Origin of the sequence: Paenibacillus sp. BGI2013 (assembly GCF_002843485.1) — a bacterium.
Classification (GTDB): domain Bacteria; phylum Bacillota; class Bacilli; order Paenibacillales; family Paenibacillaceae; genus Paenibacillus; species Paenibacillus amylolyticus.
In genome coordinates this window covers 346027-452147 of sequence record NZ_PJFA01000006.1, presented here as the reverse complement: position 1 = coordinate 452147, position 106121 = coordinate 346027, and the positions used below count along the sequence as shown (strand labels likewise).

Below are 106121 nucleotides of genomic sequence, written 5' to 3'. Positions count from 1 at the left end.
TACATTGAGTTCTATTACAACCGCAAGCGAATGCATGGCGCGCTAGGGTATCTTTCCCCTGCTCGTTTTGCGATGAAATTTACGGACAAATCCGCAGCGTAGTGTCTACTTTTTTGACATAGGTCCATCAGACACGTTATTTCCCAACATCCCATGAAAAAACGCTGAAAATGGCTGTTTATTTGGATATAACGTGTCTCAGGTTCTTTAGATTTCTGAGGGAGCTTCAAAAGCTTGAATAAGGCGCCTCAGATTCGTTAGTTTACGCTCTTGCTCTGTTCCAACCGCGAGCTGGACGATGTCCTCAAGCCCGCCCGGCACGGAGTGGAGCTTTTCATTTGGAATAGAGAAAATCCACTTTTGTGGCATATTGATCGCTTGTTCGCACGCGAAGGACATGTTCTCCCACATTCAGGATACAGCACATTCGCTTGCTCCGTACGCGCTAAGGTCCACTTCGGCATGGATTAACTTTGCAGAGTCGCTTTAGTTCGACTTATTGAGCTGTCCCTGATGTAACTGATAGTAGAATCCTTGTTGCTTCATCAACTCATCATGGTTGCCCCGTTCAGCGATCTGCCCATCATCAATGACGAGAATCTGATCGGCTTCACGAATCGTGCTCAGCCTGTGGGCGATGACAAAGCTGGTACGGTCTTTCATTAAAGTGCGCATCGCTTCCTGAATGTGCATCTCCGTACGCGTATCAATGCTGCTTGTTGCTTCATCCAGAATAAGAATGGCCGGATCAGCCAGAATTGCCCGGGCAATGGTCAGCAGTTGTCGTTGTCCCTGACTCAGGTTGCTTCCCCCGGAAATGATGGGGGTGTCGTAACCTTGTGACAGTTTTCGGATGAACGAATGTGCATTCGCCAGCTCAGCCGCTTGCCTGATCTGTTCATCGGTTGCGTCGGGCTTGCCGTAAGCGAGATTGTCGCGAATGGTACCCGAGAACAGGTAGGCATCCTGAAGTACAATGCCGAGTTGCCGACGGAGTTGATCCTTCTCCAGTTCCGAGATGTTACATCCATCGATGGTAATCCGTCCGCCTGTAATCTCGTAGAAACGGGGCAACAGGTTGATAATGGTCGTTTTGCCTGCGCCGGTGGGTCCAACAAGTGCAATCATCTCACCAGGTTTTGCAGTAAAACTGACCTTCTTCAAAATGTCTCGCTCCGCACTGTATCCGAAAGAGACGTCTTCAAATACCACTTTGCCTTGAATCTGATCCAGTTGTTTCTTCTGTTCCACTACGTATTCACCAGGCGTATCCATAATGTGGAACACACGTTCAGCACCTGCGATTGCAGCCTGAATGAGATTGTACTGATTGGCCAGATCGCTCAGCGGCCGCTCAATCTGGCGGGAGTAAGCGAGAAAGCTGACGATCAGTCCGATGGACGTCATTTCATGATAAGCCATCCATCCACCTACAGAAGCCAGTATGGCAAACCCGATATTGTTCATCACGTTCATCGTAGGTCCAACCAAACCCGAAACGGTCTGGGCCTGTGTGCTGGATGTGCGCAGTTTCTCGTTCAAATTCTCAAAATGTTGATGTGCCTGATCCTGACGGTTATAAGCCGCTACGACTTTTTGTCCAGCAATGGTTTCCTGAGCATACCCATTAAGCTCACCAAGCAATTTCTGCTGGGCGGTGAAGTGTTTACGTGTTCTTGACGCGATCAGGCGAGTGGCGATGGTAATGAAGGGTACAGTCACCAGACTGAGCAGGGTAAGCCGTACATCAAGTGCAAACATGATCGACAAGGAGCCAACGAGCAGGATGGCACTGGACATCAATTGAGTTACGCTTTGATTCAGCGTTGTAGATACGTTATCGATATCATTGGTCGCCCGGCTCATGAGATCCCCGCTTTGATTTTTATCAAAAAAATGGATAGGCAGCTCTTGCAGTCGGGAGAACAACGCATGTCGCAGATCTTTAACGGTCAGTTGGGACACACCAATCATGACATAGGATTGAGCCCACATCAGGAGTGAGCCAAGGACATAAACACTCAGCAAGAGGAGACATTCCTTCAGCAAACCCGCTGTTACTTTGGGAACGATATGTTCGTTAACGGCACGGCCGAGAAGGTAAGGTCCTGCCAGATTGAGCAGTGTTCCAAGAGCCGTCAGCACTAATGCAGCAATGACTCCTTTGCGATGACGTCCCATGTACGACCATACCCGGATCAGGGCATGGCGAGCATTTTTGGCTCTGACTTTGGGAACAGGTCCTCTGCCTGCTGGTCCGGGTCTTCCGATGGGAGGCACGGCCGTTTGTTGTATGGAGGAAGATGCAGGTTTAGCCAAATTGAACATCCTCCTTCCGTTGCTGCGAATAATAGATGGCATTATAGTGAGTCGAATGAGCCATAAGGTCATCATGTGTGCCCCTGGCAACGATCTGTCCTTCATCAATAACATATATACAGTCTGCATCCTTCACGGAGGAGATCCGCTGTGCAATCAAAAAGGTCGTGCTGTCTTTCATCAAAGATTGCAAAGCCTTCTGAATGCTCGCTTCCGTACGCAGATCCACAGCACTGGTGCTATCATCCAGAATCAGTACTTCCGGTCGCATGAGCAGGGCGCGTGCAATGGAAATCCGCTGTTTCTGCCCACCAGACAGATTGACCCCGCGCTGGCCCAGTTCCGTGTCATACCCGTCTTTCAGTTTCATAATAAAATCATCCGCTGCCGCAGCTTGTGCCGCAGCACGCAATTCAGCATCCGTTGCACCGGGCCGGCCGAAGCAAATGTTATCCCGGATGCTGCCGCTGAACAGAATGGATTCCTGTAGCACAATGGACACACGGCTGCGAAGATCTTGAAGATCCCAGTGACGAACGTTCACCCCATTCACGAGCACTTCACCCTGCGAAGCATCGTATAGACGGGGAATCAGCTGCACCAGCGAGGTTTTGCCTGAACCTGTTGAACCGATCAGGGCCACTTTCTCACCCGGGCGAGCCTTCAGGTTAATGTCAGTGAGTGCATGGTCTCCGTCATAACGGAAAGATACGTCTCTGAACTCCACTTGACCGCCTGTGTGGGAGGGAAGAGAAGACGTTTGGTTTCGGGACTGATCACGAGTAGACGGGGATGACTGTACATTCCCGGAGTTATCGGTTCCCGATTGAATATCCGGCTGTGTATGTAACACCTCGTTGATCCGTGCAGCAGATACCTTGGCGCGGGAGAAACTCATCATCATCATGCCGATGGACGTGAGGGAAGAGAGTACAACCGTGACATAGTTGATAAAAGCAATCAGATCCCCGGCAGCAATATCGCCTCCGACTACCTGGAAACCTCCGAACCACAGCACCGCTACAATGGTAGCATTCAGCATCAGGCTGAGCACGGGTGCATTCAGTGTGACAATACGCCAGGCTTTGACGGCGGTTGTAGTGTAATCTTCGTTGGATTGCTTGAACCGTTTTTTCTCCAGACGTGCACGTGCAAATGCTTTGACGACACGAATGCCGGCAAGATTCTCCTGAAGCACAGCGTTGACCTGATCAAGCTTGCTCTGCACACTGGCGAACAGCGGATAGGAAGCTTTTATCAGAATAAATAAAATAATAAACAGCACCGGTACAGTCGCAATAAGAATTAAAGCCAGCTTTACACTGATCGTAAACGCCATGATGATACTACCGATGATTAGCATTGGTGAACGGATAAACATCCGTAGCAGCATCTGTACAAAGGTCTGCATCTGGGTAATGTCACTGGTCAGACGAGTGATCAGAGATCCTTCCTGAAACGTATCCAGATTGCGGAAGGAGAAGGTTTGAATATGGTCAAACAGTTCTTGGCGCAGATCTGTGCCGTATCCAACGGCAGCTTTACTTGAATAGAGTGTACAGCCTGCGCCGCCAACCCAGCCGATTAACGCAACAAGTAGCATGATCAGACCTGTAGTCACGATATGGGGCAGATTCCCTGCAAGTACACCATCATCCACGATGCTGGACATCAGCTTGGGCTGGAGCAGGTCCATGGTAACCTCAAGTACCATGAGCAGCGGGGCGACGATTGCCGCCGACTTATACGGGGTCAAGAATCGTTTTAACGTCCACAATAGGGAATCACCTCAATCTTCATAGCATAAGTGAATCAATTTCATAATACCTTTAGCTGCTTCAATCGCGAATCTGCATCACCTCAAGCTTCACGCAAGTTTTGGAGCATACGCTGTGCAAGTGCAGCCATGATCTCGGATTCTTCCGGTGTAAAATCTTTCTGGGCTTGCTGTTCCAACTCCTGAATCACTTCTCTCAATTCTTGTAGCGCAGAGCGCCCTTGATCCGTCAGGTATACCCGCAAACTGCGCATATCTTTCGGGTCTGCTTCACGTCTCACATAACCGGATGATTCCATGCGCTTGAGCATCACGGTTACCGTTGCGGGACTGCGCTGAAGTTGTTCGGCCAGGTTTTTCTGGGATTGGCCATCTTCCCGTTCAAGCTGGAACAGCAAAGGGGGCTGCCCCGGGTATAACTCGGGGTGGTTCACAAGTTTCTCATGAACCTTGTAGCGTTTCAGTTTCACGAGTTCGGATAGCTGGCCCATTAACCGATCATTTTGGACTGGGTTCATATCATCTACTCCATTTCTACCTTCGTTCCATCTTCTCGGTACAGAAAACCAGACTTTTTGAACATGCACATTTAGTTAGTCGACTAACTAAATTTTAAGTTTGATTTGATATATCGTCAAGTGAATGCAAGTCGTTAATTTTGGATTTAAGGTATTTCCAGGTCGATTGGCTGGAAAGTAAACAAGTAAAATAGATAAGAAAAAAACAAAAACCTCTACTTTGAGCGAAAGAGAGCATGATAACTAACTCTGTTCCGGTCTCTAAGAGAGGTTTTTTGGTATTGTCACACGTTAAGTGTGGAGTGTAAGAAAATTATTTTTTGGAGAACATTTCTTTGGCTTCATCCATGGCCATTTTATTACCGATCGATGAGTAATCCAGCCAAGGTTGTGCACCAATCGGGTAGACATGGCCGGCTTTGACTGCTTTCAGGCCTTGCCAGATCGGATTGTTTTGTAGCTCCTTGAACATGGTCTGGGCTTCATCATCCGAATTCACAACTACAAAGATCGCATCTGCATCATAGTCCGGCAATATTTCACGGGAGACGACTTGATACGGTTTAGTCGAATCGATATCTGTGATCCCTTTGGCAGGAGTCAGACCGAGATCCTCATACAAAATGGGACCCATGGGACGGCGTGTACTGAATACACGTAATTCTTTGGCAGTAACACGGATCGCCATCACAGTACCATCACCAATCGTGTCATGAATCAGAGATTTCACTTCTTCCGTTTCGGTTGCGTAGTCCTGAATGTATTGCTCAGCTTCCTTCTCGCGATTTACGAGTTTGCCAATGTCTTTCAGATGGTCGCGCCATGTACCGTCATCCAGATTGAAGACATGCACCGGAGCAATTTTTTCGAATTTGGCAAGATCACCACCGGAGAATTCTTCGTCCAGATAGATCACATCGGGTTTCAGGGCAAGCAAAGCTTCCATATCCGGGTCTTTAACCGGACCAAGTGGCGTTGTATTTTGAAGTTGATCAGCAACATGGGACAGGAAACCTTTGGCTTCGCCACCGATAACGGAACCAACCGGAGTAATGCCAAGAGACAGCAGATCATTGGTCAGATGGATCGACATGGAGGCAATACGTTGCTCTCCCGAACTTGCACTGTTGTCTTGATTCTTGGTTGAAGTATCCGTGGACGAACCACCAGAAGCAGATGATGAATTATTGGTCGTTCCACAGGCTGCAAGCACAAGCACCAGACAGATACTCATGACAAGCATAAGATTTTTCTTTAACATGGGTAGTCACATTCTCCTTGAACATCTCTTGGATGTCTTTATTGTTTTTTGAAAAAAAGATCACTTGCTTCGTACTAACAGGTACAAAAAGTAAGGTGCACCAATCGCAGCAACCACTACGCCTGCCGGAATGGCATTAGGCTGAAAGATCGTTCGCCCGATCGTATCAGCGGTCACCAGAATAACCATACCGATGAGCCCGGCAGCAGGGATCAGATGCCGATGCATCGGACCGACAAGCCTACGCGCCAGATGTGGTGCCGCCAGACCGATAAAGCCGATTCCACCAGCCATCGATACACTGACGGCAGACAAGGCCACGGCACAGAGCAGCAAAATAACACGCTGGGATCGAACAGGCGTCCCAATACTGGTTGCGGCAGCATCACCAAGGTTGAAGGCATCAAGCGTTTTGGATCGACTCCAGATGTACGAGATACATAACACCACCCAAGGAAGCAAAGCTTGTACATGAATCCAATCCCGGCCCCAGACGCTTCCTGCCAACCAGCGAGCGGCAAAGGAATAGGTGTCTTCATCCAGACGCAGGGAAAGGTAGAGTGTCAACGCATGGAACCCGGCCGCTACCGCGATTCCCACCAGAATCAGCTTAATGGGTGATACGCCGTTGTGCCGATCATAAGATAACAGCATGATGATCAGGGCGGCAGCAACACTGCCTGCAAAAGCAAACAACGGGATCAGCAAGGCCACAGAACCATCCATCGTAAAGGAGAGACTAACAAACACCATTAGTCCAAATGCAGCCCCTGCATGTAATCCCAGAATGCCCGGGTCCGCCAATGGATTGCGGGTGATCCCTTGCAAGGCTGCTCCGGCAATACCAAGTCCCGCTCCGGCCAGTACAGTTACCAGGATGCGAGGCAGTCGGTAATCAAACAGTACAATCTGATCATCCGAACTGCCATTACCAAGCAGAGTCTGTAACACAGCCGCTGGGGAGAGACGAATGGTTCCCGTGTTCAGGCTGATCACAATAACGGCAATGGCGATACAGAGCAGCGTGATACTGACAACTATCGAACGTTTACCTCGTGAAGGTGTATTAAAATTCATCGCTACAAGGCCCTCCTTTCTTTACGGGCCAGATAGAGGAAGAACGGTACACCGACAAAAGCGACCATAATGCCTACCGCGAGCTCCTCGGGCGGGTTCACGATGCGTGAGCCCAGATCGGCGAGCACCAGTAATATCGCTCCAAGTAGAGAAGACATCGGAATGATGAGTCGATAATCTACACCCACCAGTTTGCGTGAGATATGAGGGATGACGAGTCCGACAAATCCAATCGAGCCTACTGCCGACACGGACACACCAGCCAGCACAACAACCGCCGCGAGGGCGAGAAACCTCGTCCAGCGCAAGTTGATCCCGAGATTAATCGCCACTTCTTCACCGAGTGACATAAGGGATACACGCCGGGCGAGTGGCATGATCAGCACCAGCGTCACGAGCAGCACGGGAAGAATTAACTTCAGATGCCGCCATTCAATTCCGCCAAAACCACCCGCATACCAGAAGGCCAGATCCTGACTCAGGTCAAAATAAATGGCAACACCTGTGCTGAGCGAGGTTAACATGGCTGCAATAACCGCTCCGGCAACGGTCAGTCTGATGGAATTCAGACCACCAGGTGCTGCCATTCCAAGCAGGAAGATAAGCAGTGTGCCCAGAACAGCTCCCACGAATGATAAAAACATAATCCAGCCGTATGGCAGTCCGGGCCAAAAGGCAAAGCTCAATGCTACGACAAAAGTGGCTCCAGCATTGATGCCCAGAATGCCCGTGTCTGCCAGCGGATTACGCGTAATGCCTTGCATTAAAGCTCCTGCAACGGCAAAAGCAGCGCCGATAATAACCGCGGCAAGGACACGAGGCAGCCGCAGCTCATGAATAATCTGATGTGGTGTCAAAGCTGGGTTGTACTGAAGTATGGCAGCCCATACGGTTTCCAGAGTTAGTCCTTTGGCACCTAAAGAGATTGCGACAAACATACTTAGCAGCAGTATGGCTATGGCAGACAAAAACGTCAGCCCAACGGTCACTGCAGATTTTCTTGAATTAGACGGACGATGTGGCAGTCCCGGATGTTGAATACGGGTCACTCCTTTGGTACCAACAACGTATTTCATTGTTATTGATTATCATTATCAATTAGTGATCATTATAGAATCTTAATTCAGGCCCGTACATGGCATAAATTAAGATTCTGGAGATGGACATTTTTTAGATTACAAAAGTGAAGGTTTGTTCGTCAACATAGAGAGCGCTTCATCGAGCTGGATGTTGATGGAATATGGAGCATATACGACCCACGAGTTCCAGTCGATGAGATGTACACGTCCGTTTTTTACCGCAGGATGGCTGTTCCACAGTGGATTCGAAGCCATCTCTTTCAACAGTGTTGCCTTTTCATGCATAGAATTAATCGCCAGTACCAGCACATCTGCCTCAAGTCCGTCCCATTCTCCTGGTGTGAAGGGCAGCCAGTTGAATCCAACGCCGGGAGATTTGCCAGCCAGTTCGGTCTGAATACGCTGAGGAGCGGCCAATTGCAAGGTTCGATAAAAGACATGTCCAAAGTTCCGATGACTGTACATCCGTGGACCTTTAGGGGTCAACGTGGCCACGGCAACGGTGATGTTCCCGAGGAGTTCCTTGATTTTTTTGCGTGCACGCTCTGCCTTGCGTTCATGTCGATCCAGCCAATCTGTCGCTGCCTGGGTACGATCCACAATGGATGCAATCTGATGCAGATGACCAAAGACATCTGTCTGATTCCAGGGAATCGTGATGATGGGAGCGACATCGCCAATATGCTCCATCGCTTTGGCAGCTGCATTGTCCTTGGTCAGAATCAATTCAGGATTCACATCCAGGAAAGCCTGACGTCCCTGTTCCCAAGGTTCGTAGGCGTGGAAGGGCAACGTCAGCGATTTGGGCATATGAGGAAGATGGCCTTGGATCTGAGCTGCGCATGGCGTGATACCAAGTGTCATCAGGTGGTCCGTGTATGGATAGGAGAGCGACACGATATTTCGGTGGACCTGCTTCGAATAGGAAGTTGGCGCATAACCGGCATGGTTTCGGAAACGTCGGCTGAAATAAAATTCGTCACGGTAACCCACTTCACGAGCCACATCACGGATACGCAGATCTGAAGTGAGCAGCAATTCCTTGGCCCGGTTCATACGCAGATGAGTGATGTATTCAATCGGATTTTTCTGCATGCGGCTCTTGAATAGCTGCGAGTAATAGGACGGGTGCATGTCAGCCAGTTCAGCCAGCTTTTCCAGCTTGATCTCGTGCATATAGTTTTCGCGCATGTATTGCAGGGTGGACCTGAGCCACTGTTCGGGTTCATCCTGCCCAGCCCCCACGTCAGTCTGGTCTTCTTGAGGCCAGAGCATATGTAACAGTTCCGTCAGGAAGAGCTGTGCTTTCAAGCCCCTTTCCAAACCTTCATTGCTTAATTGTGTAAGCTGTGCGGCAATGCGCTGTATACCGTAAAATGGGCCCTGAATCCAGCCTGTAACAGGTGAACTGAGCTCACGTTCGTAGATTCGTCTGGCTTTTGTTTTCTCCGTAGCCCGATACATATCAAAGTGAATGATATACAGTTCAATATCATGGTCTTCATCACTAATCAGTTCAATTGCAGTTCCTGGTAGGGACAGACAAGCTGATTTGCGAACCACGTGAGATTGGATTCCATTCAAGATCAGTTGGCCTGTGAATTTGTGCATGTATATGAAGGTATGATGAGCTAACTCAGTTGTGGACCAGCGCCATTTCCCACGGGTTATAATATGTTCTGCCTGACGAAGTTCGATCAGGGTATCATTCAAGAATGCATCCAGGTCTGCTCGGATTGAGGATTCCTTTTCTGCATTGGGACTCGTCTGGTGATGCAACGTGTGTGGATTCATGCCGCTGTGGGCGGTACCGGGGATGGTAGTCATGGTGCTATGCAACCTCCTCTCTTTGGAACAGTTTAGGTAATAATTGAATCTGGAACGTACCATATTTTCTCGGACCTGAACGTCTTTATTGAACGTCTATTGATACGTTTGGCATGATGTAGTGAATACTGGCTGCCTTGTCAAAAGCACGTTTGCAGTATAGCCAGATGTTTTATTAATAGCACAGGGTATATGATCCCGTTATCAGATGTGATCGATAGTTTAACCAGATTGTCGCTAGTTACAAGTATGTTTACGGACAAGACTTCTTGGCCCTAGTCTGCTGATAATCTTAGCAAATCTACTGGAGAATTGAAATGTACACAGATATGTTCGAGGCCCTGATGAGCTTGAAGTCTATTGAAAGCACATAATCGAAATCGTTTTCTGACGTAAGCGTTTCTTTTTGGTAAAATAAAGGGGATAACATGTTGGCCTGATCTGAATCATGAACCTTTTCAACTCAAATTGCAGTAGGGAGGCTTTAATATGACAGAAGTAGTGGGACGGGACAAAGTACGCTGGGGCATTATGGGCACGGGATGGATTGCATCCCAGTTTGCAAGGGATCTGGAGCATGCGGGAAACGCTGTGAAAGCAGCGGTAGGTTCACGGACAGCGGGAAGTGCGGAGAAGTTTGCAGATGAATATGGTTTTGCACGCGCTTACGGTTCTTATGATGAAATGCTGCAAGATCCTGAGGTAGATATTATCTATGTGGCAACACCTCACCCTGTGCATAAGGAAAATGTAATGGCTTGTCTGGAGGCAGGCAAGGCGGTGCTCTGTGAAAAGCCGTTTACGATGAACGCGCGTCAGTTGGAGCAACTGGTGGAGACGGCACGGGAGCGTAACCTTTTCCTGATGGAAGGGATGTGGACACGCTTTTTGCCACCGATCGCTCAAGCCAGAGCATGGATTGCAGAAGGACGAATTGGTGAAGTACGTTTGCTCCAGGCAGACTTTGGATTCCGTGTCGGCTGGGAGCCGGAAGGTAGGTTGCTTAATCCGGATCTGGGTGGAGGCGCATTGTTGGATGCAGGGGTGTACCCGATCTCCTTTGCATCGATGATCTTTGGTGAACAGCCCCAGCATGTATGGAGTACGGCCAATATCGGTGAGACGGGTGTGGACGAGCAATTTTCCGTGTTGTTGTCCTATTCCGAGGGACGTTCTGCATCACTGAGTGCTGCCATTCGTCTGAACCTTAGCAATGAAGCGGTCATATACGGTACGGAAGGCAAGATTCGTCTTCCTTTATTCTTGGCGGGTAAAGAAGCCTATCTGCATGTGAATGGTCAGGACGAGCCGGAGAAGTTCACGGATGATCGAACATGTATTGGTTATGCTTTTGAGGCAGAAGAAGCGGGACGTTGTATCCTCGAAGGTCGGACGGAGAGCAACACCATTAAACTGGACGAATCCTTGGAAATCATGAAGCTGATGGACACGATTCGGGGCCAGTGGGGATTACGTTACAAATCGGAGTAAACAGACAGGAGCTGACGTGTGATGGTGAAGATTCTGATATCCGGGTTTGAACCTTTTGGCGGGGATGCAGTGAATCCGACGGGGGCATTAATGGATGCTCTTGCAAACGAAGTGATCGAGGGTGCTGAGCTAAAAACAGTACTGTTGCCCGTGCACTTTGATGAATGTGCAGACCTGCTAATCGCAGAGATGGGAGCCTATCGGCCAGATGTCGTCATCGCCTGTGGGCTGGCCAAGGGCAGAACATCCATCACACCGGAGCGGATCGCCGTGAATGCCAAAGACATTCCGGCAGGCTCCTACGCGGATAACCAAGGACAGCGTCCTGTGGACGAGCCAATTGTAGACGGCAGCCCGGACGGTTTGTTCTCCACGTTGCCCATTCGTGCCATGGTGAATGACATGTCCGCAGCGGGTATTCCCGCTACCGTGTCCAATACAGCAGGTACATATATCTGCAACAACACGATGTACCGGGTGCTGGATCACATTCGAGTAGGGCAACTTCCGATACGTGCCGGATTTGTACATTTTCCAGCCTCCACAGAGATGGCGGTGTTGCAGCCTTCCGTCCCTTCGCTGCCTATTCCCATGATGCTGGATGCGCTGCGGATCATGATCCACACGGTTGTGGCTGATTCGTAGGGATGGTTCCGATTGTTCGGCTGCGGTTGCAGCAGAACGTAGGCGAGGGTTGGATTCGTAGACCGCCGTTGTGAGAGGGAGAGCAGTGGGTTGGGATGATGGGGTACAGTAGGGTTCAAGATGACGTGGAGAGCGTGTAGTTGCATGGTTTTGTCTGCTTCGATCTTGTGTTGAGCAGAGTGTTAGATATGAGTATAAATATGAAGTTGAATATAAAGTGAAAAAAAGAGCTGTCCCATCGTCATAAGTCTGACGTTAGGGGACAGCTCTTTCTATTTCGTGTGTCATGTGTCATGGGTAGTGTAGTCCAACATGGTTAGTGAGGTCACTAGTTTGCAGCAAAGAATCTTGATGAGTGTTTTTTGCCTAGTTAAAAATTAGACTCTAAAACCGCAAACCGCAAACCGCAAACCGCAAACCGCAAACCGCAAACCGCAAACCCGAAACCCGGTAAGGCTTATATAACTGTTGCTGGAAGGTAGGAATTCAGCAAAACAGGTACGGGGCAGTTAAAGGACAGACTCCGATTCGTGCCCTCCTGAATACGACCTTTACTAACCCTAAGTAACTAAGCTCTTAAGAAACAAGACGCAAGGACACCACCATCACCCTGGCTAGCTAAGTGGTTTGTATCCACGAAAACCCCGAATAGACTTCTACGAAGCTTGCTCCTCAGAGTGTCTTGGAACGGACTCTAACGAACCGAGCACACTCTATTCTAGGAAAATCTGCACATACCAATTTCTAACGAATCGTAGGATCGTTATTGGGTGGAATGAAGCGAATTTGTTGGTGATATGACCGATTTCTAACTGAATAGAGTGTCTGGGATTCGTTAGAATTTTCGTAGCATGGTATTTGGCTAAATAAGGTGCACTGGGTTCGTAAGAGAAAAAAACTGCGAATTTGTAGCACCCTAAGTCTACTTTTAAAAACCACTTAAATTTCGAATCCCCGAATAGGCGCTTCTACGAAGCTTGCTCCTCTGAGCGTCTTGGAACGGACTCTAACGAACCGAGCACACGCTATTCGCCGAAAATCCGCACATACCAATTTCTATCGAATCGTAGGATCGTTGTTGTGCGAAATTATGCGAGTTTGTCGGTGATATGAACGAGATTTAGCCGAATACGGTGTCTGAGATTCTTTAGAATTCTCATACCACGTTATTCGGCTAAATAAGATGTGCTGTGTTCTTTAGATATAGAGCGAAGTGAAACTAACTCAAATTAAATCAAAGTTAGATTCGCAACAGATCAAGATCGAACTCAGGAACGAGTCCTTCTTTCATGGCACGACCAAGCAGTGCAGTGATTGCACCGTAACCATCATCACCCAGGTTGGCGCTGAACTCATTAACGTACAGGCCGATATGTTGTGCAGCTACGTCAGGGTCCATTTCTTGGGCATGTTCCATAACGTATGCTCTCGACTCATCCGGGTGCGCCCATGCATATTCAACGGAGGCGCGTGCCCATCCGGCGAGGGCATGAGCATCTATGTTGCGACGTGCGATGATCGCTCCAAGCGGGATCGGAAGGCCTGTGTCGCTTTCCCACCAGTTCCCGAGATCTGTCATTAGTTTGAGATCATAATTCTGGTACGTGAAGCGTGCTTCATGGATGACAAGTCCGGCATCGATCTTGCCGTCACGAACAGCAGGCATGATCTGGTCGAATGGCATGACAACAATCTCGCCTACACCGCCCGGAACATTTTGCGCTGCCCACAGACGGAATAATAGATATGCTGTCGAGCGCTCGCTTGGTACAGCAACCCGTCGTCCAGACAGATATGCTGGATCGGTCGTGCCATTTGCGGTCAGAACCAAAGGACCACAGCCTCTGCCAAGTGCGCCTCCAGCAGGAAGCAGAGTATAGTCAGATAACACGTATGGCAGTGCTGCATAAGATATTTTCATCACTTCAGGTGTGTCGGGTCCATCGGGATTTGCCGCCAGACCATTGGTAATATCAATATCAGCATAACGGACATCCAGCTTAGGTGCGTCCGGGATTAACCCGTGCACCCACGCGTGAAAGATAAATGTATCGTTTGGACAAGGGGAAAATGCAATTTTCATGATGTAATAACCTCCCGTAAAATGGAACTTGCAGCCTGAAGCGCATCAAGGGCATCCTTGATGCGCCAAGCGTCGCGGTCGCGTGGACCGACCGCGTTGGATATGGCCCGCAGTTCGAGTGCTGGCACGCCGAACTGCTGGGCAGCTGTTGCCACGCCGAAGCCTTCCATGCCTTCGGTGGCGGCATCCGGCACGCGGCGCAATAGCTCCGCAGCCGTCTCCGCTGTTCCGGTCGCCGTGGACACGGTGACCGCAGTGCCTCCGCTGACAGCGAGCCCAGCCCGCTGCAGTTCATGGCGCAGGCGAGCGGCAAGCTCTGCGTCCGCCGCCACAATGGACGAGCCGAATCCGAGCTCGTCCACACTAAGGAAGCCGTCTGGCGTCTGCGAGCCCAGATCGGCAGCAACCATAGCGTCGGCTACCACGAGGGAGCCGACGCCTGCCCGGCCGGGGAACCCACCGCCGATGCCGGCACTGATCACCAGCATGTAGACTGGTGATCCGGCTCCGGCAAGGGGCCCCGGCCCATCCGATGTGGCAGATGCCTGTGCTACATCGGATGGGTTTGGCGCAGTGGAACCCTGCGCCAACGCCCTAGTGCTCGCAGCCGCTACGGCATATGCCAATGTAGCGGCTGTTCCTGCTGCGGCCGAGGCTGGGCCAACGCCCGCAGCGATGACGTCAAATCGTTCCGCGGCCGTATTTCCCAAACCACGGAGGACCGCATCTTTCTCCGCATCAACAGCGGTTACAATTAACACACGTTGTGATGAATTTGCTTGTACCGGACTTATATCTGAAGTGTTTATTTCCCCAGTTGAATCCCCGTGGTGTCCACTATTTTCGAATGATGCGTTTGGTTTATTATTCTGATCTTTATCCTGTCTATGTTCATTCATCTCGGATTCTCCTTATGAGGTATTAGAAGTGTAACATATGCCTCCATAGTATCTTTCTTACAGCAAGTTTCTAGTTACACTTCTTAGGGTTACTACTTACTTCTATATTTTCGTGTAAATGTATAGTTCAACTTATATAAATGGAATTCGGGCATATATTTGTCCACTACCAAGGGACATTTATCTTCATTTTGTCTTTCAAAGAGTGGACACTTTTTCTAAAAAGATACTATATCCATCCAGGAATATGAAACACTACATATAGATGTTTTCGGATATAAAATTAAAAATGATCTATATGTAGAATATCAATTCCGAAGTGCTTTCTCATGTCCGTGTCCACCCTTTGAAAGACATATCTACAATATGTATGCTCAGTGCGGACAGCACGAGTTGGCCCTCCAAACGAACAGATAAACGATTGAAAAGGCTGGAGTCTGCCCGACCCATCCAACGCGAATCATATATAGCCTTAGGATTTTAGACCAACAAGCCAAATGAATAACGGTCCAGTCTACACTCGACCACTGCATAGTAGCTTATTTGTGCAAACCCGAATTTAAAGCAAATACAAGGTCTCGCTAACTCTAATTTAGCTGCCTACTGTATGGCCTACCGTTTGTGCAGACAATAGATCTATAACGCGAGACAACACAACACAACACAACACAACACAACACAACACAACACAACTAACGCATAACAGACCTAACAATCAATCAGATTAAACGCGCACAAAAAAGTAACAAAGATACAGTGATTATTGAACAATATTTCATCCCCATCATAACGGAAGGGGAAAGACCTGAACAACCTTTGCATGTAATTCTCTCAAAAGCGGTCAAGCAAAGTTTTGGGTAGCCGTATCACTTCAAGTAGCCACATCTAGCCACATCGCTTCAGATAACCGTTTTGCTTCACTTCATGTGAACGCCACCCTGATCGTGCCGCGTCCTAAGCCGGAATGAACCTGCTTCCTAAAATTATATATGTCATTTAAACCATATAATATTTCTTTATTAACGTACTCCCAATAAAACAAGAAGTCAAAGTCAACAGTTGACAATCTGATTTAACTGTATTAATAATAGTAGTACAGTTAATACACCTAAGAGTTGAATATGTATGGCACTACAGCTGTACAGCTTAGGTAACGCCTTTTTCACCTAGATAACTACACATAGACCTCAGATACAGTCATTTAAAACCCATAGGTTAACTCACACATTTACAGAAAGGAGGTGCGGGATGTTCGAATTAGATGTACGCAGCCGTAAGGCGATCTACGAGCAACTAGTGGACAAAGTCAAAGAAATGATCGTATACGGTATTCTAAAGCCCGACGAGCAGCTTCCTTCCGTTCGTGCGTTATCCACGCAGCTGACCGTGAATCCAAATACGATTCAGAAAGCGTATCGTGAGCTTGAACGTGAAGGTTACATTTATTCTTTGCAGGGAAAAGGGAGCTTCGTATCATCGTCAGTGGAACATCCGAATGAAGCCATGAGAGATGAGATCAGAGAGTCTCTGGTGAAGTTGATTGCAGAAGCTTCGTATTCCGGTTTGACCAAAGCAGATATGACGCTTTTGTTTGAGGAAGCGATGGCCCGTATAGAGAAGGAGGAGCCTCATGATTGAGCTGAATCAAGTCGTCAAAGCATTTGAACAGGAAAAGGCAGTGGATGGCGTAACGATGCACATACATAAGGGGTCGATCTATGGTTTGCTCGGTTCCAACGGGGCAGGAAAGACATCTCTGCTCAAAATGATGGCTGGTATTTACCGTCAGGACAGCGGGACTGTTCGTATCGAAGATAATGAGATTTATGAAAATATGGATCTCAAAGGCCGCACAATTTTTATGGCAGATTCACCCTACTTTTTCCCGCAATCTTCAATAACTCAGATGGCTGCATTTTATCGTTCGGTATATCCGCGCTGGAATGAGGAACGGTTCAAGCAACTGGCTACCGTGTTCAAACTGGATGTAAAACGCAAGTTACATCGTATGTCCAAAGGCATGCGCCGTCAGGCAGCCGTATGGCTGGGACTTAGCTGTATGCCTGAAGTACTGCTGATGGATGAGCCGATTGACGGCCTCGACCCGGTCATGCGCCAGCAGATCAAAAACTTGCTGTTCCAGGAAGCAGCTGAGCGTCAAGTAACTATTGTTATCTCGTCGCACAACTTGCGTGAGATCGAAGATCTGTGTGACCATGTGGCGATTATGCACAAAGGCCGAATTATTGTAGAGAAGGATCTTGATGATCTGAAGGCCGATACGCATAAAATCCAAGTCGCATTCCGCCACCCGGACCATGCCAAAGCCATGGATGAGCAGATTGATATTTTGCATGAAGAGAAACGTGGAAGTGTATCCCTGTACATCGTCAAAGGTAACCGACAACAGGTAACGGATCAATTCCGTATACATGATCCGTATCTGCTGGATGTACTGCCTTTGACGCTCGAAGAAATCTTTATTTACGAAATGGAGGACGCAGGGTATGATATTCAACCGATTGTTCTGTAACCGGGGCATCCTGATCCAAAATTTCAGACAGCATGGATGGATAGGCATTTTATATCTCATCACATTGTTGTTCTCACTTCCGCTATATATCGCTACCGAGTACAGGGATGTGCCACAGCAGATTATAAGTTTGTTTCAGGCCAATGGTGAAGTGCAGATTCTGTTCGCTATCACACTGCCCGTAGCGGCTGGAATCTTTCTTTTTCGGTACATTCAATCTGGTGCACCTTCGGATCTGTTCCATAGTTTGCCGTTACGTCGTAAACATCTATTAACGGTGAATCTGTTGACCGGATTTGTCATGATCCTGATTCCAATCTGGATTACAACTGCGATTACCGGCTGGGTATGGGCGGTACTGGATCAACCTGCGTTTCTGTTTGATGGCAGTACAATCTGGATGTGGGGCTTGAGCATGAGTATCTACTCGCTGTTTATGTTCATGCTAACTGTGGCAGTGGGCATGTGTATTGGTCAATCTGTATTGCAGGGACTCACCGTGTACGCACTCGTCTTGTTACCTGTTGTCGTATGGTTCATTATGTCACTTCATCTCCAGCATTATTTGCTCGGATATGCTTTTGAAGAAGTGGGCTTTAATGCGGAGAAACTCTCACTTGTCCTGCGTGTGGGTTCGATCAGTAACCTCCCTGTAATCCGTCAGGAGTTAATTATCTATGCGATATTTGCAATCCTGTTTATTCCTCTAACCTATGTACTTTATGCGAAGAGACAGGTTGAATCTGCTACCCAAGCAGTTACGTTTAAGCTTATAAAACCTATATTTCGCTTTGGATTGATGTTTACATTGGTTCTGATTGGCGGAGGTTACTTTACAATGATTGCTCCAAGAGGATCAGCTGGATGGGGAATCTTCGGATATATCCTCGGCGGAATTGTAGGTTATATCGTTGCCGAGATGATTATTCGCAAAACATGGCTGATCTGGAGCAGCAGGCTGCTACCCAAGCTGATTCTATATGGTATCATCGCTGGTCTGATACTGTACGTACCTATTGCCGACTGGAATGGATACGCCGCTCGAGTGCCTGAAATGAGCAAGGTGAATAGCATCAAGCTTGGTGGGGAGAGTTATACCTACAGTAACGGTGTCAGTCAGAAAAAGGACGATGCTCACCTCTATTCTAATGATTCGGAATACATGGGGGCAGTTATCGCTCTTCATCAAAAAATTGTGAATTCCGATCTTCCTTTACTGGATGATCCGATTAATACAGGTATGCGTAATGATGAGTCTATATTAATTAACTACAAGCTGGATAACGGCAAAGTGATGAAACGTAAATACTACATTCCAGAAGCCGAATTCCATCAGGAATTAAAGGCTCTGAAACAGTCCCAGGATTACAAAAGAGTCGCCTTTGAAACGTATAAGCTGGATGAAGATGCGTTAAGTTTCGGTATTCGTTCTGCCATAAGTTCATACCGGAAGGTTTATATTAGCAATCCGGAGCAAGTCCGTGAGTTCAAAACATTGTTGAAACAGGACATTTTTGATCAGACCTATGAAGAACAGCGCTCCCCGTGGCAGTCGTTTGCTTACGCGGAGATGAATCAGGACTCTACTTCGAAAGATCCATTTCAACCGAGGGAGATGTGGAATTTTGAGATCAAACCTAGCTATGATCGGGTATTGGCTTGGCTGAAGGAGAACAAGTTATACGACCAGTTGCTTGTCCAGGCAGATGAGATTGTCTCCGCTCAGTTTGCGAAGCAGGAGATTAACAGTCCGGGTTCGCTTCAGTGGACTACTCCGCAGCCAGAATATATCGATGGAAATCTAAGTGGTAACAAACAGATAGCGACTAAAAACAAAGAAATCATTAGTGATTTGCTCAAACGTCAACGGTCTGGTTATCTAACAGAGAAAGATACCATTTATCAGATCAAGTTGAATGTAACTCGTGGCGAGAACATCTATATGATACTGAAAGAAGAGGATCTGACCGAGGAAATGAAAGCTATTTTGGTCAATCAATAAGCTGAGTTGTATCAGTTGTTAACTATAAGCGGGAAGGGTTCTCCCGTTGATCGAAAGTTTTATTCAACCAGTGAAACCAGATTTACTTGACCAGGCACAGTGAATGGAATATATTAGAAAAAGGAAAGGTTCGAGCGACTCGTTCAATCGAATCTCATATGGAACGGCTTATGAGGGAAGCACCCGTAAGAGCAGGCAAATGCCTGACTTGCGGGTGCTTTTTTGTCGTTCGCTGATTTCGTGGGCTATTCTGCTAAATATTTTAGAAGAAAGGGTGTAGAGACGCATGCAAACAGAAGCATGGAAGGAAACGATAAATGAACAGGAGGCCATGGTATGTTGTTCCCTATTGGAACGATCAAGCTCTCATAACTTCATAGAACATCACGGTTTAGTAGAAGAGAAGAAGGGGCGACAGCATATCGAAGATATATCTACAGAAGAAATAGCTTTAATGGAGACGAGTGACATACTATTCCCTTCTCCAGTAGCAGGTAGCCATAGTCACATGAAGGAACAAAGTAACGTCCGGCGTCGTCAATTGCCATTGTTGACTCATCTTATTTTCGGATCACGCCTGCTTATAGGGCTTGTGATTCTGTTCAGCGCAGGCACGATGTATTTTGCTTCTTCAGTAGAGGCTGCTGGCATAGATCTTGGCGTAACAGCGCAAAAAGCATGGGATTCCGTTTTGAACAAAGCCGACGCACAAACCAAGTTAACGTTGAAGCAAGCGTACGATAAAGTGGGAAACTGGAAGACACAAGAGCAGGCTTGGGAACAAAAAATAAAGACACTTCATGCCGCCAATACCGCGCAATTGGAGCGATTACGTGTAGAAATAAGACAAATCGATGATGCGAAGGTCGCAGCTCTAGCTGAAAAGGTAAAGCAAACCCAAGCCCGATATGAACCACTATTCGCTCTCTATAGTTCAGTCAATAGACAGTTGGATGCAGCCAAAGCCATCAAAAATAAGGAATGGAGTGCAGCGATCCGCACACAGGCAGATACGTTGAGACCCGTTGTGAAGCTTGCCAGAGAAGACATCCGGATCAAGAAAAAGGAACTTGCTGAAGCACGTAAACGGAAGAGCGCTGAAATAAAACGTTTACGAGCTATGCTAGCAGGGGCCGACTCCGCGAAGAAACAGATTCAAACGGCTAAAAAACAGGCAAGTCTGGCAAAAGAACGATATTCCAAAGCTCTACAACAGTTCAAACAGAGTACAAAACAAAGCCAAACGTCACGTGTACTCAGCTCATTGAACACCTTGGCGTCTGTAGCAGAGAAGTGGGCAGGAACAAAACAAAGTATTCATACACTGGAGCAAAACGTATCCACTACGTATGTGAAAGTCAGACAGGAAATCGCCAAGAGACCCAAATAAGAGGAAACCCGGTCCTCTCTGCAACGTACACAACTTTAGATGTAAAGACGCTTCGATGATGATGGAACGAGGTGGAGCTATTGCAGTCCAAGTTGGAAACGAAACGTACGGGGGCAAAAGGTTTTAAACGTAAACGTTACTGGATTCCCAGCGTTGTACTAATTTTGATCATAGGTTTTATTGGGATTGGTACACAATGGACACCCAAAATAACGGTATTTTTATTAAAATCATTAATTGAAACTGCTAATACAGACACAAATAGCAAGGACACTATGCTCTCGGGTGGGATAACTCGTGTTGTGGATGTACCCTATGCAGACGAAGGGCGTAATGACAGTACACTGGATATCTATTATCCTTCCGTAACATCGGAACCTTTGCCTGTTGTGTTGTGGGTTCATGGTGGTGGATGGGTCTTGGGTGACAAAAAGGATATCGCAGATTATGCCGTACAATTAGCCAAACAGGGTTACGTTGTGGTCAGTATGAATTATGCGCTCGCACCGGATACGAAATATCCCATTCCCGTGATCCAGACGAATCAGGCTTTGACTTACGTGAAGAACCATGTCAGTGAGTATCACGGTGACCCGGAAAACATATTTCTCGCAGGCAATTCGGCAGGTGCCCAGATTGCAAGTCAGACTGCGGCAGTGGTGACCAATCCATCTCTCGCCAAGCTGATGAACATAACACCAGCCGCCCAGCCGGAAGAGTTGCGTGGGGTTCTGCTATTCTGTGGTCCATACAATCTAAGCACGGTAGCCAATACAGGCTTTCCACTCATACGGACATTTCTCTGGTCATATACGGGAGTCAAAACATTCGAAGACTATCCACGTCTGCATGAAATGTCGACCGTGCTTCAGGCCACAGCAGAGTACCCGCCTGCATTCATTACCTCAGGCAATGATGACCCGTTGACCAGTCAATCGATTGAGCTGGCACAAGTATTGAAGCGCCTTGATGTTGAGGTGGAAACCTTGTTTTTCTCAAACTCATCAGAGAAGCTGGGACATGATTATCAATTTGATCTGGAGAGTGACGCTGGACAACAGGCGATACATTCGGCAGTACGATTCATGCAACAGTATAGTCGATGAGCAGACAAGTCTGTGGTACACTCGAAGCAAATGAGGGCGCAGGAGGAGAAGTATGGCAGATAAAGAAGATTTGACCCGGTTCGGGGTGGCGTTTCCTACACCTTTGATTGAACAGTTTGATCAGTATATTGAGGAACAGGGGTACAAAAACCGATCTGAGGCTTTCCGTGATCTTGTTCGAAAAACATTATTGCAACCCTCTGCACTGCAATCCGAGCAGGATGTGGCTGGCACCATTGTAATGGTCTACGATCACCATATTAGTGATCTTCCGATCCGCTTGATGGAGCTGCAGCATGAGGCGCATCATGACATCATTTCCAATATGCACGTGCATCTGAACCATGACCAATGCCTGGAGGTAATTGCCGTACGGGGGAACCTGGGACGATTGCGTCATCTGCATCAACAGATCCAGGTGCAAAAAGGTGTTTTGTATGCGGAGCTGTCTGTGACTTATGTAGATGAACTCAACAAACTGGCTCATGCTCAGAGTCGTCAGGATGGCAATCCGGATCAAAGTCTGGATCATCACAATCAAGGTGCGGGTCAGCATGGTCACAGTCATCATCATCGCTCTGCGGAGTAAGACAAATACGGGTGTAATTTCTATGAAAATATATCAAATCTAAAAAACAGACTATTGGTTAGATGCCAACCGTCTGTTTTTTTTGTTTGTTATAATACCTGACTTTATAGAGCGCTACAAATGCTCGGTTATACAACTTTTTATTTATTAATTCTGAAATATGAAAAAATATGGATTACGAAGTTAACTTTGTTGACATATGATTTGTATTTTGTGCTACAATTTCTCTAAAAAGTAACACGAAAAAGTGAGTGCAGCACATATTTAGAGGGGGAACGACCAGAATGGGCAGATTTTCATGGAGATGGGGAAAACGAAAAGGTAGAACAGGATTAGGCATTTTGCTTGTATGTTCCATTGGTTTATCTGGTTGTGCACAGAGCACAGCGCCAATAGCTTCATCAGCAGAGAATGGACAGTCAGTTCCAACGTCAACCAAAGACGAATTGGTGCTGGCGGTTGGCACCGAGCCGGAAGGTGGGTTTGATCCAACAACCGGATGGGGGCAATATGGGTCACCAGTTTTCCAAAGTACCCTGCTGAAGCGGGATGCCAAGCTACAGCTGGTTAACGATCTGGCTACCACATACTCAGTTAGTGAAGATGGGCTGACCTGGACGGTTACGCTTCGGAACGATGTGAAATTCTCTGATGGGGAAGCCCTGACGGCTGAGGATGTAAAATTTACGTTTGAAACAGCTGCCAAGAGTGGGTCTGTGATTGATTTGACGAATATGGCTGATGTGAAGGCACCTGATGATAGCACGGTCGTATTTACACTGAAGTCGCCGCAGTCTACATTTATCAGTCTGCTGACAACACTTGGCATTGTGCCTGAACACGCCTATGGGGCTGATTATGCAGAACATCCGGTCGGATCAGGACCGTACAAGCTGGTTCAGTGGGACAAAGGACAACAGGCCATCGTAGAAGCCAATGAAGAATATTACGGTAACAAGTCTGTATTCCACAAACTCACCTTCCTCTATCTGGATGAAGATGCAGCCTACGCCGCTGCGCAGGCAGGTACGGTGGATATCGCTGCTATCCCGGCAGCGTTTAGCAAACAACAGGTGAATGGCATGACATTAGAGGCCGTGAAAACCGTAGATAACCGTGGCATCATGTTCCCGATGCAGCCTGCTGGTGCCAAGTCGGGCGATGGTCTTCCCGCAGGGAATGATGTGACATCCGATTTGGCGATTCGCCAAGCGGTGAATGTCGTGATTGATCGTAAGGCTTTGGTTGAGGGTGTACTGGAAGGGTACGGTCGTCCAGCGTATTCCGTCAGCGATGACCTGCCTTGGAGCAATGCGGAAGCTGTATTTACGGATGCCAATCTCGAAGAAGCAAAGCAGATTCTGGCCGCTGGTGGCTGGGTAGATGCGGACGGTGACGGTATCGTCGAGAAAAACGGCGTCAAGGCCGAATTCAATCTGCTTTATTTTGCAGGTGATTTAACAAGACAATCTCTGGCACTGGCTGCTGCGGATATGGTAGCCCAGGCGGGAATCAAAATCAATGTTGAAGGCAAAAGCCGTGAAGAGACAAAAAAGATGGCTTACTCCAACGCTGTATTATTTGGTTGGGGCAGTCATGACCCTTTGGAAACCTATAACCTCTATAGCAGTACTCATAAAGGAGAAGGGTATTACAATGTGGGGCTGTACAGTAATCCTGTCGTGGATTCTTGGATGGACAAAGCCCTTCAGGCAACAAGTGAAGAAGAGGCATTGCCGTTCTGGCAGAAAGCGGAATGGGATGGAACAACAGGTTTCAGTTATCAGGGTGATGCGCCATGGGCATGGCTCGTAAATATAGATCATCTGTACCTGGTTACGAATGGACTGAACATTGGAGAGCAGCAGATCCATCCTCATGGTCACGGCTGGCCGGTGACAACCAATCTGGAGGAATGGTCCTGGGATAACAGTACAAAGTAGGAAACGTAACGGTAGCTTTAGCCTGAATTGGGGAGAGATTGGATGACAGGCAGGAATGGATGGGCCAGATTTGTTGGTTTTAAAATGTTGCGACTTGTATCTCTATTGGTTGGAGTCAGTGTGTTGTCTTTTATATTAATGCAATTCTCTCCTGTTGATCCGATCGAAGCCTATATTGGTGGAGACATGATCCGGGTAAGCGCCGAACAGCGCAGTTTAATCGAAGAACGTTGGGGATTGAATGAATCTCCCGTGGAACGATTACTGACCTGGGGACAAGCGCTGATTCAGGGAGATCTGGGAACTTCGATGATCTACAGACAACCTGTAGCGGATATTATCCAGGAACGATTCATGAATTCTGTCGCACTTATGGCTGTAGCTTGGATATTATCCGGCATCATTGGTTTCACTCTTGGTGTAGTTGCTGCCATGAGACGGAATTCGAAGCTGGATCGCCTGATCTGTTGGTATTGTTATACGCTGGCCTCCACGCCGGTATTCTGGATTGCGCTGTTGCTGCTGATGGTATTTGGTGTGTGGCTTGGATGGCTTCCGGTTGGGCTTGGAGTACCCGCCGGGATGTCAGCTGATCAGGTTACATGGGGAGATCGGGTTATTCATATGATTCTGCCAGCGTTGACTCTCAGCCTGACCGGGGTAGCCTCTATTGCTTTGCATACCCGGCAGAAGCTCACAGATGTGCTCGAGTCAGATTATATTCTGTTTGCAAGAGCGCGAGGTGAGCGTGGATTTCAGCTGTTCCGTCGACATGGGTTCAGACATGTTGTTTTGCCAGCCATCACGCTTCAGTTTGCTTCGTTCAGTGAACTGTTTGGTGGGGCTGTGCTTGCAGAACAGGTATTTTCATACCCCGGCCTTGGTCAGGCGACGGTTCAGGCGGGGTTGCGTGGAGATGTTCCACTGCTGCTTGGACTTGTGATGTGCAGTGCGATTTTTGTTTTCACAGGTAATATGGTTGCCGACATTCTGTATCGCTTGATTGATCCACGGATGAAGGAGGAGCTGATGTCATGAAGCAGACGGTAGAACGCTCCTCCGAGCAGACGACAGAAACAGCCAAAATACAGAAAGTGAAAACTGCGAATCAAGAGGTACGGTATAACATTAATACCGGGTCTCTACAAGCTGGGAATGGAACAGGAACCTCACGCCCATCGAGAAAAGATTATACGGCTGCCAGAGACCAAAATTTCCGCAACCCTCGCCAAAGAGCGGTGATCTGGGGAAGCCTCGCGGTGATCTGGATTGCCGTTGTGTGGTTGACGGGCAGGTTGCTTCCGGCTGGTTCTACGCTGACTTCACTAATGGATCGGAATTTGGCTCCAACCTGGGCGCATCCATTTGGCACAGATTGGCTCGGAAGAGATATGTTCATGCGTACGTTAAAAGGATTGGCAACCAGCATTCAAGTGGGATTGCTTGCTGCATGTGGTGGCGGATTGATCGCACTGCTGTTGGGTTTGACTGCCGCTTCAAGCAAGGCTGCTGACCAGGTAATCTCATGGATTATCGACCTGTTCCTGAGTGTACCTCATCTGGTATCGCTAGTTATGCTGGCCTTTGTATTCGGTGGAGGTTTGGCAGGAGTTGCGGCAGCGATTGCGCTGACACACTGGCCGAATCTCGCCCGGATTGTACGAGCGGAGATGATCCAACTGAAATCCGCAGAGTACATTCAGGTTTCACACAAGTTGGGCCAATCGAGGTTACAGATTGCGATGCAACATATACTGCCACATCTGGTTCCACAACTGTTCGTGGGCGTATTACTAATCTTTCCCCATGCCATTCTGCATGAGGCAGCCATTACGTTTCTGGGGCTGGGGTTGTCCCCGCAACAACCGGCAATCGGAATTATTTTGTCAGAGTCGATGAGATATTTATCTGCTGGCATGTGGTGGCTCGCCTTTTTCCCTGGACTGGCATTGTTGCTGGTTGTTCGTGCGTTTGATGTATTGGGAAACAGTCTGAAGACATTGACGGGTACAGGTAGTTCAAGGGAGGTGAGGTAAATATGGCTCTGCTTGATATTGAGGGAGTGTCGGTGTCATTTCGGCGCGCTCGTGGTTGGTTTGGACACGAACAGATTGATGTCATTCAGAATCTGGATCTTTCCATAAACGAGGGCGAGATCGTGGCTGTTGTAGGTGCAAGTGGATCGGGTAAAAGTGTGCTGGCGCAGGCCATTATGGGCATCCTGCCTGCCAATGCTAGGTTGGAGGGGAGAATAAGCTATAGTGGCGAGCCTTTGACTCCAGAGCGGCAGCTTCATCTGCGTGGTGAGGAGCTGATGTTGATTCCACAATCCGTCAGTTATTTGGACCCTTTGATGAAGGTGGGAAGGCAAGTTCAGCCGGTAACCCGAAATTCGGGACGGAAGCGCGGCTTCATAACTCGATCCCACTTGAAAAAGTCGGAGCAGGAGCTGACGGAGCGATATCACCTTCCTCAAGGAACAGCCGGAAAGTACCCGTTTGAGTTGTCCGGAGGTATGGCAAGGCGGGTGTTGATGGCGACAGCGACCTCCGGTCATCCCAAGCTGATCATTGCAGATGAGCCGACACCAGGCATCCATCCCGAAGTGCTGGCTGATACAATGAAGCAATTTCGCGAGCTTGCTAATGAAGGTTTAGGCATTCTGTGGATTACCCATGATGTCACGACAGCCCTGACGGCAGCGGATCGCATCGCTGTATTTTATGCGGGTACCAATGTAGAGGCGGCGCAGGTGGATGATTTTAAAGGGAATGGAGAACGTCTGCGTCATCCATATACAAAAGCGCTCTGGAATGCGTTGCCGCAGAACGGATTTCAGCCACTCCCAGGCTCCCAGCCGTTGGCAGGTCAAGAGATCACGATAGGATGTTTATTTGCTCCCCGATGTAGCGTAGCAACCGTTGCATGTACCCGCGAACGTCCAGAGCTTCGTAAGGTACGGGGCGGAGAAGTGAGGTGTTTCCATGTCACTTGAAGCACGGGACGTGAGTTACCGTTACGATCCGAAATCGTGGGTGTTCCAGCAGATGAATATGCAGGTGAAACAAGGCGAAGTCGTGGGCTTGTGGGGACCAAGTGGCTGTGGAAAAACAAGCCTTGGACGCATCCTTGCAGGATATGCCGAACCTGTAGCAGGACAAGTACTTCTGGATGGGAATCCACTCCCACGTACAGGAGTATGTCCGGTTCAGCTGGTATTCCAGCATCCGGAGAAAGCTGTGAATCCACGCTGGCGAATGCGTCGTGTACTTCAGGAGGCGTCTGTGCAGGATGAACAGTTGCTCGAAGCATTGGGTATTCAGCAGACCTGGTTGGACCGCAGACCGGGTGAATTATCCGGTGGAGAACTGCAACGTTTCTGTGTGGCGCGAGCGCTTGGTACAGCGACACGTTACGTGATCGCAGATGAGATGACAACGATGCTGGATGCGATCACTCAGGCACAGATCTGGCATACCGTGATGGAAGTGGCTCGCCAGCGTGATCTGGGATTACTGATCATAAGCCATGATCGGGATTTGCTGAACAGGTTGTGCGACAGAATTACACCGATGCCGATATCGATGTCACTGTCACTGTAATTTTAATTATATTCGAATAAATAAATGGATCGAATACAAAAGGGATGCCCCTTGTGCAGTCATTGACCATGAATATGAGTCATGGACTTGACTACGGGGCACCCTTTTTTCTATTTTGACAAATATTCACCATTTAACAAACAGTACACGTTTTGTTCGCAACGTACATAGATGTAACTGACAGCTTATTTGCCCGACACATTGCTTAACAACACAGATAACCTGCGCATCGCCTCTTCAACCGTGGAACGTGGACAGGCTACATTAATGCGCATGAACCCTGTACCCTCCGTTCCAAAGAAGCTCCCGTCATTGAAAGCAAGCCCTGCTTCATGAAGCAGCATATTGCATAGTTGTGCATGTGGGATATTCAGCTCCCGGAAATCCATCCATAACAGATAGGTCGCTTCGGGCAAATGCATTTTGATCTGTGGCATATGTTCCGCAACATATTGCTGTACATACTCCATATTTCCACGGATATAGGCAAGGCACTCATCCAGCCATTCCTCGGCATCATTGTAAGCAGCTTCGGTTGCAACAGCCCCCAATGTGCTGATATTGGCAAGTCCCATCGTTTTTACACCCTGCGCGAACGATTCCCGCAACTTGGCATTGGGGATGATGATATTGGATGTGCAGAGGCCAGGAATGTTGAACGTTTTGCTTGGAGCCGTACAGATGATGCTTAGATCAGAGACGGCGTCCGAGATCAGGGTCAGTGGTGTATGAGTTCCGCGCTGATGAACAAGATCGGCATGGATTTCATCTGAAACCATCAGTACGTTGTATTGCAGACACAATGACGTAAGCCCTTCAAGCTCTTCACGAGTCCATACCCGTCCAACCGGGTTATGAGGACTGCACAGAATCAGCATTTTGACCCGACCGGTCTGTAAGCTGGATTCCAGTTGTTCCAGATCCAGCGTGTAATGACCGTTATTCTCTACCAAAGGATTGGTGATCAGTTCACGGCCCTGACCACGTACTACTTCATAGAAGGGAGCATACACCGGGGTTTGGATGACTACAGCATCTCCCGGTTGAGTGAATCGTTGTACAGCAATGCTGAGTGCGGGCACAATACCTGGAGTGAATACAATCCAGTCATCGTTAATTGTCCAGTTGTGGCGCCGTTCCATCCAGCCTGCAACAGCTGTATGATACGCTTCAGTCCGTACTGTATAACCAAAAATCCCGTGCTCCATCCTAGTTTGCAGGGCCTGAATGACGGATGGTGGAGCAGCAAAATCCATATCGGCCACCCACATCGGAAGCGCATCAGCAGCACCGAATATATCCTCAAGCGCATCCCATTTTTCTGATCCGGTAGAGATCCGGTTAATAGACTGGTCAAATGTACTGTTATTGTTATTCATCGTATTTAATCCCCCTTGAGTTCCGTTCCTTCGACCACAAATCGACAAATAATTATCTAATACATTGGTTAATTTCGCAACTGTTGTGCGTGTATGATTAGCTTCATATGTATGGTCCGGGATTCAGGACTTTATTCATATAAGAACAACTTAACGAGCCAGAGAACAGCGGGCATACGACAAAGACTATTTTTGTACGTCCTTGGTCCTGTTTTGTCCATTTATCGTTTAAAACCTCTTGTCAGATGCTATTATATTGCTAACATTTGGTGGAATAACGGGCTGTTATCCGAATAAGCTCGTACCCATACATGATGAGCATAACTACATGAGTCTTTCGCGTACATCGAGCGATCGCTTGAATCGTATTATGCATAAGGCTGACATTTGAACTCAGGAGGCGTTTAGGGATGAAAAGCAAAAAGTGGTTGATTGCTGCAGGTGTGTTTGGCATGATATTAACCGGATCGGCAGGTGTATATGCAGGTACACAACTGGAGACAATCAAAGCTTATCTGAACCATGGGCTCGCCATCGAAGTGAACGGACAGAAATTTACACCGACAGGTGACCAGGGCAAAAAGCTTGCGCCAATTACATATCAAGGCAGTACATATCTCCCGGTTCGTTCGATTGCCGATGCGTTAAAGACCGAAGTGAAGTATGATTCCCAAAACAATAAAGTAAGCATCGGCTCTTCAAGCTCTTCTGGTGGGTCAACATCCACAGGCAACAGCGGAACGACATCACCATCTACAGGTACGAACTCACAGGCGGCAGGTGTGAAGTCCAAGTATCTGCCAGCAGATTTCCCATTACCGAAGGATGCGAAGGCAACAAGTCTCATTGAGAACATAATGGATGGTGATAAAAAAGTAGTGCTCACGTACACAACCAAAGAAACGTTGCTAACCGTTGGAACATCCTACAAAGACTACTACCAGACCAAAAATTTGAGTCAGAACACTCAGGATATACAGGCAGACGGCTTCAGCATCGTGGGTCGTGAAGATGGCAAATATGCCGTGACCATCACAGGTTCGGTGTCTGCAACCAACAAGGATCTGAATGAAATCACCGTAGTGTGGGGCGAAGAGTAATCCTTCCTTCTATAAAAGGTGAACAGCAAAAGCCGCCCGTTGAAATCATAACAGATTTCATTGGACGGCTTTTAGGGTTGAATCCATATCTGGTTCTATACTCTGAATTAATAGTCTAAATATTAGTCCGTTACAGGTACTCGTTGAACCATCCGGCAATATGCTCCAAACGGCGTACCCTCAAGTGAGGGTGACCTCCACGGGACAACTCGTGGTTTGCCCCTGGGAAACGAACAAGTCTTGTGGTCTGCTTGCGCCGTTTTAATGCAATGAACAACTGCTCGGCTTGTTCAATTGGACACCGCAGATCCTGTTCGCCATGCAAAATGAGCAGCGGAGTACTGACGTTTCCGACATAAGCGAGCGGGGAATGTTTCCATAGTTTTTCCGTGTCATCCCACGCGTTACCGCCAATCTGGTCTTCCGTGAAGAAATATCCAATGTCACTTACACCGTAGAAGGATAGCCAATTGGAGATGGAACGCTGGGTAACAGCCGCCTTAAAGCGGTCCGTGTGTCCAACAATCCAGTTGGTCATGAAGCCACCATAACTGCCCCCGGTTACGCCCAATCGTGATTCATCGATAAACTCATACTGGGACAGGGCATAATCCACACTCTCCATGAGATCGCGATAATCGCCACCGCCATAATCTCCGCGACAGGCGTCTACAAACTGCTGCCCGTATCCGAGGCCACCGCGTGGATTGATATACACAACAGCGTAGCCTTGTGCGGCGAGAATTTGGAACTCGTGCATAAACGTAAAACCATACATCATGTGCGGGCCGCCATGAATCTCCAGAATGGTCGGGATTTTGACCCCGTCGACCATGCCATGAGGTTTCATGATCCATCCTTGCAGTCGCAGGCCATCTGAGGAATTAAACCAGAAGGTCTCAGGTGTACTAAGGTGGATCTCATCCTCAAGCTGTGGATTGCTACGGGTGAGCTGAATCGGTTCTACCTCAGGATCTTCCGGTTGTTCATATATATATAGATCACCAGGATTTAGTGTATCGGCTACAGCGGCAACGATCTGCCCGTTTTCCAACTCGGCAAATTGATAAATCTCCCGTTCGTCAGGCCATATATAGTCGGCACTGCTGCCGTCTCGAGCGAATTTGGCGATGCGTACACTACCATGGATAGTCGCCAGACAGAAGATTGAAGAACCATCCCTGCTGAATACTGGCCCCGTGGTTGTCAGATGTGATCGCATGTCGCCAACAATGCTGTGATTCAACTGTACGTCCCAATCGGTGCTCAGACATACGAGTTCACCACCTGATATTGGAAGGGTGTACAACTTCACAAGCGTGGCATTTCCATAGGAACGGTCACTGGCGAGCAGTGCAAGAGATTGTCCATCCGGCGCAAAGGCCAGTCGGCTGAACGTATACCCTTCCGGGGTCAACTGCTGCACATCCGATCCGTCTGCCTTGGCAAGGTACACATGATTAGTCAGGGTGTAATCATTATGCTCCTCGCCTTCTTCAGGCATCTGCGCAATCCAAGCGATGGATGTTCCGTCCGGGGACCAAGCGTAGTCTCCAACGTCATAATGACCTGTAGTTACAGGGAGTGGTTCCACATCGATCGGTGCGAGAGCGAAGAGGTGGGAACGTCGACCGTTCCATAATCCGCTGGCATCTGATTTCATGCGAATCCGGTCTACGACATGTTCTTGCAGCAGTTTGGGTTTATCGTCTATAGGATCTGTATGTTCTGATTCTTCATTTCCGCTCATATCCACGGATGATTTCGCAAGTATGGTATGACCATCCGGTGACCAGAGCAGAGAACTGACGCCATGTTTCAGGTGACTGATTTGCTGTGCTTCTCCGCCATCTGATGCGATAATCCAAACTTGGGATTTCCCATCAACCTCTCTTAAAAAGGCAAGCTGAGACCCATCGGGCGACCAGGCAGGGGAATGATCCTTCTCACCAGAGGTAAAGGGCCTGTCCTTCTGACTCCCCAGATGCAGCAGTCTCAGGTGAGAACAATAACCGTCACGTGCTTCATTCGTTTTCCGGCTTACATATACCAGTTGTCCGCCTTGAGGGGACGGAGTTGGATCATTAACCCATGTAATCTGATAAAGATCTTCCGATGTTATGCCGCGCTGACTCATCATTGTTTGTCCTCCCACCATGAATTAGAATTGGTTAATTTCCTAACCTTTCCATTTATATTAACGGAAAGCTAGGGACAGGACAATATGACTAAGGATGGGAGGGGAGACTTTTATAACAGCGATCGGAAGGTTGTTCTGTCATCGGAGTGACCCATGCAAACATTCTTTGTTCAATTCATATAGGTGTGTTAAAAGGATTTGCTCGAAGGATGACGAATCCTAATGTTGAATAAGCGCAGAAATGACGAAAAACGGTCTAATTTTAATGTTTAACATTGGTGAATTTGGTTTAATGTACAATGCAATTCCTGTTCTACATTCAGGTAATTGGTTCATAGCCATTCGTTTATATAGAACTCGTATGATTCAGTCGCAATGGAGGAGGAACGTCACGTTGAGCACATCCTATGAGCAGCATGTGGAATATCCAAACCGGAAACGAATGGCGTGGCTCACGGCAGGGGCAGCACTTTTTGTGGCAGCCGGATTTTTTTTGATTTTTGATCGTTCTTCAGTTACGAATGATTCCATCCTTTCGGATGTGATTGGACTTCTATCCATTTTGTTTTTCGGGCTATGTTTCTGTTACAGTCTGGTAAAGATGATCAAGAAGGAACCTTCTTTTGTAATCGATGAGGATGGGTTTGTGGATGCATCTTCTTATACCGCAGGAGGAGCCGTGGCCTGGAGAGACGTTGAGAATATTTTTATGTATGAATTAATGGGACAGAAAATGATCGGGGTCAAGTTGCGGGACGAGAAAGCCTTTCTGGATCGCCAGAACGGGATGAAACGCAAATTGATGACGGTCAACAGCAATATGGTCGATGCAACCATCAGCGTTGCCCAAAGTAGCCTCACAGTGCCACTGGATCAATTGTATATCATGATGATGAGCCACTGGAGACATGTGAGTGATAACATGATTTATGATTCGTATAATCGTCGTTAGAGAGGTCACAATGTCCATAGAGTCTTCAGAATGGAGGAATATAGATGATGCATGGTAATCAAACACGCACGATTCTACTTCCGGATGGAACTGCCCTGCCTGCGATAGGACAAGGCACATGGAACATGGGAGAGAAGCAATCCAGCCAGCAAGAAGAAGTACGCGCACTGCGTTCCGGTATTGAACTGGGAATGACCGTGATTGATACGGCGGAGATGTATGCAGAAGGTGGGGCAGAGGTTGTTACGGGAAAGGCCATCTCGGGCCATCGTGATGAAGTTTTTCTCGTATCCAAAGTGTATCCCCATCATGCGGATCGCAATCAGATGATTACGGCCTGTGAACGTAGTCTTAAGCGCTTAGGAACAGATCGCCTGGATTTGTATCTGCTCCACTGGCGAGGGGGAGTACCACTCGAAGAGACGGTTGAGGCTTTGGAACAATTAAAGCAATCCGGTAAAATCCTTCGCTGGGGTGTATCGAATCTGGATACAAGGGATATGCAGGAGTTATGGAGTCTGCCGGAGGGGTCTCAGTGCATGGTGAATCAGGTGCTCTACCATGCAGCTTCGCGTGGTATCGAACATGATCTGCTTCCCTGGATGCGGGAACGGAGCGTTCCTGTAATGGCGTATTGTCCACTGGCACAGGGTGGCAGACTTCGAAGTGAATTGTTGGAGCATCCAGTCATTCAGAAGATTGCGCAGGATCGAGGAGTTACGACTTCGCAGATCGCATTAGCCTGGGTGATCAGGGATGGAGATGTACTGGCGATTCCGAAGGCGGTACAGCTGAATCATGTGGCAGACAATGCAACAGCAGTGAATATCGTTTTGACACAAGAGGAACTCGCCCGTTTGGATGAGGCATTCCCTGCACCTAAAGGCAGTGTACCTCTAGATATCGTGTAGCTGGCTCTTTTTTATTGGATAAGCATATGAATAAGATAACAATACGATTAATAAAGTTATGCAGAGCAGATCTTCACGATCTGCTCTTTTTTTTGTCTGGATATCGATAGCAGAAGCTTGCCCATCAATTGAGCGAATATATATTTTAACAAATGGGCTTTACAACACTATTTCACTAGTGTACTATGTAACTAACACACCAGTACAGAGAGGAGCGAGAGCTTTGTGACTATAGAATTTGATAACAATTTACCAATCTATCTGCAGATCATGCAGTACATCAAAAGACAGATTGTAACCGGGACACTTCAGGCAGGTGACAAAATTCCTTCGGTTCGTGAACTGGCGGCTGAACTACAGATCAATCCAAATACAGTACAACGGACATTTCAGGAGCTTGAGCGGGAAGAAGTGGTCGAAACCAAACGGGGCTTAGGCAGATATGTGACCAGTGAGGAGCGGAAGATTATGACGATCAAAAAAGAGATGGCCGGTGAATTGCTGGAACGCTTTCTGACCGGAATGCAGGAACTGGGGATCGAAGAGCAGGATATCTTATCCATCGTAGCCGATGCCGTTGCGGAAGGAAAGGGAGGAACAACGCATGAGTAACATCCTTGAACTGAACCAGATCAATAAGACATATGGCAATAAGAAAGCGCTCAGTAATATTACATTGGATATTGCTCCAGGACGAATCGTAGGTCTGCTGGGTAGCAACGGTAGTGGAAAAAGTACGCTCATGAAGCTGGTTGCAGGTTTGTTGCATCCGAGTAGCGGAACGATTCAAGTCACAGGTAAGCCTGTTGGGCTGGAGACGAAGGCGTTGGTTTCATTTATGCCGGATCGCCCATTAACCGAGAAGTGGATGAGAGTGCGGGATGCGATTGCGTACTATCGCGATTTCTATGCTGATTTTGATGAAGAGAAGGCGCGGGAGATGCTGGACTTCATGAACCTTGTCGAGAGTGACCGGGTACGGCATCTGTCGAAAGGGATGAATGAACGACTACAACTAACACTGGCACTTTCTCGTAAGGCTCGTCTGTATTTGCTGGATGAACCGATTGGCGGAGTAGATCCGGTTGCGCGTGGCAAGATTCTGGATGCGATCGTCAAATTCTATGATGAAGACAGCAGTCTGATCATCTCCACGCATCTTGTGAATGATATCGAACGGATTTTTGATGAAGTTGTCTTTATTCGCGAGGGTGAGCTGGTGATGCGGGAAGAAGTGGAAACGCTCCGTCTGAAATATGGGAAAAGTGTGGATGAGATGTTCAAGGAGGTCTATGCGGAATGATGACATTATTGAAGTATGACTTTAGAAGGAACTGGAATACACTGCTGGCTGGGCTAGTTATTTTGATTATCGCTCAAGTGGGGCTTTCCCTTTTCGTGTCTGAGGTCACAGGGATTGTGCTTGGCATTATGGGTTATGTTGGAGTAGGTGTGGCTATTTATGTGAAAATGATCAAAACATACACGTCCAATATCCGCTCTTATAATCGCCGTCTGTTACCCGTAACGGGCCTATCACATGTGTTGTCTCCTTTGATCTTTGGACTACTTTGCGGGTTGGGGTTAGTCATTATATTCGCGACTCATGCCTACATCTATATCTCAATGAAGCTACGAATGAACATGGCTACCAATATTGATCTTTCGGGTCTGCATGTTTCGGATTATATTAGTTTGTTGCTGTTTAGCGCATGGGTTATGGTATTCATGACCGTCATTATCTTCCTTTCGATCTCGATTGCAGGCAGCTTCCGTTGGAGAACGGGGCCATGGATTGGAATCGTTGCATTCTTTGTCCTCGTTAATCTGCTTGGCTGGTTGGAAAATATCATTACGACAGGACGTTTCAGTCCAAATGAGATGTTCCGGTATACGGAAGAAAGTACAGGTATTGCAATCACAGCCAATGGTGTACTATGGTCGGACGGCATGTGGGGAAGCATTGTATTTGAAGTCATTGTGGCGGTCATCTTGGTATGGGCTACCATTTACTTGAACAACAAAAAAGTCGAAGTTTGATGACAGGATAATTTGAACGTGATGCGAGCAACCAGAGTTGCTCGTTTTTTGCATCCAGTAATAATCCACTTTTTGAATCCATTACCATTAATTATACGTATATATAAATATATTGTGTGCTTGATGCGAGATTAGTTTAAAGAGAACAAAAGGATATGTAAGCGAAAGGAGGAAGCGTTATGGAACTATACTTCAGGGATAACTTTTTTAACGCGGGTTACACCGAGATTATGAATCCGAATCAGGAACAGGCCGGGCATCTGGATTTGAAAAGTGTCTTTGGTTCTTCGCTCGATGTATCGGATAACACGGGATTGGTCTGCAGCGGCAAATTTCGCATGTTAACGAATCGTTGGGATATCACTGCAGCAGATGGGAGACATCTGGGTGTGCTTCGGGCCAGGTTCAGTTTCTTTAACAAAAAGTATGAATATGATGCGGGATCACGCGGTACGTATGATGTGTCTGCCCCAGCATTTTCGCAGGAATATGATATAAGTGGCAGTGGTGGCCGCATCGTGGCCAGTTTCCGTCGCACCAGCGGCTGGTTTAGTTCAGGGGCATTTGTATTAGATAACCAGTCGGAACAACTGGACACGTATGAATTAATTGCAGTGGTCATGGGCGTGCACGCGATTAATAAAAGACGGAACTCGGCTGCCAGCAGTGGCGGAACGTAGTACAGGAGCGCATTAACCGTCATCTTAGCAAAGGCAGTCCCTTCAAGACTCGTTTAACCTTGTTCATAGCAATGTGTTGGACACTGGAAACGATTTTAAGTGAACGGAGTAAAGCTGGTTGCCACTTCACGATATTTTACGAGCAAGCATGTATACCAAAAAGGTTTGGATGAGATTATCCAGACCTTTTTTTATATGGGTTTGCTTTTGAGCAATAGTTATGGTTAACCCAATCTTACAAAATCATTGACCATCGGCTTTCGCAAGGGAGCCTTCCTCACGTTGACGGTGCTGAACTTCATTGGAGCATTCGGAATGCGTATCAGGATCTTTTTCCGCATAACGGGCTAATGCCTTCGCAGCTGTTTCGGACATCCGCTCCCGCAGCACTGTGTGGTCAGCGATTCGAACCCGTTTGCCGAGAAAACGCATTTTGGATAAGACGTAATCCATCTCATTGCGCGGAACGGTCAGCTCGATCCGATATGTCTGCTTGGCTTCCAGGTACTCGACCTGTTTTTCGAAGCAGGAGAATGCATAGAGGATTCGGGACAGTTCCTGATTGAACTCGGGCAGTACCTCGATGGTGATGGTCGTTTTGCGCTTCTCCGTTATCGCAGCAATCCGGGCAGTGTAACCCGAAGCGGTATCCAGTTCAACCGGTTGGGCTTCCACGGTAACGATGCTGTGCAGCTTGGTCGACATTAGTTTGTCGAAGCGAGGCGCATACCATAGCACGTACCATTCTTTTTTGACCATGGAATACTCCAGTTTGTACGGGAAGCCGAATTCATCATGGCTCGTGCGTCCATTGCGGACGCGACCCGTCATGCGAAATCCCTGATGATGCAGAATGATTAGCCGTAACTGTCGAAGTAGTGGGTGAGAGACACTGTTTTCTTCGCTTTTGGCTTTTTCAGTCAGGTAATCTTGAAGGTTCAGGTCCTGCTCACCATTCAGCATGTTGTACATTTTATCCAACGTTACAGCGCTCAGCGCTTCTCTCGCAGTAGGGTGGTTCAGCATCATGCGAAGCCAGGCCCGTTCCTGTGAGGTCCAGGTGAACAGTCCGGTTTCATTCAGTCGTGTCATCATCTGGTAATTGAACATCTTCTCGAACAGGTTCATAATATTCCGCAATCTCCTTCCATTCCTTAATCATCTCCTGGCGTAGTCTCTGAGGTGCGATTATTTCGCAGCTTGAGCCAAAACTCCGTAACCACGGTTTGATCTCGGTGGTACCGTTGACCTGGATTTCGTAGAGAAAGGTATGATCCGTTTCGGGTATAATTTTGCCCCATTGACCTTGCAGACGAACCCGATCCAGAATAAAGTTGCGCTGACCACGCTCCGGGTGGAAAAAGCGAGCTTGAACCGTCACGGTATTTCCCGTATCCACGAGCCAACTGTAGCGACTAATGTCGGTCCACTGCTGCTTCAGTTCGAGCATGTATTGCTCTTCTACTGAATCTTGTTCCTCCAACTGTGTTATGCCTTCCATGCGGAATTTCACAAAGCCGCGGCGGCCCTGATATCCAATTACATACCAACGACCATACTGATGGTCATAGATCACTTCAAGGGGCACGATCCGGTTGGATAGACCACCTGCTTCCCGTTCAAAGCGTGGATTCGTATTCTGTGAACTGTAGCTGGATGGTTTTTTCGGTGAATAGTATAGGAACTGCACACGTTTACACTGACGAATCGCACTAAGCAGCGTGTAGAGATGAGCCTCGTCCAGGATACGAGAATAATAGTGATACTTATAGATATAGGGCTCGGTAGCTTCTTCTTGCGGGAAACTTGCCGTAATGGCTTTTTTTAAACTGTCGCGCAATAAGTACCCCTGTACGGAAGGAACCTGGGTGTTCGCCATCATATCCACAAAATCATACAACTCCAGCTGTTCCTCGACTGTCAATTCGGTAAGGGCGTCCTGTTGTAAAGCATATCGATACGGTCTGCCACCCGGCTCTTTTCGGATAACCCCAACCTCTTCCAGATACTTCAGATCGGAACGAATGGTTTTCTCGTCAGGTAACGCCAGATCCTCCGGCAGATCAGCACAGCAGGCGTCCAGCAGTTCCATCGCGGTCAGGGTTTTATGTTGTAAGGTATGCAAAAGGACAGAAAGCCGCTGAACTTCAGTCTCTTTCATCGACTTGGCGCGGAAGAGGAAGAGCAACATAGGCTCTGCCGACTCCCCGTATTGGAAGCGGACGAGATCTGCCATTTCCCGGCCTGCTTCGGCACTTGAGCGTTGGTCGGCGACGGTCTGCATGATTTCTTTTAATCTGCGATTGGTTTTATCAAAGGTATGTACGGATATGCCAAGTCGCTCGGCATATTGTTTGCGGTTATATGCACCGCTTGTTAGGGATAACATGCGTAAGAACTGAATTTCTTTGTCAAAACTCTCTCTTGCCATGAACATTCACTCCTTGTTATCCCTTCATTGTAGCAGGATCAGTGGCAGGTTTCATTTTAAAGTTATGAAGGTCGTCATACTTTTACCATGTTCGCGTGTGGGTGCGTGAGGCATAATAAGGTTGTGAAGCGGGGCAGCAACAAGCGCTGTGAATCAAGGTTCCGAGGCGCCAGGGAGGGTTACTTCGACTGTTAATCGACCAGGTCGTTGGTTCGAATCCAATCGCCGCCGTTCATGGCGGTGTAGCTCAGCGGTAGAGCGGGTATTATACCTTCCCACCTTTTTCCTCGGAACATTTTATTATGAAAGAACAGCAAATAGACTCACACCGGGAGGTCATGAGTGATGAGCAGAGCGAAACAATTATTTAATCAACCTCAGCCAACGACACGTAATCATGGGGGCTACGGAGCCTATGAGCGATTGGTGGAGGAACAATATATACAGATGTTGATGACCAATACATTGAACAATACGTTTTATACAGATACACAGCAACTGATGGACGATGCGATGGTCAGTCATCAGGAGATGGCTGAGGTCGATGCAGGGTTTATGGCGCGGGCGCTGGCCTATGCTCGTAATGAAGGTTTGATGCGGTTACAGCCTCTATACGGGCTGGCACTCTTGTCCAAGGTGGACCCGGATCAGTTTGCAAAGGTATTCTCCAAGGTCGTACAGACACCGGCTGACTTGGCCGATTTTCTGACGATTCTGAGAGGATTGGGTCGGGGGCAGGGCGGCCGAGCGGTGAAACGTCAGGTAAGTCAATTTTTGAACGGCATTACTGAATATTGGGCGATCAAATACAACGGGCGTGGGCGTGGATACAGTCTGGGCGATATGATCGCTACAGCACATCCCAAGCCGATAGATCTGAAGCAGCAAGCCTTATTCCGTTATTTGCGCGGGCATGAGGTGGATCTTACGGAACTACCGCAGTTGCAGGCGCTTGAAAAGCTGAAAGCTACTCCAAACCCGGCAAGCCGGATGCATCTGATCGAGAAAGGTAAACTGCCGTATTCGGTGGTCACCTCGATCATGCAACCGACACGTACGGTGTGGGAGGCGTTAATGTCACAGATGCCGACTTTTGCGTTGCTGCGCCATCTGAATGCAATGGATCGTGCGGGAGTCTTTGAAAAATCGAAAAATATCGATTACGTAACAGGTCGTCTAACGGATGCAGAAGCCCTGCGTAAGTCGCGCATCTTACCATTCCGATTCGCCAGTGCATATGAAATGATTGCGAGAGAAGAGTTGCGGGATGCTTTGCGGCAAGCGGTGGAGCTATCCATTGGCAACCTGCCAACACTGCCGGGAAGAACCGCTATTTTCCTGGATCGCTCCGGTTCCATGAAAGGGGATTATTTGCGGATTGGTTCGGTGCTGGCACTGGCGCTTTATAAACAAACAAGAGGTAACGCACTGTTCTGGTTATTCGACCATATGGTTGAGGATGCTCGTCCCAAGATGGATGAGAGCATCCTTTCCCAAGCTCACCGTATTCGCGCACAAGGTGGAACAGACACCGGTCGACCGGTGCGGGAACTTCGGGATATCGGAGAAAAAGTGGATCAGATCATTATGATCACCGATGAACAGCAGAATGAAGGCAGCCCGTTATATGCTGAGCTTGAGCGATATCGCCGGATGATGAATCAGGAGCTGAAGGTATTTATTGTGGATATAGCACCTTATCAGCAGGCAATGGTACCGCCACGGGATGGCAAAACCTTTTACATCTACGGTTGGAGTGAAGCGGTATTGACGTATATTGCCGAGACTATGGCAGGATATGATACACTCGCGAACCGGGTGAGAGAGATAGAGATTTAATTGAGGGAATTTGGAGGCGGCTGACCATGACCTACGTTCATGAAGAAATGAGAGATACGATCAGACAACGGCTCAAACAGATTGAACAGGAGGAGCAGGTACAGATCATCTATGCCTGTGAATCGGGCAGTCGGGCGTGGGGGTTTCCTTCACAGGATAGTGATTATGATGTTCGTTTCTTGTATGTAAGACCGCTGGAGTGGTACTTGTCGATTGAGGATAAAAGGGATGTTATCGAACGCCCGATCAGTGATCAGCTCGACATCAATGGTTGGGATCTGCGCAAGGCATTGAAGCTGTTCCGCAAATCAAATCCACCACTGCTGGAATGGTTGCAATCCCCGATTCAGTATGATGAACAGTATAACGTGGCACAGCATATCCGTGCACTGTCGCCTTTGACCTTCTCGCCCAAGTCCTGCATGTATCATTATCTGAATATGGCGAAGGGCAATTTTCGAGATTATTTACAAGGTGAGCGAGTGAGGATTAAAAAGTACTTCTATGTTCTTCGTCCATTACTCGCTTGTGGCTGGATCGAACGTCATGCTGCGATGCCACCGATGGCATTTGAAGAGCTGGTTCAAGAACTTGTACCTGCGACTACACCGCTATATACGGAGATTCATGAGTTACTACGCCGGAAAAAGGCGGGCGAGGAACTGGATCTGGAGCCGCAGTTGCCAGCAATACAAGCTTTTTTGGCGGAGAAGATCGAGCATTTTGAACAACTGGCCGGCCAGATGGAGAATGAGCGGATTATTCAATTTGAAGAATTGGACCGGATTTTCCGTTTGGCATTACAAGAGGTGTGGGGCGAACGGGGGTAAGAGGAAGAAAGTTGTATGCTGGTAACGCTATCGATGGAGTTGAAGTGAGTATACCCGCGTTTGTGAACTGTTATGTGAAAATAAATTTTGTTATTCACCTATATTGTATGGGTGATTATGGTATGATACTCTGGCCAAACTAATTGCTGGAGGTTATCCGTATGCGTATCAAATTAATAAGCAGTTTGCTTGCCATTTTTATGATTTTTGCTACTGTTGCATCTGCCCATCCGGGAAGAACAGATGCAAATGGGGGACATACCTGTCGAACCACCTGTGCAAAATGGGGGCTGAAACAAGGGGAATATCATTATCACAACGGAGGTTCTTCTTCGAGTTCCAAATCTTCCTCTTCAAGTTCATCCAGTTCAGGAAGTACCAAGAAAAGTAATAAGTCTTCAACGGCAACCCAAAAGAAAGCCACTCCTAAACCAGAATATATCAAGTCTGCTGTTCAGGTGAAGGTGAATGGTTCCAAGGTTATTTTCACCGAGTCTCCAATTATAATGAATAACACAAATCTCGTACCTCTGCGTGAGATGGCCAAAGCAATGAAAGCCAAAACGTCTTGGGACAGTAAGACTCAGACCATTACCGTTACCAAAGACAAGTACAAGCTAATCTTTACCTTGGGCAGTAAAAAGGTGAAGTTTAACGGGAAAGAAGTCACCCTACAGGCAGCACCCAAAGAAATTAAGGGAACGACGTACATTCCCCTCAGAGTTTTGGTAGAAGGGCTTGGGGCATCCCTCACTTCATCTGGTAATACGCTGACGGTGAAAGTCAAATAATAAGAATAAGAATTCATAAAGAAGCAGGTTCGGAGTTTATCCGACCTGCTTTTTTTGTGTGTGTATGAACTTCGTTATAGTGAGTAATTTATCAGGCTGTTTTTCTTAGTGCGGAGCGTTAGGGATTTTCCGAATCAGTTGGTATGAGCAACGGCGCGAATCTCAATCAGTTGATGAGGGAAGGCCAGACCCGATGTCCCAACCATCGTAACAGCCGGACGATGAGTACCAATGTACTCTTTATACACGGCAACACATGGCTCAAGATGCTCCTGCGGGTGAACCAAAAAAATCTCCAGTTCAGCAATGTTCGACTTGGTCACATTAAATCCTGCGAGCACGCGATCCAAGTTATCCAATGTCTGGCGAACCTGTGCTTCAATATCTTCGACACCAATAAACGTTCCCTGCATATCATGTGAAAATTGTCCTGCAATGTAGATCGTACCGTTAACACTGTATCCCTGAGCAACGCTAAATGCTTCTTCCCACGGGACACCGTGGCTATATATTTGAGCTGTAGACATATATTTCTCTCCTTTGGGAATTCAAGATAAGGTTAGTATAAACGGAGAAAAACGACTTGGGCAGTACGCACTTTCATGACAGTGACTATCCATTAGGATAGTGTAACTACGGTGTTTGTGAGCCTAACGACTCATTTCAGAGAATCTTTATATCAGGATATTTAATTTAGGTATAACTAACTTAAGTCCTATATCCTTCCACTAGAATCTGGGTAATAATTATAGTAGGCAAGTGATTAATGGAATCTCATAACGTAACGATAGGGGGTAACCTGTATGGCATCCGTGATTCTGCTGGTGAAACAGACGGAGGACGATGAGAAGGTTATTTATCGATTCGGACCGAATGAGCGAAAGATGGGGCTCATTGAGATGAATAAGATCAAGGAAAGTGTGAGGGAACTGGAACCTGTCCAGGTGGATGGGGTAAGTCCGAGTTTTTTCTTTAACCGAGCCGCGCAGCGACTGGTACGATGTTTATTCAGGGAAGGCGGCAAGTTCCCGGAACGAACGACGTTTGAATCATAGTTTCAGCACCACAAAATAAGTCCACAACCCTGCTCATGGGTCATGGACTTATTTTTCATTTCAGAACGTTTTGGCATAAGAAATCAGTGCTGTTATCGTGATGATGTTAAGCAACGTTGAGATTAGCACCGTCTGGGCTGCAAAATCGGGTTCGTTATCGTATTCTTCCGCTAGAATGGATGCGTTGACACCTGTCGGCATACCCGAAGCGATAATGAGTGCCTGTGCAGCGATACCTTCCAACCCAAGCATAAGCACAATTGAAATCCCGATAGCCGGGCCAATCAGAAGACGCAAAAATGTGCTAATATACACATCAAGACGGTACAGTTGAATTGGATATTTTACAATCTGTGCTCCGAGCGTCAACAGTGCGACGGCAACCATACTTTGCTGCGCATAGGTCAGTGGCATGGACAGGAACGTAGGCAAGGGAACCTTCCACATGTGTAACAGAATCCCCAGCAAGAGCGCATACGGAACGGGCATTTTAAGAAATCCAATAATCACCGCACGGTAGTTACCTTTGAGCTTCGCGCCCTGAATGGACAACACGCCGTAGGTGAATGTCAGTAATGCCTGCAAAGACATGACCAGCGCCTGAATGGAAGAGGCGAGTGGATCGCCGCGGAATACCAGTGCATTGATGGGCAGTCCATAGTTGCCTGCGTTATCCAGCATAATACTGTTGTTGAAGGCAGCCTTCATGCCTTTATTCATCCGAAGCGAGCGCGCAAATACAGAACCTACAATATAGAGAATCAATACATATATCGCGTAAAAGAGTGTCACTGTCCCAAGCAGTTCGCCCGACATATCCGAGTGGTACATGCTCATAAAGACGGCTGCGGGGGTAATACAATAGAAATTGATTTTGGCGAGGGTGTACAAGTCCAGCTTGAACACCTTTTGCATCCAGGAACCGACGGCGATCAAGAGAAAGACGGGCAGGACGACTTCAAGCATGATGTCTGCAATCATTAGTTCAGCTTCCTTTTTCATGAAAATTTCAATCCGATTTCGAAAATACTTTGCTTATTATATCATTTTATACACACACGAAAGATTTAATTAGCTAAAAAAGATAAGGGGGCTTCCCATCATGATTCCAGATCATCTGGATGTTGGTTTATCGATATTGTTTATTGGTTTCAATCCGAGCATTACGTCTGGAGAGACGGGTCATCATTATGCTTACAAAGGAAACCGGTTCTGGCGCATTCTTGAACGTTCGGGATTAACCCCGCGTTTATATGATGCACAGGAGGATGGAGAGTTGCTGAAGCTGGGATATGGATTCACGAATATTGTGGCCCGTCCCACCAGAGGTATGGAGGATATTACGAAGGAAGAGTACGCAGAAGGACGACAGATTTTACGGCAAAAGCTGGAGGAATACCGACCGGACATCGCCTGTTTTGTCGGAAAAGGAGTGTACACCCAGTACAGCAAGCGTACCAAAGTGCAATGGGGATTTCAGGACGACCCGGTCGTCAAGGAAATTCAGGAGTTCGTCGCTCCGTCGTCCAGTGGACTCGTGCGCATGTCGATGGATGAGATTGTGGCGATCTATTCCCAGCTTGCTGATTTTGTTGCGGAGAAGAACAGGGAAGATTAAGAGGCAAGTAAGACAGGAGAGGTAAGATAGCAGGAAGAGGTTACCATGGAATGTGTGATTCGGGTTGCCATAAAATTCACCACGAAACCTATAGAGAATGTGCAGCGGCGATCTCAAAATGTTGGTACGCAGAGTTCACCCAATTCGGCTTTGCCGATAAGGGCGAATTCTTTTTTTGGATAAAGTGAGAGGTTTCGGGAACGGCTTCCGTCTATATAGTACAGAACCATGCATGGAAGCTGTAGAGAAGGGGGATTACATGACTCAACAGATACCGGAGGAGGAGCTTATTCAGCGCATTGTTGCAGGGGATAAGCAGTTGTTCTCCGTGCTAGTGGATCGATATAAAAATAAAGTCTACGGCATCATGCGCGGAATGGGCGCGAGTCATCCGGATGCACAGGATCTCGCTCAGGATACGTTCATTCGTATCTATCGTTATCTTCCGTCGCGGCGGGAGGGAAGCAGTTTCTCGTCGTGGGTGTACACCATTGGGGTGAATCGGATGCGGGATTTTATACGGGAAAAGAAACCCGTCATGTCTCCGGTCGATCAGGCGATCGAACCTGTCAGTAATGAAACACCGGAAAAACGTGTGCTGCATAAAGAGATGCAGCGTGAAATATATCGACACCTCGAACAGTTACCTGAATCGTATCGCCTGGTGTTATTACTGAAGTACACAAACGAGTTGAGCTATGAAGAGATTGCAGACATTACAGGTATGAGTTCAACCAAAGTGCGCAACGCCCTTTATCGCGGGAAAAAAACGCTGAGGAAGCAAATGGAACGCAAAGGAGGTTTAGCTACGTATGAAGCCTATTTCAAGGGATGAAGATCGGTTGTGGGAGGAGCACCTGTATCGTGAGGAGCCGGATGCGGATTTTACGCTTAAGCTCATGCAGAAGCTGGATGGCGTGTCCATGGAAAGTGGAGAAGACGAGCATCCATTCGTGAAAAAATCCATGAGAACGCATTGGATGCGCCGGACTGGAATGGCAGCAGCGGCTGTTGTGATCTTTGCCGGAGGGGCCTGGTTTGCTTTTGACCGAACAGCAGAGCCAGCACAACCCGCGGTAAATGCTGTGGATCGTCTGCCATTGCCTAACATACCTGTGCCTGAAGCATTGAAATATTCCTATTTTGCGGATGATTATAAACGTCTTAAACCTCTTGGACTTGTGGTTAATCCGGATATCAATATCAATGACCAGGGCTACACGCTTAAAATTGAAGACGTGCTTGTAGACCGATCTCATATGGTAATGACCATGCAACAAACAACACCTGATGGATTAGGGGTATCACGGTTTCTGCCTGAGTTGGGGAGAATTCATGTTACGGATGAAGAGGGGCGACAGGTCGCCACTCTTGCAAGAGATGCAAGAACAAAGGGCCCTCTAACTGAACGATTGTTATTCCAGTTTCATGATGAAATTCCGGATCAAGTGGTCGTGCGGGGTGAACTGCGTAATTTAAATGTGGGCAGATATTATGATTACGAGAAGAAATCCTATGAAGATAGAGATGTTACGGTGGATTGGAGCTTCAAATTCAAGATCGATATGACCAAAGCCAAATCATTGGCTGTTGAAAATTCTATGGATAACACATATACGACGCCAGAAGGACTAAAGCTTGATATGACACAGCTTGTACGCACGCCAAACGGAACCCGGCTTGACCTGAATGTGAGTCTGGATGATGAACTTCGTGCCAAAGTTGATGAGAATTGGGCGAGCTATATGAGTATCATCTACCATCTTGAGATTCCTGAAACAAATGAATATCGAATTTTCAATGGAATAAGACCAGATGCCCGTCAAGCCAAGTTCCAGCTCCAAGATCAGAGTGACTTGAGGAACGGTGGGCCGTTGAAGTTGTCAGAGACATGGGACCCTGCGTTGGTAACGGTAGATGCGAAGAACATTCGCTTTGTTCTGGATGGTTACACCCTGCCGGTGAAAGAAGAGAAATCAGTGGAAGTTGATCTGAATAAGAGGCGTAAGGACACGAATTTTTATACTTTTGCACAATTTGAACAGCTTGGAGATAAAATATTATTCTATGATTTTGAGTACGAGCCACTGATGGAATCGTATGATCCTCCGAAGATTGATGTAAAGGAAGGGTATTCACTAGTTCTGAAGGGGAGTGGGACGTTCCGAAATGCTTTCATGGGTGATCGCTGGGTTGCAGTAGATTCGGATGGAAAAGAGTATCCTGTTGAAGTGAACGGTTATCCGGATCAACCTAATAATAACGGTGAATACGTTGAAGATGATCTGCAATTAAAAATTCGGGGGTTTAACGAAGAAAAGGGTACAAAATTCACTTTGAAAAGAACCGTAGTCAATAGAGAGTATCGCGATGTGAATTGGGAAGTGGATCTTCCGTCGTACAGTAGCCTGCCTTGGCTGAAATAACCAGTAGTACAATTCTTAGACATGAAGTAAATGAAGCTTCGAATGGATGATATAAGGATGGGTGGATGAATCAGTAGATTTAAGTGTGAATGTACAGGAATATAAGGATATAAGCCTAATATACGAAAGAGGCCCTGCATAATGGTATGCGGGGCCTCTTTCATATGTACCAGACTCACGGGACAGCAAGTACCTAACGAATTCATCTTCAGAAAAGAGTGGTTACCTTTTCCAAATTATGCCGATTCCCTTGGAATCAACGTAGTCGATAACATAACCGTCTCTTTCGGCGTCCCCGGTCGTTCGATCCGGTGCTGTAAAGCTTCCACCGCACGTTGTCCAAGCTCCTCTTTGCATAGGTTAACCGTGGTCAGTGGTGGGGAGGACGTAACGGCAGAATGTACATTGTCGATACCGATGACAAGGCAATCTTTAGGCGTGGAGATGCCCATCTCCTGTAATTTATGCATCCATTGCAAAGCGATATCATCATTAACACCAATCCAGGCATCGGGACGTTTGTCATCTGGCATGTTTTGAATGGCGGTAGCCAATTGGTTAACCCATTCCCCGTTCTCATACGGAATATTCCATTCTCTAAAGCTGGTCGTATGACTGGTGTCCACATGGAAATGGTTCAGAGCCAACTCAATCCCGATTTTCCGCTGGGCGAAACTCGCAGCACGACCATCATCTGTGATGAGGCCGATCCGTCGGCAATTCATAGACATTAGATATCTAGCCACGGTGATGCCAGCTTCCAGATTATCATGGCTGATCGTATCACAATTCAGCAGGGGCTCCTGATGATCTACCAGAATAATAGGACGGCCTGTCTGAGAGAGTCTTTGCAGAACCGTATGAGGGAAAGCCCCCATGACAATAATCCCGGCACAACGTTCCCAGTCCAAGTGAGGAGCAATGGCTTTTTCGGGAGAGGTGTTCTCGTCCGTCACTCCGAGTGAGGGAGATACAATGGCATGATGCCAACCACGCTCATTACAGGCGGAGATCATGCCAGACAGAACACGTTGCCAGTAGTGGGGTTCACCGCGGTTGAGCTGATTCATGCATATGAGAGCAAAAGGTGGATCGGACGGATCTGCATGGTTTGCGGCAGGAATATTGTTAGCACCTGGAGTACTTTGGCGATATCCTAAAGCACGAGCAAGTTCCAGAACTCGTGCGCGTGTTGCTTCACTGACACCCGTCTTGCCACTGAGTGCGCGGGAGACGGCATATTTGGATAATCCGAGCTGGTCAGCCAGCGTCTGAATGGATACTTTGCGTGACATATCATTACTCCTTCATTTGACGATCATCTTCTGACACAGTACACTTACAAATAATAATGTTATTATAATTTATCATAACAAAAATAACAATAGAATTCAAAGGAGACGACATCCATGGAACAGTTCAGATTACCGAAAATCCCTATGCCACAACTGGAATTGCCACAAGCTGTGCAGGATATTCTGACTGAGGCGGACGAGCGTTTGCAACATCGACCGAGATTGCTGGCTCAGTTTCGCAATTGTTTTCCGAATACACTGGAAACGACCACGAAGCTACTAGATGATGGGACAACCTTTGTGATTACAGGGGATATTCCCGCCATGTGGTTAAGGGATTCCGTAGAGCAGGTCATGCATTATGTTCCGCTTGCGAAGGATGACGAGAAGTTGCAACGTATCATTGGGGGGCTGATCAAACGGCATACATTTTATGCTGATATGGATATCTATGCTAATGCGTTCAATGAAACAGCGAATGGATGGCATTGGGATGCCAATGATGAGACGGAGATGTCACCCTGGGTGTGGGAACGGAAGTTTGAATTGGATTCCCTCTGTTTCTCCATGAAGCTGGCTTATACATATTGGCGGGAGACGGAACTCACGGATATATTTGACGAGCGCTTCAAGAAAGTGATGGAGAATATCGTACAACTATGGGAGACGGAGCAGCATCACGCAGAGCAATCACCTTACCAGTTCATGCGGCGCAATTGTCCTGCCCATGATACGCTGCGTAATGAAGGATTGGGTATGCCGGTGAATTATACGGGGATGATCTGGTCCGGATTTCGTCCGAGTGATGATGCCTGTGATTTTCATTATAATATTCCGGCGAACATGTTCGCTGCGGTAACCTTGCGCCAGATGGGGGAGATCGCGAAGTGGGTGTTCCGGGATGAGCAGCTGGTGAGTCAAATGGCTCGTTTGGAAGAAGAAATACGACATGGCATTTCCCTGTACGGTACTTACCGTCATCCGGAGTATGGACAGATATATGCTTATGAGACGGACGGTTACGGCAACTTTTGTCTAATGGATGATGCGGGCACACCTGGACTGATGTCTATACCGTATATGGAGTATGCTTCGATTGAAGACAGGGTATATCAAAACACTCGTCGATTTATTTTGAGCAAAGAAAACCCGTTCTACTATGAAGGGAAGGTAGCCAAAGGTATAGGTAGCCCCCACACCCCTCCAGGATACATCTGGCACATGGCGCTATCCATGCAGGGTCTGACCGCAGACAATGACGAGGAAATGCTGGCGATGATTGAATTACTGGAGAACACGGATGCAGGTACTGGATATATGCATGAGGGTTTCCACGCCGATGATCCAAACACGTTCACCAGACCATGGTTTGCCTGGTCCAACAGCCTGTTCTCGCAGTTGGTGTATAAGGCAATGAAAAGAGGAATTCTATAAAATGATGAAAGTTCCAAAAAAATTGCTCACTGCTCGCGAAGCAGCCGTTCCGGTTACGAATCGTTCTTTCGATCGCTGTTATCCCCGGATTTCCTGATCGACTTTTGTAAAGTCGAAATCCGGGGATAAGCGTATGCTTCCGATGCAGCTTTCTTTCAGAAAGCTTTTAGGCGAACACTTTGCTTCTTCAGAATCGATTTCGTTCCCTGCACTACTTTTGCTATTTGGATTGACAATTTTTTTGTGACAACATTTTTGGAACTAGGAGAGTAAGTAAAAAAATAAGAAAGCCCAAACTGCTAAACTTTTGCAGTTTGGGCTTTCTTTAATATGAAATATACAGGCGCTTCGCTATGTGTTTTTTAGTAGATCGGCGATGAAGACTTTCTGGCCTGTGCGTGCGCTTTCCAGTGATGCGAGGACCATGGCCATGCTGAACTGGTTATCGCTGCAATCGGTCTCAGGCAGTCGGCCGGATTCCAGTGCGGCGAACATGTCTTCGAGACAGCCGTGATGACCTGTTTTGTCCATGACAGGCAGTTCCGCTTCAATCCGCTCACTTGGCTGGAAAAAGGATGGTTTGCCGTCAGCATCCAGGCTTTGCGCAGCAACTACTTCAGCATAGATGTCATCATGACCATCCCAGATGGCGGTTCCTTTTTCACCGATTACGCGCCAGCTTGCTTCCCATGATGTGGGTACACCTTCTGCGCACCAAGATCCGCGATAGTTGAATACGGACCCGTCAGACATCTCAAATATACATAACGCCATCGCATTGCCCCGATACCAGGAACCTGGAGGGTTGAACTCATGGCAGTACACCGATACTGGGTTGGCTCCGAGAATATACCGTGCCTGATCAAACGTATGTATCGCCATATCGAGCAGCAGCGGACTATCCATCAGATCACGGAATCCGCCGAAGTGTGGCCCGAGGAAAAAGTCGGCTCCTGCGTAACCTACCTGCCCTATAGCTCCGCCGGAAATGAGGTGCTGGTAGGCGCGGATACGCGGATCAAAACGGCGATTCTGCATGACGGCTTGAATGTGTCCTGTGCTGCGAGCGGTTTGCACAATATCTGTGCAGTCGGAGAAGGACTCTGCCAGTGGTTTCTCGCCAAATACGTGACATCCTTCCTTCAGCGCCGTCATGGCAATGCCGTAATGACTCGCCGGAATTGTGACATCAAATACGATATTTGCACCAGTCGTTTGAATGGCTTCACGGATATCGGTGAACGTAGGGCAGGTGAGGCCGTGTCTTGCAGCAAAAGCAGTGGCTGTCTGTTCATACAGATCGACCAACCCAACGATTTCCGTATCCGGCCTTTGCAAGGCATAGTCCGCCCACGTGTTTGCCATGGCACCGCAGCCAGCAATAATTACCCGATAAGGATGAGTCATGTTCTCATCTCCTTCGCATGGATTGTGTTATACAGCTCGCATGGTTTCCTATACCGGATTGGGCACAAAATCGCCGCCGCGGCATTGTTTCAAATATCGTAATGCATGCACCTGTCCGGTCATTTCGAGTTCATCTTTGTAGACGGGATCATGCCAGCCTTCAATGTCAATCGTACCCTGATAACCGTTCTGGCGCAGAATGGTGATAATGTCTGCCCAGTTGTTATCCCCGAAGCCGGGTGTGCGGTGCCAGACAAATTCACGTGGGCCATGCACGCCGTATTCCTTGACAATATCCCAGGCAATCGTGGCATCTTTGCCATGTACGTGGAAGACTTTATGTGCCCATTTGCGCAGCTGTGGAATAGGATCAATCAGGCTGGACATTTGATGGCAAGGCTCCCACTCCAGCCCAACATTTTCATCTGGAACAGCATCAAACATCATCTCCCAGGCCGTCGGGTTATGGGCAATGTTCCAGTCGCCTGTCTGCCAGGTGCCGCCCATATCACAGTTTTCAAAAGCAATGCGTACACCCCGGTCTGCTGCCCTACGTGCCAGTTCACCAAATACTTCCTTGAACCGGGGGATGGACTCGTTAATGGGTTGATCGGTTAGACGTCCGGTAAACCCGGAGACGATATCTGCACCGAAGAGCTGTGCGTGATCGATCACTCGCTCCCAGCTTGCCAGTGTATCGGCGTTGTCTCCGGCTCCAGTTAGCGGGTTACCAAATACACTCACCGCGGAGATGACAATACCTTGTTCGTCCACGATTTCACGGACACGTTTGGCTGTCTCTGCCAAGTCCAGGTCACCAGTTGTTTGCCAGAAGGTCAGGTTAAATGATTCGAAGCCATGTTGCATGATCTGCGGGATAACGCGGACGGCGTCCTGCCCGCCTACAAGGGTACCGATGCGTAATGATTTATTCATGGTTGTATTTCACTCCAATATTGGCTTATAGTACTTCGTGACACACTCATTATAGCCGTGGATTAACGGGATGGCTCTAAACAATCTTGTGTAATAATAGTCGGATCTTGTGAAGAGGGGGAAGAAGTCGTGCTGGATCTGAAAGCGCTTCACGAAAATACCCGAATTGACCATAAATCACATCCATTTCAGCTGTTCCAAAATCGGTGTTCAGATATGAAAGCTGAAGAATGCATTTTGTATTTGCATTGGCATGAACATTTTGAGCTGATTATCATGCGCAAGGGCAGTGCGCTGTTTCATATTGATAGCAAACCTTATGTGGTTCGAGCAGGTGAGGTCATCATCATTCCTGGAGGTACATTGCATGTCGGATATGCTCTGGATGAGGGGGATGTGCATTATGATTCCGTTGTGGTCAACCGTGCACTGTTCCATGATTTCACTCATGATCCTGTGCATGAGCAATATGTCGCGCCGTATTTGGAAGGAAGAGTGAGATTTCCGGTCAAACCGGCAGAGGAAAATACAGCCTGCACAGGCTATTATTCTTTGCTGAATGAAGCTGTGGAGGAAATGGCGTTACAGCCCCCGGCTTATCAGCTCGTGGTGAAATCCAAGCTGCATGCCTTGTTCACCCTGCTTGCGCGAACCTTTATGCCGCAGCAACTACCGGATAAAACGGTCGGATCGTATTTTCCAAACCGTGAACGTTTCAAACAGTTAATTGCACAGGTTGAAGCGGACCCCACAGGCAAGATGTCTGTTACGGAAGCGGCAAGTCATGTGGGATTAAATGCGTATCACTTCTGCAAAATGTTCAAAAAGCTGACCGGACGTACCTTTGTGGAATACGTGAACGGGTGTAGGATGAGTGAGGCAGAGCAGCTGCTGCAAGGCAGTAGTCTGACCATTACAGAGATCGCCGCCAGAGTCGGCTGCGACAATGCCAACTATTTTACGAAGTTATATAAACAGTACAAGGGAGTAACTCCTTCTGGGGGGCGAATGAAGAAGCAAGTCTGAGTCACAAAAGTCCGCTGCTCATCGTCATGTATGCATTAAGCGGAGGGGATTGATGTACATGACAGAGCATCATAATGAGCCAGTATGGGATATTATCATCATTGGAGCAGGCATTGCCGGTTTGACCGCCTCGATTTATCTGGCCCGTGCAGGAAAGACTGTGCTGTTGCTCGACAAAGGGGTACAGCTCGGAGGACGCGCTATCTCAAATGAGATTGCGGGAGCACGCGTAAACTTGGGGGCTCATGCTCTCAGTAAAGCAGCGTTACCCATTCTCCATGAGGTAGGCGTCACACCTATCGGATCAGTACCGAAACCGCCAGATACATTGGTGTTTGAAGGAACAAACGGCGGGAATAAGACAATTTCCCTAGCACAGCTCTTGCTCGGATCGTATTTGAAATGGAGAGAGAAGTGCCAGCTTCTTCGGTTCTACAGTTCTCTCCGAAAGGTAGATACATCCGTTTTGCATAACGTTAGTTTGCAGACTTACCTGGAAACCCTGGTATCCAGTCCACGTGTACGTAGTGTCGTATTTGCGCTTGTTCGTTTGAGCACCTATTGCGATGCTCCTGATCAGGTAAGTGCTGGCGCCGTCATTGAACAACTCAAACAGAACCAAGTATTGTATATAGATGGAGGTTGGCAATTCCTCGTTATTTGGCTCACAGAACAAGCTCAGCAGGCGGGTGTATCCATCCGCACAAGCTCGGTCGTACGAGAAATTGCCGGAAGTTATCCTCAGATGATGGTTTCCTTAAAAGATGGTTCACAGTTGACGACTCGCAACGTCTTATCAACGGCTGGCCCATTGGATACTTTAGCTCTGCTTAATCCTGCTCTTTCACCCATTGAAGCCAAACTGTATCACAAGTTAACTCCTGTTCGAGCCGCATGTCTGGATCTCGTCGTGTCCGGGATGCCTCAACCGAAAACAAAATTTGTTTTAGGCGTAAATCATCCTTGGTACTACTCCAACCATTCCGCCGCGGCCTCCTTATCAGAGAACCCTGTATATGAAGTTGTGCATGTGATGAAGTATTTGTCGGAATCATCAAAATCGGATCCAAGGCAGGATGAAGACGAACTAAAGGGCTTTCTCGATTTGATTCAGCCGGGGTGGCGCGAGCATATCATTAAGCAGCGGTTTCTTCCACGAATGCTTGTCTCACATGGCAGTGTCACAGCTGAGAACGGAGGTCTCTCGGGTAGACCTGGATCTGAGATCACAGGAAGACCGGGGCTCTATGTTGCTGGCGATTGGGTAGGGGATGAAGGGATGCTGATTAATGCCTCTCTGGCGAGCGCAAAGCGGGCTGCTCAAATGATAATAGAAGGTAGAGGAATAGATAAGGAAGGAATACATTATGGAGATTGAATTGGTATACAGGACATATAGACCCCTTCTTCTTTCTATCGCATATCGTATGCTGGGATCTGTCATTCATGCTGAGGATGTGGTTCAGGACGCATTTGTAACAGTACAGCAGCAAGGTATTCATAAAGAGGGTAGCTCTGTTCGGAACCTGAAAGCATACTTATGCAAAATGGTAACTAACCGTTGTCTCGATTACTTGAAATCAACACGTAAAAAAAGGGAACTATACGTCGGGACATGGCTACCGGAACCTCTGGTGCAAAATTATAAGGCTGCTCGAGAATCAGTATCAGCCGTGGAACATGATCCACTTCAAACGATTGAACTGGAAGATACGATTTCGTACGCCTTCCTGGTCATGCTTGATCGGCTAACCCCAATTGAGCGCGCGGTATTTATTCTGCGAGAAGCTTTTGAATTTGATTATGGCGATATAGCAGACTTCTTGAACAAGACGGAGGTCGGCTGCCGGAAAATATACAGTCGTCTTAAACGTAAAATCCAGGACGAGCCGGAAGTCGAGTTGACTCCCAGCGTTCAGTCCGAGCAGCTTGCGTTTCGTTTCCTCCAAGCCACGTCGAGTGGAGACATGGGAGGACTCTTAAAAATGCTTTCCCACGATGTCGCCTTGTACAGTGATGGTGGTGGTAAAGTTGTGGCAGCAATTAAACCCGTTACATCAAGCCAGCGGGTGCTGGCGTTCATTCAAGGGCTCTTATCCAAAGGGGACAGCGCTGGTATTGTACGTCTGGTCAAGGTCAATGGACAACTAGGATTTGTATTAAGCAGCCCCTCTGAGGCATTCCCGACTGTGGTCAGCCTAGCTTTTAGAAACGATTGTGTTGAGCGGATCTATATCTTGCGTAACCCGGATAAGCTGCAACATCTGAATTTAGGTTAAAGTGAAGTCAATTTGGATACTCATTTCATAAATCTGGAGAATAGACGATTGGCTTTCTTGGCGAGGTCGTCCATTTTGACGTTGGCATGATCGAACTGATTGTATCCCCATTTGATCGTTTGCAGCATGCGTGGAGATATGGGCGTTCCTTTGATCCGTGGATAGATGTTGTGATAGGCCCAGACCAGATGCTCCCAGCGATTGTCATTGCCGTCCTGGATATACTCGGATACGTCAATCACTTTCCCGCGTCCATCCTGAAGTATTACATTTTTCAGATGAATGTCGCGAGGGTTCAACCCGCGGCTGCGAACGGCTTCTCGCGCTGCGTCCACATCGAGCATCACCTGCTCGGGGACGGGGATTCCTTTTTCCAAACATTCCAGCAGCGTATCCCCGGGTTCAAAACTGATCACAAGTACATTCCGGCCACTGCCGAAATAGGTAGGGAAGTATGGCAGACCTTTGAGCTGCTCGTATACCTGTTTTTCATTTTCGAGTTTGTCCAAGGCATGATCCGAGTACATCTTGAGGGCATACTGCGGCAAGCCGTCATACGTAAATACAGCCGCATCCGTACCTGTGCCAATGCAATTCAATCCTTCTACATCGCCGATGATGTTCACGAGCTCATTCCGGTCGCTTCCGATGACTTGGATCTGTTGTAATGCTTCTTCCGCCTGGAACCAATCCGGTCGATTCATGGGTGGTGCCTCCTTTTAGGATATGCCTGTACAATTTTTTTTCATATAATCATTTTCTAACGAACCGAGTAAGTCTTATTTCGCGTAAATCGGCAGATCTGAAAATGTAACGAATCAGAGACACGCTATTGGCTCATTTGCTTGCAGTAAACATGTTCTACAACCGAATAAGACTAATTAGCTTGTCTGGGGTTCGTTTAAGTTCCGTAAAACCTCATGATCCGCGTGATAAGGTGTGTGAGATTCGTTAGCGCCGGGCCAGCACTGGCTTCGGGCTAGACCGTACTAACATCCCGGTCCTGAATTCGTGCCCTCTATAGAGTATATTATGCGTTCTGCTCCGCAATTTCATCTTTTGGTGATGTTACTATATAAACGATACGGATCGAATCGGAAACGGTTGCGTCAGAAGAAAATAACGGAAGCGCGCTTGCGACAAGGTTGCCCGGGCTTTATACTGTGAGCATTAAGGGATCTCATGCAGATCCGGCATACAGAAAGGCAGATTACTTATGGCACAATACCCGCAGTGGTCTTATTCGCAGTCGCGGGCGAGTATGTTCGATGAGTGCCTGCGCAAATATTATTATCATTATTACGGTGCCCATAACGGCTGGAAGACAGACTCTGCTGATGAGATGCAGGTTCGTCTGTACCGTCTGAAGCAGCTCAGCAATCTGTATCTTGTCTTCGGGGATCTCGCACATCGGATGTGTGAGTCGGCGGTACGCAGCAGGGAAGAGGGCAAAGATAAACCGCGTGAACACTTCCTGGAACAGACGATACGCAAGCTGCTGAATCAGGCGTATGTGGAATCCATGGACACGGATCAGTGGCGACTGAACCCCAAGAATCGCACGATGCTGTCCGAGATCTATTACGGGGATGACACGTTGAATGATCGGATCGCCACGATTAAGGAACGGGCTTCGGCCTGTGTCGGTAACCTGTACCAGACGCTTACGTGGGAGGACTTGTCCCGAGCAAGTACGGACATTCTGGAGATCGAGAAATGGGATACCATGATGCTGCACGATACACGTGTGTATGTGAAGATGGATTTATTGTATCGACGCAGTAACGGCAATATTGTCATTGTGGACTGGAAGACGGGCAAGGAAGATGACTTCTCCGATCAGCTAATGCTGTACGCATCCTATGTGAGAGAACACTACCGGGTTCCCTTGGAGCAGATTGAGCTGCGAGTGGAGTACCTGTTAACCGGAAAACACCGGGAGTTTACAGCGACAGAAGAGGATATCCGGAAGGTAGAGGAGAACGTGGGTCGTTACATTGAGGAGATGCGATCCTGCGTGGAGGATGAGTATTACAACCGTCCCAAGGACGTCACCTACTTCACAGCGATGCCATCACACCGGTCCTGCCGGGATTGCAACTTCCGCGAAGTGTGCAGTGAGCGAGCAGTCTGAAGTGCCAAAAACCGGAAAAACCTAAGGCCTTATACCCACCAACAAGCTATCCTATATGTGAAAAAAAACAAGAAGCGCAAGCCGGGAACATCATCTGCCCGACTTGCGCTTCTATTGCATTCCACAGGCCTGGCGACAAGGCGCCGGGTGGAACGATCATATCAAGATTACTGGACAGCGGCGGTATTCTCCAGCGCCTGACCCGCAGGAACATAGGCATGCCCGAGATCCCGGGCAACCGCCTCATACGTGATGTGTCCATTCAGCACGTTAACCGCGCTGCGAATGGACGAACTGCCGCGAATCGCGGCGGCTGCACCGTGGTTGGCCAGCTGCAGCGCATAAGGCATGGTGGCGTTGGTCAGCGCCACCGTGGAAGTACGCGGCACGGCGCCCGGCATGTTCGCCACCGCGTAGTGCACGACGCCATGTTTCACATAGGTCGGTTCATCGTGGGTTGTGATATGATCAATGGTCTCAACGATCCCGCCCTGATCAATCGCCACATCCACAATGACCGAGCCCGGTGCCATCGTCTTAACCACTTGCTCGCTGACAAGTGTTGGCGCCTTGGCGCCCGGAATCAGCACCGCACAGATCAACAGATCTGCCGACGCAACAGCTGTTGCAATGTTGGACGGGCTAGATACTAGTGTGTGGATCTGATTGCCAAAGATATCATCCAACTGCCGCAGACGATTCAGATTCAGGTCAAGGATGGTCACATCGGCGCCAAGACCAATAGCAATTTTGGCTGCATTTGTTCCCACCGTTCCGCCACCAATAATGACCACTTTCCCCCGACTGACGCCGGGTACACCTGACAACAGAATGCCCTTGCCACCTTCTGTTTTCTCCAGTAGCTGTGCTCCGATCTGGGAGGCCATGCGGCCTGCAACTTCACTCATAGGGGTGAGCAGGGGGAGAGCGCTGTTGACCTCCAACGTCTCATACGCAATAGCCGTTACCCGACTCTTTATAAGGGCTTTGGCAAGCTCCGGTTCCGCTGCGAGGTGCAGGTAGGTGAACAGAATCAGTCCCGGACGAAAATATCCATATTCACTGGCAAGTGGTTCTTTCACCTTGATGATCATATCGGCTTCGGTCCACACGGACTTGGCATCAATCCGAATCTCGGCGCCCGCAGTTTGATATTCATGATCCGTGAATCCACTGCCGATCCCCGCGCCTTGTTCAATCAGTACTTGGTGACCGGCTCTGATGAAATCAGCAGCCCCGGCCGGAGTCATTGCTACACGATTCTCATTATTCTTGATTTCTTTGGGAATTCCGATTCTCATCACCATGCACCTCGTCCATTTATTGGTTGTTAGCTTATACTACAAGTTTATGACTTGAATAATCGTTTTGCACCTTACTTGATGTCTAATTTTTAGGGATCGAACTCAACATATTGTCGAAAAAGACTGTTCAGGACATTTGTCCATGGATTATAATGTAAGAAAAAATAACACGAAGAGGGATCGCCATTGCGAAATGACCGTGTGTTTACGATCAAAGATATCCTTGCACGTCCGGTATTTGGCCGAGCACGACTAGCGGCAGGGAAGGATGGAGTGAACCGTCAGGTTGGCTGGGTTCATGTATTGGAGATTACCAATGTATCTCCATTCGTAAGCCCCCATGATCTTATTTTATCCACTGGACTGTGGCTTCAATCGGAAGAAGGGCGCGAAGAGTATCTGCTTCAGCTCATTGGCAGTGAGGCAGCCGGGCTGTGTGTGGAGTTTGGTACCAGCATATACGGGATCCCGGAAGAACTGATTGAACTGGCGGACAGACACCAGTTTCCGCTGATCGTATTTGAGCAACCGGTCCGTTTTGTCGAGATTACACAGGATATTCACTCACTGCTCATTAATCATCAGCACCAACTGTTGAAAAGTCTGGAAGCCTACTCCCGCCAGCTTCAGCAGCGTACATTACAGAGTACGGACATGTCTGCTGTGCTGAACCTGTTGCATGAATACGCTGCAAAACCGGTGGTGTACATCTCGTCTATGGAGCCGGGTAGCTTTGTGCCCGAACTTGCTCCAGAGATGGAGCAAGCAATCTATACCTGGTATGAACAGGAGGTAGAACATCTGGATCTGAATGATTCGGATACTGAATTATGGTTCCACATAGACGAAGAGAAGGCTCTGTTGTGTCATCCGGTCGTCTGTTTTGGCCAGGTATTTTCGGCTGTAGGCATGATTGTGCATCCCGCAGCTCCAGTCGAATATCTCAAGCTGTTGCTCGACTATTCAGCGAAGGCAGCGGCAGCGCTCACGCTTCGCTCCCAGTTTCTTGAAGAGAAGATGGTCCGCAATCAGAACGAGCTGATCCAGGATCTGATGAATGGCAACATCCATCAGGAGGAGCAGGCCCAGACCCGAATGGGACTTCGTTTGCTGGTGAAGGGACAGTACTGGTTTGCGGGAGGGGTCATCGAGATTGAGCATCGATTGAAGGGTACGGGCCGGGAGAGGATGGAAGCGAATCATCAGGATGTGCTTGTCCTGCTTCGTTCCCTGCTCAAGAAGAACAATCTGCCTAGCCTGATTATGCTGAAGAACAACCAGGTATATCTGTGCTGTGCGAAGGAAGCGGTAACGGCCGCTGCACGTCATCAACTGCTGCGATTGCTGGAAGGAATCGCCCTGGATGTGAAGCGGTTTGCCAGCCGCAACTTGAACCAGGTTATGATTCATGTAGGATTTGGCAAGTTTCGCAGCCGTTTGACCAGTCTGCCGGAGAGCCTTCAGGAGGCCTATCAGGTGATCGAAGTTTCGAGATCGGTAGATTCGATGGAACATGTTCACTTTTACGAACGTATGGGTATATATCAAATGTTAAAGGCATTACCCCAATCCTTCCTGCAACCCTTTGTCCAGGATCACCTGGGTATGTTGATTGAACATGACCAAACGCATCACCTGCGATTGGTAGAGACGTTGGATGCCTACTTGCAGAACTTTGGTTCCAAACGGGATGCGGCCGCCCAGTTATTTATTCATCGGCAAACGTTGTACAACAGACTGGAGAAGCTGGAAGAACTGATGGGTCCAGGTTACATGGATCAAGGGAGAAGAATCTGTCTGGAGATGGCGCTGCTCGCGCACGTGATGATTGAGAATGGACAGTGGCAATCCTCTTGATGAGGTGAAAGGGATGCAACACAGACTGTGCACCCATCTTACACTACCTTGAGCACAGTCTAGCAGTTTTTACTAATCCGCCGGGTGTGTCGTAATGAAGTAGGCAGGCGTTGCAGAGTGGAAGTGGAGCGTCGGCCACGATAAAGCTTCGTTTGACCGGAGGAAGGTGCCAGTGATAATGAAGAAGGAGCAGCCAGCCGATACGGGGGTGACGACCGGTCGGGACGTCCTTCCTGTCCTGCTTCATTGTCCTCCATTGAAATGCCACTTTGGTGCAGCCATTCATTAAGTCGTTTAGGATTGATTCCAAGTTGTCCGCTCAGATTACAGATATCGAGGTTTATTCTCACACAAATCCGCCTTTCCTGGAATATCGGGCTGGTAGTAGGGTATGAAAGGGAAGCATGAATTCGAGATCGGTAAATGCTCATGTACATGTTGGCTGTGCTTGATTGGCGGAATGATCCATTATGTTAAGAAGTAGCGCGAAGGGGTCTATGTATACCTTGTAAGAACGTTTCCATGTCCGCTGTTTTGAATATTTACTATAAATTGGCTTTTAACAAGATTCTATCACTTCACATGCAATTGCGCGTCTCAATATAGTCTCAATTTTGTGAGAGAAAAAAGTATATTAAAAGTACCAGTATCTAGTACGGAGGACATATATGGGAAACAGTAGTGAGGCTCAATACGACAAATATGTTGAGGATGGCAAACGTTTCATTGGTCGAACCAAGGAACTGACGACACTGGAGCGGTGGTTCAATCATCCGGAAGCGCCACTGACCATATTTTCAATTACGGGTATGGGAGGCATCGGTAAATCTTCTTTGCTTTCAGAGATGTTATCCGTATCTCGTGATCAAGGTGCGACGGCAATATGGATGGATGGCCGATCATGCGGCGCAACGCCTTCCGTTTTTATGGAATATTTGTCCTCTACTTTGGAGTTGGAAACACTGGATAATGACGGATATCCGCGACCACTGAGCTTGCTGAAAGACACTTCGGTCGAGAAGCGATTGGTCCTGGCAGTGGATAATTATGAAGAACTCGCACTGCTGGAAAGTTGGTTCATGGAAGTCTTCATATCCAAACTTCCGTTAAGAGGGATACTTGTCATTCTGGCATCACGCCCAGAACTTGCATCCGCCTGGCGGACACATCCCCGATTGCATCAGCGGTTTGTACAGATGCAGCTTCAACATTTTACCGTCGAAGAGATTTCGGAGTATATCTCGGTTGCGGGCTCTCTGAATCAGGGGATGGCAGGTACTATTACGAGAATGACCGATGGACATCCGCTGGGTTTGGCGCTTGCTGTGGAAGCTGCGGATCAGAGACGGAATCTTCCCCATGCCGAATGGGCTGAACTGTCGCATATGATTAGTGCCCGATTGCTGTTGGAACTGACGATTCCTCGTCTGCATCCCATGGTGGAGGTGTTAACCCTGCTTGGAACAGCAAATCAGGAATTGTTATCATCTGTACTGGATATGACTGTGACCCAAGAAGAGTACCACATGCTGAGACAGATGTCGTTTATTCGTTCCGGCCCGGATGGTCTTGCCCTGCATGACATGGGCAGGGTGCATCTGCTACGGGATTTGCGCCAACGTGAGCCGCATCGGTTGCAGACGATGCGTATCCAAATCGCGAAGTTGCTTAAACCGCTACATGAACAGGCAGGTTCGCATGAGCGCCGCCAGATTGCCCGGAAGATGTTGTTGCTCTGTCAGGAGTCCATGCTTCAATTCCGCAAGTACGCGGATGTGTCCCGTGATTCCTTGTTCTCCCCTCTTGAAACGATGAAACAAGAGGATCTGCCTTCGCTGCACAGGCTGTTACAACAATGGTGTGAGTACAGCGTGGCACCAGATCAGGCCGTGTTCTATGGCCCGTTCCTGGATGAGCTGGCGCACCGTTATCCCGAAGGGATCGTATTGATGCGTGACCAGCTTGGAGAGCCGATCGCCATGTTCATTACAGTGCTAGTACATAGGGAAAGTAGCGGTCTGCTACTGAAGCATTTTCCAAATGAGATGAATGAATGCTTCACACCACAGGAGCTTGGCAATGATCCGGATCAAAGTGATACTCACTTTGCTTTGCTGGCTGCGGCAAGAGATGACGTGCCTGGTTACACACGAGAAGAACTGGTGGGGTATATGGCACTGGACCGACTGTCTCTGTTGGGTGATGGTGCGAGAGTGATATTGATTGCAACGAATCCTCATCTGAAGTTGTTCCTGCTGAGTATTGGCTTTCAGATGCGGAGAACCCGAACCCGTGCTTGTGACAGATATGAGGACCCGGCAGATGTGCTTGATTTGGATTTGCGTAGTGGGCAATTCGGAGCGTGGGTTATGTCCCTGCTTGATCCTGAATGGCAAGATGATCGGATACAGCCAGGAACAACGGTGCGGGAGCGGACATCCTGGTCGGAACAGGAGGTTCGCAAGATGCTGGGGCACCTTCGTTCTCCAGGAGAATTGCATGAATATGCTGGCAGGGTTGCAGGAGCAAGGGATGGGATCCAGTTACAGCTGTATGTCATGGATCTGTTGGAGGGCAGAGTGCATGGCCTATCTCCACAGGATCAGATGCTGTTATACGCAGCCTACTGGACGCATGCTGGCAATCCAACTGCCGCAGCCCAGACGTGTTCCATGAGTCGGGCGACATTTTATCGCCATCTCAGAACAGCGCTGACTCGCTTGGCGCGGATTTTGTAGGGTTCTATTCATTCATATACCGATAATAACGACAAGAAGAGGCTGGTCATAGACCAAGCCTCTTCATGCGATTATAGAGCGTTGCCCTGGAGATGCCAAGTTGCTTGGCCAGTGTTCGTTTGTTACCACTTGCTGCTTTCAGATATTGAATTAGAAGTTGCGCTTCATAGGTGTCCAATTTTTGCTGGTAGGTAACACCGGAGACAAGTTCGGAATCATCCGAAGGTTCTGTTTCGTCCACATTTGCAACCGTTCGAGGTTCTTGTTCTGCTCCCGCCGAATCCTGACGTTGCTGATATTCGTTGTTGGCATGTGAATGGATTCCGGATGCCAGTTGAATTTCGGACTGTTCTTGCATGGTGAGGGAAGTGAGGGTATCGGGCAGATATTCCTGCTTCACCTCACCATCTGTCGTCAGAATGGTCAGGCGTTCGATCACATTTCGTAATTCACGCACATTGCCTGGCCAATCATATTGGAACAGCAACTTGAACACTTCAGGTGGAACCAACTCAATATGACGGTTATAGAGCAATGAGAATTCTTGAAGGAACGTCTGGGTTAATTCATATATATCTTCCTTGCGCATACGCAGAGGGGGGATGACAAGGTTAATGACATTCAGCCGATAGTAGAGATCTTCTCGGAATTGATTACGGGCAATCATACTCATTAGATTCTGGTTGGTTGCTGCGATAATCCGGCAGTCGGCCTGCTTCATACGCGTTCCCCCCACAGGAAAGTAACTCTTCTCCTGCAACACCCGAAGCAGTTTCACTTGCAATTCCAATGGCATCTCACCGATCTCATCCAGAAAAAGAGTACCCCCTTCGGCAAGCTCAATCTTGCCCTTTTTGCCTTTGGGATTTGCTCCGGAGAAGGCGCCTTTTTCGTAGCCGAATAACTCACTTTCGAACAAGGAAGCAGGGATTGCCCCACAGTTAATAGCGGTGAACGGTGCACTCTGCAATTCACGGAGATCATGAATGGCTTTGGCGAATAACTCCTTGCCTGTGCCGCTCTCCCCGAGAATAAGTACGGTTGCTGAGGTGGTACTGATCTTGCGAATGGTCTCCATGCACTGCTTGATGACCGGGCTGCTGCCCTTGATTCTGGCAAATGGATCTAATTCGGGACGTAGCCGAGCAACGGCTTTTTCCAGATGTTGAACTTTGGATGTCATATGTAATAGTTCCTGATGTAATCGGATTTCGGTTGTTATATCCACTTCGGCAGCAACTGCACCCACAATATGTCCATCCAGTTGGACAGGACGAGCATTAATCAGCGCGAAGAGGTCGGGCCGTGGCTGATGCTGTTTGCGGTAGACCGTTTCGCCGGTATACAACGTTTTGAGAGACTGTAGCCGATCTGGAGGGAAAAAGTCCGCTGCGGGTTGTCCGATGATGTCTTTTTTGCTGATCGAAAAAACATGCTCCGCGCCAGTTGTCCAGTAGGCCACTTTGGCATCTTCATTAATTAATGTCAGAGCTGAACCCGCTGTCTCCAGTGTGGTCTCAAAATAAGCTTCTATTAGGCGATGCGCATGCATCATGGCATGCAAAACATCGGATACGGCGATATATCCCAATAGGGGTCCATCATCCTGAATGAATAAATAAGAAGATGTGTTGAATAAGCAGAAGGCATCTACCAACGATGTTGAGGACGGAATGGTAAGTGTGGAGAGGTCTTTATCCAGAATATCCATATCCGTACGCAATAAAGACATTAATTCTGGAAGTAAATGTTTCATCGATATCACCTCAGTTAGAACATAACTTTTGGAAACGACTTCTTTACACGAGTTACATACAAGTAATCTACATATGAAATGACTGGAGAATGATGGTTACCCATATTATAACTTTCCAAATGAGGTGTGTATATATTTTTTGACATGAAGCATACATGTTGTCGGCACAGAGGAGATCGATGTTGAATTTTCATTTCTGATATTTCCTTTTACTATTATTTTAAGGAATTAATGCTAATTTGTATGAGCCCTTCAGTAATTTAAAGTGAGGGTTGAGTTATTAAAAATGACATTTGAGTTACCTTATTAAGCTGTGATTTCTCAATCTGTTACACGGCAGTTGAGGTGATTATTCATATAGAACATGAATTGTCCACACCATTAAGAAACTTCTGAATAATGCTATATGAAGGCCATCCGCATGAAGAAGAACCAAAGGAGGGTGATGAAATGGCCATTCTATCAACTGGGCCCATTGAGAATAATATTTCAGGAATAACGGGGATCCGACCAACTCAATCCGTTACGGTCAAAATCGATAACCGGAATGCGACAGAAATGTTCACGGTGCTTCTTCGGGGCTATTACCTTAATGGAGTCAGAACATTATATGTAGAAGAACTGCTCAATGTATCACCTAATCAGGTCATCACCAAAGTTTATAATGGGAATTTTGATGCTTTTGAGTTTGTATTTTCAACCTCAGACACGGCTGCTGAAGAAGCACAAATATCCGTATGGGGTAAAAATGCCGCAGGCGAATTAGTTGCGGCTCACCGATTGGTATCCCAAGAGTTATTGGGAGAAACGCTTAGCACAACGGGTGTAACTGGAGCCACGGGAGTAACGGGAAGCACCGGGTCTACCGGAGTGACAGGAGCCACGGGCGTAACTGGAGCAACGGGAAGCACTGGAGCTACTGGAGTGACAGGAGCGACGGGCGTTACGGGAGCAACGGGAAGTACCGGGGCTACCGGAGTGACAGGAGCCACGGGCGTTACGGGAGCAACGGGAAGTACCGGGGCTACCGGAGTAACAGGAGCCACGGGCATTACGGGGGTAACGGGAAGTACCGGAGCTACTGGAGTAACAGGAGCCACGGGCATTTCTGGAGTAACGGGAAGTACCGGAGCTACTGGAGTAACAGGAGCCACGGGCATTTCTGGAGTAACGGGAAGCACCGGGGTTACCGGAGTGACAGGAGCCACGGGCATTACGGGAGCAACGGGAAGTACCGGGGCCACAGGAGTGACAGGAGTAACGGGAAGCACCGGGACTACCGGAGTAACAGGAGCCACGGGCATTTCTGGAGTAACGGGAAGCACCGGGGCTACCGGAGTAACAGGAGCCACGGGCGTTACGGGAGCAACTGGAGGCACCGGAGCTACTGGAGTAACAGGAGCCACGGGTATTACGGGAGTAACAGGAGGCACCGGAGCTACTGGAGTGACAGGAGCCACGGGCATTTCTGGAGCAACGGGAAGCACCGGGGCCACCGGAGTGACAGGAGCCACGGGCGTTACGGGAGCAACCGGAAGCAGCGGGGCCACCGGAACAACAGGTGTCACTGGAGCAACTGGTACAGCAGGGCAAGGGTTGTCCTCGTACGCCTACATTTTTAATACATCAGCTCAAACTGTAGCTATTGAAGCGGATGTAATCTTCGACAGCAACGCAAATCTTACCGGTATTACTCACACGGCCAATACCGCTGCGATTATTATTGGTAATGCCGGGGACTATGCGGTGTTTTTCAACGTTGCAGGTGTGCAGGCAAACCAATTCACCCTTTATCAAAACGGAGCCCCTGTAGGTGGCAGTGTCTATGGTTCAGGAGCTGGCACTCAACCGAATCCAGGCATGGTCATTATTACGGCTGCTCCCGGTGATGTGCTGACATTACGGAACCATTCCAGCGCATCAGCTGTTGGTCTGCAAACACTAGCAGGTGGAACACAGACCAATGCCAATGCCTCTATCCTTATTCAACAATTAAGTAGTTAAACTTTTCGAGTTTATAATTTTGATTAATAAATGGGTGTGTCCAGAAAAATAGACATTTAAAATTGGGGATGCTAATTTTTTAGACATTAAGAGAAGAACCGGAGAAAAGGAAAGTTGAATGCTCTGGTAAAGTGTTCGTACAGAAAAAACCATGTGCCAAGAAAGAAAGAGGCAACATGGTTTTCTTTTGTCTTTTTCATATATATTGATCCAGCTGGAAAATAACTATCGGAACATATTCTTAACGACCATCCAGAGATTAGCCGGTTTTTCGGCTAAACGACGGGTATAGTACGGATACCACATAGTGCCATAAGGTACGTAACAGCGAATGCGATAGCCTTCTTTGGCGAGACGTTCCTGTTCGCTCATGCGCAGACCATATAACATCTGAAATTCAAAGGCATCCGGCGAGATTCCCCGATCCTTGGCGTATTGTTTCGTCCAGTTAATGATGTGATCATCATGCGAGGCAACCGCAGTGTACACACCCTGATCGAGGTGATTACGAATCATCGTTTTGAATTGATGAATGACTTCAGAAGTATTCTGATAGGCGACTGATCCGGGTTCTTTGTAAGCACCTTTAACCAGTCGAAGCCGGATGCCTTCCCGAATCATATCACGCGTATCTTCTTCGGTGCGATGCAGGTAGGCTTGCAATACTGTGCCTGTATTATGCAGTCCTTCCGAGTGCAGTCTTCGGACAATATCCAGCGTTGCTTGAGTAAATGGACTATCCTCCATATCAATTCGGACAAATAGATCATGCAATTTGGCTTGTGTGGCAACGGTACGGATATTTCGATAACCCTCTTCCGGGTCAAGTGCGAGGCCCATCTGGGTTGGTTTTAGCGAGACGTTGGAGTCTACGCCTTCACGTGCAATGCCTTCTACCAGGCGTACATACTCATCCCTGTACAATGCCGCTTCGCTCAGGCGGGTGATGCCTTCGCCCAGATGATCGAGTGTAGCCATAATGCCTTTATTATTGAGTATGTGGATCTCTTCGAGAGCTTCTTCCAAGGTGTTTCCTGCAATAAATTTGCCTGCCAGCTTCTTACCATATCTAATGGACAGGTTCTCTACAGCTTTGTTGCCTGCCACGGTTAATAAGGTTTTGCGATATATTTCCGTTCCCACACTCATTTTCGTTTCCTCCTTCAGCATTGTGCTAACTTAATTCAAGCAAGAAACGTGCCAGATTTGGCGATGGTCTACTATTTTTCATGAAAATTATCTATTTAAATTGGACTAAACATTTACACAAAACGGAGAGGACAGAAAGAACCTGAAGAAGCGGAGCGCTCGCCTTTATCCCCGGATTTTCCCTCTATAAAAAGGAATCAAAAAATCTGGGGATAACAGCGATCGGAAGGTTATTCTGTCATCGGAGTGGCCCGTGTGAATTTTCTTTAGTTAAATTTAACGAGAAAAATATTTCAATCCCAACCGGAGTTGGCACGGATTTTGCTACATATATTTGGTGATGAGTAACATGCAAAATAATTCAGGCGAGCAGCCAGCGAATCCCACATCCTGAAGGAGGAATCATTGATGAATATCCCTTTTGTTAACGAACCATTCACACCCTTTGCAGTCCAGGCGAACCAGGAAGCATTTGAAGACGCACTTCGTCAGGTAGAAGCTGAACTTGGGCAGGAATACCCGATTATTATTGGTGGGCAAAAAATAACAAGCAGCCGCACGTTAACTTCCGTGAACCCCGCAGCCAAGAATCAAGTCGTCGGAACGATCCATCAGGCAGATCAGGAATTGGCCGAAAAGGCCATTCAGACAGCAGCGGAGACATTCCACACATGGAAACATACTGACCCGAATGAACGGGCTCGTTATCTATACAAAGCAGCTGCCATTATGCGCCGTCGCAAGCATGAATTCTCCGCATGGATGGTTTATGAAGCCGGCAAGACTTGGCCTGAAGCCGATGCGGATACAGCGGAAGCCATTGATTTTATGGAATTCTATGCACGGGATATGCAGCGACTGAGTGAACCGCAGCCTCTCGTGCGGATTGCAGGGGAAGATAATGAGCTGAGTTATATACCGCTGGGTGTTGGTGTTGTTATTCCACCTTGGAACTTCCCGCTGGCGATTATGGCAGGCATGACTTCGGCTGCACTGGTATCTGGCAACACAGTGGTCTTGAAGCCTGCCAGCACAACTCCGGTGATTGCCGCCAAGTTTATGGAGCTGCTCGCAGAAGTTGGTCTGCCGGATGGCGTTGTGAACTTTTTACCAGGACCAGGCAGTGAAGTGGGCGATTATCTCGTGGATCATGCGCTTACCCGTTTTATCAGCTTCACCGGTTCCCGAGATGTGGGACTGCGAATTAATGAACGTGCAGCACGAACAGCTCCAGGTCAGAAGTGGATCAAACGGGTTATTGCAGAGATGGGCGGCAAGGATTCCATCGTAGTAGACAGTGACAGTGATCTGGAACTCGCGGCAGAGTCCATTACCGCTTCGGCATTTGGTTTCTCAGGACAGAAATGTTCGGCGTGTTCCCGTGCCATTATTCATAAGGATGTATATGATGAAGTATTGCAAAAAGTGATTGAACGGACACAGAAACTGACGATGGGTAGTCCACTTGAAGTTGGCAGTCAAGTTGGGCCGGTTATCGATGACAAGGCATATGCAAAGATCACGGAATATATTGAAATCGGCAAGGGTGAGGGGCGTCTTGTGCACGGTGGCGGTACAGGGAACGTTGAAGGTTATTTCATTGAACCAACCATAATTGCCGATGTGGACCCAAAAGCCCGGATTGCTCAGGATGAAATTTTTGGACCTGTGCTTGCGTTCATCAAAGCAGAATCTTTCCAGGATGCATTGGATATCGCCAATAATACAGACTATGGCCTGACTGGCGCGGTGATCTCACGTAATCGTGAACATCTGGAACAGGCAAGACGCGAATACTTTGCGGGTAATCTGTATTTCAACCGGAAATGTACCGGAGCACTGGTAGGCACACATCCATTTGGCGGATTTAACATGTCAGGCACGGATTCCAAGGCAGGTGGAAGAGACTATCTGCTGCTGTTTACCCAGGCGAAGCTGGTATCGGAGAAATATTAGACAGAAACCCATGATCCGATTAAAAACTTCTTACATTCACTTGAATAATATGCTATTATCCCTGCAAATCCTTTTGTTCGTATAAGAAACACAGATGCTTATTGCCGAAGGCATAAGGAGGGTAACGGATGTTAGGTGTTCAGTTGGTACAGGAACAACGTATTCGGCTGTCCATCACGCCGGAGATGAAACAATCCTTTCATTTGCTAACCATGTCTGGCCAGGATCTGACCCGTTACTTGCTGGACGCAGCGGAGGAAAATCCAGTACTTGAACTGGAAGAACAAGCTGCGCCCCTCGCCCGGATTCCGCGGCGAATGGATCAGCGCAGGTATGATTCCTATGACCCGTTGCTTCAGGCCAAAGGTGCCGAACCTACTCTGGAACAATTGCTGATTGCGCAAATTCGAGTAATGACAATTCCAGACGAATTGGAAAATATGGCCGTATATTTGGCAGGGTGCGTTAATGATGATGGTTATCTGACGGTTGAACTGGCAGAGGTGCAAGCAACACTTGAGCTTCCGATGAGCAAGATTGCAGCGGGACTGGAGCTTCTCCAATCGCTGGACCCTGCTGGTGTAGGGGCGCGGAATCTGCAAGAATGTCTGTTGCTCCAGATTAGACGTGATCCATCAGCAGCGCTGAATGCGGAGTGGATGGTGGAAGCGGGAATGGAAGCACTGGTTCCTTTTCACCCAGGTAGAACAGGGAGACGATTAGGCATGACTTCGCAGGAAGCTCAGATTGCCTATGACTATATTACACGTCTCGATCCCAAGCCCTGTCGATCGATCGGATGTACGGAACGGCCACATTACATTATTCCGGATGCCATTGTCGGGTTGCGTAACGGTGAGGTCCATTATAGTCTGCATGCAGCAGGTAACCCTCGTGTATCGATGAATGAAGCATGCTTCCGCTGGATCAGGGAAGAGGCTCCGGACACAATCTGGTCTACCCGCGTGGCAGAGGCGAGGGCTATTATTCGGAGTGTACACTTGCGGCGCAGGACTTTAGTGCGTGTGCTGGCGGCAGTGATGGAAGAGCAGAAGCACTTTTTGGTCAAAGGCCCATCCGCGCTAAAACCACTCAATCTGGCTGTTATTGCAGAGAAGATTGGCATGCATGAATCAACGGTAAGTCGTGCGGTGAACGGTAAATACATTGAGACACCACATGGTGTATATGAACTCAGGGCTTTTTTTGCCTCGGGAATCAGTACAACGTCAGGGGATAAAACATCAGCATCAGCGGTGAAACGCAGATTAAAAGAAATCATTCGCACGGAGCAGGCTCAGCGTCCATACTCGGATAGTCATTTGGCCACACTGCTCGCCGAGGAGGGGATTGTCATCTCCCGCAGAACGGTTGCCAAGTACAGGGAGGAACTTCAGATTCTGCCTTCCCTTGAGCGTAAACGGTGGGCTTAATCGAATAGCTGGCGTCTTATCATCTCTGAATACAAGAACCCCCGCAAACCGGATGAACGGTCTGCGAGGGTTCTTGTTAATTATTTGTGTTTGGGTTGCTGCATCAGTTTTCCTGATTACCTACAAACGTTCCATATTACGCAGGAAGTGTTCTCCGGCAATCCCTGGTGTAGTCATCTGTTCCGGATGAAGAATCTCTTCCAGTTCTTCCGGTGTCAGCAATCCGCGTTCCAAAATAATCTCTTGCAAGGAAAGTCCAGTCTTGAGCGCTTCCTTCACGATGGAAGCTGCCACATTATAACCCAAGTGCGGGTTCAACGCCGTAACCATACTGAAACTTTGGTTCATGATTAATTCGCAGCGCTCACGGTTAGCTTCCATCTCTTCAACGGCATAACGCGTGAAAACATCGATGCCGTTATTCATGATTTTCAGCGATTGCAGCAAGTTGAACGCAATAACTGGGCCCATGACATTCAGCTCGAATTGACCGGCTTCACATGCCATACAGATCGTATGATCGTTCCCCATCACCTGGAAGGATACCTGGTTAATGACTTCCGCCATAACGGGGTTGACTTTACCCGGCATAATGGACGAACCTGGCTGACGCGGTGGCAGGCGCAATTCATTGAATCCTGCACGCGGGCCTGAAGCCATCAAGCGAATGTCATTACAGATTTTGGAAAGGCTAACCGCACATACCTTCAGCGCCGCTGAAAGTTCCAGATAGGCATCTGTGTTCTGGGTTGCATCCACGAGATCCTCAGCTGTTTGTAGTGGTAGTCCGGTAACAGCTGACAGGTGCTCTGTAACCTTGACGATATATTCGGGTTTGGCATTGAGTCCTGTACCTACCGCAGTTGCACCCATGTTAATGGTAAGCAAGCGGCGATTGGCGAATTCAAGACGCTCAATATCCCGTCCGATGACACGGGCATAAGCTCCGAATTCTTGTCCAAGGCGAATAGGTACGGCATCCTGAAGATGGGTACGGCCAACCTTGACCACATCGTTGAATTCCACTTCTTTTTTACGGAACGCATCCTGTAGTCTTCTCATGGTAGCGAGTAACGTCTCCGACAGTTGGTACGCCGCAATGCGCAGTGCTGTAGGAACCACGTCATTAGTAGATTGGGACATGTTCACATGATTATTGGGATTGCAATGGAAGTAGTCTCCCTTGCTTTTGGTTAACAGTTCCAGCCCGCGGTTGGCCAAAATTTCGTTCATATTCATATTCATGGAGGTGCCTGCACCGCCCTGAATGGAGTCTACAATAAAATGATCCAGATGATGGCCTTTCATCATTTCTTCAGCTGCCATGACGATCACATCGCCAATCTTGCTCGGCAGCATCTTCAACTCCATGTTGGTAATCGCTGCTGCCTTCTTCACCGCAGCCAGAGCCGTGATCAGCTCCCGGTGTACCGGAACGCCGGTAATCGGGAAGTTTTCCACGGCCCGTACCGTCTGAATTCCGTAATAAGCATAAGCCGGGATTTCTTTTTCACCGATAAAATCTTTCTCCGTCCGTGTGGACATAGTAGACATCTCGTTCGCCTCCAGTGGCATCAATAAAAATAGTTCGGCTTCAGCGTTGCTGAAGCGCACTCAGTATATCATTTAAGCAAAATGGATGCCAATCTAAATCATTTGGCCTCTTGTGCCGATAATAAATAAAATTAGGGATATTAAATGGAATATTATTCAATTTTTAAGAAAGGGAGGAGTGGCCAAGCTTGTCTTATACATTATGCGCTATATGGTAGAGAAGTCATGCATGAACGGCAAGTATGAGGGGAAATAGAACGTTTTCAGTGATGTATATCACATGAAATTTGGTACTTGATTGGTAAAATAGGAAAAAAGGACTACGGGGTGTGCACATGAAATGGACTTTAGGAGCAAAGACTGTCGCAGGTCTGGTACTGATTTCGATTATTACCTACGGAACTAGCGGCTTTTTTATATTTTTTGTCAAAGACTGGGTTACGTTAGATATTCCGAATTGGGTATACATATCGATTATCCTGATCATGGGAGTATGCTGGAACGGGATTCTGGGATGGTTTGCCTCACGCTGGCTGACTCGTCCAATCGTTCACCTGTCCCGGGCTGCACAGCAGGTTTCAGCGGGAGATCTGACAACCGAGATTCCGCAGCGACGCACGCAGGATGAACTTACTGTATTATATGATGCTTTTCGCGCAATGGTTTCTAACCTTCGAAGCATTGTAAATGATATTGCAGACAGTACAAGAACGACTTCACAGAACGCACAGTCTCTGAGTGAAGCAATTACCCAGGCCGCCGAACAGATCGAGATGATGTCGGATGCGGTGGATCATATTGCGGTAGGCGTAGAAGAGCAGAAGGTCACTTCCCATCAATCTCTGATCACTGCGGATGAGATGCTGAACGATTTCCAGCGTATGCATAGCCAGTCCATGGATATGACAGAGATGTCCGGTCAGATGGAACGATCGGTGGATCATACCAAACAGACTTTCTCATCGTTGATGAAAGGGATGGACGAGCTGGCCGAGTCGCACAATCGTTCCCGCGACATTATGCTGTTGCTGGAGAAGGAAGCCTCCGATATCGAGGTAATTACCCAGTCTGTCAAAAACATCGCAGAGGAAACAGGGTTACTTGCCCTGAATGCTTCCATTGAGGCTGCACGAGCTGGCGAAGAGGGTTCTGGTTTTGCAGTCGTGGCGCAGCAGATCCGCAAGCTGGCAGACGAAAGTAAGGAATCGGTACACCGTATTAATGAGCTGATTAGTCGTGTGCAAGAGCGGATCAGGGAGACAGCCCAACTGTCTCATGAGCAGCATGGTCTCGTGGTTAATGAATCGGAGCGGACCGTCTCTGTGGATCAGACGTTGCATGAACTGACAGGAACAGTGGAAGTATTTATGAAGGGTGCGCATGATATCGGTTCCAAGATTGCAGAACAGACCGGTCGCGTGGAGCAAACGCACGGTCATGTGAAGAAAATCCAGGGGAAAGCCGGATCGTTCTCGGATGAGGCGAGACGAATTATGGATGCCGCACACGAAGAGACAGCCATCATGGAGGAGATTTCATCTTCGGCTGAAGAACTGAGACAATTAACCGATCGGTTATTGGACAAAACCAAAGCATTCCGGATGCAGCCTTAAGCTGTGTTCGGGATTTTTTTTGTTTTTGGAGAACAGTTTTGGCATGATAATTTGCTTATTCTGGTTAAAGCCGAACGTTCTTTCGTGAAAACGAAAATTTGTAAAGATTATTTTATGAAAGATTAACAAATTCGCAACTTGCAGGCGATAAATGAAGATATAATAGGATTATCACAACAGATAAAGGAGCCCAGTATATTGAAAACTTGGACAGGTATCCTGCTGATGATTATTCTGGCGGTAGCTACGATTAGTACAACTTCGGCTGCCAGAACCATGAATGAATCGCAAAAACAGCTTAACATAGATGATCAATCCAGCCAGACCGAAGTGGTCGAGGCTTCCAATATAGATAAACTGCATGACACAGCGAAGACAACACAGGAATCCATTCCCGTGAAAGAGGAATACGTTTCGGTAGCTCCAGAGAATGAGAAGGTCAGATTATACCCTATGAAAGTTGAGGGTTCAGGATATATATATAACGGAATGATTTTGGAAGTGGACGGCAAAGTGCAAGAATTTAGTGATTGGCAGGGAGAAGGCGGGTCTTACAAACCCGAAGTGCACGAGCTGGATCTGAATGGAGACGGCCAGAAAGAAATTATCGTTTTGTACACGGAAGGTCATGGAACAGGTATTTATTTGGGACAAGCACGTATCATTAATCCGGTAACGCTGGAAGAGATGAAGATGCAATCTCTGGATGAGATTGCGAAACAGCATGTGAAGTCAAAAGTTACAGTTAGATCAGACCGTGTGGATGTTGATGTCTCCGTTGATGGCGTTCAAACAGAACCTTTACGGATCGAGGAAGATACGAGTGGCGGCGTATATAACGAAGAGTTGGGATTCGGTGGAGTTACCTATTACAGTGTAGAGGATGGCCAGCTTGTCGTATCAGCAGCAGGATCTTACGGTGCGGCTTTATATGCGGGTGATCTGACATTCACTTATGAGTATCAAGATGGCGAGTGGAAGGCCGTAGATTTGAAGTACAGCATGGAAGTGTATGAAGAAGAATATTATGAATCTTTTGATTGATATCAACCTGTTGATATCATAGTGCATCGGGAATTGAATGTTCTCAAGTGTCAAGTTAAGTGAACATCTGACAAGAATATCTTCCTTACTCCGTATACGGACAGTGGGAAACAGGGCGAGGCTGAAAAAAAAATGGGGACATACAGCCTCGTTTTGTGCTGCCCTGAAATAGGCAATGTGTACTAAAAATGCAGTAAACAATTGACATTATCACTTTAGTCGTTTAAATGTATAAAGGACAAATCATTTTAACATTCAGGAGGGATTTTGATGAAGAAAAAAGTTGTACTGGGTTTGATGGTAGGCACATTAACAATTGGGATCGGAACAGGTGCACTCGCAGCAACAGGACTGGAACAGATTAAAGCCTATCTGAACAGCAAGATTACGCTAAAAATGAATGGTGCCACGGTGACAGCCAAAGATGCCAATGGTAAAACAGTGTTGCCTATCACTTACAACGGAACGACTTATTTGCCTGTGCGTGCTGTGGGATCTTTGCTTGGGACAGAGATCACTTATGACAGTGCAACTTCATCCGTCCTGATTGGCGGAACGAATGGATCTGCGCCCGTAACCAACGGAAAAGTAACGCTGAGTGCACTTGGAACATCCGTACTGGGATCTACCGCTTGGCACACCAAAGATCCTAAGGATACCACATATAAAGGCAAGGATTACAAGGATGTTTATCTGCATAATGATCCTACGAAACAGGGGGATGATATCCAGATTAATACGGGTAAAAAGTATTCTTCTCTGCACTTGGAACTTGCCGCGCTGAAAGGAAATCAGGAGATTCATATCTATGATCAGGATCTCGCGACACTCAAAAAGTTCAATATCACTCCAGAAAGCGGTATGATGAGTCTAGATGTGGATGTTAAAGGTACAGACGCTGTCTATGTAGAGATTGTATCTGAAGATCCGGGTTCAGCTCTGTTTGTACCGCTCACAACATCGTATCTGACGAAGTAAAACACAATCTGCAAGTTTGCGACCTTACAGAAGGGGCAAGGCAAGCATAAACATAAAAAAACGATGATTCAGTAGGCGATTCCTGAACCGTATCCGGTATTCAGAGCTGCCTGGTGAACATCGTTTTTTATTTTCTTTTTGTTACGAATATTAACGAATGACGGTATCCAGCGGTTTGAGATTGGCTTCAATCTCGGCGCGGCGACCTTCAAGGAATGGAGGCAAAGCAAGCGATTCACCCAGATGCTCCAATTCTTCGTCTGTATCAAATCCCGGACCATCGGTTGCAAGTTCGAACAGAATCCCGTTTGCTTCACGGAAATATAGGGAGCGGAAGTAGAAGCGATCTACAAAACCGGAGTTAGGGAATTGGAAGTTACGAACCCGTTCCACCCACTGTTTCAGTTCTTCTTCGTTATCCACACGGAACGCAACGTGGTGTACGCTACCACGTCCAGGACGCTCTTGGGCAAGGTCATTCCGTTCCTCAACATGCACCTCGGAGCCGCTGCCACCTTCACCGGATTCAAAAACGAGTACATCAGGTTGACCTGGAGTAAAGGCAGGATAACTTCCTTTAGCTCTGAAACCGAGCAGTTCGGTAAGAACCGGAGCGGTAAGGGAAGCATCTTTTACCGTAAGATGGATAGGGCCAAGACCTACAATGCCATACTCGGCAGGCACAGGGCTCTGATCCCATGGTTTACCACCAGCGACACCTGTATTGTTTTCATCCGAGACCAGAATCAGACGTTGACCTTCAAAGTCTGTGAACGAGAGCGTGGCACGACCACCCCGTTCAACAATCTCTCCATGTGGGACTTCGAATTCGTCAAAACGCTGCTGCCAGTAAGTCAGTGCTGCATCACTTGGAACGCGCAGTGACGTGCCAGATATACTGTTCACGCCTTCACGAGTCTGTCCGGCCATCGGAATCTCGAAGAAGGTAAGTTCGGTACCCGGATTGCCTTTCTCATCGCCATAGAAGAGATGGTAGACGGACACGTCATCCTGGTTGACTGTTTTTTTAATGAGGCGCAGACCCATGATGTTGGTGTAGAAACGATAGTTCTGATCGGCATGTGCTGTTAGAGCGGATACGTGGTGAAGTCCTTTGATTTGCATAATAATTCCTCCTAGATGAAATGGGATAGTGTAAATGTTCAGTTGAACGTTTGTTAAGTGCGGTATATTGTATTTCGATTAAGAAAGTTACTAACTTTTCGTTTGTTTTGGTTCTGAATTTATCTTAACATAAAGATATTTAAATTACAATGCTTATTTAGAATTCCAACTGGACAGCACTTTCATTCAATGGCAAAATGAAAAAGTTAACATTAAAGAGAGATACTGTTGGTGAAATCCTTGTAAAGGAGAGAAGAGATGCATGGCGTATCCACCATGGCTGGACCCTTATGATGCAGAGCCGTTTATCCTGTTCTCCACTTCACATATCGTTTCAATTAGCGTAATTACAGCATTGATTGTACTGATGTTTTTGCTTCGACACCATCTTCGATCATGGTCAGAGAGGGCACGCCGCATACTGCGGATTGTTCTGGCTTGTATCATGTTTGCCTCCGAAATCGTGCTGCAGCTCTGGTATGTGTATGGAGGGATATGGAGCCTGCAGACGTCACTGCCACTCGAACTATGCAGTCTGTCTCTGCTATTATCGGCGTTGTTACTACTGACACGCAGTCGACTGTTGCATACTGCACTGCTGTTTGCAGGCATTGCCGGAGCCCTTATGGCGATCCTGACTCCTAATCTGGGTTATGGTTATGCACATTTTCGATTTATTCAATTTTTCGTTGCTCATGCCTGCATTATTCTGGCTTTACTCTACATGACCTGGGTAGAACAGCTGCGACCTAGCTGGAGATCTGTAGCAGGTTCGATGATATTTGTGAATGTGGCAGCACTAATTGTATACATTGTAGATGTCATGCTTGACGCGAATTATATGTTTTTGAGACACAAGCCGAGTACACCCTCGGTGCTGGATATGCTAGGTCCGTATCCCATGTACATCCTTGGGGAAGAGATACTTGCGCTAGTTTTGTTCTCGCTAATGTACATTTTGCTCTTTGCCATTCCAGATCGGTTGAAGCATCGTGTGAAAAAAGGTAAAAGCTCCGCGGTATAGGGATAATCCTTGTAGTTGCGTCTGCGCCGTATTATAAACTCTTTATAAATAAAATATCCCGCAGTAACCTGACTGGATCAGGTCGCTTGCGGGATGTTTGGGCGTTGTCCCTGAATGGGGCCAGCTTTTATATGTTTATCCACGGAGCAGAGATTCCGCACCATCCACGTAGATTCGTGTACCTGTAACATGAGAGGCTTCATCGGAAGCGAGGAACAGAACGAGGTTCGCCACTTGCTTCGACGTTCCAGGTTCGCCCTTGAGCGGATGTTCGTGACCCTCAGGGAATTCAACAGGAATCTGTACTTCTTTCAGATCATCCGACGGGTAGGTGTTATCATCAATGTTGGTATCGATGGCTCCCGGGCAAACGGCATTTACACGGATCTTATAACGAGCCAGCTCCAGTGCAGCCATCTTGGTAAATGCAGTTTGTCCCGCTTTGCTGGAAGCGTATGCAGAGAAACCAATCCCTGAGAAGACCCGGTTACCGTTGATGGAACTAGTGATAATGATGCTGCCGCCATGTTCTTTCAGATGAGGAATAGCATATTTGACGGTTGCGAAGGTTCCGCGCATATTGATCTCCATCGTCTGGTCCCAGTCCTCAATTTCCATCGTTTCAATCGGGGCCATCGTTCCGTTAATGCCGGCATTCGCAAATATGATATCCAGTTTACCCGCTTCAGCCGCAGCCTGATTGATTGCCTTCTGCACATTATCCGGTTTGGAGATATCACATTCGATCACATACGCTTCTCCGCCAGCCTTTTCAATCGTCTGCTTGGTTTCCTCCGCATTTTCGGGTGTGCGATCCAGCATGTACACTTTGGCCCCATGTTCGGCGAATCGAATAGCAGTAGCCTGACCAATACCCGATCCACCTCCGGTTACAATCGCCACTTTGCCTTCCAAACGTTGTTCTGTCATCTCTGATCCCTCCATGAGTTAGATTATCGTTGTACGCTCTACTTCTAACATACCCGGCTCAAGACGCGTGAATCATATGTGTATATATCAAAAAGAACAGGACCGCAACGCGGCCCTGTTCTGTGAGCAGATCATCTTCATGATCTGTCTGCTGTAATATTATTTTGGCATGTGAATGGTAGGAAACACCCTCAGGTCATGCCCTGGTTTACTTATGTTTCTTCCAGTCCATTGCACTGTTATTGAGCAAATATTCGAAATCGTTATCTCGGCGCTTCTGCTCCGCTTGGCGAGCTTCTTCTGCCTGCTGACGTTCCTGCTCTTTAAGAGCCGCTTCGGTAGCCTTTGCCTCATCCGCCTGAGCTTTCAGCTTCTCCAGCACATCACTGCTAAGCAGATCCTTCAGTGTTGTGGGTTTATCCTGTGCTACTGCTGCTTTGGGAGCAGGAGTGCGTTTTTTGGATTTTGCCATAGGAAAATCTCCTTTCCAAACATGAATCAGGTTCCATTTATCGTACAGTAGTCATAGTATATCAGGTTCCCGTAAAGCATTCCATGAATCTGCGGAACAAAAGCAGGAAAACGAGGGTTGCGTGACGAATGAAAACGGGTATAAAATCATATACTATTACCGATACTGCGACTATTCCCTGGAGAAAGGAGTCGTTGTTCGTGGAAGTAAACCGTGGTTTACTGAAAGGGCTTGCATGGGGCGTTGCCTTTAGCTGCCCGTTATGGATTGCGATTATCGGCTGGTTACGTTTGATGGGATGGATGTATTGAGGATGATACCGGAAGAGGTCATTTTTTATAAAGTCATATATGTAACCGTTATCATTAAAATCAATAAATAAAGCTCTGCCTTGCGAGATACGCACAGGACAGAGCTTTTGTTTGTTTTGCAGTTCATTAACTCATTAACGAGATATAAAAATGAGGTTTCATCTGTTTGGCTAAGCTGCTGATTAAGGCACTTTTACCGGCTCTGGATACTCCAGACCATGGGTGTCTACCGTAACTTTTTTCATGACCTGATCGGTATCGGGTTTGTCCTTGATTTTGCTTATTTTCTGAGCTGCAATACCATCAACGACTTCTAAACCTTCGGTTACTTTACCAAAGGAAGCATAGGCATTATCAAGATGATCCGCGTCAGCTAACATGATGAAGAACTGAGAACCAGCGGAATCCAAATTATCTCCGCGTGCCATGGAAATGACTCCGCGGGTATGATTCAGGTGATTTTTGTGACCGTTGGATGTAAATTCACCCTTAATGGCATACCCTGGGCCACCTCGACCATTACCGTCTGGATCTCCGCCCTGAATCATGAAACCTGGAATAACACGGTGAAAGATTGTGCCATCATAGAAACCCTGATTCGCTAGTGAAATAAAGTTGTTCACCGTATTGGGCGCAATTTCCGGATATAGCTCAATGACGATCTTCTGTCCATCTGCCATTTCAATAGTAGCTACCGGATTGGGACCCGTTGGTTCAACTGGAGCTGGTGTTTCTGTAGCGCCACTCGAAGGGCGTCCACAACCACTAATGACGATAAGCAGCATCGCGAGAACCAGCGAAACCACTGTGTTTTTTTTCCACCGTAAAGACATGAAAACGTTCCTCCTTGCATCTCTGCATTATATATTTTCTCCAAATCCTATTTGGATATTTACCCAACTATCATACCGTTTTTGTGGACAGGATGGCAATGTAATACATGTGTTTGTGGTGAACAAGGGATGGCCTTCATGGAATGATGGGTGTAAAATAAGGAAAATGCTTCCGCATCGGTGACGTACGGGTCTGTGCCGTCCGCTCCAATACACGGCAGTCCCGGCGTCAGTAACGGAAAGGGCGTGCGGGTATATGAACTTCTCGTGGAAGCGCAATCTGGTCATATTGTGGATTGGTGTATTTTTTTGCAGCACCGCGTATTCGATCTCGATTCCATTTCTGCCCCTGTTTCTAAGTGCTGACTTGGGGGTTCGTGATCACCTGGAGTTATGGTCAGGACTGGCATTTGGCATTACGTTTCTTGCGAGTGCACTCGTGTCTCCGTTCTGGGGATCACTGGCTGACAAATACGGACGCAAGCCCATGCTGATCCGGTCGGGATACAGCCTTGCCGTCTTGTATTTAATCAATTATTTCGTGCAGGACCCGTATTCACTGATTGTTGTTCGATTGTTTCAGGGTCTGCTTGCAGGGTTTGTTCCAGCAGCGATTGCTCTGGTAGGTACGAATACACCTGAAGAGAAGACTGGTTATGCACTTGGTATTATGTCCACTGCAGGAGCCACGGGTGGTATTATCGGACCGTTAATTGGTGGCGTGGTGAGTCATTATTATGGGAACCGGAATGCATTTTTGTTTTCGGCTATTGTTGTGTTAGTCTCCGCGATCATCGCAACCTTCTGGGTAAAAGAAGAGAACTTCAACCGGAACAAAGCGCGTTCCCACGTCATGGATGACATTCGTGAAGCAAGAGCGAATCGTTTGTTTATGACGGTGCTTGGCATGATGGGCATATGTACGTTCTCCGTCATGATTCTGGAGCCATTATTGACGGTCTATGTGATGGAGATGGGCGTTCAGCCGGATCGTGCCTCACTCAGCTCGGGTATTATTTTCTCAGCGGTGGGGGTAGCAACAGTTATTATGGCACCGCGTTGGGGCAAGATTGGTTCAAGGATTGGATACGGTAAAGTGTTGATCATTGGACTTGTTGGTGGGGCTGTAGGGAATCTTCTGCAGTTCTTTACAACAGGATATATCGCATTCGGCATTTTACGATTTGTGTATGGTTTATTCTTTGCCGCTGTATTTCCGGCAATTAACGCCATGATTGTGCAGGCTACCGCATCAAGTTTCCGGGGCAGGGCTTTTAGTCTGAATCAATCCGCTGCCCAGATCGGGACGATGGCGGGACCGATTATTGGTGGTGTACTTGGGGGCTGGCTGCCGATACGCTGGATATTTATTATTAATGGAGTGGCATTGATCATCACTGCGATGGTAGCGAAGTGGTCAGGATTGGATCACAAACTGCCAGTGGCAAGTAAGGTTTCCGCTAAGCGATGATGCTAAATCACCAAGAGTACGTGAACTTACAGGTAACAAAAAAGATGACGCTGTGAAATTACAGACGTCATCTTTTTTAAGTCTACTACGGATCTATATAAGTTAGTCATCCGAAGAGGGCTTACGAGAAGCCTTCTCTTTGGGAATGGCATGTTCGACCGCATCACGTTGATCCTCATCCTCAAGTGCTTCGGGGAAGGAGTCCTCAGTGAACAGTCCGAAGTCCGGGTCAATATCCCGTTCGGTCACGAGATTATCCGGTTCATGCACATGCTTTTGGCGATCTTCCTTCATCGTGTATGCACCTCCTCATTCAGGATGTCATAACAGCTGTTAATGTCGCGGTGGAATGTCGTTCTCTGGTTTAGCATCCGCACCAGCACCATTAAGCAAGTCGGTACCATGCAACGCATCCGGATCGGGTGCAGCAGGATCAACCGGACTGTTCGGTTGCAGAAGATCTGCATCCGGTACAGATTCCAGCGGTGTCTCAGCCAAACGTGAATCCAATTCCGGCTCATCCACAGCGGTTGCGGCTACGGGTGCCAGATCCGAATCTTCCGTAACAATCCGTCTGCCGGAAACTTCATCAAAGGTATCCATATCGCCTTCCGGGACTTCCGTCTCTGGTGGAATATCGCGGGACCTCTGATAACGGTCATAATAGCGGTCGCTCTCTTCGTTACTAATTGGTTTGTCAGACATGAGTAACACTTCCTTTCATTGTCGGTTGTCCAAATGCTTCTTACCCCGTAGTTACCCAAAGCGCTAGTATTGTAATCTTGCACAGGTTATTATCTCCGGGTGTTCGCTACGATATGAATGCCTTAGAATTTGGGGAATACATATTTAACCAAGAAGTATAAGAATCCGAAAAAGATAATGATATATGCGGCATATTTAATAAATGTGGAAGCGACCATACTTGAATCCGATTTATGCTGAACATCCTTATGTTCTACCTCAACCGTACGATGGGGCTCATTCATTGTAATCATCTCCTTAGCGTGTTTGTTTGCTTTGAGAAACCATTACACCCGGAGCAAAGGATTGAATCGCAGCCACCGTTTTTACAGCTTTTCCTGTTTTGCCTATGTTATGATGAAGCTTGAATATGTAAGGGAGGGATTCATGTGGACTGGTATACACTGGGTAATATGATCACACGCATCCGTATCGGGCAAAAGGCGTCCACACCCGGGTTCTCCCGTACCGTCATCCGTCGTCCGGATGGTTTGTTTTGGGTAGGCGGTATATGGTCCGGGCAAGTTGTCCAGTTGCGGGATTTCCTTTTTTCCGACATATGGACCATCTATGATGATGAGGAGACAGAGCAGTGGCTTGAATTTCGCAGTCAAGTTGAACAGAAAGAACGGGAAATGATAGTGAACCAGTTCGAAGACTTGCGTGATTAATCGGATAACTTTAACAATAAAATGGAAATAAGACTATAAATCGACTTAAATGTGAAATTTCATTTTATCTCAAGAAGGTGACGTGACAAACGGTGGCGAATGATAAATGAGAGAATCTAAGATAGGGAAAATTAGAACTTTGAGGTGCTGTGAATGAAAAATGTGCCCAAAGCTATCGTCATCTTATGGATGAGTGTATTGATTATTCTAGGCATGCCACATGGGATAGTCTTTGCAACTACAGGAGCGGTTCAGCAACCTGTATCCATTACAGGATGGGAAGTAAAATGGGGGAACGTTGACGACCAAGGATTCATCAGTGAGGTTAAGGGAGCAGACGAGATATGGGAAAAGCAGGGCAGCGATAAGTTAGAGTATAGCAATACGGATCGATCGAATTCTTTATGGACTCGCCTGACCATCCCTGAGTTGAGTGAGGAAAGTTCAGCCATTCGATTTGAGAACATTAAAGGCAATCATATTGTTGTTTATCTGGAAGACCGCAAGGTCTACGAGAACTATCATTACAATTATGATAATAATGCGGTGTTGCTGCCCTTATCCAGCCAAAATTCAGGTGACACGCTCTATGTATGGTCGCAAAATGAAAAAGGCCGTCTGGGGATACAAGGTACTGTTCAGGTTGGACCTTATGCCGCGTTACAGGAGAAATATATTCATAACGGACTTATTGATGTAATTTTGGGCGCGACCTTTGTGTTCACAGCGATTACGATGCTGAGTTGTACGTTCTTCCTTGGCAAATTCCATAAGGGATTATGGATCTCGCTATGCATTGTGATGGGTTCCATCGGCACGATGATCATCACGTACTCGCAATTTTTGTATACGTTCTATCAGGTATATGGTGACCTGTATTCCGTAGTCTTTGATCTGGCGATGCTGCTGGGTATGCCAGCGCTATGTTATTTTTTTGAACAGATAATCGGGCCAGGACTGCATGGAATCTTCACCAAACTGCGAAAAATACTATTCATATATTCAGTTATCGCTGTGTTCTCTCTATTTATCTATGTGACTTCAGGTGGGCAATGGGAGATCCTCTACAATCTGCTCGTACAGCGTGTGGTTGGCATTGTGCTGGTCATTCTGCTGACAATCCTGTTGGTTGGTACCATCGCCAAAGCGCTGCAACGAAATCGGGAAGCTATGCTGCTTGCAACGGGATTCGGTACATTTGCCTTGATCAGTGTGGCTGAACTGTTGTGGTATTATCAGCGGAGTGGGACGTATCATCTGTTATGGTGGAAATGGTCCATGGTTGCATTTGTGATCTCGTTGATTGCCATTCTCGGAAGTCGCTTTGCCGAAAAACATACTAAAGTTCTAGAGTATTCCAAGGAACTGGAGCTGTTCAACAATGAGTTGCAGCGATCCGAAAAAATGGAGATTATTAGTGAATTGGCCGCTTCCGTTGCCCATGAAGTACGTAATCCACTTCAGGTGACAAGAGGGTTCTTGCAACTTATGACGGAACAGGAAGACAACAAAAATAAGGGGTATGTGCGAATTGCACTGGAAGAACTTGATCGGGCTTCGGGCATCATAACGGATTTTCTTACCTTTGCCAAACCTGAGTTTGATCATATTATCTCGCTCAATATCTCGGATGAATTCAATCATATTGAAGGCATTCTTGTGCCGATGGCTAATCTGGAAGGTGGTAAAATCACCACTGACATTCCGCCAGATCTATATATTCGAGGCAATTCCTCGAAGTTTAAGCAGGCTTTTATCAATATTATTAAGAACAGTATTGAAGCTCTGCAGGGACAAGGTCAGATTGATATCTGGGCGTACAAGCAGGATGGAATGATTAAGGTGCATGTCAGGGATAACGGAGAAGGAATGGACGAGGAAGCACTCTCCCGGTTGGGCGAGCCTTATTTCTCCAATAAAATCAAAGGCACAGGCCTCGGCATGATGGTGACATTCCGAATTGTTGAAGCGATGCAAGGACAGATCAGCTTTACAAGCACCAAAGGGGTAGGAACAGAAGCGGTTGTATCTTTTGTCGAGTTCGTCGATTGACGAACTCACAGAAGGATACAGCGGCTTTTTTTTGTTCCTACCCCTAATTTCTTACACTACAAGATTAGCTCACCCGAATTAACTTCTCCAAGGTCCGCAATTCACATCATAATTTACTTTGGAAGGATTGGGAGGTATGACAAGCACATAGTCATTCTGCTGCTCCTCAACAGTACGTACCTGAATGTGCTCCGGAATTACGATGCCGAACGCTTCACGAAGCGCCTGCTTCGGATTGGAGTGCAATTGTTGTCTGAAGTGCTCGTCAGTCCAAGCCTTTTCAATAATATCCTCATGCAACGTTTTCTCTGATACCATCATCGTCAACATTCCCTTCATATTTAAAATTAAACTAAATCAGCTTAGTCCTTATGCTCAGAATCCCAACTGTTGCTCGCTAATCCAGTGATGAAACCCACCTTGGAGGAGCTGTTTCTTCCGTTGTGTAATGTCCTGAACAGCTTGTACTAAAGTGTTGCATAAATAAGAATTAAACGCCTCAAGATGCGATATTCCTAAGTTAGACGATATTAGTGTACGATTATAGTGATAAGCAATGTCTACGTAAGAGTTCATGAGTTGTGTATTGTATACATTGTCATGTATACGTTCGCTTAAAGGATGAACTGGATAGTTGTGATTCAGTGCTGCGGATATGTGGGAGAGGTAGCTGTTGTAGTTTCCATGCACAGCATCTTGTTGAGTGTCTGTGAAGTCATCGGTCATCTGGAGTGTCATGAGTGTGATGTTGATGGCAGAACACACCGGGATGATCCGGTCGGACTGATTCAGCAGAAGCAGTGCACCAGTAGCTCCAATGAGGAGAGGGGCAGCCTTTTGCGCAATCAACAAGGGATTCTGTTGGAAATAATCAATGGAATGCTCACCCGTAACACTCACGGCCCAATCCACTACATATTGTCTGAAATAGACCCAGAACGTGGAGGAAGGATTGAATAATACCGAGTAAGATTGAAGTGCATCCATGTAATATAGATTACCAAGAGATAACTTCAATGTGGCATTCTCCGGTTGTTCATCCATCACGTCGTCCTGATTCAGAAAATATAACATATGGATGAGACAGGCTGTACTTAATTGGTGTGCTTTCTCTGGGGGTAGTTTATCTGAGTGTTGCATCCAAAGTGGAGTGATGTACCCGATGTAGCTGTGTCCCGAATCTCGTAACAGCGGATTAACCGAACGAAGCTGCTCTAATGCATGTCCTGACAAGGGTTCGGGATATTCCCGTACGAGTTGTTCCGCTGAAGCAAACACGACCTCCAGATCGGATCTAAACGGATCTAACCAATCTTTCCGCATTATTACATATCGTCCTTCCTGCGATAAGGTGACTAAGGACTGTTCGACTAGATCATGAAGTTACATTTAGTATAGCGGAAATAAACTGAAAAAAATAGGATTTTTTGTGATCAATTGTGAGAAAAATGATGACTTTTTGTATTTTATGGCATAAAAAAGTGGATTTTAGGCTCAAACTAGGAAGGCACAGGATTTCGACATCGGAAAGGCGGCAGAAAAATGAATTTGAAATGGAAAACATGGATGGCAGCCGGATTGGCAGCCGTAGTTATAACAGCAGCAACAGGACATGTGGCATTTGCTGATCCAGCCGTTCGTGCAGAGCAACATGATGATGCGTCAAAAGCTTCTTCCTCCGGCAAACCAGCGAAGCCATGCATGCAGGCAGGACACGGTCTGTTCATGATTGGTGAGACGGCAGACTTGCTTGGGATTGGACTTCGGGATCTGAAAGAACAGATGGAACTTGGCAAGACGTTGTCCCAGATTGCGAAAGAGCGTAAGGGACTTAGTGAGGAGCAGTTATTGCAGAAGTTGAAGCCTACACTGGCACAGCGTTTGGATCAAGCTGTGGAAGAAGGTTGTCTCACCAAGGAACAAGCTGCAGCCACGAAGGCAGACATGGATACCAAGTTGAAAAAGGTCATTAATACACCGCTGCGTGATTTGCGGCGTGAATTTGCCCACCATGGCAAACGTTCCATGGTAGATAAGGGCGAAATTGCCCGGTTTATTGGAGTGACCCCTGCTCAACTGCACGAGCAGCTTCAGGGAGGGAAATCCCTGGCTGAGATTGCTCAGGCAAAAGGCATTAGCGAAACGCAGCTGGTGGACAAGCTGAAGGAACAATTAACGGGTGATTTGAAGATATTTGTGAATCAGAAGGGCAACGTGCATCCAGCCCCGGGTCCCCAGGAACCTGTTCCTGGAAGATCAACTTCGAGCGAAGTAAAATAAAGAAGAGCGTCTCCATAAGGGGACGCTCTTCTTGCTTCATAATGTCTCACGCGTTCCCCGACTGTGAGCGGGAATAGGTGAGGGGCTTGGCTGGGGTGAGTTTCTCTTATCCGCATTAACAGATGAATTAGGTACAGAACGTGGTTTGCGCATTAACCCTACGGTGAAACGTGAGCCAGGAAGCTTGGACAGCGCCCAACTGATTGCAAGAGCAATACCAACGGTTACAAGGAACGATAGCAACGTTACAGGCAGATGCCATCCACTGAGTTGAAGCGGTCTGGTGACATAAGCGATCGCGTAGATCACCAGTGCATGAACCAGATATCCACCAAATGAATAACGGCCAATCCAGGCTAAGAGGCGCTGAAACCATGTATCTTTGCCCCGCATCAGTACAAGGAAACCATACATCATAAACATCTGAGCCATAATGATCAGGAATGTGGTTGGTTTCAGATAGGTGGAGATATTCAGATTAACAACATCCCCGGACCCACGCAGCACATCGTAACCAAGCCATATATACATCCCTATAAACAGACAGATCGTCCATGGCAGGATCTTTGTGGTCCAACTCCTCCAGCTATCCACTGACCAGGCACACACGGCACCCAGTAAAAAGTAAAACCAGTACATCACCCATGAATAGGAGCGATATTGCAGCAACGTTGACCAAGGCTCAGACATGGATTCTGTCCAGCCCCCCATATTATAGTAGGACCATTGCATAAGCAGGGCATATAGTACTGCTGCAAAGAGAATTAGTCCGATAATGACTTGCATGGGCGTGAAACGTGAGGTGTTCTGGATACGTCTCTGAATGGCTTTTGCTCCTGTCCAGAACAGGGGGAACAGAATATAGAACTGAAACACCATAATAACAAACCAGAGATGATACCCCGTCTGTGGTATAAACAGTTCACGAATCAGACTGCGAAAATCCGGTATGCCTGCAAGCCAGAACGCGGGGGTGAAGATACGGACAGAAAGCCAGTAGATCAGTGTCCATACGACAAACGGCATATAGATATCGCCAAATCGCTTTCGAATGAAGCGAGGATAGTCCGGTTTGGTGTTACGATGATGGTAAAACAACATTGCACCCGATAGAAATACAAACGTTGGCGTACCAAATCGGGTCAGATGATAAATCATGGTCAGCATAATGGAATCCGGTTGTTCAATATCAGCGCGATAGATATACTCAGCGATACTATGCTGCATGACGATTGCCAGAAAGGCAATGCCCCGCAGTTCGGTCCATTCCGTTATTCGCGGTTTTTTCACATTGTAATCCTCCCTCCAGGAACCGGAGTTCATCATATAAGGGTACCCGTTAAACATTAAGACTGCATTAAATGGAGAAAATAGGTACAAAAAAGACGGCTTTGGCCGTCTTTTCTATTGATATATCTCATGCTTGTTTTAGTTCTGTTCCTCTGATGATGGAATCTCTGAGGACGCGGCATCTTCTTCAAACAGTTTCTGAATGTAGGACTGGAGTTTGGTCACATCAACACCCAGTACCTGAGCTGAGCCGACCAGTTCATTGGTGAGTAGTTTGTTCGGTGGAATCTGCTGCTGATCGATATCGTTCACATGAATATCGAAGCCGAGTGATGCGAGTTTTAACATCTGGGTTGGACTGAGGTCTGTCTCAATGTAGGGAGCGATGGCTTCCAGGATATCCGGGATTTTGAAGAGTGACGTAGTGCTCTGCATTTTCTTGGCCAGCTCGGTCATGAAGATCCGCTGCCGTTCGGTGCGCGTAAAATCCGAGGTGGCATCATGCCGGAACCGAACATATTGCAGAGCGGTTTTGCCGTCCATATGCTGCAATCCTTTTTTTAAGTCAATGTCGTACATATGTTTATCTGCTTTACTGGTGTAATACATGTCTTTCTCCACATCGATCTCAATACCGCCTACCGCATCAACGAGTGCCATGAAACCTGTAAAGTCTGTGTAGACATAATGCTGAATGGGAATACCGAGCAGATCACTGACGGTTTGTTTGGTCAGCTCCGCACCCCCGTAGGAAAAGGCTGCATTAAGTCTGCTTTTGCCATGCCCGGGAATGGCGACATAGGTATCACGCAGTACGGAGAATAGATGGGCTTTCTTGGTGACCGGATCAATGGAAGCGACCATGACCGAGTCCGAGCGTCCTGCATCGTCGCCTCTTGAGTCTCCACCAAGGAGCAGAATGTTCACCCGTTCTTGGCCCTCCCATCTGGGAATCGTTGTCGTTGGTGTGTCTGAATCGCTGTCTGTGCCGGAAGAGGACGAGTTGGATGAAGTCCCGGAAGCCGTGGAGATGCTATTGGCAAAATGAACAATCGAATATCCGTAATATACAACGACACCTGTAATCGCAAGTGCCAGGGTCAGGGCTGTACCCCATAACCATTTTTTAAGCATAATCTTCACCTTTCTATGATTGAACTGATATGTAACCCAAACTAGTTTAACAAAAAGAAAGCAAAATGTCCTCTTTGATTTCGTAACTTCGGTCAATGTGAGGAATGTTTGACAAATAGTTAGTGTATATTTATTATGTAAAAAATAATCTTGTTTTGTGTAATGGGGGTATTAAAAGCCAGTTATGAATCAATCACTATTTAATTGGATTAATCAGTTTGCAGACCAAATACCGTTTCTGGACTGGTTTATGATCACATCATCCGAGTATGCGGTTTGGGTCATGATTGCACTGCTCGTTATCGTATGGTTTCTCGGCGATCCATCGAAACAACGAATTGTTTTTTATGCCTGTGTGGCTTCCATTGTAGCGCTAGTTCTGGCCAAATGGGGGATATCACCAGCGGTCGGTCACCCAAGACCTTTTGTAGAAGGGACTGTGCATCAGCTGGTTGCCCATGTACCTGATCCTTCTTTTCCAAGTAAACATGCTTCCTTTGTATTTGCTCTAGCGGCTGCTTCATTCTTTATTGGACGTCGCTTCGGGTCATGGATGTTGTTACTCGCTGTGTTGACAGGGGTGTCGCGTGTATATGTTGGTGTGCATTATCCAGGAGATATTCTGGGAGGATTCATTCTCGGAAGTCTGCTTAGTGTGGTTCTGATTACAACCCGCAATTATACCAAGTCGATTCCCGACTTCTTCATTAACATACACCGACGTGTTTTTCGTTAGCTTTTGAAAGCAATGTCTAGTGAAGTTTTGGTAGTTTAGTTTATTGAAAGAAGTCTCTTATCTCTGGTTCTGCCAAAGATGGGAGACTTTTTTTGTGTTATGTTCGAAGTTACATGAAATTTACAGAAATTGAATTCTAACATATACAATTCACGACGATAGGTGACGATATATTATAAATATGTATTATTTTGAGGAGTGGGACACATGGAAGACACGCGGGGGAATAAGTTGGGGATATTGAAGTTAACGATTCGAGGCAAGTTACTGACTGGTTTTCTCATAGTCGTGGCTCTGTTGATTGTTGTAAGCGTTTATGCGTTAATACAGATCCATAATATGTCTGGTAAAGCCAATGATGTGGATCAGACCTGGATGCCGAGTGTAAGCCTGCTAGGTATGATGAATGGTGATGTTTCGGATGTAGAGCGGTTGGCGCTGGCCATTATCGTTGAACAGGACGAAGACGAAAACGTCAAGTTAAATGAAGCGTTACAGCTGCTTCTTACCAAGATTGAAGATGAGCGCAAACAGTTGCAAACGTACTTTGTAGGCAACGAAGCAGCGCTTAAGCTGTATAATGAAGATTTCAGTACGAACTATGATGCATATCTGGCTAAAATGCCCGCATTCATCGAAATGGGTCTGAAAAACGATTATGCGGGAGCAAGCAGACTTCATACTGAGGCCTACCCAATGTGGTATACAGCAAACGACACCCTTGCCAAGTTAATTACCTTGGGCAATGAAGGATCGGATGCAGCAACGAATGATTCTGTCGAGTTGGCGGAGAATACATTTAATGTGATTTTGGCAGTGACGATTTTTGCATTCCTGATCGCCGTGTTCATTGCATTCTTCATTGCAAGCATCATCTCACGTCCAATCAAAAAGATGAATGAAGCGGCCATGGCTATTGCCAATGGTGATCTGACGGGTGAGACGATTGTGCTCAAGAACAAAGACGAATTGGGAACGCTCGCGGCTTCCTTCAATACCATGAGTGGTAATTTGCGCTCCATGATTGAATCGGTATCGATGACTTCCGAACAGGTAGCAGCTTCATCGGAAGAGCTTCTTGCAAGTGCAGAGCAGAATACTCAAGCCTCGGAACAGATTTCCGAAACGGTTGAGGAACTGGCCGTGGGCACGTCAGATCAAGTTGATATTGTGAAGCGCTCTTCACAGGCGATGAATGAGATGGCTCTCGGATCAGAGCAGATTGCCGAGCTTGCTCAGAGTGTATCCGTATCTGCTGTAGATGCGGCGAATCAATCTTCCGAAGGAAATATGATTATTCAGCAAGCGGTTGAACAGATGGGTTCTGTTCGAAATTCCATTGCTTCGCTTACTGAATTGGTTACAGGGCTGGGGGAACGTTCAGCAGAGATTGGAACCATTACCGAGGTAATCAACAACATTGCCCGGCAGACCAATCTGCTTGCACTGAATGCAGCCATTGAAGCCGCACGAGCAGGAGAGCACGGACGTGGTTTCGCCGTAGTTGCGGGAGAAGTGCGTAAGTTGGCTGAGGAATCTTCTACATCTGCGCAAAGAATTACGGATCTCGTTCAATTGATTCAGAAAGATACGGATCATGCTGTTCAGGCAGTGAAAGTGAACAGCAGTGAGACAGAAGCAGGAATCGAGATGGTTACTGCGGCAGGACAAGCCTTCGAGCAGATCTCGGATGCGGTCAACAAAGTAGCGGGTGAAATCCAGGAAGTATCTGCAGGTTCAGAGGAAATGTCGGCCAGTACAACTGAGGTTGTAGGATATGTAAGTCAAATCTCCAACATTGCCGGAGAGGCAGCGGGCGGGGTTCATAATGTATCTGCCGCAACTCAGCAGCAGTTGGCTTCGATGGAAGAGATTGCATCATCCGCAGGTTCATTATCCAAAATGGCCGAAGAACTGCAGGAGCAGATTAACAAGTTCAAAGTGTAACTAAGAGATGTTCTGTGATATCTAGGGTGTACAGAAACATACTGACAGGATGGTCAGAATGCCATTCGATTTGTACTGCTGATGATAACAAGGGCGAGAAGCTGTTTCTCTAACGCGCATATGCGTTAGAGAAACAGCTTTTTTTGTCACATGACGCAGAGCAGGTCACAACAATGTTATTTCAGAAGTCACCAACGCTTATATAGCTGGTGAAACAAACGGCTATAATGGTAATTAATGGTGGAACTTACACTGAAATACACCATGGGAAGGAGCGATATAAACTTGCAGTCCAGAGTAATGCATACGGAATATTGATGAAGAGGAGATGAATAGTTGAACATGAAGGGGAGCTGGTGGAGACGAGTCGCTATGATCGCGTTATCGGCAGGATTACTGGCAGGGAGTTTATCGATGGGCACAGGAATTCGTAAGGCGGATGCGGCCGCTGGAAATCAGAACTATGCTGAAGCACTGCAAAAGGCCATTTACTTCTATGAGGCACAGCGCTCGGGTCCGTTGCCAGCGAGTAATCGGGTCGAATGGCGTGGTAATTCGGGCATGCAGGATGGAGCTGATGTAGGTGTTGATCTGACCGGAGGATGGTATGATGCCGGAGATCACGTGAAGTTTGGTTTTCCGATGGCTGCTTCCGCAACGATGCTCGCCTGGTCTGTCGTGGAATACAGTGACGGATATGAACAGGCCGGACAACTGGAGGAGATCAAGGATAATATCCGATGGGCGACCGACTATTTTATGAAAGCGCATACGAAACCAAATGAATTATGGGGACAAGTGGGGGCAGGTAATACCGACCATGCCTGGTGGGGACCCGCAGAAGTCATGCAGATGAACCGTCCTTCGTTCAAGATTGATGCTTCATGCCCGGGCAGTGATCTGGCGGCAGAAACGGCTGCAGCGCTGGCAGCGTCATCGATTGTATTTGCAGATGATGATCCGGCATATTCGGCCAGACTGCTTCAACATGCGAAAGAGCTGTACAACTTCGCAGATACATATCGGGGGGAATACACCGATTGTATCACTGATGCTGCAGCGTTTTATAATTCGTGGACAGGATACGAAGACGAGTTGGCATGGGGTGGCGCATGGCTTTATTTAGCTACTAATGATAGCGCTTACTTGTCCAAAGCCATTGCAGCTACGGACCGGTGGTCTTCTAGCGGAGGCTCAGCCAATTGGCCTTATACCTGGACACAAGGTTGGGACAGTAAACATTATGGTGCCCAGATTCTGCTTGCCCGTATTACGTCCAGTTTGAACATGCCGGAGGCGACAAGATTTATTCAGTCGACTGAGCGCAATCTGGATTATTGGACGGTTGGAGTCAATGGGACACGAGTCAAGTATACGCCAGGAGGTCTGGCGTGGCTGGATCAGTGGGGATCGCTCCGATATGCAGCGAATGCATCCTTTATTTCTTTTGTATACTCCGACTGGGTCAGTGATCCTGTGAAAAAGTCAAGATATCAGGATTTTGCTGTCTCACAGATGAATTATATTCTGGGCGATAATCCGCGTCAGAGCAGTTATGTGGTCGGATATGGGCAAAATGCACCTCAACATCCGCATCATCGGACCGCTCACAGTTCATGGCTGAATAACGAAGATATCCCGGCTAACCATCGCCACATTCTGTATGGTGCCATGGTCGGTGGCCCGAATGCATCGGATGGATATACCGATGATATCGGGGATTACGTGAGCAATGAGGTCGCAACCGATTACAATGCTGGTTTTACCGGCGCACTGGCAAAGATGAATTTGCTATTTGGTCAGAATCATCAGCCCCTGGCGAACTTCCCTGCACCTGAGGTGAAGGGAGATGAGTTCTTTGTGGAGGCTGCGATCAAATCATCAGGTGCCAATTATACGGAAATCAGAGCACAGCTTAATAATCGTTCCGCTTGGCCTGCCCGAATGGGAGATCAACTTTCTTTTAAGTATTTCCTGGATCTGAGTGAAGTGTATGCTGCCGGACGTACGGTATCGGACGTGCAAGTGACAACCTCCTATACGGAGGGGGCGACGGTATCCCAACCAGTTGTGGTGAATGCAGCCCAGCATATCTATGCCATTACGGCGAACTTCGGTAATACCAAGATCTATCCAGGTGGGGAAGGAAATTATCGTAAAGAAGTACAGTTCCGCATTACAGGCCCACAGGGTGCATGGAATGCCAGCAATGATCATTCGTTCCAGACGCTGACCACAGGCACTCCTGTGAAGAGCATATACCTTCCAGTCTATGATGCAGGTGTGAAGGTGTATGGACAGGAGCCTGGTGTTACACCAGTCACTGTCCCAGCCGCACCCGCTGGCGTGCAGGCTGTAGCGGGAAGCAGTCAGGTTAACCTGACCTGGGCCGCTGTATCCGGGGCCGAATCGTATACGGTGAAGCGCTCCGAGGTGAGTGGAGGACCATATACAACTGTTGCAACAGGGGTTAATGGATTGACCTACACAAACACGGGACTGACCAACGGGACGGCTTATTATTATGTAGTGACTGCTGTGAATTCAGCAGGGGAATCATCGGGTTCTGTACAGGTGTCGGCTACCCCGCAAGCAGCTTCGACGGTGCCGGGAGCACTGACTTTAAGTGGGGCAGCTGGTAATGCGCAGTCGGTCCTGACATGGACAGCAGCCTCGGGCGCGTCTAGCTATAAGGTACAACGTTCGGTGGCAGGTGGGGCATATGCAGATGTGGCAACCGGATTGTCCGTGTTGACTTACACCGATACAACAGCGCTGAATGGCACCACGTACAATTACCGGATTGCAGCCGTGAATGCGAACGGACAGACACTGTCCAATGTCCTGGCACTAACGCCTTCTGCACCTCCGGTGACGACCGGTACACTCGAAGTGCAGTACCGCAGCGGAGGGTCAGGGAATTCAAGTAATGCGGCGACTCCGCAGTTCAACGTGAAGAATACCGGAACACAGGCGATTGATCTCAGTACCGTGAAGATCCGATATTATTTCACCAAGGATGGTGCGGATCAAATGACCTTCTGGTGTGATTATGCCGAGATGGGCACGGCCAATGTTGAAGGTACATTTGTCGCAGTGAATCCGGCGAAGGGTACCGCAGATACGTATCTGGAGATTAGCTTCAAGTCCGGAGCAGGCAGTTTGGCCGCTGGAGCAGAGACCGGCGTGATTCAAGCACGCTTTTCCAAAAATAACTGGAGCAATTTCGATCTAAGTAATGATTATTCCTATGATGCTTCCAAGACGGCTTTTGCCGCATGGAACAAGGTAACCGGGTATCAGGGAAACACCAAAGTATGGGGCTTGGAGCCGTAACTGGCTGAATCATAAGCAGAAGAGCAGCATGGACAGACCAACAGCAATTATATTCAATTTCCACTATTCCAGGGAGGTATATATTAATGTTGAAATCAGCTGCGAAAAAAAGTTTAACAGCCATGCTGGCGGGAACCGTCATGTTGACCGGATACACCGGACTCTGGGCAGGGCCGCAAACAGCACATGCCGCAGATCAGGCCATCGAGATTCAGGCAGACAGCATTAATGAAGCCCGGTTTTTGCAATTATATGATCAGTTGAAAGATCCGGCGAACGGATATTTTTCGCCAGAGGGTCTACCGTATCATTCCATTGAGACCCTGTTGAGTGAGGCCCCGGATTATGGTCATATGACGACGTCAGAGGCATACAGTTACTGGCTGTGGTTGGAAACTATGTATGGCCACTACACGGGAGACTGGTCCCAACTGGAAGCAGCTTGGGACAGTATGGAGAAATACATTATCCCGGTCAACGAAGGTGACGGCAAGGAAGAGCAGCCTACGATGAGCTCATACAACCCGAACAGCCCTGCTACGTATGCAGCGGAAAAACCTTTTCCTGATCAATATCCATCGCCACTTAATGGTCAATATGCAGCGGGTAAAGACCCGATTGATGCTGAACTTAAGGCGACCTATGGTAACAATCAGACCTATCTCATGCACTGGCTGGTCGATGTGGATGACTGGTATGGATATGGAAACCTGTTGAATCCATCACATACGGCTACCTATGTGAACACGTTCCAGCGTGGGGAGCAGGAGTCTGTGTGGGAAGCCATTCCGCATCCATCTCAGGATGATAAATCTTTTGGTAAGGCAAACGAAGGCTTCATGAGCTTGTTCACAAAGGAAACTCAGGTACCGTCAGCGCAATGGCGTTACACAAACGCAACGGATGCCGATGCACGTGCAGTACAGGTGCTGTATTGGGCGAAGGAGATGGGATACAACAATCCGGAATATCTGGATAAAGCGAAGAAGATGGGGGACTATCTGCGCTACGGCATGTATGATAAATACTTCCAGAAAATTGGGAGTGCAAAGAACGGTACACCAACTCCGGGTACAGGCAAGGATTCCAACATGTATCTCATGGCTTGGTATACGTCTTGGGGAGGTGGCTTGGGTCAAGGTGGGGATTGGGCTTGGCGCATTGGAGCGAGCCATACCCATCAGGCTTATCAAAACCCGGTTGCAGCGTATGCTTTGTCTGATCCGGCTGGCGGCTTGATTCCGGAATCAGCAACAGCGAAGGCAGATTGGAATGCGACGTTGAAACGTCAGTTGGAATTCTACACTTGGCTACAATCCCATGAAGGAGCCATCGGCGGGGGAGCAACGAACAGTCTGGATGGTTCATACAAAGCCTATCCGGCAGGCGTAAGTACATTCTATGACATGGCTTATCAGGAGGCACCTGTATATCGTGATCCGGATTCCAACACCTGGTTTGGATTCCAGGCATGGCCGCTGGAGCGTGTAGCCGAGATGTATTATATTCTTGCGGAGAGCGGGGACTTGACCTCTGAGAACTTCCAGATGGCCAAGAAGGTAATCACGAAGTGGATCGACTGGAGTAAGGATTATGTATTTGTAGGTGAGCGTCCGGTGACGGATGCGCAAGGGTATTATCTGAATTCGGCTGGACAGCGCATTTTGGGAGGAACTAATGTTCAGGTAGCAACAACGCCGGCGCCGGGAGAGTTCTGGATTCCGGGTGGTCAGGAATGGCAGGGTCAACCGGACAAGTGGAATGGATTCAGTTCGTTTACGGAAAATCCGAACTTCCGTGTAACGACCAAAGATCCAGTGCAGGACACAGGAGTTCTGGGAAGTTACGTTAAAGCTCTGACCTTCTTCGCAGCCGGAACACAGGCAGAGAACGGTACACTTAGCGCGGAAGGCCAAGAAGCCAAGGATCTGGCTGAGGCTCTGTTGAATACAGCTTGGGATTACAATGATGGTGTGGGGATTGTTACAGAAGAAGAACGTAAAGACTACTTCCGCTTCTTTGCCAAAGAGATCTATATCCCGGCGAACTGGTCTGGAACCTTTGGTCAAGGCAATACAATTCCAGGTACAGCAGGTGTACCTTCCGATCCGGCAAAAGGTGGCAATGGCGTATACATTGGATACTCCGATCTGCGTCCAGCTATCAAGCAAGATCCGGCATGGGCTTACCTGGATAATATGTACAAAACGTCATATAACACAACCACGAAACAGTGGGAAAACGGTGCACCTACCTTTACGTATCACCGGTTCTGGTCACAGGTGGATATGGCTACAGCGTACGGCGAGTATGATCGTCTCCTCGGAGATTCGAATAGTCCGGAAGTGGAAGTACCCGCTGCTCCTGCTGGCGTAACAGCAACTGGAGGAAGTGAGCAAGTGGTTCTGAATTGGAACGCAGCCGCTGGTGCAGCCTCGTATACTGTGAAACGTGCAGCGGTGAATGGTGGTCCTTATACGTCTGTAGCGACAGGGGTTACAGGATCAACATTCACGGATACAGGCTTGACCAACGGCACAACGTATTATTATGTCATCACTGCGGTGAATGCCGTAGGTGAGTCTGCACCGTCGACACAGGCATCTGCAACGCCACTCGCAGGTACCGTTGTGCCAGGCGTATTCAACCTCACTGGAACGGCTGGCGATGCCCAGGCGATACTGACATGGACCGCATCAACTGGAGCAGCGAGTTATAAGGTACAACGTTCGGTAGGCACCGGAGCATATGCTGATCTGGCAACAGGTTTGACCGCACTGACGTATACCGACGCTACAGCGGTGAATGGTACGGCTTATAATTATAGAGTCGTAGCCATTAATACGAGTGGTCAGACGAATTCAAATGTATTGGTGTTGACCCCATTGGCACCTCCAGTTACAACGGGAACACTTGAAGTACAATACCGTAATGGAAGTTCAGGGGCTTCGGTCAATGCGATTACTCCACAATTTAATGTGAAGAATACAAGTACAACTGCTGTGGACTTGAGCAAAGTGAAGGTCCGGTATTATTTCACCAAGGATAGTGCCGCTGATCTGAGCTTCTGGTGTGATTATGCGCAGATTGGCAGTGGTAACGTGGAAGGGCATTTTGTTTCGATAGATCCGGCCAAGGGCACGGCAGATACGTATCTGGAGATTGGATTCAAAGCGGGTGCCGGCAGTTTGGCCGCGGGTGCCGAAACCGGAATCATCCAGGGACGTTTCTCGAAAAACAACTGGACGAATTTTGATCAAACGAATGATTATTCCTTTGATTCTACCCAATCGGCCTTCAGTGCCTGGACAAAAGTGACGGCTTATCAGGATGGCGCCAAGGTATGGGGAATTGAACCTTAAATGAGTTGATCGACCGATTGTAGAGTGATGTTACTCATCATACAGGTTAAGCCGGGGAGGAATCCCTGGCTTTTCTTGTTTTATGGAAAGCAAAAATGAAATTCGAAATAATCACCGGAAACTGCTGATAAATCGATTCGTATTGAGTCTGGAGGCAAAAATGTGAATTCGGTGAACGGTAATCGGCAAATGAATCATAGTAATGTTTACCATATTTGCGATTTTAATCATTAAAATATAGGTCATATGGCATATACCCTGAATGAGAAACGACCTAACTCTTTTATCGCGGTAAAATGAAGCATATCAAATAGTTACAATAATTTAACCTTTCAAAAAGAAGGGATCAGCAGTGAATTTTTCCAGCAGATTATGGACACACCCTGATACTTAGTGCTCAAGTTCGCCTATATCAATACAGGACTTTCGACTGATGAACGTTATGGATAGCCCGTTTACAATGGGGCAAGCCCGGGAGAACCAAGCCAGGTTAAAATTCTGTAACATCAGGGGGAACTCGACATCATGAACTGGAAAAAAACGATTATTACGGCAAGTGTCACAGCAACGATGCTGATGGGAAGTCTGACGACAGGAGCACTAACGGCACAGGTATCGGCAGCTGCTGTTAACAATTCACAAGTAAAAGTAATTTGGGGCGTAAACCTACGCACAACACCTTCTTCTTCTGCGAAGATTGTTCGCTTGGTCGCTAAAGGGGAAACGGTAACGGTGCTTCAGCAATCCGGTTCGGATTGGTATAAGATTAAGGATTCTGCTAACCGGACAGGCTACATATCTTCTTCATCCAAATACACACAAGCGATTAGTGGCGGCACAAGCGGATCGGGTTCGAATAGTGGTACATCGGTGACCGGCAATGCATCTGTAGAAAAAGTGATTGCAGCCGGAATGAAATATTTGGGAACACCTTATGAGTTCGGAGCCAGTCGTAACAGCACAGCTACTTTTGACTGTTCCAGCTTTGTACGCCAGGCCTTCATTGATGCACTGGGCATCAAGCTTCCAGCGGATTCCCGCAAACAGGGAGACTATGTAAAAGCCAAGGGTACAGTTCAGACGAACTGGAAAAACCTGAAACGCGGCGATCTGATGTATTTCATGTCGTATAAAGGCAGCTCTGCATCATCGTATTCGGGCGTGAATAAATCTAGCGCAACCATTACGCACACAGGGATTTACCTGGGCAACGGCAAGGTATTACATACGTATTCCAACGCTGGCGGTGGTGTAACAACTAGTGATATCTCCGGCAAACACTGGGAGTATCGCTTCCTGTTTGGTGGCAGTGCGCTGTAAGTTAGAACAAGAACTTTCTTAAATAATCTACGCATGTTCATATGCATACAAAACACCTCTCATTCTGCCTTTGACAGGCGACTGGGAGGTGTTTTGGTGTTATTTATTATTTTGAAGAACTCAATCGTGATAGTACAGCCGGAACAGGATATCCTGATTGTAGTTGCCGAATCCCTCGCCATATAAGGTAAGCCCGCCCACATGCTGAGCATCTTCCTCCACCGAAAGACGAAGAGTCCATTGGTTGCGTTCGACCGGGATATCTGCGAGTGTAATGTCGGATAGATGTTGTCCATCAATAAACGTACCCTCATTGGTAATTCGCAGTACCTTGAGCATGCCGTACTGATTGACACTGTCACTCCACCATTCCGGGGTGAACATGCCACGTCCGTTGCCTGAATCTCCAGGGCTTGTCCATTCCCCTAATCGGATGCCATTCAGCATGAATGTAATATCCGAGGGCCAATTCGGATTCACCGAAGGGGCTTCTGATCCGATCTCAAGGGACAATTCAATGGCATTGATATGCTGTCCGGATAAGATATAGTTTGGAATTTTGTACTCCACAAATCCACGGCCAAACCACAGAATATGGGCATGCATCCGCTCGGGGTCAAGAAAATAACGAGGGTCATCATACTGACCGATAACATGATTGGACGTAGCCAGACCACATGTCGGATAGACGTCAAAGTGGGTGTAGTGTCCCACAGGGACGGAAACCTCATGGAGCTTGCGGGCTGTCCCGCTTTCTTGGGGCATGGAGATGCCAATCCAGTCTACAGCAAGGCTGTTCATTTTATGTGTGCCGCCGTCTTTGCGTATCATTTTGGACTGAATAATGCCCACATCCTGAAGTTTGCGGACATGCATGGTCACGATGGCACTACTCAGACCCAGTGAAGCAGCAAGGTCTTTCACATTCATCGGACTCTCTGCAACAAGGCGGATGATCTGTAGACGGACTTCACTGGCAAGTGCTTCATATAGGGGTAGCCATTCGGCATCGGTATTTGCTCTGATCACAGTTGTTCCTCCATTTTATCTGTATAGAATTAAGTTAAACATAAATTCAGTAAAAAGAATAACATTTTGCAAAATTCAGGTTGAAATTAAGACTATAATCGATTTTAATATAAATATGAACGTTGATCCATAGAATATCAATTAATTTTTATATTAATCTTAGGGAGTTGAAATTCATTATGGAAAAAGCAAAAATGACGGTAGATAAAGATTTTACTATTGGTGTAGTGGATAAGCGATTGTACGGATCATTTATTGAGCATTTGGGACGTGCAGTCTATGGCGGGATTTACGAGCCGGGGCATCCATCAGCGAATGAACAGGGTTTCCGCACTGATGTGCTGGAGATGGTCAAAGAGTTGAATGTACCGATTGTACGTTATCCTGGAGGTAATTTTGTATCCGGTTACAATTGGGAAGATTCGGTTGGACCTGTGTCAGAACGCAAACGCAGACTGGAACTGGCCTGGAGAACGATTGAGACCAATGAATTTGGCTTCAACGAATTCGTGGACTGGGCAAAACAGGCTAATTCTGAAGTGATGATGGCGGTCAATCTGGGAACACGGGGTACGGATGCAGCTCGCAACATTGTAGAGTACAGCAACCATCCGGAAGGTTCGTACTATAGTGATCTTCGCATCAAGCATGGATACAAGCAGCCACATGCGATCAAAACATGGTGTCTGGGCAACGAGATGGATGGTCCTTGGCAGATTGGTCACAAAACGGCAGATGAGTATGGACGGTTAGCCGTTGAAGCGGCAAAAGTCATGAAGTGGACGGATCCGACGATTGAGCTGGTAGCCTGCGGAAGTTCGAATCTGAATATGCCATCGTTCCCGGAATGGGAAGCAACGGTGCTGGATCATACGTATGATCACGTGGAGTATCTGTCCTTGCATCAATACTACGGCAATCAAGAGCAAGATACGCCAACGTTCCTGGCACGCTCGCTTGAAATGGATCGTTTTATCGATACCGTGAAGGCGACTTGTGATTATATCAAAGCGAAGAAACGTAGCAAAAAGACGATGTATCTGTCCTTCGATGAGTGGAATGTATGGTATCACTCCAATGAAAATGATTCGAAGATGGACCCTTGGCAGATTGCTCCGCCACAGCTGGAGGATATCTACAATCATGAGGATGCGCTGCTTGTTGGTTGTATGTTGATCAGTATGCTCAAACATGCGGATCGGGTTAAAATGGCCTGTCTGGCACAACTCGTTAACGTGATTGCGCCGATCATGACAGATACGGGTGGTGGTTCATGGAGACAGACAATCTTCTATCCATTCATGCATACGTCCCTCTTCGGGCGTGGAACAGCATTGGTGCCATTGATCCAGTCTCCAAAATACGATACAAAACAAATCACAGATGTACCTTATCTGGAAGCTATTGCGGTTCATAACGAAGAGCAGGGTGAAGTGACTGTATTTGCAGTCAACCGTCATCTGGAAGAATCCCTTCCGCTCGAGGTGGACCTGCGCAGCTTCGGGAAGTGTACCGTGATCGAGCATATCGTGCTGGAAAGTGATGATCTCAAAGCATCTAATACGGCAGCACAACCAAACCGCGTTGCTCCTCATAATCGCGGGGGTGCAGTTGTATCTGATACTCTGATTACGGCGAGCTTGGCAAAAGCATCATGGAACGTGATCCGTTTGAAATTGCAGTAATGGATTAGCATAAAGGGATGGGACACGTGGGAGCGCAATGGCAGGCTTGATGCCTGAGAGGGAAGCCAGCGGCTCAGAGGATCAGCGTGTTCCTTCAATCAAAAAAGCTGGGTGCGAGTTCATCGCATCCAGCTTTTTC

88 protein-coding genes are annotated in these 106121 nt (G+C 47.6%); 51 read left to right on the top strand and 37 right to left on the bottom strand.

What is annotated here, in order from left to right; all coding sequences use genetic code 11:
* Positions 1–207 precede the first annotated feature (207 nt).
* The 8 genes from CXK86_RS32120 to CXK86_RS17890 all read right to left on the bottom strand — a co-directional run bounded on the left by CXK86_RS32120 (position 208) and on the right by CXK86_RS17890 (position 9858).
* Positions 208–411: a hypothetical protein gene (locus tag CXK86_RS32120; RefSeq protein WP_180361788.1), complete on the bottom strand. Its 204-nt coding sequence runs from the start codon at positions 409–411 to the stop codon at positions 208–210.
* 75 nt (positions 412–486) lie between these two features.
* The gene (locus tag CXK86_RS17920; RefSeq protein ID WP_257467902.1) at positions 487–2328 is read right to left on the bottom strand and encodes an ABC transporter ATP-binding protein; all 1842 of its coding nucleotides are present in this window, start codon (positions 2326–2328) and stop codon (positions 487–489) included.
* Positions 2312–4096: an ABC transporter ATP-binding protein gene (locus CXK86_RS17915; RefSeq protein WP_101314193.1), complete on the bottom strand. Its 1785-nt coding sequence runs from the start codon at positions 4094–4096 to the stop codon at positions 2312–2314. Before CXK86_RS17915 ends, CXK86_RS17920 begins: the two co-directional genes overlap by 17 nt.
* An 83-nt stretch (positions 4097–4179) precedes the next feature.
* Positions 4180–4614 carry a MarR family winged helix-turn-helix transcriptional regulator gene (locus CXK86_RS17910; protein ID WP_101314192.1) on the bottom strand — a complete coding sequence of 145 codons (435 nt, stop codon included), beginning with the start codon at positions 4612–4614 and terminating at the stop codon, positions 4180–4182.
* Positions 4615–4927: 313 nt separating this feature from the next.
* Positions 4928–5875 (bottom strand): iron-hydroxamate ABC transporter substrate-binding protein, encoded by a 948-nt coding sequence (locus tag CXK86_RS17905; protein ID WP_101314191.1) that lies wholly within the window; start codon positions 5873–5875, stop codon positions 4928–4930.
* A 60-nt stretch (positions 5876–5935) separates the two neighbouring features.
* Complete coding sequence (locus tag CXK86_RS17900; protein WP_076214398.1) at positions 5936–6952, bottom strand: FecCD family ABC transporter permease; 1017 nt, start codon at positions 6950–6952, stop codon at positions 5936–5938.
* Positions 6953–6954: 2 nt separating this feature from the next.
* A complete protein-coding gene (locus CXK86_RS17895) occupies positions 6955–8028 on the bottom strand; it encodes a FecCD family ABC transporter permease (RefSeq protein ID WP_101314190.1) in 1074 nt (357 codons plus the stop codon).
* A 99-nt stretch (positions 8029–8127) separates the two neighbouring features.
* The gene (locus tag CXK86_RS17890) at positions 8128–9858 is read right to left on the bottom strand and encodes an AraC family transcriptional regulator (RefSeq protein WP_180361787.1); all 1731 of its coding nucleotides are present in this window, start codon (positions 9856–9858) and stop codon (positions 8128–8130) included.
* Between the two features lie 489 nt (positions 9859–10347).
* Here CXK86_RS17890 and CXK86_RS17885 point away from each other — a divergent pair, with 489 nt between their 5' ends.
* The gene (locus CXK86_RS17885) at positions 10348–11349 is read left to right on the top strand and encodes a Gfo/Idh/MocA family protein (protein ID WP_076214403.1); all 1002 of its coding nucleotides are present in this window, start codon (positions 10348–10350) and stop codon (positions 11347–11349) included.
* 21 nt (positions 11350–11370) lie between these two features.
* The gene (locus CXK86_RS17880; protein WP_180361786.1) at positions 11371–11994 is read left to right on the top strand and encodes a pyroglutamyl-peptidase I; all 624 of its coding nucleotides are present in this window, start codon (positions 11371–11373) and stop codon (positions 11992–11994) included.
* A 1240-nt stretch (positions 11995–13234) separates the two neighbouring features.
* On the opposite strand, the gene CXK86_RS17875 is transcribed toward CXK86_RS17880, so the two are convergent.
* Positions 13235–14077 carry a 1,4-dihydroxy-6-naphtoate synthase gene (locus CXK86_RS17875; RefSeq protein WP_101314188.1) on the bottom strand — a complete coding sequence of 281 codons (843 nt, stop codon included), beginning with the start codon at positions 14075–14077 and terminating at the stop codon, positions 13235–13237.
* Entirely contained in the window at positions 14074–14976 is a 903-nt protein-coding gene (locus CXK86_RS17870; protein WP_101314187.1) for a futalosine hydrolase, read from the bottom strand. The genes CXK86_RS17875 and CXK86_RS17870 overlap by 4 nt, the downstream gene beginning before the upstream one ends.
* Positions 14977–16224: 1248 nt before the next feature.
* On the opposite strand from CXK86_RS17870, the gene CXK86_RS17865 reads away from it, so the two are divergent.
* The 11 genes from CXK86_RS17865 to CXK86_RS17815 all read left to right on the top strand — a co-directional run bounded on the left by CXK86_RS17865 (position 16225) and on the right by CXK86_RS17815 (position 28141).
* A complete protein-coding gene (locus CXK86_RS17865) occupies positions 16225–16614 on the top strand; it encodes a GntR family transcriptional regulator (RefSeq protein WP_036606399.1) in 390 nt (129 codons plus the stop codon).
* The gene (locus CXK86_RS17860; protein WP_036606401.1) at positions 16607–17509 is read left to right on the top strand and encodes an ABC transporter ATP-binding protein; all 903 of its coding nucleotides are present in this window, start codon (positions 16607–16609) and stop codon (positions 17507–17509) included. The genes CXK86_RS17865 and CXK86_RS17860 overlap by 8 nt, the downstream gene beginning before the upstream one ends.
* Positions 17484–19511, top strand: a complete 2028-nt coding sequence (locus CXK86_RS17855; protein ID WP_101314186.1) for a hypothetical protein — start codon at positions 17484–17486, stop codon at positions 19509–19511. Before CXK86_RS17860 ends, CXK86_RS17855 begins: the two co-directional genes overlap by 26 nt.
* 286 nt (positions 19512–19797) lie before the next feature.
* Positions 19798–20901, top strand: a complete 1104-nt coding sequence (locus CXK86_RS17850) for a hypothetical protein (protein WP_101314185.1) — start codon at positions 19798–19800, stop codon at positions 20899–20901.
* A gap of 80 nt (positions 20902–20981) precedes the next feature.
* Complete coding sequence (locus CXK86_RS17845; RefSeq protein ID WP_101314184.1) at positions 20982–22007, top strand: alpha/beta hydrolase; 1026 nt, start codon at positions 20982–20984, stop codon at positions 22005–22007.
* A 52-nt stretch (positions 22008–22059) separates the two neighbouring features.
* Positions 22060–22596: a nickel-responsive transcriptional regulator NikR gene (nikR, locus tag CXK86_RS17840; RefSeq protein ID WP_101314183.1), complete on the top strand. Its 537-nt coding sequence runs from the start codon at positions 22060–22062 to the stop codon at positions 22594–22596.
* Between the two features lie 284 nt (positions 22597–22880).
* Positions 22881–24539 carry an ABC transporter substrate-binding protein gene (locus CXK86_RS17835; protein ID WP_101314182.1) on the top strand — a complete coding sequence of 553 codons (1659 nt, stop codon included), beginning with the start codon at positions 22881–22883 and terminating at the stop codon, positions 24537–24539.
* Positions 24540–24581: 42 nt separating this feature from the next.
* Complete coding sequence (locus CXK86_RS17830) at positions 24582–25577, top strand: ABC transporter permease (protein ID WP_101314181.1); 996 nt, start codon at positions 24582–24584, stop codon at positions 25575–25577.
* Positions 25574–26575: an ABC transporter permease gene (locus CXK86_RS17825; RefSeq protein ID WP_101314180.1), complete on the top strand. Its 1002-nt coding sequence runs from the start codon at positions 25574–25576 to the stop codon at positions 26573–26575. The genes CXK86_RS17830 and CXK86_RS17825 overlap by 4 nt, the downstream gene beginning before the upstream one ends.
* Before the next feature lie 2 nt (positions 26576–26577).
* A complete protein-coding gene (locus tag CXK86_RS17820) occupies positions 26578–27534 on the top strand; it encodes an ABC transporter ATP-binding protein (protein ID WP_101314179.1) in 957 nt (318 codons plus the stop codon).
* Entirely contained in the window at positions 27524–28141 is a 618-nt protein-coding gene (locus CXK86_RS17815; RefSeq protein WP_101314178.1) for an ABC transporter ATP-binding protein, read from the top strand. Before CXK86_RS17820 ends, CXK86_RS17815 begins: the two co-directional genes overlap by 11 nt.
* Positions 28142–28326: 185 nt before the next feature.
* Here CXK86_RS17815 and CXK86_RS17810 read toward each other — a convergent pair whose 3' ends face one another.
* Entirely contained in the window at positions 28327–29520 is a 1194-nt protein-coding gene (locus CXK86_RS17810) for a MalY/PatB family protein (RefSeq protein ID WP_101314177.1), read from the bottom strand.
* A 410-nt stretch (positions 29521–29930) separates the two neighbouring features.
* On the opposite strand from CXK86_RS17810, the gene CXK86_RS17805 reads away from it, so the two are divergent.
* A complete protein-coding gene (locus tag CXK86_RS17805; RefSeq protein WP_101314176.1) occupies positions 29931–30620 on the top strand; it encodes a stalk domain-containing protein in 690 nt (229 codons plus the stop codon).
* A gap of 130 nt (positions 30621–30750) precedes the next feature.
* Here the strand turns inward: CXK86_RS17805 and CXK86_RS17800 are convergent, their stop codons facing one another.
* Positions 30751–32760 carry a S9 family peptidase gene (locus CXK86_RS17800; protein ID WP_076251258.1) on the bottom strand — a complete coding sequence of 670 codons (2010 nt, stop codon included), beginning with the start codon at positions 32758–32760 and terminating at the stop codon, positions 30751–30753.
* 394 nt (positions 32761–33154) lie between these two features.
* Here CXK86_RS17800 and CXK86_RS17795 point away from each other — a divergent pair, with 394 nt between their 5' ends.
* The 6 genes from CXK86_RS17795 to CXK86_RS17770 all read left to right on the top strand — a co-directional run bounded on the left by CXK86_RS17795 (position 33155) and on the right by CXK86_RS17770 (position 37343).
* Positions 33155–33712: an STM3941 family protein gene (locus CXK86_RS17795; protein ID WP_101314175.1), complete on the top strand. Its 558-nt coding sequence runs from the start codon at positions 33155–33157 to the stop codon at positions 33710–33712.
* A gap of 47 nt (positions 33713–33759) precedes the next feature.
* Positions 33760–34623, top strand: a complete 864-nt coding sequence (locus tag CXK86_RS17790) for an aldo/keto reductase (protein ID WP_373888070.1) — start codon at positions 33760–33762, stop codon at positions 34621–34623.
* 225 nt (positions 34624–34848) lie between these two features.
* Positions 34849–35235, top strand: coding sequence for a GntR family transcriptional regulator (locus CXK86_RS17785; protein WP_036606428.1), 387 nt, complete (start codon positions 34849–34851; stop codon positions 35233–35235).
* A complete protein-coding gene (locus CXK86_RS17780) occupies positions 35228–35926 on the top strand; it encodes an ABC transporter ATP-binding protein (protein ID WP_017690291.1) in 699 nt (232 codons plus the stop codon). The genes CXK86_RS17785 and CXK86_RS17780 overlap by 8 nt, the downstream gene beginning before the upstream one ends.
* Complete coding sequence (locus CXK86_RS17775) at positions 35923–36663, top strand: hypothetical protein (RefSeq protein ID WP_036672426.1); 741 nt, start codon at positions 35923–35925, stop codon at positions 36661–36663. Before CXK86_RS17780 ends, CXK86_RS17775 begins: the two co-directional genes overlap by 4 nt.
* 179 nt (positions 36664–36842) lie before the next feature.
* Positions 36843–37343: an LURP-one-related family protein gene (locus tag CXK86_RS17770; protein WP_076251264.1), complete on the top strand. Its 501-nt coding sequence runs from the start codon at positions 36843–36845 to the stop codon at positions 37341–37343.
* Between the two features lie 243 nt (positions 37344–37586).
* Here CXK86_RS17770 and CXK86_RS17765 read toward each other — a convergent pair whose 3' ends face one another.
* Positions 37587–38471 (bottom strand): WYL domain-containing protein, encoded by an 885-nt coding sequence (locus CXK86_RS17765; protein WP_101314173.1) that lies wholly within the window; start codon positions 38469–38471, stop codon positions 37587–37589.
* On the bottom strand, positions 38419–39774 hold the full coding sequence (locus CXK86_RS17760; protein ID WP_101314172.1) for a helix-turn-helix transcriptional regulator: 1356 nt from the start codon (positions 39772–39774) through the stop codon (positions 38419–38421). Before CXK86_RS17760 ends, CXK86_RS17765 begins: the two co-directional genes overlap by 53 nt.
* A gap of 345 nt (positions 39775–40119) precedes the next feature.
* Between CXK86_RS17760 and CXK86_RS17755 the strand changes: the two genes are divergently transcribed.
* The 3 genes from CXK86_RS17755 to CXK86_RS17745 all read left to right on the top strand — a co-directional run bounded on the left by CXK86_RS17755 (position 40120) and on the right by CXK86_RS17745 (position 43234).
* A complete protein-coding gene (locus tag CXK86_RS17755; RefSeq protein ID WP_101314171.1) occupies positions 40120–41613 on the top strand; it encodes a TROVE domain-containing protein in 1494 nt (497 codons plus the stop codon).
* Positions 41614–41639: 26 nt separating this feature from the next.
* On the top strand, positions 41640–42443 hold the full coding sequence (locus CXK86_RS17750) for a nucleotidyltransferase domain-containing protein (protein WP_101314170.1): 804 nt from the start codon (positions 41640–41642) through the stop codon (positions 42441–42443).
* Positions 42444–42604: 161 nt separating this feature from the next.
* Positions 42605–43234 (top strand): copper amine oxidase N-terminal domain-containing protein, encoded by a 630-nt coding sequence (locus tag CXK86_RS17745; protein WP_101314169.1) that lies wholly within the window; start codon positions 42605–42607, stop codon positions 43232–43234.
* Positions 43235–43368: 134 nt separating this feature from the next.
* On the opposite strand, the gene CXK86_RS17740 is transcribed toward CXK86_RS17745, so the two are convergent.
* Positions 43369–43761, bottom strand: a complete 393-nt coding sequence (locus tag CXK86_RS17740) for a RidA family protein (RefSeq protein WP_101314168.1) — start codon at positions 43759–43761, stop codon at positions 43369–43371.
* A 276-nt stretch (positions 43762–44037) separates the two neighbouring features.
* Here CXK86_RS17740 and CXK86_RS17735 point away from each other — a divergent pair, with 276 nt between their 5' ends.
* Positions 44038–44289, top strand: coding sequence for an RNA-binding protein (locus CXK86_RS17735; RefSeq protein WP_047841868.1), 252 nt, complete (start codon positions 44038–44040; stop codon positions 44287–44289).
* A gap of 60 nt (positions 44290–44349) precedes the next feature.
* On the opposite strand, the gene CXK86_RS17730 is transcribed toward CXK86_RS17735, so the two are convergent.
* Positions 44350–45270, bottom strand: coding sequence for an AEC family transporter (locus CXK86_RS17730; protein WP_091015648.1), 921 nt, complete (start codon positions 45268–45270; stop codon positions 44350–44352).
* A 121-nt stretch (positions 45271–45391) separates the two neighbouring features.
* Here CXK86_RS17730 and CXK86_RS17725 point away from each other — a divergent pair, with 121 nt between their 5' ends.
* From CXK86_RS17725 to CXK86_RS17715, 3 genes are all read left to right on the top strand, one after another.
* Positions 45392–45907: a mismatch-specific DNA-glycosylase gene (locus CXK86_RS17725; RefSeq protein WP_036672422.1), complete on the top strand. Its 516-nt coding sequence runs from the start codon at positions 45392–45394 to the stop codon at positions 45905–45907.
* A 259-nt stretch (positions 45908–46166) separates the two neighbouring features.
* The gene (locus tag CXK86_RS17720) at positions 46167–46742 is read left to right on the top strand and encodes an RNA polymerase sigma factor (RefSeq protein ID WP_101314167.1); all 576 of its coding nucleotides are present in this window, start codon (positions 46167–46169) and stop codon (positions 46740–46742) included.
* A complete protein-coding gene (locus tag CXK86_RS17715) occupies positions 46720–48333 on the top strand; it encodes a hypothetical protein (RefSeq protein WP_101314166.1) in 1614 nt (537 codons plus the stop codon). Before CXK86_RS17720 ends, CXK86_RS17715 begins: the two co-directional genes overlap by 23 nt.
* A 236-nt stretch (positions 48334–48569) precedes the next feature.
* Here the strand turns inward: CXK86_RS17715 and CXK86_RS17710 are convergent, their stop codons facing one another.
* Entirely contained in the window at positions 48570–49628 is a 1059-nt protein-coding gene (locus CXK86_RS17710) for a LacI family DNA-binding transcriptional regulator (protein ID WP_101314165.1), read from the bottom strand.
* 114 nt (positions 49629–49742) lie between these two features.
* Here CXK86_RS17710 and CXK86_RS17705 point away from each other — a divergent pair, with 114 nt between their 5' ends.
* Positions 49743–51062: a glycoside hydrolase family 125 protein gene (locus tag CXK86_RS17705; RefSeq protein ID WP_076251285.1), complete on the top strand. Its 1320-nt coding sequence runs from the start codon at positions 49743–49745 to the stop codon at positions 51060–51062.
* A gap of 351 nt (positions 51063–51413) precedes the next feature.
* On the opposite strand, the gene CXK86_RS17700 is transcribed toward CXK86_RS17705, so the two are convergent.
* Both CXK86_RS17700 and CXK86_RS17695 read right to left on the bottom strand, forming a co-directional pair.
* The gene (locus CXK86_RS17700; RefSeq protein ID WP_076251287.1) at positions 51414–52469 is read right to left on the bottom strand and encodes a Gfo/Idh/MocA family protein; all 1056 of its coding nucleotides are present in this window, start codon (positions 52467–52469) and stop codon (positions 51414–51416) included.
* A 48-nt stretch (positions 52470–52517) separates the two neighbouring features.
* On the bottom strand, positions 52518–53405 hold the full coding sequence (locus CXK86_RS17695) for a sugar phosphate isomerase/epimerase family protein (RefSeq protein WP_076214488.1): 888 nt from the start codon (positions 53403–53405) through the stop codon (positions 52518–52520).
* 129 nt (positions 53406–53534) lie between these two features.
* Between CXK86_RS17695 and CXK86_RS17690 the strand changes: the two genes are divergently transcribed.
* Genes CXK86_RS17690 through sigJ form a run of 3 tightly spaced genes read left to right on the top strand, consistent with a single transcriptional unit; the run spans position 53535 to position 56710 of the window.
* Positions 53535–54431 carry an AraC family transcriptional regulator gene (locus CXK86_RS17690; RefSeq protein ID WP_076251289.1) on the top strand — a complete coding sequence of 299 codons (897 nt, stop codon included), beginning with the start codon at positions 53535–53537 and terminating at the stop codon, positions 54429–54431.
* 58 nt (positions 54432–54489) lie between these two features.
* Complete coding sequence (locus CXK86_RS17685; protein ID WP_076251702.1) at positions 54490–55809, top strand: phytoene desaturase family protein; 1320 nt, start codon at positions 54490–54492, stop codon at positions 55807–55809.
* Positions 55799–56710, top strand: coding sequence for an RNA polymerase sigma factor SigJ (gene sigJ / locus CXK86_RS17680; protein ID WP_076251291.1), 912 nt, complete (start codon positions 55799–55801; stop codon positions 56708–56710). The genes CXK86_RS17685 and sigJ overlap by 11 nt, the downstream gene beginning before the upstream one ends.
* A gap of 20 nt (positions 56711–56730) precedes the next feature.
* Here sigJ and CXK86_RS17675 read toward each other — a convergent pair whose 3' ends face one another.
* Positions 56731–57414 (bottom strand): serine/threonine protein kinase, encoded by a 684-nt coding sequence (locus tag CXK86_RS17675; protein WP_076251293.1) that lies wholly within the window; start codon positions 57412–57414, stop codon positions 56731–56733.
* A 512-nt stretch (positions 57415–57926) separates the two neighbouring features.
* Between CXK86_RS17675 and CXK86_RS17670 the strand changes: the two genes are divergently transcribed.
* On the top strand, positions 57927–58844 hold the full coding sequence (locus tag CXK86_RS17670; protein ID WP_076251295.1) for a PD-(D/E)XK nuclease family protein: 918 nt from the start codon (positions 57927–57929) through the stop codon (positions 58842–58844).
* 167 nt (positions 58845–59011) lie between these two features.
* On the opposite strand, the gene ald is transcribed toward CXK86_RS17670, so the two are convergent.
* On the bottom strand, positions 59012–60145 hold the full coding sequence (gene ald, locus CXK86_RS17665; protein WP_076251296.1) for an alanine dehydrogenase: 1134 nt from the start codon (positions 60143–60145) through the stop codon (positions 59012–59014).
* Between the two features lie 204 nt (positions 60146–60349).
* On the opposite strand from ald, the gene CXK86_RS17660 reads away from it, so the two are divergent.
* Positions 60350–62005 (top strand): PucR family transcriptional regulator, encoded by a 1656-nt coding sequence (locus CXK86_RS17660; protein ID WP_257467899.1) that lies wholly within the window; start codon positions 60350–60352, stop codon positions 62003–62005.
* Between the two features lie 59 nt (positions 62006–62064).
* Here CXK86_RS17660 and CXK86_RS31870 read toward each other — a convergent pair whose 3' ends face one another.
* The gene (locus CXK86_RS31870) at positions 62065–62355 is read right to left on the bottom strand and encodes a hypothetical protein (protein WP_133120414.1); all 291 of its coding nucleotides are present in this window, start codon (positions 62353–62355) and stop codon (positions 62065–62067) included.
* 318 nt (positions 62356–62673) lie between these two features.
* On the opposite strand from CXK86_RS31870, the gene CXK86_RS17655 reads away from it, so the two are divergent.
* Complete coding sequence (locus CXK86_RS17655; RefSeq protein WP_076251300.1) at positions 62674–64743, top strand: nSTAND1 domain-containing NTPase; 2070 nt, start codon at positions 62674–62676, stop codon at positions 64741–64743.
* A 46-nt stretch (positions 64744–64789) separates the two neighbouring features.
* Here CXK86_RS17655 and CXK86_RS17650 read toward each other — a convergent pair whose 3' ends face one another.
* Complete coding sequence (locus CXK86_RS17650; RefSeq protein ID WP_076251303.1) at positions 64790–66499, bottom strand: sigma-54 interaction domain-containing protein; 1710 nt, start codon at positions 66497–66499, stop codon at positions 64790–64792.
* A gap of 450 nt (positions 66500–66949) precedes the next feature.
* On the opposite strand from CXK86_RS17650, the gene CXK86_RS17645 reads away from it, so the two are divergent.
* Positions 66950–68503: a collagen-like triple helix repeat-containing protein gene (locus CXK86_RS17645; protein WP_076251305.1), complete on the top strand. Its 1554-nt coding sequence runs from the start codon at positions 66950–66952 to the stop codon at positions 68501–68503.
* 225 nt (positions 68504–68728) lie between these two features.
* On the opposite strand, the gene CXK86_RS17640 is transcribed toward CXK86_RS17645, so the two are convergent.
* A complete protein-coding gene (locus CXK86_RS17640) occupies positions 68729–69652 on the bottom strand; it encodes a proline dehydrogenase family protein (protein ID WP_076251307.1) in 924 nt (307 codons plus the stop codon).
* A gap of 408 nt (positions 69653–70060) precedes the next feature.
* On the opposite strand from CXK86_RS17640, the gene pruA reads away from it, so the two are divergent.
* Together pruA and rpoN are read left to right on the top strand one after the other, a co-directional pair.
* Entirely contained in the window at positions 70061–71608 is a 1548-nt protein-coding gene (gene pruA, locus CXK86_RS17635; protein ID WP_076251309.1) for an L-glutamate gamma-semialdehyde dehydrogenase, read from the top strand.
* A gap of 128 nt (positions 71609–71736) precedes the next feature.
* Positions 71737–73041 (top strand): RNA polymerase factor sigma-54, encoded by a 1305-nt coding sequence (gene rpoN, locus CXK86_RS17630; RefSeq protein WP_076251311.1) that lies wholly within the window; start codon positions 71737–71739, stop codon positions 73039–73041.
* 120 nt (positions 73042–73161) lie between these two features.
* Here rpoN and CXK86_RS17625 read toward each other — a convergent pair whose 3' ends face one another.
* Entirely contained in the window at positions 73162–74595 is a 1434-nt protein-coding gene (locus CXK86_RS17625) for an aspartate ammonia-lyase (protein WP_047841890.1), read from the bottom strand.
* Positions 74596–74930: 335 nt separating this feature from the next.
* Between CXK86_RS17625 and CXK86_RS17620 the strand changes: the two genes are divergently transcribed.
* From CXK86_RS17620 to CXK86_RS17610, 3 genes are all read left to right on the top strand, one after another.
* Complete coding sequence (locus tag CXK86_RS17620; protein ID WP_036672371.1) at positions 74931–76208, top strand: methyl-accepting chemotaxis protein; 1278 nt, start codon at positions 74931–74933, stop codon at positions 76206–76208.
* A gap of 198 nt (positions 76209–76406) precedes the next feature.
* Positions 76407–77252 carry a hypothetical protein gene (locus tag CXK86_RS17615; protein ID WP_076251313.1) on the top strand — a complete coding sequence of 282 codons (846 nt, stop codon included), beginning with the start codon at positions 76407–76409 and terminating at the stop codon, positions 77250–77252.
* Between the two features lie 270 nt (positions 77253–77522).
* Positions 77523–78230: a stalk domain-containing protein gene (locus tag CXK86_RS17610; protein ID WP_036612085.1), complete on the top strand. Its 708-nt coding sequence runs from the start codon at positions 77523–77525 to the stop codon at positions 78228–78230.
* Positions 78231–78380: 150 nt separating this feature from the next.
* Here CXK86_RS17610 and CXK86_RS17605 read toward each other — a convergent pair whose 3' ends face one another.
* Positions 78381–79355, bottom strand: coding sequence for a ring-cleaving dioxygenase (locus CXK86_RS17605; RefSeq protein ID WP_076251315.1), 975 nt, complete (start codon positions 79353–79355; stop codon positions 78381–78383).
* Between the two features lie 262 nt (positions 79356–79617).
* Between CXK86_RS17605 and CXK86_RS17600 the strand changes: the two genes are divergently transcribed.
* A complete protein-coding gene (locus tag CXK86_RS17600) occupies positions 79618–80379 on the top strand; it encodes a YwaF family protein (protein ID WP_076251317.1) in 762 nt (253 codons plus the stop codon).
* Between the two features lie 135 nt (positions 80380–80514).
* On the opposite strand, the gene CXK86_RS17595 is transcribed toward CXK86_RS17600, so the two are convergent.
* The 3 genes from CXK86_RS17595 to CXK86_RS17585 all read right to left on the bottom strand — a co-directional run bounded on the left by CXK86_RS17595 (position 80515) and on the right by CXK86_RS17585 (position 82925).
* A complete protein-coding gene (locus CXK86_RS17595; protein WP_036612094.1) occupies positions 80515–81309 on the bottom strand; it encodes an SDR family oxidoreductase in 795 nt (264 codons plus the stop codon).
* Positions 81310–81517: 208 nt separating this feature from the next.
* Positions 81518–81781 (bottom strand): YqkE family protein, encoded by a 264-nt coding sequence (locus CXK86_RS17590; protein ID WP_076251319.1) that lies wholly within the window; start codon positions 81779–81781, stop codon positions 81518–81520.
* A gap of 493 nt (positions 81782–82274) precedes the next feature.
* Complete coding sequence (locus CXK86_RS17585; RefSeq protein ID WP_076251321.1) at positions 82275–82925, bottom strand: peptidylprolyl isomerase; 651 nt, start codon at positions 82923–82925, stop codon at positions 82275–82277.
* Positions 82926–83181: 256 nt separating this feature from the next.
* Here CXK86_RS17585 and CXK86_RS17580 point away from each other — a divergent pair, with 256 nt between their 5' ends.
* Entirely contained in the window at positions 83182–84396 is a 1215-nt protein-coding gene (locus tag CXK86_RS17580; protein ID WP_036612104.1) for an MFS transporter, read from the top strand.
* A 102-nt stretch (positions 84397–84498) separates the two neighbouring features.
* Here the strand turns inward: CXK86_RS17580 and CXK86_RS17575 are convergent, their stop codons facing one another.
* The 3 genes from CXK86_RS17575 to CXK86_RS32115 all read right to left on the bottom strand — a co-directional run bounded on the left by CXK86_RS17575 (position 84499) and on the right by CXK86_RS32115 (position 85385).
* Positions 84499–84690, bottom strand: coding sequence for a hypothetical protein (locus tag CXK86_RS17575; protein ID WP_036611535.1), 192 nt, complete (start codon positions 84688–84690; stop codon positions 84499–84501).
* Positions 84691–84729: 39 nt separating this feature from the next.
* Positions 84730–85101 (bottom strand): hypothetical protein, encoded by a 372-nt coding sequence (locus CXK86_RS17570; protein WP_036611534.1) that lies wholly within the window; start codon positions 85099–85101, stop codon positions 84730–84732.
* A 122-nt stretch (positions 85102–85223) separates the two neighbouring features.
* A complete protein-coding gene (locus tag CXK86_RS32115) occupies positions 85224–85385 on the bottom strand; it encodes a hypothetical protein (RefSeq protein WP_017690239.1) in 162 nt (53 codons plus the stop codon).
* A gap of 144 nt (positions 85386–85529) precedes the next feature.
* Between CXK86_RS32115 and CXK86_RS17565 the strand changes: the two genes are divergently transcribed.
* Together CXK86_RS17565 and CXK86_RS17560 are read left to right on the top strand one after the other, a co-directional pair.
* The gene (locus tag CXK86_RS17565) at positions 85530–85811 is read left to right on the top strand and encodes a hypothetical protein (protein WP_036611533.1); all 282 of its coding nucleotides are present in this window, start codon (positions 85530–85532) and stop codon (positions 85809–85811) included.
* A gap of 153 nt (positions 85812–85964) precedes the next feature.
* Positions 85965–87863, top strand: a complete 1899-nt coding sequence (locus tag CXK86_RS17560) for a sensor histidine kinase (protein ID WP_076251323.1) — start codon at positions 85965–85967, stop codon at positions 87861–87863.
* 78 nt (positions 87864–87941) lie between these two features.
* On the opposite strand, the gene CXK86_RS17555 is transcribed toward CXK86_RS17560, so the two are convergent.
* Together CXK86_RS17555 and CXK86_RS17550 are read right to left on the bottom strand one after the other, a co-directional pair.
* A complete protein-coding gene (locus tag CXK86_RS17555) occupies positions 87942–88184 on the bottom strand; it encodes an NHLP leader peptide family RiPP precursor (protein ID WP_091015589.1) in 243 nt (80 codons plus the stop codon).
* A 54-nt stretch (positions 88185–88238) separates the two neighbouring features.
* Positions 88239–89186 (bottom strand): hypothetical protein, encoded by a 948-nt coding sequence (locus CXK86_RS17550; RefSeq protein ID WP_076251325.1) that lies wholly within the window; start codon positions 89184–89186, stop codon positions 88239–88241.
* 219 nt (positions 89187–89405) lie between these two features.
* Between CXK86_RS17550 and CXK86_RS17545 the strand changes: the two genes are divergently transcribed.
* The gene (locus CXK86_RS17545; RefSeq protein WP_076251327.1) at positions 89406–90143 is read left to right on the top strand and encodes a hypothetical protein; all 738 of its coding nucleotides are present in this window, start codon (positions 89406–89408) and stop codon (positions 90141–90143) included.
* A gap of 36 nt (positions 90144–90179) precedes the next feature.
* On the opposite strand, the gene CXK86_RS17540 is transcribed toward CXK86_RS17545, so the two are convergent.
* Together CXK86_RS17540 and CXK86_RS17535 are read right to left on the bottom strand one after the other, a co-directional pair.
* Complete coding sequence (locus CXK86_RS17540) at positions 90180–91433, bottom strand: acyltransferase (protein WP_076251328.1); 1254 nt, start codon at positions 91431–91433, stop codon at positions 90180–90182.
* A gap of 138 nt (positions 91434–91571) precedes the next feature.
* Positions 91572–92567 carry an LCP family protein gene (locus CXK86_RS17535; RefSeq protein ID WP_076251331.1) on the bottom strand — a complete coding sequence of 332 codons (996 nt, stop codon included), beginning with the start codon at positions 92565–92567 and terminating at the stop codon, positions 91572–91574.
* Between the two features lie 184 nt (positions 92568–92751).
* On the opposite strand from CXK86_RS17535, the gene CXK86_RS17530 reads away from it, so the two are divergent.
* The 5 genes from CXK86_RS17530 (at position 92752) to CXK86_RS17510 (ending at position 103268) form a co-directional block, all read left to right on the top strand.
* Positions 92752–93303, top strand: coding sequence for an undecaprenyl-diphosphatase (locus CXK86_RS17530; RefSeq protein ID WP_076251333.1), 552 nt, complete (start codon positions 92752–92754; stop codon positions 93301–93303).
* 207 nt (positions 93304–93510) lie between these two features.
* Positions 93511–95250, top strand: coding sequence for a methyl-accepting chemotaxis protein (locus CXK86_RS17525; RefSeq protein WP_083684457.1), 1740 nt, complete (start codon positions 93511–93513; stop codon positions 95248–95250).
* A 342-nt stretch (positions 95251–95592) separates the two neighbouring features.
* Positions 95593–98586, top strand: a complete 2994-nt coding sequence (locus tag CXK86_RS17520) for a glycoside hydrolase family 9 protein (protein ID WP_083684505.1) — start codon at positions 95593–95595, stop codon at positions 98584–98586.
* Between the two features lie 86 nt (positions 98587–98672).
* Complete coding sequence (locus tag CXK86_RS17515) at positions 98673–101948, top strand: glycoside hydrolase family 48 protein (protein ID WP_076251337.1); 3276 nt, start codon at positions 98673–98675, stop codon at positions 101946–101948.
* 525 nt (positions 101949–102473) lie between these two features.
* Positions 102474–103268, top strand: a complete 795-nt coding sequence (locus CXK86_RS17510) for a C40 family peptidase (RefSeq protein WP_047841902.1) — start codon at positions 102474–102476, stop codon at positions 103266–103268.
* 120 nt (positions 103269–103388) lie between these two features.
* Here the strand turns inward: CXK86_RS17510 and CXK86_RS17505 are convergent, their stop codons facing one another.
* Complete coding sequence (locus CXK86_RS17505) at positions 103389–104294, bottom strand: ArsR/SmtB family transcription factor (protein ID WP_076251706.1); 906 nt, start codon at positions 104292–104294, stop codon at positions 103389–103391.
* A 182-nt stretch (positions 104295–104476) separates the two neighbouring features.
* On the opposite strand from CXK86_RS17505, the gene arfA reads away from it, so the two are divergent.
* Complete coding sequence (gene arfA / locus CXK86_RS17500; protein WP_076251339.1) at positions 104477–105982, top strand: arabinosylfuranosidase ArfA; 1506 nt, start codon at positions 104477–104479, stop codon at positions 105980–105982.
* Positions 105983–106121: the final 139 nt, after the last annotated feature.

Coding starts and splice junctions, on each gene's coding strand:
- pruA (WP_076251309.1), top strand. CDS start 70,061: ATGAATATCCCTTTTGTTAACGAACCATTCACACCCTTTGCAGTCCAG.
- arfA (WP_076251339.1), top strand. CDS start 104,477: ATGGAAAAAGCAAAAATGACGGTAGATAAAGATTTTACTATTGGTGTA.
- CXK86_RS17880 (WP_180361786.1), top strand. CDS start 11,371: ATGGTGAAGATTCTGATATCCGGGTTTGAACCTTTTGGCGGGGATGCA.
- CXK86_RS17715 (WP_101314166.1), top strand. CDS start 46,720: ATGAAGCCTATTTCAAGGGATGAAGATCGGTTGTGGGAGGAGCACCTG.
- CXK86_RS17825 (WP_101314180.1), top strand. CDS start 25,574: ATGAAGCAGACGGTAGAACGCTCCTCCGAGCAGACGACAGAAACAGCC.
- CXK86_RS17685 (WP_076251702.1), top strand. CDS start 54,490: ATGACAGAGCATCATAATGAGCCAGTATGGGATATTATCATCATTGGA.
- CXK86_RS17900 (WP_076214398.1), bottom strand. CDS start 6,952: ATGAATTTTAATACACCTTCACGAGGTAAACGTTCGATAGTTGTCAGT.
- CXK86_RS17695 (WP_076214488.1), bottom strand. CDS start 53,405: ATGAATAAATCATTACGCATCGGTACCCTTGTAGGCGGGCAGGACGCC.
- rpoN (WP_076251311.1), top strand. CDS start 71,737: ATGTTAGGTGTTCAGTTGGTACAGGAACAACGTATTCGGCTGTCCATC.
- CXK86_RS17885 (WP_076214403.1), top strand. CDS start 10,348: ATGACAGAAGTAGTGGGACGGGACAAAGTACGCTGGGGCATTATGGGC.
- CXK86_RS17555 (WP_091015589.1), bottom strand. CDS start 88,184: ATGATGGTATCAGAGAAAACGTTGCATGAGGATATTATTGAAAAGGCT.
- CXK86_RS17710 (WP_101314165.1), bottom strand. CDS start 49,628: ATGTCACGCAAAGTATCCATTCAGACGCTGGCTGACCAGCTCGGATTA.
- ald (WP_076251296.1), bottom strand. CDS start 60,145: ATGAGAATCGGAATTCCCAAAGAAATCAAGAATAATGAGAATCGTGTA.
- CXK86_RS17865 (WP_036606399.1), top strand. CDS start 16,225: ATGTTCGAATTAGATGTACGCAGCCGTAAGGCGATCTACGAGCAACTA.
- CXK86_RS17870 (WP_101314187.1), bottom strand. CDS start 14,976: ATGAATGAACATAGACAGGATAAAGATCAGAATAATAAACCAAACGCA.
- CXK86_RS17585 (WP_076251321.1), bottom strand. CDS start 82,925: ATGTCTTTACGGTGGAAAAAAAACACAGTGGTTTCGCTGGTTCTCGCG.
- CXK86_RS17595 (WP_036612094.1), bottom strand. CDS start 81,309: ATGACAGAACAACGTTTGGAAGGCAAAGTGGCGATTGTAACCGGAGGT.
- CXK86_RS17675 (WP_076251293.1), bottom strand. CDS start 57,414: ATGAATCGACCGGATTGGTTCCAGGCGGAAGAAGCATTACAACAGATC.
- CXK86_RS17760 (WP_101314172.1), bottom strand. CDS start 39,774: ATGGCAAGAGAGAGTTTTGACAAAGAAATTCAGTTCTTACGCATGTTA.
- CXK86_RS17560 (WP_076251323.1), top strand. CDS start 85,965: ATGAAAAATGTGCCCAAAGCTATCGTCATCTTATGGATGAGTGTATTG.
- CXK86_RS17830 (WP_101314181.1), top strand. CDS start 24,582: ATGACAGGCAGGAATGGATGGGCCAGATTTGTTGGTTTTAAAATGTTG.
- sigJ (WP_076251291.1), top strand. CDS start 55,799: ATGGAGATTGAATTGGTATACAGGACATATAGACCCCTTCTTCTTTCT.
- CXK86_RS17535 (WP_076251331.1), bottom strand. CDS start 92,567: ATGCTTAAAAAATGGTTATGGGGTACAGCCCTGACCCTGGCACTTGCG.
- CXK86_RS17815 (WP_101314178.1), top strand. CDS start 27,524: ATGTCACTTGAAGCACGGGACGTGAGTTACCGTTACGATCCGAAATCG.
- CXK86_RS17905 (WP_101314191.1), bottom strand. CDS start 5,875: ATGTTAAAGAAAAATCTTATGCTTGTCATGAGTATCTGTCTGGTGCTT.
- CXK86_RS17520 (WP_083684505.1), top strand. CDS start 95,593: ATGAAGGGGAGCTGGTGGAGACGAGTCGCTATGATCGCGTTATCGGCA.
- CXK86_RS17805 (WP_101314176.1), top strand. CDS start 29,931: ATGAAAAGCAAAAAGTGGTTGATTGCTGCAGGTGTGTTTGGCATGATA.
- CXK86_RS17610 (WP_036612085.1), top strand. CDS start 77,523: ATGAAGAAAAAAGTTGTACTGGGTTTGATGGTAGGCACATTAACAATT.
- CXK86_RS32120 (WP_180361788.1), bottom strand. CDS start 411: ATGTGGGAGAACATGTCCTTCGCGTGCGAACAAGCGATCAATATGCCA.
- CXK86_RS17820 (WP_101314179.1), top strand. CDS start 26,578: ATGGCTCTGCTTGATATTGAGGGAGTGTCGGTGTCATTTCGGCGCGCT.
- CXK86_RS17580 (WP_036612104.1), top strand. CDS start 83,182: ATGAACTTCTCGTGGAAGCGCAATCTGGTCATATTGTGGATTGGTGTA.
- CXK86_RS17575 (WP_036611535.1), bottom strand. CDS start 84,690: ATGAAGGAAGATCGCCAAAAGCATGTGCATGAACCGGATAATCTCGTG.
- CXK86_RS17515 (WP_076251337.1), top strand. CDS start 98,673: ATGTTGAAATCAGCTGCGAAAAAAAGTTTAACAGCCATGCTGGCGGGA.
- CXK86_RS17740 (WP_101314168.1), bottom strand. CDS start 43,761: ATGTCTACAGCTCAAATATATAGCCACGGTGTCCCGTGGGAAGAAGCA.
- CXK86_RS17705 (WP_076251285.1), top strand. CDS start 49,743: ATGGAACAGTTCAGATTACCGAAAATCCCTATGCCACAACTGGAATTG.
- CXK86_RS17920 (WP_257467902.1), bottom strand. CDS start 2,328: ATGTTCAATTTGGCTAAACCTGCATCTTCCTCCATACAACAAACGGCC.
- CXK86_RS17730 (WP_091015648.1), bottom strand. CDS start 45,270: ATGATTGCAGACATCATGCTTGAAGTCGTCCTGCCCGTCTTTCTCTTG.
- CXK86_RS17810 (WP_101314177.1), bottom strand. CDS start 29,520: ATGAATAACAATAACAGTACATTTGACCAGTCTATTAACCGGATCTCT.
- CXK86_RS17890 (WP_180361787.1), bottom strand. CDS start 9,858: ATGACTACCATCCCCGGTACCGCCCACAGCGGCATGAATCCACACACG.
- CXK86_RS17700 (WP_076251287.1), bottom strand. CDS start 52,469: ATGACTCATCCTTATCGGGTAATTATTGCTGGCTGCGGTGCCATGGCA.
- CXK86_RS17605 (WP_076251315.1), bottom strand. CDS start 79,355: ATGCAAATCAAAGGACTTCACCACGTATCCGCTCTAACAGCACATGCC.
- CXK86_RS17895 (WP_101314190.1), bottom strand. CDS start 8,028: ATGAAATACGTTGTTGGTACCAAAGGAGTGACCCGTATTCAACATCCG.
- CXK86_RS17510 (WP_047841902.1), top strand. CDS start 102,474: ATGAACTGGAAAAAAACGATTATTACGGCAAGTGTCACAGCAACGATG.
- CXK86_RS17570 (WP_036611534.1), bottom strand. CDS start 85,101: ATGTCTGACAAACCAATTAGTAACGAAGAGAGCGACCGCTATTATGAC.
- CXK86_RS17525 (WP_083684457.1), top strand. CDS start 93,511: ATGGAAGACACGCGGGGGAATAAGTTGGGGATATTGAAGTTAACGATT.
- CXK86_RS17645 (WP_076251305.1), top strand. CDS start 66,950: ATGGCCATTCTATCAACTGGGCCCATTGAGAATAATATTTCAGGAATA.
- CXK86_RS17750 (WP_101314170.1), top strand. CDS start 41,640: ATGACCTACGTTCATGAAGAAATGAGAGATACGATCAGACAACGGCTC.
- CXK86_RS17790 (WP_373888070.1), top strand. CDS start 33,760: ATGCATGGTAATCAAACACGCACGATTCTACTTCCGGATGGAACTGCC.
- CXK86_RS17775 (WP_036672426.1), top strand. CDS start 35,923: ATGATGACATTATTGAAGTATGACTTTAGAAGGAACTGGAATACACTG.
- CXK86_RS17910 (WP_101314192.1), bottom strand. CDS start 4,614: ATGAACCCAGTCCAAAATGATCGGTTAATGGGCCAGCTATCCGAACTC.
- CXK86_RS17780 (WP_017690291.1), top strand. CDS start 35,228: ATGAGTAACATCCTTGAACTGAACCAGATCAATAAGACATATGGCAAT.
- CXK86_RS17650 (WP_076251303.1), bottom strand. CDS start 66,499: ATGAAACATTTACTTCCAGAATTAATGTCTTTATTGCGTACGGATATG.
- CXK86_RS17725 (WP_036672422.1), top strand. CDS start 45,392: ATGATTCCAGATCATCTGGATGTTGGTTTATCGATATTGTTTATTGGT.
- CXK86_RS17550 (WP_076251325.1), bottom strand. CDS start 89,186: ATGCGGAAAGATTGGTTAGATCCGTTTAGATCCGATCTGGAGGTCGTG.
- CXK86_RS17875 (WP_101314188.1), bottom strand. CDS start 14,077: ATGAAAATTGCATTTTCCCCTTGTCCAAACGATACATTTATCTTTCAC.
- CXK86_RS17545 (WP_076251327.1), top strand. CDS start 89,406: ATGAATTTGAAATGGAAAACATGGATGGCAGCCGGATTGGCAGCCGTA.
- CXK86_RS17745 (WP_101314169.1), top strand. CDS start 42,605: ATGCGTATCAAATTAATAAGCAGTTTGCTTGCCATTTTTATGATTTTT.
- nikR (WP_101314183.1), top strand. CDS start 22,060: ATGGCAGATAAAGAAGATTTGACCCGGTTCGGGGTGGCGTTTCCTACA.
- CXK86_RS17625 (WP_047841890.1), bottom strand. CDS start 74,595: ATGTCTACTATGTCCACACGGACGGAGAAAGATTTTATCGGTGAAAAA.
- CXK86_RS17755 (WP_101314171.1), top strand. CDS start 40,120: ATGAGCAGAGCGAAACAATTATTTAATCAACCTCAGCCAACGACACGT.
- CXK86_RS32115 (WP_017690239.1), bottom strand. CDS start 85,385: ATGAATGAGCCCCATCGTACGGTTGAGGTAGAACATAAGGATGTTCAG.
- CXK86_RS17655 (WP_076251300.1), top strand. CDS start 62,674: ATGGGAAACAGTAGTGAGGCTCAATACGACAAATATGTTGAGGATGGC.
- CXK86_RS17765 (WP_101314173.1), bottom strand. CDS start 38,471: ATGAACCTGTTCGAGAAGATGTTCAATTACCAGATGATGACACGACTG.
- CXK86_RS17720 (WP_101314167.1), top strand. CDS start 46,167: ATGACTCAACAGATACCGGAGGAGGAGCTTATTCAGCGCATTGTTGCA.
- CXK86_RS17590 (WP_076251319.1), bottom strand. CDS start 81,781: ATGGCAAAATCCAAAAAACGCACTCCTGCTCCCAAAGCAGCAGTAGCA.
- CXK86_RS17620 (WP_036672371.1), top strand. CDS start 74,931: ATGAAATGGACTTTAGGAGCAAAGACTGTCGCAGGTCTGGTACTGATT.
- CXK86_RS17670 (WP_076251295.1), top strand. CDS start 57,927: ATGGCACAATACCCGCAGTGGTCTTATTCGCAGTCGCGGGCGAGTATG.
- CXK86_RS17835 (WP_101314182.1), top strand. CDS start 22,881: ATGGGCAGATTTTCATGGAGATGGGGAAAACGAAAAGGTAGAACAGGA.
- CXK86_RS17735 (WP_047841868.1), top strand. CDS start 44,038: ATGGCATCCGTGATTCTGCTGGTGAAACAGACGGAGGACGATGAGAAG.
- CXK86_RS17600 (WP_076251317.1), top strand. CDS start 79,618: ATGGCGTATCCACCATGGCTGGACCCTTATGATGCAGAGCCGTTTATC.
- CXK86_RS17850 (WP_101314185.1), top strand. CDS start 19,798: ATGCAAACAGAAGCATGGAAGGAAACGATAAATGAACAGGAGGCCATG.
- CXK86_RS17530 (WP_076251333.1), top strand. CDS start 92,752: ATGAATCAATCACTATTTAATTGGATTAATCAGTTTGCAGACCAAATA.
- CXK86_RS17855 (WP_101314186.1), top strand. CDS start 17,484: ATGATATTCAACCGATTGTTCTGTAACCGGGGCATCCTGATCCAAAAT.
- CXK86_RS17770 (WP_076251264.1), top strand. CDS start 36,843: ATGGAACTATACTTCAGGGATAACTTTTTTAACGCGGGTTACACCGAG.
- CXK86_RS17800 (WP_076251258.1), bottom strand. CDS start 32,760: ATGATGAGTCAGCGCGGCATAACATCGGAAGATCTTTATCAGATTACA.
- CXK86_RS17860 (WP_036606401.1), top strand. CDS start 16,607: ATGATTGAGCTGAATCAAGTCGTCAAAGCATTTGAACAGGAAAAGGCA.
- CXK86_RS17640 (WP_076251307.1), bottom strand. CDS start 69,652: ATGAGTGTGGGAACGGAAATATATCGCAAAACCTTATTAACCGTGGCA.